Origin of the sequence: Pseudophaeobacter sp. 1A16562, assembly GCF_041008785.1 — a bacterium.
Classification (GTDB): domain Bacteria; phylum Pseudomonadota; class Alphaproteobacteria; order Rhodobacterales; family Rhodobacteraceae; genus Phycobacter; species Phycobacter gallaeciensis_A.
Genome location: NZ_JAXGFT010000008.1, coordinates 55,280 through 167,727, shown reverse-complemented (window position 1 = coordinate 167,727; position 112,448 = coordinate 55,280). Strand labels below are relative to the sequence as shown.

107 protein-coding genes and 1 tRNA gene (2 of these 108 running past the window's edge) are annotated in these 112,448 nt (G+C 62.0%); 52 read left to right on the top strand and 56 right to left on the bottom strand.

Features of this window, described 5'->3' with window-relative positions; genetic code table 11:
• A protein-coding gene (locus SM764_RS13140; protein WP_274830073.1) for an O-acetylhomoserine aminocarboxypropyltransferase/cysteine synthase family protein crosses the window boundary here: on the top strand, positions 1-739 show its 3' portion. The gene continues 554 nt to the left of window position 1, outside the view; only the last 739 of its 1,293 coding nucleotides appear in the window; its start codon lies off the left edge, out of view; the stop codon is at positions 737-739.
• Between the two features lie 88 nt (positions 740-827).
• Here the strand turns inward: SM764_RS13140 and SM764_RS13135 are convergent, their stop codons facing one another.
• Positions 828-1,547, bottom strand: coding sequence for an SIMPL domain-containing protein (locus tag SM764_RS13135; protein WP_369001978.1), 720 nt, complete (start codon positions 1,545-1,547; stop codon positions 828-830).
• A 169-nt stretch (positions 1,548-1,716) separates the two neighbouring features.
• On the opposite strand from SM764_RS13135, the gene SM764_RS13130 reads away from it, so the two are divergent.
• Complete coding sequence (locus SM764_RS13130; RefSeq protein WP_369001977.1) at positions 1,717-4,461, top strand: hypothetical protein; 2,745 nt, start codon at positions 1,717-1,719, stop codon at positions 4,459-4,461.
• A 235-nt stretch (positions 4,462-4,696) separates the two neighbouring features.
• Here SM764_RS13130 and hppD read toward each other — a convergent pair whose 3' ends face one another.
• Entirely contained in the window at positions 4,697-5,797 is a 1,101-nt protein-coding gene (hppD, locus tag SM764_RS13125; RefSeq protein WP_065272988.1) for a 4-hydroxyphenylpyruvate dioxygenase, read from the bottom strand.
• 144 nt (positions 5,798-5,941) lie between these two features.
• On the opposite strand from hppD, the gene SM764_RS13120 reads away from it, so the two are divergent.
• The 3 genes from SM764_RS13120 to SM764_RS13110 all read left to right on the top strand — a co-directional run bounded on the left by SM764_RS13120 (position 5,942) and on the right by SM764_RS13110 (position 9,665).
• Positions 5,942-6,397 carry an Lrp/AsnC family transcriptional regulator gene (locus SM764_RS13120; protein WP_065272987.1) on the top strand — a complete coding sequence of 152 codons (456 nt, stop codon included), beginning with the start codon at positions 5,942-5,944 and terminating at the stop codon, positions 6,395-6,397.
• A gap of 61 nt (positions 6,398-6,458) precedes the next feature.
• Positions 6,459-7,679 (top strand): PAS domain-containing protein, encoded by a 1,221-nt coding sequence (locus SM764_RS13115; RefSeq protein WP_065272986.1) that lies wholly within the window; start codon positions 6,459-6,461, stop codon positions 7,677-7,679.
• Between the two features lie 105 nt (positions 7,680-7,784).
• Positions 7,785-9,665 (top strand): monovalent cation:proton antiporter-2 (CPA2) family protein, encoded by a 1,881-nt coding sequence (locus tag SM764_RS13110; protein WP_065272985.1) that lies wholly within the window; start codon positions 7,785-7,787, stop codon positions 9,663-9,665.
• 30 nt (positions 9,666-9,695) lie between these two features.
• Here the strand turns inward: SM764_RS13110 and cobT are convergent, their stop codons facing one another.
• A complete protein-coding gene (gene cobT / locus SM764_RS13105) occupies positions 9,696-10,712 on the bottom strand; it encodes a nicotinate-nucleotide--dimethylbenzimidazole phosphoribosyltransferase (RefSeq protein WP_368948281.1) in 1,017 nt (338 codons plus the stop codon).
• Between the two features lie 101 nt (positions 10,713-10,813).
• On the opposite strand from cobT, the gene cobS reads away from it, so the two are divergent.
• On the top strand, positions 10,814-11,569 hold the full coding sequence (gene cobS / locus SM764_RS13100) for an adenosylcobinamide-GDP ribazoletransferase (protein ID WP_369001976.1): 756 nt from the start codon (positions 10,814-10,816) through the stop codon (positions 11,567-11,569).
• Positions 11,570-11,573: 4 nt separating this feature from the next.
• On the opposite strand, the gene SM764_RS13095 is transcribed toward cobS, so the two are convergent.
• The 6 genes from SM764_RS13095 to SM764_RS13070 form a co-directional block, all read right to left on the bottom strand.
• Positions 11,574-12,347, bottom strand: a complete 774-nt coding sequence (locus SM764_RS13095; RefSeq protein WP_274830080.1) for an ion channel — start codon at positions 12,345-12,347, stop codon at positions 11,574-11,576.
• Positions 12,348-12,476: 129 nt separating this feature from the next.
• On the bottom strand, positions 12,477-12,992 hold the full coding sequence (locus tag SM764_RS13090) for a CarD family transcriptional regulator (RefSeq protein ID WP_065272981.1): 516 nt from the start codon (positions 12,990-12,992) through the stop codon (positions 12,477-12,479).
• Positions 12,993-13,349: 357 nt separating this feature from the next.
• Positions 13,350-13,688 (bottom strand): ferredoxin FdxA, encoded by a 339-nt coding sequence (gene fdxA, locus SM764_RS13085; RefSeq protein ID WP_065272980.1) that lies wholly within the window; start codon positions 13,686-13,688, stop codon positions 13,350-13,352.
• 63 nt (positions 13,689-13,751) lie between these two features.
• A complete protein-coding gene (locus SM764_RS13080) occupies positions 13,752-14,126 on the bottom strand; it encodes an RNA-binding S4 domain-containing protein (RefSeq protein WP_065272979.1) in 375 nt (124 codons plus the stop codon).
• A gap of 7 nt (positions 14,127-14,133) precedes the next feature.
• Entirely contained in the window at positions 14,134-17,088 is a 2,955-nt protein-coding gene (locus SM764_RS13075; protein ID WP_369001975.1) for a helicase-related protein, read from the bottom strand.
• Positions 17,089-17,114: 26 nt separating this feature from the next.
• Positions 17,115-17,693, bottom strand: a complete 579-nt coding sequence (locus SM764_RS13070; protein WP_065272977.1) for a tetratricopeptide repeat protein — start codon at positions 17,691-17,693, stop codon at positions 17,115-17,117.
• Positions 17,694-17,794: 101 nt separating this feature from the next.
• Here SM764_RS13070 and SM764_RS13065 point away from each other — a divergent pair, with 101 nt between their 5' ends.
• The 3 genes from SM764_RS13065 to SM764_RS13055 all read left to right on the top strand — a co-directional run bounded on the left by SM764_RS13065 (position 17,795) and on the right by SM764_RS13055 (position 21,022).
• Complete coding sequence (locus tag SM764_RS13065; RefSeq protein ID WP_065273775.1) at positions 17,795-18,085, top strand: SCP2 sterol-binding domain-containing protein; 291 nt, start codon at positions 17,795-17,797, stop codon at positions 18,083-18,085.
• Between the two features lie 17 nt (positions 18,086-18,102).
• Positions 18,103-19,077: an alpha/beta fold hydrolase gene (locus tag SM764_RS13060; RefSeq protein WP_065273774.1), complete on the top strand. Its 975-nt coding sequence runs from the start codon at positions 18,103-18,105 to the stop codon at positions 19,075-19,077.
• A gap of 124 nt (positions 19,078-19,201) precedes the next feature.
• A complete protein-coding gene (locus tag SM764_RS13055; RefSeq protein WP_274832967.1) occupies positions 19,202-21,022 on the top strand; it encodes a M3 family oligoendopeptidase in 1,821 nt (606 codons plus the stop codon).
• A gap of 70 nt (positions 21,023-21,092) precedes the next feature.
• Here the strand turns inward: SM764_RS13055 and SM764_RS13050 are convergent, their stop codons facing one another.
• Together SM764_RS13050 and SM764_RS13045 are read right to left on the bottom strand one after the other, a co-directional pair.
• Positions 21,093-21,554, bottom strand: coding sequence for a hypothetical protein (locus tag SM764_RS13050; protein WP_369001974.1), 462 nt, complete (start codon positions 21,552-21,554; stop codon positions 21,093-21,095).
• 94 nt (positions 21,555-21,648) lie between these two features.
• On the bottom strand, positions 21,649-21,918 hold the full coding sequence (locus tag SM764_RS13045; protein ID WP_274830083.1) for a DksA/TraR family C4-type zinc finger protein: 270 nt from the start codon (positions 21,916-21,918) through the stop codon (positions 21,649-21,651).
• Between the two features lie 158 nt (positions 21,919-22,076).
• On the opposite strand from SM764_RS13045, the gene SM764_RS13040 reads away from it, so the two are divergent.
• Together SM764_RS13040 and SM764_RS13035 are read left to right on the top strand one after the other, a co-directional pair.
• Positions 22,077-23,249 carry a dipeptidase gene (locus SM764_RS13040; RefSeq protein WP_369001973.1) on the top strand — a complete coding sequence of 391 codons (1,173 nt, stop codon included), beginning with the start codon at positions 22,077-22,079 and terminating at the stop codon, positions 23,247-23,249.
• Between the two features lie 593 nt (positions 23,250-23,842).
• Positions 23,843-24,433, top strand: a complete 591-nt coding sequence (locus SM764_RS13035; protein WP_369001972.1) for a hemerythrin domain-containing protein — start codon at positions 23,843-23,845, stop codon at positions 24,431-24,433.
• Positions 24,434-24,567: 134 nt separating this feature from the next.
• On the opposite strand, the gene rpoH is transcribed toward SM764_RS13035, so the two are convergent.
• Positions 24,568-25,464, bottom strand: coding sequence for an RNA polymerase sigma factor RpoH (rpoH, locus tag SM764_RS13030; protein WP_065272972.1), 897 nt, complete (start codon positions 25,462-25,464; stop codon positions 24,568-24,570).
• 167 nt (positions 25,465-25,631) lie between these two features.
• Complete coding sequence (locus tag SM764_RS13025) at positions 25,632-26,666, bottom strand: RluA family pseudouridine synthase (protein ID WP_369001971.1); 1,035 nt, start codon at positions 26,664-26,666, stop codon at positions 25,632-25,634.
• Between SM764_RS13025 and SM764_RS13020 the strand changes: the two genes are divergently transcribed.
• Positions 26,665-26,967 (top strand): DUF6476 family protein, encoded by a 303-nt coding sequence (locus SM764_RS13020; protein WP_368948271.1) that lies wholly within the window; start codon positions 26,665-26,667, stop codon positions 26,965-26,967. The genes SM764_RS13025 and SM764_RS13020 overlap by 2 nt on opposite strands.
• 33 nt (positions 26,968-27,000) lie before the next feature.
• On the opposite strand, the gene SM764_RS13015 is transcribed toward SM764_RS13020, so the two are convergent.
• The gene (locus tag SM764_RS13015) at positions 27,001-27,579 is read right to left on the bottom strand and encodes a hypothetical protein (RefSeq protein WP_369001970.1); all 579 of its coding nucleotides are present in this window, start codon (positions 27,577-27,579) and stop codon (positions 27,001-27,003) included.
• A 179-nt stretch (positions 27,580-27,758) separates the two neighbouring features.
• On the opposite strand from SM764_RS13015, the gene SM764_RS13010 reads away from it, so the two are divergent.
• Complete coding sequence (locus SM764_RS13010) at positions 27,759-28,118, top strand: hypothetical protein (protein ID WP_368948269.1); 360 nt, start codon at positions 27,759-27,761, stop codon at positions 28,116-28,118.
• 208 nt (positions 28,119-28,326) lie between these two features.
• On the opposite strand, the gene SM764_RS13005 is transcribed toward SM764_RS13010, so the two are convergent.
• Together SM764_RS13005 and SM764_RS13000 are read right to left on the bottom strand one after the other, a co-directional pair.
• Positions 28,327-28,403: transfer RNA gene (locus SM764_RS13005), tRNA-His, on the bottom strand.
• 44 nt (positions 28,404-28,447) lie between these two features.
• The gene (locus SM764_RS13000; RefSeq protein WP_368948268.1) at positions 28,448-28,930 is read right to left on the bottom strand and encodes a GNAT family N-acetyltransferase; all 483 of its coding nucleotides are present in this window, start codon (positions 28,928-28,930) and stop codon (positions 28,448-28,450) included.
• A gap of 104 nt (positions 28,931-29,034) precedes the next feature.
• Between SM764_RS13000 and SM764_RS12995 the strand changes: the two genes are divergently transcribed.
• Together SM764_RS12995 and SM764_RS12990 are read left to right on the top strand one after the other, a co-directional pair.
• Complete coding sequence (locus SM764_RS12995; protein ID WP_065272966.1) at positions 29,035-29,223, top strand: DUF6324 family protein; 189 nt, start codon at positions 29,035-29,037, stop codon at positions 29,221-29,223.
• A 256-nt stretch (positions 29,224-29,479) separates the two neighbouring features.
• On the top strand, positions 29,480-30,781 hold the full coding sequence (locus SM764_RS12990) for a hypothetical protein (RefSeq protein ID WP_274839713.1): 1,302 nt from the start codon (positions 29,480-29,482) through the stop codon (positions 30,779-30,781).
• 12 nt (positions 30,782-30,793) lie between these two features.
• On the opposite strand, the gene SM764_RS12985 is transcribed toward SM764_RS12990, so the two are convergent.
• Entirely contained in the window at positions 30,794-31,240 is a 447-nt protein-coding gene (locus SM764_RS12985) for an MmcB family DNA repair protein (protein ID WP_274868664.1), read from the bottom strand.
• 490 nt (positions 31,241-31,730) lie between these two features.
• The gene (lepA, locus tag SM764_RS12980; RefSeq protein WP_065272964.1) at positions 31,731-33,530 is read right to left on the bottom strand and encodes a translation elongation factor 4; all 1,800 of its coding nucleotides are present in this window, start codon (positions 33,528-33,530) and stop codon (positions 31,731-31,733) included.
• 388 nt (positions 33,531-33,918) lie between these two features.
• Here lepA and SM764_RS12975 point away from each other — a divergent pair, with 388 nt between their 5' ends.
• Both SM764_RS12975 and SM764_RS12970 read left to right on the top strand, forming a co-directional pair.
• Complete coding sequence (locus SM764_RS12975; RefSeq protein ID WP_065273772.1) at positions 33,919-34,230, top strand: hypothetical protein; 312 nt, start codon at positions 33,919-33,921, stop codon at positions 34,228-34,230.
• A gap of 206 nt (positions 34,231-34,436) precedes the next feature.
• Positions 34,437-35,417, top strand: a complete 981-nt coding sequence (locus tag SM764_RS12970) for a LysR family transcriptional regulator (protein ID WP_369001969.1) — start codon at positions 34,437-34,439, stop codon at positions 35,415-35,417.
• An 8-nt stretch (positions 35,418-35,425) separates the two neighbouring features.
• On the opposite strand, the gene SM764_RS12965 is transcribed toward SM764_RS12970, so the two are convergent.
• Positions 35,426-35,881: a low molecular weight protein-tyrosine-phosphatase gene (locus tag SM764_RS12965; RefSeq protein ID WP_065272962.1), complete on the bottom strand. Its 456-nt coding sequence runs from the start codon at positions 35,879-35,881 to the stop codon at positions 35,426-35,428.
• 47 nt (positions 35,882-35,928) lie between these two features.
• On the opposite strand from SM764_RS12965, the gene SM764_RS12960 reads away from it, so the two are divergent.
• A complete protein-coding gene (locus SM764_RS12960) occupies positions 35,929-36,636 on the top strand; it encodes an NAD-dependent deacylase (RefSeq protein WP_369001968.1) in 708 nt (235 codons plus the stop codon).
• A 68-nt stretch (positions 36,637-36,704) separates the two neighbouring features.
• Here SM764_RS12960 and SM764_RS12955 read toward each other — a convergent pair whose 3' ends face one another.
• From SM764_RS12955 to meaB, 4 genes are all read right to left on the bottom strand, one after another.
• Positions 36,705-37,181 carry a copper chaperone PCu(A)C gene (locus tag SM764_RS12955; RefSeq protein WP_065272960.1) on the bottom strand — a complete coding sequence of 159 codons (477 nt, stop codon included), beginning with the start codon at positions 37,179-37,181 and terminating at the stop codon, positions 36,705-36,707.
• Positions 37,182-37,236: 55 nt separating this feature from the next.
• Complete coding sequence (locus tag SM764_RS12950; RefSeq protein ID WP_369001967.1) at positions 37,237-37,590, bottom strand: hypothetical protein; 354 nt, start codon at positions 37,588-37,590, stop codon at positions 37,237-37,239.
• Between the two features lie 125 nt (positions 37,591-37,715).
• On the bottom strand, positions 37,716-38,006 hold the full coding sequence (gene rpmB, locus SM764_RS12945; protein ID WP_065272959.1) for a 50S ribosomal protein L28: 291 nt from the start codon (positions 38,004-38,006) through the stop codon (positions 37,716-37,718).
• Positions 38,007-38,260: 254 nt separating this feature from the next.
• Positions 38,261-39,238, bottom strand: a complete 978-nt coding sequence (gene meaB, locus SM764_RS12940) for a methylmalonyl Co-A mutase-associated GTPase MeaB (protein ID WP_274839716.1) — start codon at positions 39,236-39,238, stop codon at positions 38,261-38,263.
• Positions 39,239-39,396: 158 nt separating this feature from the next.
• Here meaB and hrpB point away from each other — a divergent pair, with 158 nt between their 5' ends.
• Positions 39,397-41,877: an ATP-dependent helicase HrpB gene (gene hrpB / locus SM764_RS12935; protein ID WP_369001966.1), complete on the top strand. Its 2,481-nt coding sequence runs from the start codon at positions 39,397-39,399 to the stop codon at positions 41,875-41,877.
• 135 nt (positions 41,878-42,012) lie between these two features.
• On the opposite strand, the gene SM764_RS12930 is transcribed toward hrpB, so the two are convergent.
• Entirely contained in the window at positions 42,013-42,777 is a 765-nt protein-coding gene (locus SM764_RS12930) for an SDR family NAD(P)-dependent oxidoreductase (RefSeq protein WP_368948261.1), read from the bottom strand.
• Between the two features lie 244 nt (positions 42,778-43,021).
• Here SM764_RS12930 and SM764_RS12925 point away from each other — a divergent pair, with 244 nt between their 5' ends.
• A complete protein-coding gene (locus SM764_RS12925; protein WP_065272956.1) occupies positions 43,022-43,480 on the top strand; it encodes an NUDIX hydrolase in 459 nt (152 codons plus the stop codon).
• Positions 43,481-43,598: 118 nt separating this feature from the next.
• Complete coding sequence (locus tag SM764_RS12920; RefSeq protein WP_274830100.1) at positions 43,599-45,080, top strand: inorganic phosphate transporter; 1,482 nt, start codon at positions 43,599-43,601, stop codon at positions 45,078-45,080.
• 88 nt (positions 45,081-45,168) lie between these two features.
• Here SM764_RS12920 and argF read toward each other — a convergent pair whose 3' ends face one another.
• Both argF and SM764_RS12910 read right to left on the bottom strand, forming a co-directional pair.
• Complete coding sequence (argF, locus tag SM764_RS12915; protein WP_065272955.1) at positions 45,169-46,095, bottom strand: ornithine carbamoyltransferase; 927 nt, start codon at positions 46,093-46,095, stop codon at positions 45,169-45,171.
• 72 nt (positions 46,096-46,167) lie between these two features.
• Positions 46,168-47,343, bottom strand: a complete 1,176-nt coding sequence (locus tag SM764_RS12910) for an aspartate aminotransferase family protein (RefSeq protein WP_369001965.1) — start codon at positions 47,341-47,343, stop codon at positions 46,168-46,170.
• A gap of 363 nt (positions 47,344-47,706) precedes the next feature.
• Here SM764_RS12910 and SM764_RS12905 point away from each other — a divergent pair, with 363 nt between their 5' ends.
• Positions 47,707-48,594, top strand: coding sequence for a DMT family transporter (locus SM764_RS12905; RefSeq protein ID WP_369001964.1), 888 nt, complete (start codon positions 47,707-47,709; stop codon positions 48,592-48,594).
• 11 nt (positions 48,595-48,605) lie between these two features.
• Here SM764_RS12905 and SM764_RS12900 read toward each other — a convergent pair whose 3' ends face one another.
• Positions 48,606-49,424, bottom strand: coding sequence for an ABC transporter permease (locus tag SM764_RS12900; protein WP_369001963.1), 819 nt, complete (start codon positions 49,422-49,424; stop codon positions 48,606-48,608).
• Between the two features lie 188 nt (positions 49,425-49,612).
• Between SM764_RS12900 and SM764_RS12895 the strand changes: the two genes are divergently transcribed.
• The gene (locus SM764_RS12895) at positions 49,613-50,209 is read left to right on the top strand and encodes a GcrA family cell cycle regulator (protein ID WP_065272952.1); all 597 of its coding nucleotides are present in this window, start codon (positions 49,613-49,615) and stop codon (positions 50,207-50,209) included.
• A gap of 132 nt (positions 50,210-50,341) precedes the next feature.
• On the opposite strand, the gene SM764_RS12890 is transcribed toward SM764_RS12895, so the two are convergent.
• Complete coding sequence (locus SM764_RS12890) at positions 50,342-50,860, bottom strand: YHS domain-containing (seleno)protein (protein WP_369001962.1); 519 nt, start codon at positions 50,858-50,860, stop codon at positions 50,342-50,344.
• A gap of 310 nt (positions 50,861-51,170) precedes the next feature.
• Between SM764_RS12890 and yghU the strand changes: the two genes are divergently transcribed.
• On the top strand, positions 51,171-52,046 hold the full coding sequence (gene yghU, locus SM764_RS12885; protein ID WP_347510229.1) for a glutathione-dependent disulfide-bond oxidoreductase: 876 nt from the start codon (positions 51,171-51,173) through the stop codon (positions 52,044-52,046).
• Positions 52,047-52,133: 87 nt separating this feature from the next.
• Here yghU and SM764_RS12880 read toward each other — a convergent pair whose 3' ends face one another.
• Both SM764_RS12880 and SM764_RS12875 read right to left on the bottom strand, forming a co-directional pair.
• Positions 52,134-52,925, bottom strand: a complete 792-nt coding sequence (locus tag SM764_RS12880; protein ID WP_369001961.1) for an SseB family protein — start codon at positions 52,923-52,925, stop codon at positions 52,134-52,136.
• Positions 52,925-53,527, bottom strand: coding sequence for a uracil-DNA glycosylase family protein (locus tag SM764_RS12875; RefSeq protein ID WP_274839722.1), 603 nt, complete (start codon positions 53,525-53,527; stop codon positions 52,925-52,927). The genes SM764_RS12880 and SM764_RS12875 overlap by 1 nt, the downstream gene beginning before the upstream one ends.
• A gap of 299 nt (positions 53,528-53,826) precedes the next feature.
• Between SM764_RS12875 and SM764_RS12870 the strand changes: the two genes are divergently transcribed.
• The 4 genes from SM764_RS12870 to SM764_RS12855 are packed head-to-tail and all read left to right on the top strand — an operon-like array spanning position 53,827 to position 58,511.
• The gene (locus SM764_RS12870) at positions 53,827-54,486 is read left to right on the top strand and encodes an ABC transporter ATP-binding protein (protein WP_065272948.1); all 660 of its coding nucleotides are present in this window, start codon (positions 53,827-53,829) and stop codon (positions 54,484-54,486) included.
• The gene (locus SM764_RS12865) at positions 54,464-56,158 is read left to right on the top strand and encodes a KpsE/RkpR family capsule polysaccharide export protein (protein WP_368948258.1); all 1,695 of its coding nucleotides are present in this window, start codon (positions 54,464-54,466) and stop codon (positions 56,156-56,158) included. Before SM764_RS12870 ends, SM764_RS12865 begins: the two co-directional genes overlap by 23 nt.
• A 4-nt stretch (positions 56,159-56,162) precedes the next feature.
• Positions 56,163-56,996, top strand: coding sequence for a 3-deoxy-8-phosphooctulonate synthase (kdsA, locus tag SM764_RS12860; protein ID WP_368948257.1), 834 nt, complete (start codon positions 56,163-56,165; stop codon positions 56,994-56,996).
• Between the two features lie 18 nt (positions 56,997-57,014).
• Complete coding sequence (locus SM764_RS12855) at positions 57,015-58,511, top strand: phosphomannomutase/phosphoglucomutase (RefSeq protein WP_369001960.1); 1,497 nt, start codon at positions 57,015-57,017, stop codon at positions 58,509-58,511.
• Positions 58,512-58,628: 117 nt separating this feature from the next.
• On the opposite strand, the gene SM764_RS12850 is transcribed toward SM764_RS12855, so the two are convergent.
• The 6 genes from SM764_RS12850 to SM764_RS12825 all read right to left on the bottom strand — a co-directional run bounded on the left by SM764_RS12850 (position 58,629) and on the right by SM764_RS12825 (position 64,149).
• The gene (locus SM764_RS12850; RefSeq protein WP_369001959.1) at positions 58,629-60,560 is read right to left on the bottom strand and encodes an AsmA family protein; all 1,932 of its coding nucleotides are present in this window, start codon (positions 60,558-60,560) and stop codon (positions 58,629-58,631) included.
• A 189-nt stretch (positions 60,561-60,749) separates the two neighbouring features.
• Entirely contained in the window at positions 60,750-62,162 is a 1,413-nt protein-coding gene (gene rimO / locus SM764_RS12845; RefSeq protein ID WP_369001958.1) for a 30S ribosomal protein S12 methylthiotransferase RimO, read from the bottom strand.
• A gap of 196 nt (positions 62,163-62,358) precedes the next feature.
• Positions 62,359-62,631: a DUF6455 family protein gene (locus SM764_RS12840; RefSeq protein ID WP_369001957.1), complete on the bottom strand. Its 273-nt coding sequence runs from the start codon at positions 62,629-62,631 to the stop codon at positions 62,359-62,361.
• 28 nt (positions 62,632-62,659) lie between these two features.
• On the bottom strand, positions 62,660-62,944 hold the full coding sequence (locus tag SM764_RS12835) for a DUF6455 family protein (RefSeq protein ID WP_369001956.1): 285 nt from the start codon (positions 62,942-62,944) through the stop codon (positions 62,660-62,662).
• 87 nt (positions 62,945-63,031) lie between these two features.
• Positions 63,032-63,412, bottom strand: coding sequence for a YigZ family protein (locus SM764_RS12830; protein WP_368998551.1), 381 nt, complete (start codon positions 63,410-63,412; stop codon positions 63,032-63,034).
• A gap of 2 nt (positions 63,413-63,414) precedes the next feature.
• Positions 63,415-64,149: a M48 family metalloprotease gene (locus tag SM764_RS12825; RefSeq protein WP_369001955.1), complete on the bottom strand. Its 735-nt coding sequence runs from the start codon at positions 64,147-64,149 to the stop codon at positions 63,415-63,417.
• 173 nt (positions 64,150-64,322) lie between these two features.
• On the opposite strand from SM764_RS12825, the gene SM764_RS12820 reads away from it, so the two are divergent.
• Positions 64,323-64,589 carry a DUF8831 family protein gene (locus SM764_RS12820; protein WP_065272939.1) on the top strand — a complete coding sequence of 89 codons (267 nt, stop codon included), beginning with the start codon at positions 64,323-64,325 and terminating at the stop codon, positions 64,587-64,589.
• On the opposite strand, the gene SM764_RS12815 is transcribed toward SM764_RS12820, so the two are convergent.
• Positions 64,584-64,862: a DUF167 domain-containing protein gene (locus SM764_RS12815; RefSeq protein WP_065272938.1), complete on the bottom strand. Its 279-nt coding sequence runs from the start codon at positions 64,860-64,862 to the stop codon at positions 64,584-64,586. The genes SM764_RS12820 and SM764_RS12815 overlap by 6 nt on opposite strands.
• 189 nt (positions 64,863-65,051) lie before the next feature.
• Here SM764_RS12815 and SM764_RS12810 point away from each other — a divergent pair, with 189 nt between their 5' ends.
• The 3 genes from SM764_RS12810 to SM764_RS12800 all read left to right on the top strand — a co-directional run bounded on the left by SM764_RS12810 (position 65,052) and on the right by SM764_RS12800 (position 66,851).
• The gene (locus tag SM764_RS12810; RefSeq protein WP_065272937.1) at positions 65,052-65,486 is read left to right on the top strand and encodes a hypothetical protein; all 435 of its coding nucleotides are present in this window, start codon (positions 65,052-65,054) and stop codon (positions 65,484-65,486) included.
• Positions 65,487-65,583: 97 nt separating this feature from the next.
• Positions 65,584-66,162, top strand: coding sequence for a nitroreductase family protein (locus SM764_RS12805; protein WP_369001954.1), 579 nt, complete (start codon positions 65,584-65,586; stop codon positions 66,160-66,162).
• Positions 66,159-66,851 carry an EI24 domain-containing protein gene (locus tag SM764_RS12800; RefSeq protein WP_369001953.1) on the top strand — a complete coding sequence of 231 codons (693 nt, stop codon included), beginning with the start codon at positions 66,159-66,161 and terminating at the stop codon, positions 66,849-66,851. The genes SM764_RS12805 and SM764_RS12800 overlap by 4 nt, the downstream gene beginning before the upstream one ends.
• Before the next feature lie 58 nt (positions 66,852-66,909).
• Here the strand turns inward: SM764_RS12800 and SM764_RS12795 are convergent, their stop codons facing one another.
• Positions 66,910-67,185, bottom strand: coding sequence for a DUF1467 family protein (locus SM764_RS12795; protein ID WP_369001952.1), 276 nt, complete (start codon positions 67,183-67,185; stop codon positions 66,910-66,912).
• 56 nt (positions 67,186-67,241) lie between these two features.
• Entirely contained in the window at positions 67,242-67,646 is a 405-nt protein-coding gene (gene mce, locus SM764_RS12790) for a methylmalonyl-CoA epimerase (RefSeq protein WP_065272933.1), read from the bottom strand.
• A gap of 231 nt (positions 67,647-67,877) precedes the next feature.
• Between mce and SM764_RS12785 the strand changes: the two genes are divergently transcribed.
• Both SM764_RS12785 and SM764_RS12780 read left to right on the top strand, forming a co-directional pair.
• Positions 67,878-68,597 carry a response regulator gene (locus SM764_RS12785; protein WP_369001951.1) on the top strand — a complete coding sequence of 240 codons (720 nt, stop codon included), beginning with the start codon at positions 67,878-67,880 and terminating at the stop codon, positions 68,595-68,597.
• 1 nt (position 68,598) lies between these two features.
• Positions 68,599-68,739 (top strand): hypothetical protein, encoded by a 141-nt coding sequence (locus tag SM764_RS12780; RefSeq protein WP_368948247.1) that lies wholly within the window; start codon positions 68,599-68,601, stop codon positions 68,737-68,739.
• 99 nt (positions 68,740-68,838) lie between these two features.
• Here SM764_RS12780 and SM764_RS12775 read toward each other — a convergent pair whose 3' ends face one another.
• From SM764_RS12775 to SM764_RS12755, 5 genes are all read right to left on the bottom strand, one after another.
• Complete coding sequence (locus tag SM764_RS12775; protein WP_369001950.1) at positions 68,839-70,071, bottom strand: DUF1501 domain-containing protein; 1,233 nt, start codon at positions 70,069-70,071, stop codon at positions 68,839-68,841.
• A gap of 14 nt (positions 70,072-70,085) precedes the next feature.
• Positions 70,086-71,471, bottom strand: a complete 1,386-nt coding sequence (locus SM764_RS12770; protein ID WP_369001949.1) for a DUF1800 domain-containing protein — start codon at positions 71,469-71,471, stop codon at positions 70,086-70,088.
• Between the two features lie 195 nt (positions 71,472-71,666).
• On the bottom strand, positions 71,667-73,520 hold the full coding sequence (gene aspS / locus SM764_RS12765; RefSeq protein ID WP_369001948.1) for an aspartate--tRNA ligase: 1,854 nt from the start codon (positions 73,518-73,520) through the stop codon (positions 71,667-71,669).
• Between the two features lie 364 nt (positions 73,521-73,884).
• Entirely contained in the window at positions 73,885-74,562 is a 678-nt protein-coding gene (locus SM764_RS12760; protein WP_369001947.1) for an aminotransferase class IV family protein, read from the bottom strand.
• Complete coding sequence (locus SM764_RS12755) at positions 74,481-75,710, bottom strand: aminodeoxychorismate synthase component I (protein ID WP_369001946.1); 1,230 nt, start codon at positions 75,708-75,710, stop codon at positions 74,481-74,483. Before SM764_RS12755 ends, SM764_RS12760 begins: the two co-directional genes overlap by 82 nt.
• 203 nt (positions 75,711-75,913) lie before the next feature.
• Here SM764_RS12755 and carB point away from each other — a divergent pair, with 203 nt between their 5' ends.
• From carB to SM764_RS12720, 7 genes are all read left to right on the top strand, one after another.
• The gene (gene carB / locus SM764_RS12750) at positions 75,914-79,276 is read left to right on the top strand and encodes a carbamoyl-phosphate synthase large subunit (RefSeq protein WP_065272927.1); all 3,363 of its coding nucleotides are present in this window, start codon (positions 75,914-75,916) and stop codon (positions 79,274-79,276) included.
• 356 nt (positions 79,277-79,632) lie between these two features.
• Entirely contained in the window at positions 79,633-81,378 is a 1,746-nt protein-coding gene (locus SM764_RS12745) for a PHA/PHB synthase family protein (RefSeq protein WP_490363080.1), read from the top strand.
• Between the two features lie 91 nt (positions 81,379-81,469).
• Positions 81,470-82,837 (top strand): bifunctional enoyl-CoA hydratase/phosphate acetyltransferase, encoded by a 1,368-nt coding sequence (locus tag SM764_RS12740; protein WP_369001944.1) that lies wholly within the window; start codon positions 81,470-81,472, stop codon positions 82,835-82,837.
• Complete coding sequence (locus SM764_RS12735; RefSeq protein ID WP_369001943.1) at positions 82,834-84,054, top strand: acetate/propionate family kinase; 1,221 nt, start codon at positions 82,834-82,836, stop codon at positions 84,052-84,054. Before SM764_RS12740 ends, SM764_RS12735 begins: the two co-directional genes overlap by 4 nt.
• The gene (locus tag SM764_RS12730; RefSeq protein WP_274830122.1) at positions 84,044-85,042 is read left to right on the top strand and encodes an HlyD family secretion protein; all 999 of its coding nucleotides are present in this window, start codon (positions 84,044-84,046) and stop codon (positions 85,040-85,042) included. The genes SM764_RS12735 and SM764_RS12730 overlap by 11 nt, the downstream gene beginning before the upstream one ends.
• A 10-nt stretch (positions 85,043-85,052) precedes the next feature.
• The gene (gene rbbA, locus SM764_RS12725) at positions 85,053-87,794 is read left to right on the top strand and encodes a ribosome-associated ATPase/putative transporter RbbA (RefSeq protein WP_369001942.1); all 2,742 of its coding nucleotides are present in this window, start codon (positions 85,053-85,055) and stop codon (positions 87,792-87,794) included.
• A 1-nt stretch (position 87,795) separates the two neighbouring features.
• The gene (locus tag SM764_RS12720; RefSeq protein WP_274837782.1) at positions 87,796-88,920 is read left to right on the top strand and encodes an ABC transporter permease; all 1,125 of its coding nucleotides are present in this window, start codon (positions 87,796-87,798) and stop codon (positions 88,918-88,920) included.
• 67 nt (positions 88,921-88,987) lie between these two features.
• Here the strand turns inward: SM764_RS12720 and SM764_RS12715 are convergent, their stop codons facing one another.
• The 4 genes from SM764_RS12715 to SM764_RS12700 all read right to left on the bottom strand — a co-directional run bounded on the left by SM764_RS12715 (position 88,988) and on the right by SM764_RS12700 (position 94,825).
• Complete coding sequence (locus tag SM764_RS12715; RefSeq protein WP_369001941.1) at positions 88,988-89,866, bottom strand: delta-class carbonic anhydrase; 879 nt, start codon at positions 89,864-89,866, stop codon at positions 88,988-88,990.
• A 372-nt stretch (positions 89,867-90,238) separates the two neighbouring features.
• Positions 90,239-93,280 carry an efflux RND transporter permease subunit gene (locus SM764_RS12710; RefSeq protein WP_369001940.1) on the bottom strand — a complete coding sequence of 1,014 codons (3,042 nt, stop codon included), beginning with the start codon at positions 93,278-93,280 and terminating at the stop codon, positions 90,239-90,241.
• Between the two features lie 10 nt (positions 93,281-93,290).
• Positions 93,291-94,349: an efflux RND transporter periplasmic adaptor subunit gene (locus SM764_RS12705; protein ID WP_274868615.1), complete on the bottom strand. Its 1,059-nt coding sequence runs from the start codon at positions 94,347-94,349 to the stop codon at positions 93,291-93,293.
• The gene (locus SM764_RS12700; protein ID WP_368948225.1) at positions 94,346-94,825 is read right to left on the bottom strand and encodes a MarR family winged helix-turn-helix transcriptional regulator; all 480 of its coding nucleotides are present in this window, start codon (positions 94,823-94,825) and stop codon (positions 94,346-94,348) included. The genes SM764_RS12705 and SM764_RS12700 overlap by 4 nt, the downstream gene beginning before the upstream one ends.
• A gap of 225 nt (positions 94,826-95,050) precedes the next feature.
• Between SM764_RS12700 and SM764_RS12695 the strand changes: the two genes are divergently transcribed.
• Positions 95,051-96,178, top strand: coding sequence for a beta-ketoacyl-ACP synthase III (locus tag SM764_RS12695; RefSeq protein ID WP_369001939.1), 1,128 nt, complete (start codon positions 95,051-95,053; stop codon positions 96,176-96,178).
• A gap of 74 nt (positions 96,179-96,252) precedes the next feature.
• On the opposite strand, the gene SM764_RS12690 is transcribed toward SM764_RS12695, so the two are convergent.
• A complete protein-coding gene (locus SM764_RS12690; protein WP_065272916.1) occupies positions 96,253-96,723 on the bottom strand; it encodes a hypothetical protein in 471 nt (156 codons plus the stop codon).
• Between the two features lie 437 nt (positions 96,724-97,160).
• On the opposite strand from SM764_RS12690, the gene SM764_RS12685 reads away from it, so the two are divergent.
• A complete protein-coding gene (locus SM764_RS12685; RefSeq protein ID WP_274868612.1) occupies positions 97,161-97,751 on the top strand; it encodes a thymidine kinase in 591 nt (196 codons plus the stop codon).
• 15 nt (positions 97,752-97,766) lie between these two features.
• On the opposite strand, the gene SM764_RS12680 is transcribed toward SM764_RS12685, so the two are convergent.
• The 5 genes from SM764_RS12680 to SM764_RS12660 form a co-directional block, all read right to left on the bottom strand.
• The gene (locus SM764_RS12680) at positions 97,767-98,717 is read right to left on the bottom strand and encodes a 2-hydroxyacid dehydrogenase (protein WP_369001938.1); all 951 of its coding nucleotides are present in this window, start codon (positions 98,715-98,717) and stop codon (positions 97,767-97,769) included.
• A gap of 3 nt (positions 98,718-98,720) precedes the next feature.
• Positions 98,721-99,059 carry a tRNA-binding protein gene (locus SM764_RS12675; protein ID WP_369001937.1) on the bottom strand — a complete coding sequence of 113 codons (339 nt, stop codon included), beginning with the start codon at positions 99,057-99,059 and terminating at the stop codon, positions 98,721-98,723.
• Positions 99,052-99,867: a pyrroline-5-carboxylate reductase gene (gene proC, locus SM764_RS12670; protein ID WP_369001936.1), complete on the bottom strand. Its 816-nt coding sequence runs from the start codon at positions 99,865-99,867 to the stop codon at positions 99,052-99,054. The genes SM764_RS12675 and proC overlap by 8 nt, the downstream gene beginning before the upstream one ends.
• Before the next feature lie 43 nt (positions 99,868-99,910).
• Positions 99,911-100,411 (bottom strand): type III secretion system chaperone family protein, encoded by a 501-nt coding sequence (locus SM764_RS12665; protein WP_065272911.1) that lies wholly within the window; start codon positions 100,409-100,411, stop codon positions 99,911-99,913.
• 361 nt (positions 100,412-100,772) lie between these two features.
• The gene (locus SM764_RS12660; protein ID WP_065272910.1) at positions 100,773-101,021 is read right to left on the bottom strand and encodes an accessory factor UbiK family protein; all 249 of its coding nucleotides are present in this window, start codon (positions 101,019-101,021) and stop codon (positions 100,773-100,775) included.
• 97 nt (positions 101,022-101,118) lie between these two features.
• Here SM764_RS12660 and lgt point away from each other — a divergent pair, with 97 nt between their 5' ends.
• The 5 genes from lgt (at position 101,119) to SM764_RS12635 (ending at position 105,220) form a co-directional block, all read left to right on the top strand.
• Positions 101,119-102,018 carry a prolipoprotein diacylglyceryl transferase gene (gene lgt / locus SM764_RS12655; RefSeq protein WP_369001935.1) on the top strand — a complete coding sequence of 300 codons (900 nt, stop codon included), beginning with the start codon at positions 101,119-101,121 and terminating at the stop codon, positions 102,016-102,018.
• Complete coding sequence (locus SM764_RS12650) at positions 102,015-103,082, top strand: class I SAM-dependent methyltransferase (protein WP_369001934.1); 1,068 nt, start codon at positions 102,015-102,017, stop codon at positions 103,080-103,082. Before lgt ends, SM764_RS12650 begins: the two co-directional genes overlap by 4 nt.
• Positions 103,079-103,834: a peptidoglycan editing factor PgeF gene (gene pgeF / locus SM764_RS12645; protein ID WP_369001933.1), complete on the top strand. Its 756-nt coding sequence runs from the start codon at positions 103,079-103,081 to the stop codon at positions 103,832-103,834. The genes SM764_RS12650 and pgeF overlap by 4 nt, the downstream gene beginning before the upstream one ends.
• A 188-nt stretch (positions 103,835-104,022) precedes the next feature.
• Positions 104,023-104,175 carry a hypothetical protein gene (locus tag SM764_RS12640; protein ID WP_369001932.1) on the top strand — a complete coding sequence of 51 codons (153 nt, stop codon included), beginning with the start codon at positions 104,023-104,025 and terminating at the stop codon, positions 104,173-104,175.
• Positions 104,176-104,455: 280 nt separating this feature from the next.
• Entirely contained in the window at positions 104,456-105,220 is a 765-nt protein-coding gene (locus SM764_RS12635; RefSeq protein ID WP_065272906.1) for a Hint domain-containing protein, read from the top strand.
• 44 nt (positions 105,221-105,264) lie between these two features.
• Here the strand turns inward: SM764_RS12635 and SM764_RS12630 are convergent, their stop codons facing one another.
• A complete protein-coding gene (locus tag SM764_RS12630) occupies positions 105,265-105,765 on the bottom strand; it encodes an Lrp/AsnC family transcriptional regulator (RefSeq protein WP_065272905.1) in 501 nt (166 codons plus the stop codon).
• 223 nt (positions 105,766-105,988) lie between these two features.
• Here SM764_RS12630 and trxB point away from each other — a divergent pair, with 223 nt between their 5' ends.
• The 4 genes from trxB to SM764_RS12610 all read left to right on the top strand — a co-directional run bounded on the left by trxB (position 105,989) and on the right by SM764_RS12610 (position 111,956).
• Positions 105,989-106,930, top strand: a complete 942-nt coding sequence (gene trxB / locus SM764_RS12625) for a thioredoxin-disulfide reductase (RefSeq protein ID WP_368948216.1) — start codon at positions 105,989-105,991, stop codon at positions 106,928-106,930.
• Positions 106,931-107,090: 160 nt separating this feature from the next.
• A complete protein-coding gene (locus SM764_RS12620) occupies positions 107,091-108,791 on the top strand; it encodes an adenylate/guanylate cyclase domain-containing protein (RefSeq protein ID WP_369001931.1) in 1,701 nt (566 codons plus the stop codon).
• 184 nt (positions 108,792-108,975) lie between these two features.
• Positions 108,976-110,691, top strand: a complete 1,716-nt coding sequence (locus SM764_RS12615) for a bifunctional sulfate adenylyltransferase/adenylylsulfate kinase (protein ID WP_369001930.1) — start codon at positions 108,976-108,978, stop codon at positions 110,689-110,691.
• A 152-nt stretch (positions 110,692-110,843) separates the two neighbouring features.
• Positions 110,844-111,956, top strand: a complete 1,113-nt coding sequence (locus SM764_RS12610; protein ID WP_369001929.1) for a hypothetical protein — start codon at positions 110,844-110,846, stop codon at positions 111,954-111,956.
• A 14-nt stretch (positions 111,957-111,970) separates the two neighbouring features.
• Here SM764_RS12610 and SM764_RS12605 read toward each other — a convergent pair whose 3' ends face one another.
• Positions 111,971-112,448, bottom strand: the 3' portion of a protein-coding gene (locus tag SM764_RS12605) for a hypothetical protein (protein WP_369001928.1). It continues 383 nt past the right edge of the window; 478 of the gene's 861 nt are visible here — the last part of the coding sequence; its start codon lies beyond the right edge, outside the window; it ends in the stop codon at positions 111,971-111,973.

Here is a 112,448-nt window from a genome sequence, read left to right as displayed (position 1 = left end):
CAACACCACCGCCACGCCATACCTGTGCAACCCGATTTCCCAGGGTGCCGCGCTGGTGGTGCATTCCACCACCAAATACCTCACCGGCAATGGCACCGTCACCGGCGGCGCGGTGATCGATTCCGGCAATTTCGACTGGTCCGCCTCGGACAAGTTCCCGTCCCTGTCGGCGCCGGAACCGGCCTATCACGGGCTGAAGTTCCACGAGACCTTCGGCTCGCTCGCCTTCACCTTCCACGGCATCGCCATCGGGCTGCGCGATCTGGGCATGACGATGAACCCGCAGGCGGCGCATTACACGCTGATGGGCATCGAAACCCTGTCCCTGCGCATGCAGCGCCATTGTGACAATGCCATCAAGGTTGCCAGCTGGCTGGAGCAGGATGATCGCGTTGATTACGTGACCTATGCCGGCCTGCCCTCTTCGCCCTATTACGAACGGGCGCTGGCCTGCTATCCCAAGGGCACCAGCGGCTTGTTCACCTTCGCAGTGAAAGGCGGCTATGAGGCCTGCATCAAACTGGTCGATGCGCTGGATATCTTCAGCCATGTGGCCAATCTCGGCGACACCCGTTCGCTGATCATCCACTCGGCCTCGACCACCCACCGCCAGCTGACACCCGAGCAGCAGGAAGCGGCCGGTGCAGGCCCCAACGTGGTGCGCATTTCCATCGGCATCGAAGATCCCGATGATCTGATCGCTGATCTGGATCAGGCCCTGACCAAAGCCTGCGGTTGATCCCGCGCCGCAGTTTGCAAACACAACAAAGGCCGGGCAAATCGCCTGGCCTTTTCATGTCTGGCACGTACTTTGTCCGCTACCAATGTTATTCCAAACCCGGCACCCGCAGGTCGAAGACAACCGAGACGCTGTGTTCAAAACCAAGGCTTCCGGCCTCGACCGGCATCGAGGATGAGCGGGCCATTTCCATCATCTTCATCGGACGCGGACCGCCACTGCCGCCATGTTCGGTAATCGAGCGTACCGGCCCCAGCTCCATCTCAGCCGCCTCGGCCAGTTGCCGCGCCTTGCGGATGGCATCGCGCACCGCATCGCCCCGGATCTGGTCAATGACCGCCGCGGAATCTGCAACGCCAAAGCTCAAGCCTCTGAAATTATTGGCTCCGGCGGTCAGTACCCGGTCCAGAACCTGTCCCAGATTATCCAGGTCCCGCACCCGGACCGCCAGCGTATTGCTGGCAACAAACCCGGTGATCTCGCGCTGTTCCCGGCCATCGGATGTGCGCCGGGCACTCCAGACCGGATCAATCGAAATCGATTGGGTCTGCATGTCCTCTGCGGCAATGCCCGCCTCACGCAGCCCGGCAATCACCGCCGTCATGTCCTCCGACACCTGACGCATGGCTATAGCCGCCTCTTCCGCCTCGGCGGTGACGCCCAAAGTGATGGTGGCCCGGTCCGGCGCAACCTCGGTGTGTGCCTCTCCGGTGACCACGATCTGGCGCGGGGCCGCAGCCTCGGCCAGCCCTGCGCCGGTGGAACAGGTCCAGATCATCAATGATGCAAGTATCGCCTTCGTTTTCATCTCGCGTCTCCTGTGTTGTCCCCATGATGAAAGCGTTTCCTTGCCACAGACAAGGGCTCTTCCCGTCTTTTCCTTTTCCTCGGCAAACTCCTGCTTTAAGGTCTGCCCGCAAGGCCAGACGGGCACTTAGCGGTCCGGGCACAAGGAATTTGGATGGTTTGACCGCACAATGAAACCGGGGTTTGCACTCTCTCTGTCTTCTGAAGGCATCGCCTTTCTGCACCGCGCCGCCGGCGGCTGGCGCAATATTGGCAAGGTGCCGCTGAGCCACCCGGATCTGCCTCGGGCGTTGACCGATCTACGCACAGCCGGGGAGGCGCTGGCGGAGGGCGGCTCCACCTGTTGCAAGGTGGTGATTCCGAACGATCAGATCCGTTATCTGACCGTTGAAACCGGTACTGCCGACGCTCCCACCCGGCGCGAGATGGCGAAAAAGGCGCTAGAAGGCGCCACGCCCTACGCTGTGGCGGATCTGTCCTTTGATATCTCCGAAGACGGGCCGCTGACCCATGTGGCAGCCGTCGCCCGCGAAACCCTGGAGGAAGCCGAAGGCTTCGCTCTGGAACACGGGTTCATCCCGGCCAGTTTCGTAGCCGTACCCGGCGATATGGATTTTCTCGGGGAGCCGTTCTTTGGCGCATCCACCGCGATCGGAGACGCCCCGATTGAGCCGGATGGCATCGCGGTTGTCGACATCGGGCCGGTCATTCCGCGTGCGCCCAAAGCCGCCGAAAAGAGCGCGCCGCAGGCCAAGAAGATTGGCGAGCCTGCCGGAAAAGAAACCGAGGCCCCCGCCGAGGCGACCCCAGTTCTCGCCGACGAAGCAGCGCCCGCAGCAGGCGCGCCGGATGAATCTCAGGAACCGGCCCCGGAGACTGTTGAGGAAAATCCAGCCGCAAAACCGGGTGTCCCTGACCAAGGCGCCGACAAAGACGCTGTTTCCGTTGCTGATACGCAGGCGGAAACGACCGATGATGGCAAGACCGAGGCCCAGCCTCTACGCCCCGAGGACAAGACTGCCGGGGATAAGTCCCCGCAGATCGAAATCTCTGCGAAGGCTGGCGCCGAGGGCGCAGCAGAGGAAGGCCCCGGCGAAGATCAGGGACCGGCCATGGGTTTCAGCACCCGGCGCCGGAAGGCCGACAGCGGCGCTGCGGCCCCTGCCCTCGCTGGCGCCACCCGCGCAGCACCGACGCCGGTGGCCGATCACAAGATCACCGCTCAGAAAGGGGGTCAGGGACCGCAGAAAACCGGTGCCCCCGAGGGGCCTGCCGCTCCGGTCTCTAAGAAACAGCCCGACTCTGCCAGCGCAGCGCCTGCAACCCCGATCACGCCACCGCCAGGCCAGCCGCAAAGCGGCAAAGGCGAGAGCGCAGTTCCGGGTTTGCTGGCCCGCCTGTTGGGACAGAAAGCCGGATTCGGAAAACCGGCACCAAGCCGCACCCCGACAAAACCGCGCAACATGGGACTGGTCCTGACGGTCCTCTTGGTGGTTTTCATGGTGACCGTCGCCGCGCTCGCCTATGTGTCCCCGGGCGGATTGTTTGGCCGGTTCTCGGATCAGCCCGCTGCCGAGGATACCCCCCTGCGGGGCAGCACGCCGGAACCGGCAGCGGAACCAGAGGCACCGCAGCCAGGCGATGCAATTCCGGCAGAAACCACAGTGCCAGAGATCCCGGACGAAGCACCTTCTGTGCCGCTGGCCTCCGCGGAGCCTGCTGAAACCACACCGGCAGATGTATTGACGGCAGACACCGAAGACCGGCCCATTGCGCCGCAGGTCAGCGCCCTGCCGGACCAGCCGGACCCGGGTGTGACCTTCCTTCCCGACACCGAGGACACCCCCGGTACCGCAGATGCGCAGGATCAAGCCGATATCGAGACCGCACGGCTTGACCCCGAAGCCATCGCCGATGGTGTGCTGGATGACACCGCGACCGATACAGAGCCTGAAGCTATCAGCGCCGAAGACCACGCCTTGGAGCAGGCCGCGCAATATGCCGCCACCGGCATCTGGCAGGCGGTGCCCGAAATCGCGCAGGTCCCGGCGGTGGTAGATCTCGACGGTATCTACGTCGCCTCGATCGACGATACCGACCTGTCGCAGGACGCCGTCGCCCTGCCACCGCAACCGGATGCGAGCACCGATGACGCCCCGGATGTCGTCAGCTCTCCCGCTGCCGCAGGCAGTGCCATCGCGCTGGACCGGCGCGGGCTCGTCGAAGCCACGCCCGAAGGCACCGTGAACCCCGACGGCGTGATGGTTTTCCTGGGCCGCCCGCCGGTCGTGCCACCGCCTACACCGGAACGTATCGACCCCGCCGTGGCCGAGGCGGCAGCCGCCGCAGAGGCCGAAGCGGCCCGGCTTGAAGCCCTGTCGCAACTGCGCCCGCGTGCCCGGCCTGCCGACCTCACCGAACAGGTGGAACGGGCACAGCTGGGCGGGCGCAGCCGCGCCGAGCTGGCCAGCCTGCGCCCGCGCATCCGCCCGGCCTCACTGAAGACCGAAGAACAGGAAAGCCAGCCTGCCACCGCACTGGCTGTTGCCACCTCTGTCACCCCGCGGGCGCGGCCGACGAATTTCTCCAACATTGTTGACCGAGCTCAGCGCAGTACAACAGCCGTGGCCACCGCCGCAGCCGTGCCTGCCACCGTTACCCCGCGCCTGCCCAGCTCGGCCTCGGTGTCGCGGCAGGCCACCATCACCAATGCGATCAACCTGCGCCGCCTGAACCTGATCGGCGTCTATGGCACCTCTGCCGACCGTCGCGCACTGGTGCGCCTGCCGAGTGGCCGCTATCGCAAGGTCCAAGTCGGCGACCGTTTGGATGGTGGCCGTGTCGTCGCCATCGGCGATGCCCGGCTGCAATACCAGAAAAGCGGCCGCAACCACACGCTGGAAATGCCCGAGTAATACTGACCTGCAGCCGGTTCTTTCCGCCGTTCCTCCCTGCCCCCCACAAAATCCTCACGAAGGCATGCAAGAGCCAGTGTTGCGCTGACCACCTGGCATCATGTCCTCTACCGCACATTCACATGCGCTACCGACATGAAAAAACCGGCTCCCAAACAGGAGCCGGTCCAATCACTCTTTACACAATCAGACCAGACCGCGAGACCGCCAAAGGCAGCCCCGGATCCGCGCCGGATTACTCGGCGGCCTGGATTTCACCGTTGTTGATCTGCTCCTGCTCGATGGATTCGAACAGCGCCTTGAAGTTGCCCTCGCCAAAGCCATCGTCGCCCTTGCGCTGGATGAATTCGAAGAAGATCGGGCCGATCACAGTCTTGGAGAAGATCTGCAGCAGGATCTTGGTCTCACCGCCATCCACGACGCCTTCGCCGTCGATCAGGATACCGTGTTTCTTCATGCGCTCGATCGGCTCTTCGTGGCCCACGACGCGGTCATGGCTGAGGTCATAGTAGGTTTCCGGCGGGGCCGGCATGAAGTTGATGCCGCGCTCGGAAATCTCGTCAGTGGAATCGTAGATGTTCTCGGTGCCCACGGCGATGTGCTGGATGCCTTCGCCCTTGTACTTTTTCAGGTAGGCGACGATCTGGCCGGTCTCGCCACGATCCTCGTTGATCGGGATACGGATACGGCCGCAAGGCGAGGTCAGCGCACGGCTCAGAAGACCGGTGAATTTGCCCTCGATATCGAAAAAGCGGATTTCCTTGAAGTTGAACAACTCGCCGTAGAACTTGAACCACTTGTCCATGTTGCCCTTGTAGACATTGTGGGTCAGGTGATCGAGGTAATAGAACCCCACGCCGCGCGGCTTGGATTGTTTCAGCCACTCGAATTCCTCGTTGTAGGGCGAGGTCTCATAGTACTGGTCGATGAAGTAGATCAGCGAGCCGCCGATGCCCTTGATCGCGGGCACATTCATGGTCTTGTCATCGCCTTCATAAGGCTCGGCGCCCTTGGCAACAGCGTGATCAAATGCCTTTTGCGCATCCACAACGCGCCAGCCCATCGAAGGGGCGCAGGGGCCGTGCTCTTCGACGAACTTCTCGGCAAAGCTGCCCTTTTCGGCGTTCAGGATATAGGTGATATCGCCCTGCTGCCACAGCTCGACACCCGGCTTGGTCTTGTGGCGGCCCACCAGCTCGTAGCCCATCTTGGTGAAAAGGTCGCGCAGCTCCTGCGGCTCCGGACTGGCGAATTCGACGAATTCAAAACCATCGGTGCCTGCGGGGTTCTCTTCGCTGATGACGGATTTCGGGGCATTGTGCGGGAACGGACCCATGGGTGCTCCTCCTGATTGCGCGTTTCAATTCTGCCATAAAGATAGCGCGTTCGATACGCAGTGTTTGCGCATTCATTGGCCTCCTGCTAGGATTTTATGCGCACTTACCGCATACTTTCCAGTCTTTTCGGGAATACCACGCATATGCTCGATTCCACCGACACCCGCCTTCTGGCCGCGTTGCAGAAGAACGCCCACCTCACGGCACAGGAGCTGGGGGAGCTTTTGAACCTGTCACCCAGTCAGGCCGGACGGCGGCGGCAAAGGCTGGAGGCCGAAGGGTATATCCAGGGTTACGCGGCGCGGCTGGATGCGGCGAAACTGGGGCTGGCGGTGCAAGGATTTGTACAGGTGCATCTGGGCAGCCATGGCCCTGAACAATCGGCCAGCTTTGCCCGGCTGGTCAGCACCCGGGCCGAAATCACTTCAGCCTGGACCATGACCGGCGAGGCCGACTACCTGCTGAGGGTCTATTGCCGCGACCTTGAGGCGCTGAACACGCTGATCCACGATGTTCTGCTGACACACCCAGCCGTTGCGCGGGTGCAAAGCCAGATCGTAATGGCGCAGTTAAAACGCGATGCGCCCCTGCCGACTTAACGATACGGGAAGATTCTCACGCTAAAGATGCATTGCGCATGCCTAAAGCTGGGAACACCTAATGTCATTTGTCGACCGCCGTATTGAAACCCGCCCGTCCAGCGGAGAAGCCCCGTTCAAATTGAACGAAGTGTTCTTCTCTCGCACCGATAAGCGCGGAGTTATTGAGGCCGGAAACTATATTTTCCGGCGGGTTGCCGATTACGATTGGCCTGAACTGATCGGCGCACCGCACAAGGTGATCCGCCACCCGGATATGCCACGTGGCGTGTTCAAGCTGTTCTGGGACACCATCAAGGCCGACAAAACCATCGGTGCCTACGTCAAGAACCTGGCCAAGGACGGCCTGTACTATTGGGTCTTCGCCGTCGTGGTGCCCCACAAGGATGGCTATCTCTCCGCCCGGATCAAGCCGACCAGCCCGGTCTTTGAGGAGGTGCAGACCATCTACGAGACGATGCGCCTGGCGGAAGAGCAGGAAGGCCTCTCCCCCGACGAAAGCGCCGAGATCATGATGGAATGGGTGCGCAGCAAAGGGTTTGAAGACTACGATCAATTCGCAGCCCATGCTCTGTGCGAGGAATTCAAGGCCCGCGATGCGGCCCTCGGGAACCCGGTGGACGAAACGCTGCTGGCGCTTGCCCGAATGCTCGACAACGCCCAGGTTCTGGTTGATCAGACCGAAGGTCTGGTCAAGGATTTCGACGCTATGCACACGATCCCCCACAATCTGCGGGTCATCGCATCGCGTATTGAACCCGCCGGCGGTCCAGTCACCGTCCTGTCCCAGAACTACGGTTCCATGTCGCGAGAGATGTCCGATTGGTTCGCCGCCCATGTGATGGGCGAAAACAGCACCTTTGCCACCATCAAATCCACCGTCAACACCAGCCTGATGGTGCAATGCATCACCCGCATGCTGCAGGAGTGCGACCAACAGCTGAGCATGGAACGCCGCGCCCTGGGCGAGATCGATATGGCGCATGAACGCGCCGTTCTGAAGCAGATCGTGAATGACCAGCTGGACCGCAAACGCGTCGGCCAGGAAGACGTCAACCGCGAAGCAGACAGAATCATGCACGCCTGCCAGGTCATGCACCGCCAGTTCCTTGGCCTCAGCTCGACCCGGGTGCTGTGCAAGATCGAAAGCGCGCGCCTCCCTGAGTCGGGCGAAACCTTGTCGGACATCATCGACCAGCTTGGCGTCTTCCAGCGCCGGATTTCCGAGCGGCTGGAGCGGATCGAGAAACTGTCCGGCGACATCCGCATCCACGAGAAATAACACCATGCCCGGGCCTGTCGCGGAACAGGCGCAATAGGCCCGGCCTACATCCGCAAGTCGCCCTAACCCGTTGCCAAGGCGGCTGTCGCTTGCCATACCTTCGGCATGGACGCGTTTCTCTACCAAGCCTCGATTTACCTCGCCGCCGCCGTCATCGCGGTCCCCATCGCAGCGCGCTTGGGGCTCGGTTCGGTGCTGGGATATCTTGCAGCCGGCATCCTAATCGGACCAGTCTTCGGCTTTGTCGGCTCTGAAACCCAGGACCTGCAGCATTTTGCCGAATTTGGCGTCGTGATGATGCTGTTCCTGATCGGCCTGGAGCTTGAGCCGCGGGCACTCTGGGCCATGCGGCATAAGCTATTGGGTCTTGGCGGTTTGCAAGTCCTGTTCAGTACCCTGGCCCTGATGGGCGCTGCCATGGCCGCCGGGGAGCCTTGGCAGGTGAGCCTTGCAATCGGCCTCGCGCTATCGCTTTCTTCGACCGCGATCGTGCTGCAGACCCTGTCAGAAAAGGGCCTGATGCAGACCGGCGGCGGGCGGGCCAGCTTCTCGGTGCTGCTGACGCAGGATATCGCCGTCATTCCGATCCTTGCTTTCCTACCGCTGCTGGCGACCACCGGTGGCCCGCAAATCGGCTCCGACGGGTCGATCCAGCGCGCCGCCGAGGCCGGTCACAACGGTGGGCATGGCTCGCTGTCTCTGGTCGAAGGCATGCCCGGCTGGGCCGTGACCCTGATCACCATTGCCGCTGTTGCCTTTATCATCCTGGCCGGGATCTATCTGACCCGCCCGCTGTTCCGCTTCATTCATGCCTCCAACCTGCGGGAAATGTATACCGCGCTGGCGCTGCTGATCGTGGTCGGAATCTCCTTCCTGATGACGCTGGTCGGCCTGTCCCCTGCGCTTGGTGCCTTTCTGGCCGGTGTGGTTCTGGCCAACTCCGAGTTCCGGCACGAGCTGGAAAGCGACCTCAACCCTTTCAAAGGGCTGCTTCTGGGGTTGTTCTTCATCACCGTGGGCGCCGGGATCAACTACCGCCTGTTCCTCGCCAGCCCCGGCGATCTGATCGGCCTCGCGTTGCTGGTGATCGTCGCCAAGGGGCTGGTGCTCTATTTCGTCGGCCGCGCCTTCGGCCTGCGCCGCCGGGCGCATTGGCTGTTCACGCTGGGGTTGGCGCAGGCAGGTGAATTCGGCTTCGTGCTGCTTGCCTTTTCCCGGCAGCTCAACGTTATCCCACCCGCCCTGTCGGAAAAACTGTTACTGATCATCGCCCTGTCGATGCTGATCACGCCGCTGCTGTTCATTGCCTATGACCTGTTGTCCAAACGGTTGGGCGAGGCGCGGGTGGAGCATGCCCCGGATGAAATCGACGAGGAAGGCCCCGTGATCATTGCCGGCATCGGCCGATTTGGCCAAATCGTCAACCGGCTGGTCCGCGCCAGCGGCTTCAAGACGGTGCTGCTCGACAACGACATGGAAGCCGTTCAACTGATGCGCCGTTTCGGCGTCAAAAGCTTTCTTGGCGATCCGACCCGACCCGAGCTGCTGAAGGCCGCCGGCATTGCGAAGGCCAAGATCCTTGTGGTGGCGCTGGATGATCCGGAGAACACCGTGAAACTGGTGGACTATGTGCGGCGCAACTACCCCGATATCCACATCATCGCCCGGGCCTATGACCGGCATCACGTTTTCGATCTGTATCAGGCCGGTGCCAATGACATCGTGCGGGAAATGTTCGATAGCTCCCTGCGTGCCGGACGTTACGTGCTGGAGCGGATCGGCCTCAGCGAATATGAGGCCGCGCAGGCGGAACAGACCTTTTATGCCCATGATCGCCTGACCATCCGCGAGCTGGCCAAGCACTGGGTGCCCGGCACTCCGGCCAGTGAAAACAAGGCCTATATCGCCCGCGCGCGCGAGCTGGAAAAGGATCTGGAGACGGCCCTCTTGGAACTGGCCGAGCAGAAGGACCAAAAGTCCTCCTGATCCCGGCCAGATCGCCCGGCTGATGGGCCATTAGCCGTCGGTAACGCCCGCCTCGGCAAAGGTCGCCATGCCGCTGTGGCAGGCGATTGCGCCCTTCAGGATCTGAATCGCCAGAGCCGCACCAGAGCCCTCGCCAAGGCGCAGTCCCAAGGTCAGCAGCGGCTCCTTGCCCAGCTTGTCTAGCAGCATCACATGCGCCGCCTCTGCACCCTTGTGACCCGCCACCGCGTGATCGAGCGCGCCCTCATGCGTTTTCAGCAGGCAGGCTGCTGCGGAACAGCAGATATAGCCATCCAGGATCACCGGAATGCGCAGCATCCGGGCCGCCGCGATGGCACCGGCCATGGCGGCAATCTCACGCCCGCCAAGACATGCCAGCGCATCCAGACCATCCTTGATCTGGGGACCATGCAGGGCGACGCCCTCGGCCACCACCCGGCTCTTGTTGGCCAACCCGGCATCATCGACGCCGGTGCCACGCCCGGTCCAGTCGGCTGCAGCGCCGCCGAACAACGCGCAGGACAGGGCCGCCGCGGCGGTGGTGTTGCCGATGCCCATTTCGCCCACCACCAGCAGATCCGCCGTGGGGTCCACCGCCTCCCAACCTGCCTGCAAGGCGCTGAGCAGCTCAGCCTCGCTCATCGCGGGGGCCTTGGTGAAATCCTGCGTTGGCCGGTCAAGGTCCAGCGCATGCACATCCATGCGCGCGCCGGCGAATTCGGCGAGCTGATTGATCGCCGCCCCGCCATGTTCGAAATTCAGAACCATCTGGGCGGTCACCTCGGCCGGAAAGGCCGACACACCCTGCGCCGTCACGCCGTGATTACCGGCAAAGACGATCACCTGCGGCGCGGTAATGGCTGGTCGGTCGCTGCCGCGCCAGCCCGCATACCAGATCGCGAGGTCCTCCAGCCGACCCAGTGCCCCGGGTGGTTTGGTCAGCTGCCCATTGCGCGCCTCGGCGCCCTGCGTTGCGGAGGCATCTGCTGCCGGTGCCGCACCAAGCTGGGCACGAAAGTCATCAAGAGAAGATATCTGGGGCAGCATGGATCAGCCTCGTTGCATAGGGTTACGGGACGCGGGTAAAGCGATTGGGCACCTGTTTAACCGCTCGCCCCCCCGCTGCAAGTCCCGCAAGAGGCCCGCAAATGCGAAAAACCGACATCCGCGCAGCCGACATTCCCCTGGCGCTGGTTCTGCTGACCCGCCTGCCCCTGCCGCACCTGTCGGCAGAGACGTTCAAACGGCAATCGGCAGCGGTCTGGGCCTTTCCGCTGGTGGGCGTGACCGTCGCCTTGCCCGCCGCGATTGCGGCCAGCCTGGCCCTCACGCTTGGCCTGCCGCCGTTGGTTGCCGCCGGACTGGCCTTGGCGGTGCAGATCCTGCTGACCGGCGCCATGCACGAGGATGGCCTAGCCGACACCGCCGATGGGCTGTGGGGCGGGTTCGAGCCTGCGCGTCGGCTGGAGATCATGAAGGACAGCCAGATCGGAACCTATGGGGTGCTGGCGCTGATCCTCGGGCTGGGGCTGCGCTGGGTGGCGCTGGCCGCCCTTTTGGAGACCGCAGGCCCCTGGCCGCTGCTGGCGCTGGCCATGCTCAGCCGGGCTGCCATGCCAGTTCTGATGTACGCCCTGCCCCATGCGCGCGCCGATGGCCTGTCCCGCAGCGTCGGACGCCCCCGCGCCCTGCCCGTTGTGCTGGGCGGGGTTCTGGCACTGGGTCTGGCGCTGCCATTCATCGCCTTGTCGCAGCTCTTGGCCGCGGCCGTGATCATGGCGCTGGTCACGGCAGGTCTTGGCGCGCTGTCGCGGGCCAAGATCGGCGGTCAGACCGGCGATATTCTGGGCGCGACCCAGCAACTGTGCGAGCTTACGGGCCTGCTGGTCTTGCTGGCGCTCTGAGGGGTCACTCGACGCCAGTGGTCAGGATCTTCAGCTGTTCGCCGCAATGCTTGCAATGGACCGCGTCGATATCGTGCCGCGTCAGGCCACAGGTAGGACAGGTATAACGCACCTTCTGCGGCTGAAAGATCGCCTGCGCCAGCCGCACGAACAGCGCCACCCCGACCACCATGACAAAAACCGAAAACATCTTGCCCGCCGGAGAGGCCATGGTGATATCGCCAAACCCGGTGGTGGTCAGCGTCGCAACGGTGAAATAGAGCGCATCCACATAGGGCGACTGGGTCTGGGTCTCATCGATAAAGAAGATCAGCACCGCCATGGCGGTGGCAAAGATGAACACGAAGAGGTTGACCCCGGCCAGAAGCGCATCCTCGTTACGGCGGAAGAATTCGCTGTCGCGGCGCAGGTCGCGGAGCAGATGGTAGGAATGGATAAGCCGCAGCGCCCGCAGGATCCGCAAAAAAGCCAGGCTGCCGGAGAACAACGGATCCAGCAGCAGGGTCACGATCACCGTCACATCGGCCAGCGTATAGATCTGCCACAGGAAGGCCTTGCGGTTACGGGCGATCCACAGCCGCGCCGCCAGATCCAGCCCAATGATAACGCCGAGCAGCTGGCTGATCGCGATCAGCATCGGACCATGATCGACATGCGCCGTGGCAATGAAGAACAGGATCGACAGCGCATCAAAGATAATGATGCCATAGCGGAACCGCACCGCACCGGGCGAGGCGCCCTCGTAAAGGGTGTTGATGCGTTTCTTCAGGTTCTGCATGCCCGCTGTGCCCCTGCTCTACCCCAATCCCGGCTCAACAGAACATCCGGAAAAACAAAGGGCCGCGCAACCCGGCGCGGCCCTTTGTTTTTGCATGTGTCTTTCGGTGTCCGGCTGTTTCCGGCAGCCTCAGGCCGCAGCAGCGCGTGAGGTCAGAACCTCATCCACCTGTTTGGCGGCCGAGATTTCGTCACCATCGGCAACGGCAGCCACTTCGCGGGTCAGACGCTCCAGCGCAGCCTCGTACAGCTGACGCTCGGAATAGCTTTGCTCGCGCTGATCGTCGGTGCGGTGCAGGTCGCGGACCACTTCGGCGATGGCGATCAGATCGCCGGAGTTGATCTTCTGTTCGTATTCCTGCGCGCGGCGGGACCACATGGCCCGCTTGACCTTGGCCTTGCCCTTGAGGGTCTTCATGGCCTGGTTGATCACATCGGGAGAGCTAAGCGAGCGCATGCCCACTTCGACCGCCTTGTTGGTCGGCACCCGCAGGGTCATCTTGTCCTTTTCAAAGGTGATTACGAAAAGCTCCAGCGCAAAGCCGGCCACTTCCTGCTCCTCGATCGAGATGATCTGGCCGACACCATGCGCCGGGTAAACCACATACTCATTGGGGCGGAATTCGAGCTTCTTCGATTTTGTCATACAGGTCTTTCCTCGCAATAAGCCGGATGCATGTTCCGGCACGACAACGACAAAGAGTGGTCACCGGGTCACTTGCAGTGATCCGCGCGCCACGCGATAGTCGCAGAAAATATGCCCGTAGAGTGTGAATAGGCATTCAAACAGTCGGGCAACATCTCGTGTTCTGTTCATCTCGGAGAGAGATAATACCACAAAATCGGGGTATTCGGAAGTCACACCCAAAACGCCCGCCAAACACCTGCGTGATATAGGCGTTTCAGCGCCGATTATGCCCTTTAAAGGCCCTGCCCCTCACAGCCAGGTAAAAGCCTGCGAATCGCATGCGATCTGGGTGGTCAGCGGGCCGCGCCCTGGGGCTCAGCCGCCCTCGCCAGGAGCTTCGGAGAAGTATTTCTCCATCTTGCCCTCTTCACCGTCGCGGTCTTCTGCGCCGGGCATCGGGTCTTTCTTGGAGACGATCACCGGCCACATCTCGGAATACTTGCGGTTGAACTCAACCCATTTGTCCATGTCCGGCTCGGTATCCGGGCGGATCGCGTCGGCGGGGCATTCCGGTTCACAGACACCGCAGTCAATGCATTCATCCGGGTGGATGACTAGCGTGTTCTCGCCTTCGTAGAAACAGTCTACAGGGCAGACCTCAACACAATCGGTGTATTTGCAGGCGATGCAGTTTTCCGTAACGACATAGGTCATAGTGCCAGGTCCCGTTTTCTGTTTGGCGTCTAGCTAATCCAGAGCGGCGCCATCTTCAAGATGTCAATGGATGTCGCCCCTGCGGGTAAGATCAAGCGCCCTGCGAGATTTCTTATCAGGGCGGCCCTTTCCCTCAAAGCGCGGATTGGCCGGAACGCTTTCCTGTTTTTCGGTCATGTCGAAATACAGGGTTTGTGCTTCAGGCGCCGGTCCGCGCCGTTCGCCGATGGCTTCGACACGGACAACCCGAATCTGCCGCCCCTGCGGAAAGGTCAGAACGTCACCCGGGGTGACGTTCTGAGCCGGTTTCGAGATCTTGTCGGCATTCAGGCGGACGTGACCGGCGCTGACCTGTTTCGCGGCCAGGCTGCGGGTTTTGAAAAACCGCGCATGCCACAGCCATTTATCGATACGGATCTTTGCCGCGCCCTCCTGCATGGCCGGATCAGTCGCCCTGTTTCAGCCCCATCAGCGCCGCGGCGAAGGGGTTGTCGGGATCGATCTTCTTTTCTTTCTTCGGCGGGCGGGCAGAATAGGTCTTGCCGCCCTGCTGCTGAGGACGTCCGCCTTTCTTGCCACCGGGTTTGCCGCCACCAGCGCCGCCTTTGGCACCGCGGGGTTTGCCCTTGCCGCCACCGGCATTGCCACGGGCGTCTTGACCTTGCTGGCCACGGCGCTGACCGCGGTTGCCGCCCTGACGGGCACGACCGCCCCAGGTGAAAGTATAGAAGATCTCGACTTCAGGCGCCTCAACAGAGGCGTCTGCCGCTTCACCCACCGGGGTTTCATTCTCGGCGACCTCAGGCACGGGTTCTTCCGCTGTAGCATCCGAACCGGTTTCCGCAACCGGCGCCACACCTTCGTCGGCGATGGCGGCGGCTTCAGGCACCACATCTGCGGCAGGCGCATCGCCCTCACCCGCAGGCGCAGCGGCCGGGGTGTTTTCCGCGTCCGCTGCGGCATCCATGACAGGCTGGCCCGCCGCGGGCGTGCCGGTTTCAGCGACAACTGCATCCGCCGGTTTGACCTTTTCGCGTTCACCCTTTTCGGCGCGATAGCCAAGGCCCTGCATCAGGTCCGCGAATTGCTCCAGCGTCATGCCGGTGATCGACAGCATGTCGGGCTTGGCTTCGAAACCACCGCGGCTGTCTTCGGCGCGCAGCATGTCGGCCAGCCGTTCCAGCATATCGATGCGGATCATCCGCTCGCCCGCTTCGCGGTAGCCGGACATGGTGTCATAGCCCTGCGGTGCGTCTTTCAGCGCGGGCACGGTCACCAGACCCGGCGGCGGTGCCTCGGGGAAGTCCTGCAGCCCGTTTGCCAGCGACCACAGCACCAGACGCAGACGCGTCGGCGCCGGTTTCAGCAGCAGCGGCATGAAGATGGTGAACTGACCGAACCGCACACCGTGCTTGCGCAGCGCGCCACGGGCGTCCTGGTCCAGATCCTTGACCTCCTGCGCGACGGTGTGGCGGGGCAGCAGTCCCAGCGCCTCGACCATGCGGAAGGCAAAACCACGGGCCAGCCCGTTCAGTTCCTCGTCCTTTTGCAGGTTCAACAGCGGTTCAAACAGCGACTGGACCTTGCGGGAGATGAAATGCTGCAGGCGGCGTTCGACCTTTTGCGCAACCTCGGTCCCGGCTGCATCGTCGACAAAGACCTGCACGCCAGGGGTCAGCGGATCTGCACCGGCGACCAATTTGCCGATGGCGCTATCGCCCCACATGAGGCCACCCTGTTCGGTAAAATCAATTTCGGTATCGGGCGCATTGTAGAACCGGTCTGCCCGCAGATGAAAATGCGGAGCGAGTGCCTGCAAAGACGCGGATTTCAACGCCTTCGCTTCAGCACCTTCTGCGCCCTTGTCAGGCGAGAACCGGAACCCTTCGAGCCGTCCGACGAATTCGCCTTCGACGGTCACTTCACCCTTGTCATTCACTTCGGCCAAAAGGGCCTCCTTCTGCTTGAGCCGGCGCAAGAGCACGGATGTGCGCCGGTCCACAAATTTTTCAGTCAGACGTTCGTGCAATGCGTCCGACAACCTGTCTTCTACAGCGCGAGTCTCATTCCGCCAATGGATTTCGTCACGCAGCCAGCCTTTCCTTTGTGCCACATAGGTCCATGTGCGGATAAATGCCAACCGTTTGGACAAGGCATCGATATTTCCGTCCGTCCGGTCGATCCGCTTTATCTGCCGGGCCAGCCAATCGTCGGGCACGACGCCGCCGCCATGCAGGTGATTGAAGATCCCCCGCAACAGCGACGCATGTTCGGCATGGCTTATACCACGGAAATCGGGAATTCGGCAGACATCCCACAACAGCCGCACCGAAGGCGCATTGGTGGTCCGGGCCAGAATATCGGGATCCTGCGACAATGCTTTCAGCGCGCCAAGGTCATCGGCCTCGCGCGCCTTCATCAGGAATTCATCCTGCGGCGCTGCCTCAAGCGAGCGGATCAGCGCCTCGACAGTACCGAATTGCAGCGCGGAGGAGCGCCAGTTCAGCTTTTTCAGCGGCGTGAAACGGTGCTCCATGATCGCCTGCGCCGTGCCTTCATCCAGCGGGCGGGCATCGCCGGTCACCCCGAAGGAACCGTGGCTCATCCCGCGCCCGGCGCGGCCTGCGATCTGGGCCAGCTCGTTTGCTGCCAGCGGCCGCATGCGGCGGCCATCGAATTTGGAGGTCGAGGCAAAGGCGACATGGTCGATATCAAGGTTCAGCCCCATGCCGATGGCATCGGTAGCCACCAGGTAGTCGACCTCTCCATTCTGATAGAGCGCCACCTGCGCGTTACGGGTGCGCGGGGACAGCGCCCCCATCACCACCGCGGCGCCGCCCTTTTGACGGCGGATCAGCTCGGCGATTGCATAAACGTTATCGACCGAGAATCCGACAATAGCGGTGCGCGGCGGCATCCGGCTGATTTTCTTCGATCCGGCATAGACCAGATCGGACATCCGTTCGCGGCGCACGAACTCCACCCCCGGCACCAGCGCCTGAATCGGCCCGCGCATGGTGTCGGCGCCCAGAAACAGCGTCTCATGGGTGCCCCGCGCCCGCAGCAGCCGGTCGGTAAAGACATGGCCTCGTTCCGGATCGGCGCAAAGCTGGATTTCGTCGATGGCGAGGAAGTCACAGCCCATCCCCTCTGGCATCGCCTCAACGGTGCAAATCCAGTATTGCGCGCGCGGCGGCACGATCCGCTCTTCACCGGTCAGCAGCGCCACCACAGAGGGGCCGCGCGCCGCGACGATCTTGTCATAGACCTCGCGCGCAAGCAGCCGCAGCGGGAATCCCATGATCCCCGTCCGATACCCCAGCATCCTGTCGATTGCGTAATGGGTTTTGCCGGTGTTGGTCGGTCCCAGGACCGCCGTCACCCGTGATGCGTTTGCCATAGCACCGCCCCTGCCCCGGTCGGGGCCTAGAGTTCCTTGCCCTCGACCAAGGGCGCCAATCGGTCGAGCGCCTTGGTTACTTCCTGATGCGTCGGATGTATAGCCTTGGCGCGCAAATAGGCGGCATAGGCGTTCTGGGGGTCGCGGAACTGTTCAAAGATGGTGCCCAGCGCGTAGATCGCATCGTAATTATTGGGGTTCAGCGCCAGGGCATGCTCCAGATCCGCCACCGAGGGACCATAAAGGCCGATGACGAAATAGGCGCGCGCCCGCTCGTACCAGCCACGCGCAAATCCCGGCGCGTGATCGGTCAGCGCGGTCAGATGCTCGATTGCCTCTTGCGTGTCGCCCCGCTCCAGCGCCCGGACGCCGCGCGTCAGCAGCAGATCCATCGCAGGCGAGCCGCTTTTGCGCCACAGCGCCTGCAGCTCACGATCGATGGCAGCGGCATCGGTGGGATCCGCCACCGACAGCTCTGCCAGTAGCGTCGCCTCATCCGGGGCACCGGTTCCGACCTGTGCCAGAACCGCCGAAGGCAGGGAAAACGTGACTGTCAGCGCCGTTGCCGCCACGATAGCTTTGAGGTTCGGAACATTTGCAACCATGATGACCCTCAGTGTAACCCCGTGCATCGCATTTTCCAGTGCCGTAGACGAAAGCTTCACATAAAAGTGCGATGCCCCTGCAAATGAGCGAGGAAGACCCGATGAGCGACACCCTGACACAAGCCGCCGCAGCCCTGAATGAAAAACTAGATGCCGCCGGTTTTGACGGCAGCGCCAAGTTCCAGATCGAAGACATGGGCGCGATCGTGCTGGACAGCGACGGTGCACGGATCAGCGACGAAGAAACCGATGTCACCATGTCCGCCGATGCCGAAACCTTTGAGGCGATCCTGTCCGGTGAACTTAACCCCACCAGCGCCTTCATGACCGGCAAACTGAGCGTTGACGGCGACATGGGCACTGCGATGAAACTGGCCTCGGCCCTCGCCTGACCACACCGACCTGAATGATGGAGACCCGCCCTATGGATCTGACCCCTGCCCCGTATTTTCGCGATATCGCCGATGGTCCGGAAGGGGGAGAAGCCCATTGGGTGACCACCAAAGATGGCCTGCGCATCCGCGTGGGCCATTGGCTGCCCGACGGTCTGCCGCGCGAGGCGATCAAGGGCACGGTGCTGATCTTTCCCGGACGCACCGAATATATCGAAAAATACGGCCCTGCAGCCATCGATCTGGGTCGGCGCGGCTTTGCGACGCTGGCCGTGGACTGGCGCGGACAGGGGCTGGCCGACCGGATGCTGGACGACCGGCGTCTTGGCCATGTTCAGCATTTCCCCGACTTTCAGCAGGACGTCGCCGCCGTGGTGCAACTGGCGCAGCAGCTTGACCTGCCGAAGCCCTGGTTCCTGCTGGCTCACTCCATGGGCGGCGCCATCGGGCTGCGCGCCCTGATCGAAGGGTTGCCGGTCAAGGCCTGCGCCTTCACCGGGCCAATGTGGGGGATCCAGATCCCCGCCGCCATGCGCCCCGTCGCACGCATCTTAGGCGCTTTGGCGCCACATCTGGGTTTCAGCGCAATGCGCGCGCCCACCACGACCAAGGGGCATTACGTGCAATCCGCCCCCTACGAAGGCAACACTCTGACCAATGACGCGGATATGTACCGGTTCATGCAGGAACAGCTGGAGGCCCAGCCGGATCTGACACTGGGCGGGCCAACCGTACATTGGCTGAGCGAAGGACTGCAGGAATGCGCCGCCCTGGCCCAGCGCCCCTCTCCGGCGCTACCCTGCATCACCTTCCTCGGCAGCGACGAGCAGATCGTAAATACTGACGCCATCAAGGACCGCATGCAGCGCTGGCCCGGCGGCGAGCTGGATCTGGTTCAGGGCGCCCAGCACGAGGTGGTGATGGAAGGTCCAGCCATCCGCCAGCACACCTTTGACCGCATGTGCGCCCTCTTTGACCAATACCGGGGCTGAACGCCCCGGCTGATGGGCGGCGCCGCTGATCGCTTGTGATCCCCCGCGCCGCTGCTTAGATGTCAATCGAATGGCACGGCGCGGCTGTGCCTCATCTTTTCACATGACGCTTCAAGGAGGCCCCATGTTTCAACTGCCTTTCCCCGTTCGTGACGCCAATGCCGGTGGAGGCTCTGACGCCTTCGGCAATCTGCCCGAATGGGATCTGACCGATCTTTACACCGCTGATGACGCCCCCGAACTGGCACGCGATCTGGATTGGCTGGAGCAGGAATGCAGCGCCTTTGCCGCCGATTACGAAGGCAAGCTGGCCGATCTTGATGCGGCGGGTCTGCTGGACTGCGTGCTGCGCAACGAAAAGATCAACGCCATCGCCGGGCGCCTGATGTCCTATGCGGGCCTGCGTTATTACCAGCTGACCACCGATGCAGACCGCGCCAAATTCCTGTCGGATTGCCAGGAAAAGGTCACCGTCTTCACCACGCCGCTGGTCTTCTTCACGCTCGAGATCAACCGTATCGAAGATGACAAGCTGAAGGCGCTGTTTGCCGCCAATGCGGATCTCGCACGCTATGAACCCGTCTTCCGCCGCATCCGCGCGATGAAGCCGTACCAGCTGTCGGATGAGCTGGAAAAATTCCTGCACGATCTGGGCGTGGTCGGCGACGCCTGGGAGAAGTTGTTTGATGAGACCATCGCCGGTCTGACCTTCACCGTAGACGGTGAAGAGATGAACATCGAAGGCACGCTGAACTTCCTGACCGACCAAGACCGCAGCAAACGCGAAGCCGCGGCACGCGAACTGGCGCGGGTCTTTGCCGAGAACATCAAGATCTTTGCCCGCGTCCACAACACGCAAGCCAAGGAAAAGGAAATCGTCGACCGCTGGCGCGGCATGCCCTCGGCGCAGATGGGCCGCCATCTGGCCAATGATGTCGAACCCGAAGTTGTCGAGGCCCTGCGCGAAGCCGTCGTGGCCGCCTACCCCAAGCTGTCGCACCGCTATTACGAGCTGAAGCGCAAATGGCTGGGTCTTGACCGTATGGAGGTCTGGGACCGCAACGCGCCGCTGCCGATGGAAGTCTCCCGCACCGTCGGCTGGGACGAGGCCCGCGACATCGTGATGGAGGCCTATGGCGCCTTTGATCCGCGCATGGCCGAAATCGCCGATCCCTTCTTCAACAAGGGCTGGATCGATGCGGGCGTGAAACCCGGCAAGGCGCCGGGCGCCTTTGCCCACCCCACTGTCACCGATGTGCACCCCTATGTGATGCTGAACTATCTCGGCAAACCGCGCGACGTGATGACCCTCGCGCATGAGCTGGGTCACGGCGTGCACCAGGTGCTGGCCGCCGGTCAGGGCGAAATGCTCTCTTCCACCCCGCTGACCCTGGCGGAAACCGCGTCCGTGTTCGGCGAGATGCTGACCTTCCGCAAGATGCTGGAAAAGGCCAAGGACCAGAATGAACGCCGCGTGCTGCTGGCGGGCAAGGTCGAGGACATGATCAACACGGTCGTGCGCCAGATCGCCTTTTATGATTTTGAGTGCAAACTGCACGAGGCGCGCCGCGGCGGAGAGCTGACGCCCGATGACATTAACGCGCTCTGGATGTCGGTGCAGGCCGAATCCCTGGGCGAAGCCTTTGATTTCATGGAAGGGTACGAGACCTTCTGGGCCTATATCCCGCATTTCGTCCACTCGCCCTTCTACGTCTACGCCTATGCATTCGGCGACGGGCTGGTGAACGCGCTCTACTCGGTCTACGAGGAAAACCCCGAGGGCTTCCAGGAGAAGTATTTCGACATGCTGAAGGCGGGTGGTTCCAAGCACCACAAGGAGCTTCTAGCACCCTTCGGCCTTGATGCCTCGGATCCCAAGTTCTGGGACAAGGGTCTTTCGATGATTTCCGGCATGATCGACGAGCTGGAGGCGATGGAGGATTGATCCATCGCGTCAGGCGGGTGCCCAGCGCCCGCCTGATAGTCCGCTGTGCGGGACGAAGCCGCCGTCCGTGTCAGCTGGTCTGCCCACGCATGACGGCACTCCGCAGCCAGACTACTGAACCCGCGAGAACCGATCCGGCTGCCGCGGCCTTTCCAAATTCCCTCCAGTTCAGAAGCCCGAAACCGATTACGAATTCTGCAGCACAAAGCCCTACGACCATCGCCGTAAGCAAGTTCAGATTCCGTTCAAAAGAAAGATCAGGCGGGATGATCAAGGCGCAAACAAGGCTGGTGAGCAAGACGGTGAAAATAGCCAGATATTCTATCCTCCTGAAAATTCTAGCATGTTCGTCATTACCGAGGGTTGCGAAGGCAGCGCCCTTGTCCCGAACGTTTGAGGACAGCGCAAGGTTTAACCATTCGTTGGAGATCTGATGGGCCTCTGTTCTGAGAGGAAGACTGCCATAGAACAAGAGCAAGGAAGCCAGCAGAGGGATTGCAAAGACAAGAAGGTATCGAACCACCAGTTTCATCCCAACGCCTCACCTCCTCGGCTTTGACCGGCGACAATGCTTCGCCAACAAGCAGTCGTCAATATGGGCTCATAGCAGCCATGTCCTACGGCGCTCACTTCAACTGACTGTCCTTCGATCCGCGCCGGTTGATGCCGCCGCGCTGCGCCTTTGCTCCGTCGCGCTCTTCCTGACAATCGATGCATAGCTTCACACCCGGGCGGGCCAGGCGGCGTTTTTCGGGAATCTCTTCTTCACAATCCGCGCAATGGGTCAGACTTTCGCCGACGGGCTGTTGCTGCGCTTTCATCCGCGCCAGCTCATCGCTGATCGAGGCTTCGATCTGCTCGCTCACCGCGCCGTCGCGCGCCCATCCGCCTGCCATATCACGCCCTCCTGCGTCCTGATGCGAAGACCCGCAGCCTAGGCGCCCAGACCGCGCGGGGCAAGCCGGGCGGCTGCCCCGACGTTTTCCTTGCGCCCTGCCCTGTCCGCAGTAGCCTGCCAGCAGTTTCTTTGAGCAGATTTTGGGGAGGGTATTTCATGCGAAAACTTGCAAAATGGCTGGGACGGCTGGTGGTCCTGCTGGTCGTGGTGGTGATCGGCGTACTGATCTTTGTGCCGGGCTATATCGAAAATGGCCGCAACGTAGTGGCCGAGCACGATCCCTACCCCGTCAGCGCCGAAGCGGCCGAGCTGCACAAGACGCTGCTGATCGGCGATCTGCATGCCGATCCCCTGCTGTGGAAACGCGACCTCACAAAGCGTGGCAACCGGGGTCAGGTCGACATCCCCCGCCTGATCGAAGGCAACGTGGCCTTGCAGGTTTTCACCGCCGTAACAAAATCCCCCGCCGGTCAGAACTATGACCACAATGAAACCGACGCGATGGACAATATTACCCTCTTGGCAGTGGCACAGATGTGGCCCATGCGCACCTGGGGCTCGCTGTATGAACGCGCCGTCTATCAGGCGGAAAAACTGCACGGGTTTGAAGAAAAGTCGGACGGCAAACTGCATATCATCAAATCCGAAGCCGACCTTGATGCGCTGCTGGAGCGCAAGCTGTCGGGCGAGGCCGTGGTCGGCGGGATTCTTGGTATCGAAGGCGCGCATCCGCTGGAAGGAAACCTCGACAACCTGCAGGGCTTGCAGGATGCCGGGTACCGGCTGGTGGCCTTGCAGCACTTTTTCGACAACGCGCTCGGCGGATCGCTGCACGGCGCCAGCAATGCCGGGCTAACAGATTTCGGACGCTCGGTTGTACAAGCCGTGGTGGACCGGGGGCTGATCCTTGATCTCGCCCATTCCAGTCCACAGGTGGCGCGTGATGTTCTTGAGATGACCGATATTCCACTGGTCGTCTCCCATGGCGGCATTCACAAGGCCTGCCCCGTCAAACGGAATTTCCAGGACGATCTGATGCGGGAGATCGCGGCGAAGGGCGGGGTCATCGGTATCGGCTACTGGAAGGATGCGATCTGCGATGACAGCCCTGCGGGCGTCGCCGCCGCGGTGAAGGTCGGGATCGAGGTCGTGGGAGAGGATCACGTCGCGCTGGGGTCGGATTTCGACGGCTCGGTCGAGACCACCTTCGACACCTCGGAACTTGCCGCCCTCACCCATGCCATGCTGGAGGCAGGGCTGACGCCCGAACAGATCCGCAAGGTCGCCGGGGAAAACATGCTACGGGTGATCCGGGCCCGGCTGGACTGATCCACCGCTGCGCCGGAAAAAACAACTTTGCATCGCGCCGCCCCCTCGCCGGGGCGGCGTTTCCCGTTCTAGCCTGCAGATCTATCTCGCGGATTTAGTCTGCCACCGCACCCGCGAGCAAATCCCGACTAAACTTATCAAGTATTTGAATTTGCACATTTTTCTTGACCCACTCTTCGCTATTGCCTATCGAGGTTTCCAGATCTGCAGCAAGCCAGAATCAACGGCAGCACGCAAAGCTAGCACTCCAGCGAGGACACCCTACCGGGTCCCAGCCAGACAGCCAGCACCGCCAGCCCCCTGATTTCCAGCCAGCCACACAACGCCAGCACTTCGCCAGCGCAGCTCGATCATCCTTGTCAGCCTTCCGCCAGCCGTTGATCAGGTCGCCCCCAAAAGGTCTTTCAGCTTGCCAGCCACCGCGCCAGCCTTTCGCTGACCGGCCTATGCTTGGACGCTACAGGCATGTACTCGTCCAAAGCCTGCGCGTTTTGCACCCAGATGCATCAGTCTACTCCCACACCGTCGCAACATGAACGGCCGCCCTGAACCAAAAAGCAGACGTCCTTGACTTAGCCTGAGCAAGGCTATTCATGTCCATCATGACCGATCTTTCAACCCAAACTCTGGATGAACTCAGCCTCGACGAGGCTGCCCGCCCCAAAGCACCGCTGGTGCCGGAAGCAACGGACGCTCACCGTCACCAAGGACGACAACTGGCAGCAATCCATCGTCATTACCTGATGGAGATAGCCCAGATCGCTGCGGTCCTGACCCGGATCGAGGCGCGGGACACCCCGCCTGAGCACCTGAAGCAGATCGTGCTTTCACTCGACATGGCTGAGAATTTCCGGGCGTTCGGATCGCTTTGCGGGCGCGAGTGCCAGGTGCTTAAGTTGCACCACGATATCGAAGGCGCTGACATGTTCCCCCGGATCGAGGCTGCGGGCGGTGGAAAGTTCCGCGAAGTCATCGCCAAGTTGAAGGCAGAACACGAGGTGGTTCATGAGCTGATCATCCGCCTCGGTCGTGCAGCGCATACGCTGGCCGAAAATCCCAGCGATGCAAACTTCGCTCAGGCCGCTGCGACATTCAGAAAACTGGAAGAGATTGTGCGTTCCCATTTTGGCTATGAGGAAACTGAACTGGCAGAGGCTATCGGGTATTATCTCGGGTCGATCTGACAGCGCCAAGACGCCTCAGCAACGTCGGCATCCAATGCGTTTTCGCCCGCATCCCAATCCGTGACCGAAAGAAAAAAGGGCTGCCCGCAGGGCAACCCTTTTGCATTTCTTTGCCGTCCATTTGCAGCCTGTCTTCAGGCGCTGGTCAGCATGCCTTTTTCCGACGCCAAAGCCCGCATCTTGTTTTGCAGCTTTTCGAACGCACGCACTTCGATCTGACGGATACGCTCTCGGCTCACGTCATACTGGGTGCTCAGCTCTTCCAGAGTCACCGGTTTGTCCGCAAGACGGCGCTGGGTCAGGATATCCTTTTCCCGGTCATTCAGCACATCAAGCGCCTGCGCCAGCAATTCGCGGCGTGCTTCCAGCTCGTCCCGTGCCTCGTAATCGCCCGCCTGGTCGGCATCTTCGTCTTCCAGCCAGTCCTGCCACTGCATGGTGCCCTCGCCCTCGCTGCCGACAGTGGCATTGAGCGACGCGTCGCCACCGGACATGCGGCGGTTCATCGAGATTACTTCGGCTTCGGTCACGCCCAGATCGGTCGCGATCTTCTTGACGTTTTCCGGACGCAGATCGCCCTCTTCCAGGGCACCGATACGGGCCTTGGCCTTGCGCAGGTTGAAGAACAGTTTCTTCTGGCCCGAGGTGGTGCCCAGTTTCACAAGGCTCCAGGACCGCAGGATATATTCCTGGATCGAGGCGCGGATCCACCACATGGCATAGGTCGCCAGACGGAAACCTTTTTCAGGATCAAAGCGTTTCACCGCCTGCATCAGACCGACGTTCGCCTCCGAGATCACCTCGGCCTGGGGCAGACCGTAACCGCGGTATCCCATGGCGATCTTGGCCGCCAGCCGCAGGTGGGAGGTGACCATCTTATGCGCCGCCTTGGTGTCCTGCTCTTCGACCCACCGCTTGGCCAGCATGTATTCTTCTTCCGGCTCCAGCAGCGGGAACTTCCGGATTTCCTGCATATAACGGTTCAGGCCACCTTCCGGTGTCGGTGCAGGCAGGTTTGCATAATTCGCCATTCGGTCTGTCCCTCCCAATGTTTAAGGACTTAACATCAGCGTTGTTGTAGGACGAATATGGGGAAGAGGTTCTTCCGTTTCAAGTCCTACCGATAATCACACCTTATACCGAACCCGCGATCACGGTCTGTAATCTTGATCACAGGCCTCTATCGGCGGCCCATGGCTCACCCTTTTGCGCCGCGCAGCGCCTCCAGAAGGTCCTGCATATCCTGCGGCAAGGGCGCCTCGAACCGTACCGTTTCACCGCTGACCGGATGGGTAAAGCCCAGAACCGCCGCATGCAGTGCCTGCCGCGGAAAGGCCTGAACCGCCGCAAGCGCCTTTTCGCTCAGCGCCTTAACCGGCAGCTTGCGTTTGCCACCATAGGTCGGATCACCGATCAGCCCATGACCTGCATGGGCCATATGCACCCGGATCTGATGGGTCCGGCCGGTTTCCAGCCAGCATTCGATCAGCGCCGCCACCGGCGGATTGCCAAAAGGCTCCACGATGCGCGCACGGGTCACCGCGTGGCGGCCGCCCTGAAACAGCACCGCCTGACGCTGTCGGTCGGTCTTGTGGCGAGCCAGTTGGGTGGTCAGCTTCAGGATGTTGCCGCTCTCGAAACTGGCGCCTTTGACACCGCGCAGTCGGGGATCGTTGGCATCGGGCACTCCATAGCAGACCGCGCGGTAATAGCGTTCGACCGTGTGACGTTCGAACTGCGCCGCAAGCCCCTGATGCGCAACATCGGATTTCGCCACCACCAGAAGACCCGAGGTTTCCTTGTCGATGCGATGCACGATACCGGGGCGCTTCACCCCACCGACACCCGAGAGGTTATCGCCGCAATGATGCATTAGCGCGTTGACCAGCGTGCCCGAAGGCGTGCCCGGCGCAGGATGCACCACCATGCCCGCCGGTTTGTTGACGACGATCAGATCGTCATCCTCGAACACCACATCCAGCGGGATATCCTCGGGGCCAATATGGCTGTCACTGGCTTCCTCGACGGTAACCGCGATCACCGCCCCTGCCTCGACCCGCGCCTTGGGATCGCGCACCACTTGCCCGTCAACGGACAGCGCGCCCTCGTCAATCAGCCGTGCCAGACGGGTCCGCGATAGGGTTGCCTCCTCTGGCACATCACGCGAAACCGCTTTATCAAGCCGTTTAGGCGGATTTTCCGCGATGACGAATTCTATCCGGCGGCGCTCCATGACAGATCCTTCCAAACCCGAATTGCAAGAAGAGCCGCCGCAGCTGAAGTTCCTGCGCCGACTGGTGACCACGCTGACCGTGGTCATGATTGGCGGGCTTGTAGTGGTTATCTCGCTGCTTGTCATCCGTCTGTCTGCAGACGGGCCTTCACTGCCGAACAGCATCACCCTGCCCGACGGCGTCACGGCCGAGGCTGTCACCTTTGGCACCGGCTGGGTGGCGGTGGTGACCCAGGATCAGCGCATCCTGATTCTGGATCCCGAAACCAGTGCGGTCCGGCAGGAAATCGAGCTGAAATAGCCCCCCCCGGCACAGCAAGGCGGGCGGACTGCATCAGGAACGCAGCAGCACCTTGTTCGATCCCAGCGCCTCAGCAATCTGCACATATTGCGAACGCCGCTCTTCTGCCGCTTCGGCGCTGCGCAACAGGACCGTCTGCGCCTGATCCAGAATGGCGCTGGCCTGCTGATTGACCTGCGCCGCCCGTGCCGGATTGACCGGCGTCAGCGGACGCGTGGTCCGGTCCGTGGACGACGTCTTGCGCGAGGCATAGGCATTGCTCTGTTTCCAATCCCGGTTTTTGCGGGTCAGACGGTGAATATCCCGCGCGGTGTCCCGCAGAACCTGGCGGACTTCCTCGTAATCCGAATCCTCCGGGATTTCCGCTGAAACGCTTTCCAGACGCTCCGCGAGACAATCCACACGGTATTCCGCGGCGTCGATATCAGCGCAAAAGGCCTTGGCGGCGGAGAGGCTCGTCACCAACTGACGCAGGAACGCCGCCGAGCCGAACTCGCCCGCCGGAACGATCACCGTGTAAAGAACTGGCGCTGACTGCGCCAGAACCGGCCCCGCCGTCAGCGCCATCACTGCGGACGCCGCCGCACATCTGCTTAGGAAACTTTGCGTCATGTCACTCGAACTCCGGATACCAATACCACATGCCCTAGCCACCATCCGGTGGCGGCCCCGCAAACGGGGCATCGGCAGAAATCATGTTGAAACTGTCCCATTCCCGCGCCGTCGTTGCAAGCGCGGCATAGGTCTGTAAGCTGCTAGGGGAGTATCGTAATGATTTTTCGGAGGCTTCCATGTTTTCCCCCCGCTCTCTGACCGCCCTAGCCGCCCTGATTCTTTTTGCCGCCCCCGGACCGCTTGCAGCCCAGGGCGCAAGCGCAGCCCTCAACGAAGCAAAGAGCCGCGCCGCCTGCGGTGCAGGGGTTCCGGTCTCGGCGCAATACCTGCCGGGCGGGCTGCTCAAGGTCACCTGCCGCGCCTCCAACTCTCAAGCGGTTAGCGAAACGCTGCCCGAAGCGATGCAGGGTACCGGGCTAAGCCCCACCGCCGCCGCTGGGGTGATTTTGACCAGTGTGATTCTCCTAGTCGTGACCGGTGATGACGAAACCGGCACCACCACGACGACAACCACCACAACGGCCCCCACCGAATAACCGCGCGCGTAGCGACATCGTCAATCAGGATAATCAGTGCAGCGGGTTCTGTTGGGACACAGCAGGCCCTGCCCGCTTGGCACTGCACCTCTATGCGTGCAGTCCTGTGGCACCCCTGTCGGCGACATGGCGAACGCAGGTGTCCTGCGTCGCCCATTCGCCTGAACATATATATGGCGATCAATAGGTTATGTGCGAATGGAGAATATGGTACCGCCTCCCTGGCTTGAACAGGGGACCTCTGGATCCACAATCCAGCGCTCTAACCAACTGAGCTAAGGCGGCACTGGGGGGCGATTTAGCCTAGGTACATACCGAGCGCAAGGGGGTTAAAGCACAGTTTTCCAGCTTTGTTCGATCAAATCCTGTCCGAAGGAATAAACCGGTTTGCTGTCGGCCAGTTCCCAGCCGAATGCAGCATAAAGCGCGCAGGCTGCTTCGTGGCTTTCATGGGTCCACAGCGTCATATCCTGATAGCCCGCATCACGCGCGAACTGCATGCATTGGGTCAGCAGGCGCTTGCCGATGCCCTTGCCGCGCGCCTCGGGCGTCAGCAGGAACAGGCGCAGCTTGGCGGTGGTATCGCTCAGCTGGACGCAGAAGATCGAGCCAAGCCGCTGGCCGTTTTCCTCTGCGATCCAGCCGCGTTCCCTTTCCGGATCATGATCCGCGCAGAAATCCCGCAGGATCTCGGCCACCAGCGGGCCAAATGTGTCGTCGAACCCTTCGTCCTGCGTGTAAAGGGTCTGGTGCCGCTCCACCAGCCAGGGGCTGTCCTCGGCTTCGAATCGGCGCAAAGTCACTTTTTCCATGGCTTATCTGACCACGATGCCCGCTTGCCTTTCAACAGGCTCCGGGCTAGCAGGATGCCTCAGGCCGTTTATGCGCCGCAGAAGGTCACCCACAGGAGGTCACGATGGGCATCAACAGCGAACGCGATATCGAAGCGAACATGCAGATCGGCCCGACCGATATCGGCATGGTGCGCATTTTCATCGAAGCCGGCGATATTGAGATCCCGATGGATTTCGACCCCGAAGAAGCCGAGGAAATCGCCGACGAAATCCGCGCCGCCGCTCAGGCAGCCCGCAGCCTGTCGGACTAACCTTGGCACCCGGACGGGCGGCTGTGTCCGTGCAGGCGCCCGCCAGATAACTGAAGCGGCGCGTCACATACCGCGCCTGAGTTCCCACCCGAGCGTGGAAACTTTACTGCTACGCAAGCCACTTAACGCCAAGTAGCTATGAAACCTCGCGACTAAACAAAAAAACGTTACTGCTTCCTTCAGCGCGATTAATTTCTTTTTGAGACTCCAGCGCGACCCTAAAGGCCATTCATTTGGATTTAGAGGGGCGCAGATTATGAACTCCGTTTTCGGCATCAACAGCTTTACCGGCCTTTATGCTGGCACGACCACACCGGATTTGGCGGCGACTGCGGAAACCACAGCCACCGATTGGACCAAAGGGGCCAGCGCCAAAACCCTTCTGGAAGAAAGCCAGAAGGTGCAGCGCGCCGAACGCCTAGAGCAGCGCAAGGAAGCGGAGGCCAACATGAAACGCTTGGAGGACAATGCGCGCGCGATTGCCTTCGCGCTAAAAACCAAAGAAATGCAAAAGGCCCTCGCCACGCTGCAACAGGACAACAGCCAGAGCAGCCACCTCATGCTTTTGATGGTCACAGACGAGGGCGATATTCACGCCTTCTTTCCACCCCCTCCAAACACCTTCGGCGCCGGCTCTGGCAACGATGCCGTGTCCTATGCTGGCGGGGTGATCAAGGGCATCGAAACCGGTGATGGATCGGACGCCGTAGCCCTGACCGGCGATGTGGTCGAGGACGTGCATACCGACCGGCAAAACCGAGGCACCGAGTTGGTCGTTTACAAATCCGGCGGGGCGCGGATGACCACGTATTATGCCAATTATTCCGCAGCCGATTCCTTGGCGATCTCAGCACAGACGATACGCAAGATTTCGACCGGTGGCGGTAATGACGCGGTCGCTCTGAATGCGGAAACGATCACGGGACTCGATACCGGTACGGGCGATGACGCGCTCAGCATCTCGGCCCGCCACCTCAATCAGGTGAACACCGGCGATGGCAATGACAGCCTGGCCATTCGCGCGGGGGTCGTGTCACGACTGGATACCGGATCGGGCGACGATGTTCTGACCCTTAACGCCACTGTTCTGGACGGCGTAAGAACCGGCGACGGCAATGATGTGGTCAATGTGGTGCTGAATGATCAATCCGGGGACGGGCTGGACTTCCCGCGGTACGCCCGCCTGCACACAGGCAGCGGCGATGACACGCTATCCTTGGCAGCGCAGGGGCATGTCACATTTGGTGCCGGGACAGGCGACGATACGGTTCTGCTGTCAAAAGGCAGCTTTACCATGGCGCTGCAGGATGGCGCGGCCGAGGGCAATGACGTGGTCACCCTTTCGGACGGTGCAGATCTGGCCCTCATGGTCTCCAGCGAAAAAGCCGCCAGCGCCACCATCGTAAAGAAGGACGATGCCCTGCTCATCAATTTTGGCGATGGTAGCTCGGTCACAGTCAAAGGTCTGGCAAACGGAGGCACTGTCGCGCTGGCCCTGCCAAGCGGTCAGGTCGACAAGATCCTGAAACAAGAACAAGCGGTCGATCTGCGCATGTGAGGATCACATCTGCTACACTCTGGGGTCGAGAACCGCCTGCAGCCGCCGCGCGGCGTCCATCGCCAGCTTGTGCGTCATCTTCTTGCGCCGGGCTGCGGCCAACTTCTCTTCCGGCCCCATGCGCACAATCTCGCCATAATAGGCATCGGCGATGATCAGACCGGTTTCATCCGGCAGGATCTCCACAGGGAACTCGGTGTCTACCGCCCAGAAATAGCGGTCACACCACTCGAGATACCCTTGCCATTTGCTGTCTGACTGGAAATCGGCGCGGCTGGATTTGCATTCGATCACCCAGATCTCGCCCTTTGGGCCCAGCGCCATCAGATCAACGCGCAGGCCGCGTGTGGGCACGAACTCCTCGACCGAGACAAAGCCAAGCGAGCGCAAATAGCGCGCCACCCCGCGCGCCAGCCGCTGACCAGGCTGAAACCGCTCCAGATCATTCTCATCCACCATGGCACCAGAAGTGAACAATTAGGGAACAAAATGCAAGCCCGAGGACGGTAAAGGCAAAAACTCTTACCACTTGCCCCTTGCCGCCGCAGCGCCCGCACACTACCTAGGGCCGTGGCGGGTTCTGCCCTTCTTGTGACAGGTAGCATTCCAGTGGCCTTAAGCAATTCCGAGGGAGCTGGCTCTGTTCGGATCCTGGTCCGTTTACCTGGCGCCCACCTGTACATACAGGTCCTCGGGAATCAAAACCGCACGGTTGCCTGGTGGTCCCGCCACTTTTCCTCACCTACGAACGCTGCTTGGGTCTGATCCGGCCCAGTGCAGGATGCATGCCGTCACAAGTACCTGCCGGTTAATTCGGCGCCCCGTCGGCCCATTTGCCCGTCCGTCAGACCACAGCGGCCGACCGCGCAGTTACCCCAGGAACAAAAAGGCGCCACTCCCCCTAAAGGAATGGCGCCCTTGATCTAAACGAGTTTTTCGCCAGACGGCCTCAGCTATCCATTTTCAATGCCGAGATGAAGGCCTCCTGCGGGATGTCGACCTTGCCGAACTGGCGCATCTTCTTCTTACCCGCTTTCTGCTTGTCCAGCAGCTTGCGCTTACGCGAGGCATCGCCGCCATAGCATTTCGCGGTCACGTCCTTGCGCAGCGCCGACAGGGTTTCGCGCGCGATCACCTTGCCGCCGATGGCCGCCTGGATCGGGATCTTGAACATGTGGCGCGGGATCAGGTCCTTCAGCTTTTCGCACATGGCGCGGCCGCGCATCTCGGCGCGATCCCGGTGCACCATCATCGACAGCGCATCCACCGGCTCGTCATTCACCAGCACCGACATCTTCACCAGATTGTCCTCGCGGTAGCCCGTCAGGTGGTAGTCGAAGGAGGCATAGCCCTTGGTCACCGATTTCAGCCGGTCGTAGAAGTCAAAAACCACCTCGTTCAACGGCAGATCGTAGACCACCATGGCGCGGGTGCCGGCATAGGTCAGGTCTTCTTGAATGCCGCGGCGGTCCTGGCAGAGTTTCAGCACATCGCCAAGGTATTCATCCGGCACAAGGATCGTCGCCTTGATCCGCGGTTCCTCGATGTGATCCACCTTGGACATGTCGGGCATGTCGGCCGGGTTGTGCAGGTCGATCTTCTCACCGTCCTTCATGTAGACGTGATAGATCACCGACGGCGCCGTGGTGATCAGCTCGATATTGTATTCCCGCTCGATCCGGTCGCGGATCACCTCAAGGTGCAACAGGCCCAGGAAACCGCAGCGGAAACCAAAGCCCAGCGCCGCCGAGGTCTCCATCTCAAAGCTGAAGGAGGCGTCGTTGAGAGCCAGCTTGTCGATGGCGTCGCGCAGGTCTTCGAATTCGGCGCTGTCCACCGGGAACAGACCACAGAACACCACCGGCTGCGCCGGTTTGAAGCCCGGCAGAGCCACCTCGCAGCCGTTCCGGTCATTGGTGATGGTGTCGCCGACGCGGGTGTCGCGTACCTGCTTGATCGAGGCGGTCAGGAAGCCGATCTCACCCGGGCCGAGTTCATCCACCACCTGCATGGCAGGGCGAAAGACGCCGATCCGGTCCACATGGTGCAGGGTGTCGTTCGACATGAACTTGACCCGCATGCCTTTCTTCAGGACGCCGTCCATAATACGCACCAGCACGATCACGCCCAGGTAAGCGTCGTACCAGCTGTCCACCAGCATGGCTTTGAGCGGCGCATCGCGGGTGCCTGCGGGAGCGGGCAGATGCTGTACGATCGCTTCCAGCGTCTCGTGAATACCCTGCCCGGTCTTGGCCGAGACCTGAATGGCTTCGCTTGCGTCGATGCCGATCACATCCTCGATCTGCTCAGCCACGCGATCGCAATCAGATGCGGGCAGGTCGATCTTGTTCAGCACCGGGACGATCTCGTGATCCGCGTCGATTGCCTGATAGACATTGGCCAGCGTCTGCGCCTCGACCCCTTGCGTGCTGTCCACAACCAGTAGCGAGCCTTCAACCGCGCGCATGGAGCGGGAGACCTCATAAGCAAAGTCGACGTGGCCGGGGGTGTCGATAAGGTTGAGAACATAGGTCTCGCCATCGTCGGCCTTGTAGTCGATCCGAACCGTGTTGGCCTTGATGGTGATGCCGCGCTCGCGCTCGATATCCATCGCGTCCAGAAGCTGCTCTTTCATATCGCGCGACTCCACTGTCCCGGTCTCCTGGATGAGCCGGTCAGCGAGGGTGGATTTGCCATGGTCGATATGGGCGACGATGGAGAAATTGCGGATCTTTGAGAGCTCTGTCATGGTCTGGGGATATGGTGCGGATTTTAAGTTTGGTCAAGCGCGCGCGTGAGGCCACCCAGCGATATTTTTAAGGGTGCGCGCCAGAAGCGGCAGCATGCAGGATGATTTCTGCCCCACGTTCTCATAATCGCGCCTCATTCCACATATTTTCTGAGAACTTGGTTTGCGTGTCCTCGACGTTCTCTAACCAAGGGCCGCGCCGGTCGGGGGCGCAGGCAGGCGCGGCCCGGTCTTGTGTCCGGGCGGGACTGTTTCAGGGTCCCGGCAAAATCCCGCGCATGATTTATGGATTATTAACCCCAATTGAAAGCCAGCCAAACCTGCGGCATAGTCGCGCCAGCCGCCTGCCAGCGGCCTTTCTAGAATGACCACTGGACAGGACATGACGATGCGTTTTGTGAGCTCTTTTCTCTGTGCCGCGGCCCTGACGACTGCGTTCAGCGTACCCTCTGTCGACGCGGGCGTCATCGAAAGGGCCTGTCGTCAGTCGGAACGCGGCTATGCAAAGGCCGGGCTGTGCAGCTGCATTCAGAAAGTCGCCAACAAGAGCCTGACCCGTTCGGAGCGTTCCAAGGTGTCGAAGTGGTTTGCCGATCCGCATCAGGCCCAGGTCGTACGCCAGTCCAGCCATCGCGGCGATGAACAGCTTTGGGAACGCTACAAGGAATTTGGCGCCAACGCCGCGCGCGTCTGCGGCTGATACAGTCCCTCTGAAAGGCGTCTATTCAGATCAGCGTTACGACGGTCACACCCCTCTCATGCCTCCATGATGCGCTCCCGATTTTGCGCGGCCCACGGCCCGGCGCAGATGCTGCAGTGCCGCACAGGGGAAAACCGCTCCAATACAACCCTTGACCCCGCATCTTTCTGTCGTCGAGAAAGAAGATGCATATTTGGAGCATATTCATGTTGACGAAGGGTGTTACCCTAAGAGGGCTGGAAGTCTTTGCCGCCCTGGCAAGAACCGGATCCGTGGCGCAGGCTGCGGAGATGACCGGGCTCAGCCAACCCGCAGTCAGCCAGCAATTGCGGAATCTGGAAAAATCATTGTCCTGCGACCTGGTGGACCACAGCCGCCGCCCGATGGTGGTCACCCCGGCAGGGCGCACATTTCTGGCCCGCACCGAGGCGGTGCTTGCAGAGCTGCGTCTGGCGCAAAGCGAGCTGACGGTTGTCGATCTCAGCCACCTGCCCGAACTGTCGATCGGTCTGATCGACGATTTCGACAATGATCTGACCCCGCGGTTGGTGACCATCCTTGCCGAGAGCCTGACCAAATGCCGGTTCAAGATGATCACCGCCTCCAGCCACGACATCATCCGCGCCATGGAAGAGCGCGAGCTGCACATCGCCGTAGCCGCCACCACCGGTGCCCTGCACGAAGGGCTGGTGGAACTGCCACTGGTGCAGGATCCCTTTATTCTGGTGGCCCCAAAGGGGTTCATCGGCTCCTCGGATACTGGCCTTCCGAAGGTCAGCGTGAGCGAGCTGAATACCCTGCCGTTTCTGCGCTATGCACGGGACCAATTGATTTCACAGCAAATCGACGCCCATCTGACCCGTCAAAACCTTACCTTTGAAAGCCGGTTTGAGATTGGTTCGCACCTTGCCCTGATGGCCATGGTGGCGCGCCGGATCGGCTGGGCGATCACGACGCCGCTCGGGTATATGCGGGCGGTGCGGTTCCACGATCAGATCGAAGCCTACGCCCTGCCCTTTGGTGCCGCCGGGCGGACCATTTCCCTGTTCAGCGGCAACGACTGGGCGGGTCAGGTCCCCCGCGACGTGGCCAAGACCATGCGGCACTTGATCCAGACACAGATGATCGATCCGGCGCTGGTCCGGCTTCCCTGGCTGGCAGGCGCGTTCAAGGTCATCGACAGCTAAGGCCGACGTCAGAGGGCGTGCCCTGCCTCCAGATGGGAGACCAGCCCCCGCGCCGCCTGCTCGATCAGGTCGAGGCAGCCGTCGAAATCCCGCGTATAATAGGGATCGGGCACATGATCCGCGCTGCTGCCCGCAGCAAAGTCGGTGAACAGCACCACGGGCGTGATCTGGTCTGCAGGCCTTTGCGCCTCGATATTGCGCAGGTTGTCACCGTCCATCGCCACGATCAGATCAAAACGCGCAAAATCCTGCGGTTCGAACTGCCGCGCCCGCAAATCCGACAGATCCAGCCCTCGCGCCCGCGCCGCTGCCTGCATCGGCCCGTAGGGCGGCTCTCCCACGTGATAACCCGCCGTGCCCGCGCTATCCGTCTCGGCCTGCTTAAAAAGGTCGCGGAACACCCCTTCAGCTGCGGGCGAGCGGCAAATGTTTCCTAGGCAGACGAACAAAATGCGTTTAGTCATCGGGGCACACTCCTTTTGGCAAGACAGCAATAAGAGGCTTTGCGGCGATGGAAAAGAGTGCGGAGAAGATCGTCATCCTGACTGGCGCCGGCATTTCCGCCGAAAGTGGGCTCGGTACCTTTCGCGACGAAGACGGGCTCTGGGCCAAACACCGGATCGAAGATGTAGCAACGCCCGAAGGATTTGCCCGCGATCCCGATCTTGTGCACGCCTTCTACAATGCCCGCCGTGCCCAATCGGCCGATGCCAGCCCGAATGCCGCCCACACGGCCTTGGGTGAGCTCCAAAGGTCCTGGCCCGGAGAGGTTGTGATCATCACCCAGAATGTAGACGGGCTGCACGAACAGGGCGGCGCAGAGGATGTGCTGCATATGCACGGCACGCTTGACGGCGCCCTCTGCGCAGCCTGTGATCACCGCTGGCCCGCCCCCGCCAGCATGTCGCCCACCGACCTCTGCCCCGCCTGCGCCCAGCCCCGCACGCGCCCCGATATCGTCTGGTTTGGCGAAATGCCCTATTTCATGGAAGCCATCTACGACCATCTGGCCGAAGCGGATATCTTCGCCTCAATCGGAACCTCCGGTCAGGTCTACCCGGCCGCCGCCTTTGTGCAGGAAGCGCAGATGGCGGGCGCCCATACGGTTGAACTCAATCTTGAGCCCTCGGCCGGCGCATCCAGCTTTGCCGAAAGCCGCCTGGGGCGCGCCAGCGAGATCGTGCCCCACTGGACCGGCGACATTCTGGCCCGCGCCTGAGCCTCCAAAGAAAACGGCCAGCCCCCGGAAAAGGACTGGCCGCAATGTCTCGGCGCGATTGGCGCTGATCAGTTGTTGTGCTTCATGCCGCCGTGACCGGGCTTGCGCTCCAGATCCACCGGCACCTCAACGTTGATTTCACCGGCTTTTTCAAAGACCAGCGTCAACGGCACCACATCGCCGTGATGAAGGGTCTGGGTCAGCCCCAGAAACATGACGTGGTCGCCGCCCCGCTTCAGCATGTGCACCTCACCCGCCGGAATGGCAAAGCCTTCTTCCACATGCACCATCTTCATGACACCGTTGGCATCGCCCTGGTGGGTGTGCAGTTCGACTCGCTCTGCCACGTCAGAACGCGCATCGATCAGCCGGTCATCAGCGCCGGTATCGTTCATGATCTGCATGAAGGCCGCGCCGCTGGCGGACATCTTGGTCGACACGCGTGCATAGGCGTCCTCAACCATCATACCGCCCGCCATGGCGGCCCCGGCAAGGGTGACTGCGGCTGCGCTGGTGGCGGCGAAAACGAGGGATTTAAAAGACATCTTGAGTCTCCTGTTACAAAGTCTGTCTGATTTTCAGGGTAGGATAGATTGGAAATCAGGCAGAGATCGGCGGGCCACGCGCCAGGGCGTATTGCCCGCAGGAGACGGGGATCAGGACTGTGCGATCGGGTGTCAGGTCCTGCAGAACCGGGCGCGCCGGGATTGGCAGCGCTTGCTGCACCGGCAGCCCAGCATCCAAGAGATGCATCACGCAGTCGGGACAATAATGCGGCGCCGGGACCGGCTGGCCGTCGCTGTCCACATAGATCGCCACCGGGCCGGTGCCCGTGCAGATCACGATCTGCCCTGAGGCATCCCGTGCCCCACGCATTGCGGCAGCGCTATGGGCGGTCAGCACCACAGCAAGGGACAGGAAGGTCCCGATATATATCCGCAAACGTCGCATCATCAGCAGCAGATATGCCCCCGCGCAGGGGCGACCGCAAGCGGCATTCGGTCACGCCATGAACGGCAAAACGCCGCGCTGGGATGTCCAGCACGGCGTTTTACAAAATCAGATCGGTCTGAAGTGGATCAGGCCTCAGCAGCTTGTGCCTTGGCGATCTCTTTTTTCACTTTCAGAGCGGTTGCGGACAGCTCTTCGTCCTTGGCTTTTGCCAGGAATGCGTCCAGACCACCGCGGTGATCAACCGAGCGCAGGGCTGCGGCGGAAATCTTCAGCTTGACGCCACGGCCCAGAGTCTCGGACTGCAGGGTGACATCGTTCAGGTTCGGCAGAAACCGACGACGAGTGCGGTTCTTGGCGTGGCTGACATTGTTGCCAGTCATCGGGCCTTTTCCGGTCAGTTCGCAACGGCGCGACATAGGTTCATCCTTCGTATCTGGGGCGGCCTTCCGGACAAAACTCCGAATCTGCCGCCAAATCACAAGGGCGCGGCCATTGGCTGCGCCCGAAAACTGGTTGGATGCGTTTAGGAGGAATCGCTGACAGGGTCAAGCCATATGGCAGGGTTTTATCACCCACTCCGCCGGAAAGTGGCACAGCCCTACCCAAACCGCACCAAACCCGGCCGCGCGCCGGGCCTGAAAGGTCCCCCTACCGCATCTGGTCAGTGGGTTTATTCCAGCCCCAACCCCTTCAGCATGTCCCGCGCGGCTGCGGCAGGGGTCTGCTCTCCCGCAGCGACCGCATCCGACAGTTCCGCCATCCGGCCCTGCGCCCAAGGCGTTTCCAGCCTTGCCAGCATAGCCTGGCGCACATCCTCGGCAAACCAGTAACGCGCCTGATCCGCCCGGGTTCGCGCCCAATGTCCCGTCTCGCGCCGCCAGCCCGACAGATGCTCGATATCGGCCCAAGCGGCTTCTAGCCCCTCCCGTGCCAGCGCCGAAACCATCATCGCCTTGGGAAATCCTTCCGGATCCTGCGGACGCTTGCGCAGCAGCCGCAAGGCCCCGGCGTAATCGGCACAGGTGCGGGTGGCGGCGGGCTTTAGATCGCCGTCTGCCTTGTTGACCAGAATCATATCCGCCATTTCCATGATGCCGCGCTTGACACCCTGCAATTCATCGCCGCCCGCCGGGGCCAGCAAGAGCAGGAACAGATCCGACATCTGCGCCACCACGGTTTCGGATTGCCCCACCCCGACGGTTTCGATCAGTACCACGTCAAAACCGGCCGCTTCGCACAGGGACACCGCCTCCCGGGTGCGACGGGCGACACCGCCCAGCGTGGTCTGGCTGGGCGACGGACGGATGAAAGCGGATTTCTGGCGGCTGAGATGCTCCATCCGGGTCTTGTCGCCCAGAATGGAACCGCCCGAACGGGTAGAACTGGGATCGACCGCCAGCACTGCCACCCGCAGGCCGCGTTCGACCAGCATCATGCCGAAGGCCTCGATGAAGGTGGATTTTCCGACGCCGGGCGTGCCCGACAGGCCGATCCGCAAGGCCTGCCGATCCGCTTTGGCCAGCCGTTCCAGCAGGGACAGCGCCTGCTCCCGGTGATCGTCGCGCCCGCTTTCGACCAGAGTAATCGCCCGCGCCAGCGCGCGCCGGTCGCCTTGCAAAATCTTGTCACTCAGCTGCGCAATATCCATGCCAAAGCCCCTGTTCCGCGCCCCTTGCAGGGCCTCTGTCCGAAAGTTCCGCCTACTTGACGCAGGCAGGCCCGGATTGTCCAGTGCCGAGGCAGGCGCATTCAGCCGCAGCCGCCCCGCCTCTGGACCCGGCACGGGTCTTTGGCGATAAGGCTGCCATGACACGCCTGCCCATCGATGACGCCCTGCCCGATCTGATCGCCGCCCTGCGCAAGGGCGGTCGCGCCGTGCTGCAGGCCCCACCCGGCGCCGGCAAGACCACCAAGGTACCGCTTGCCATGCTCGAGGCCGGTCTCTGCGATGGGCGCATCATCATGCTGGAGCCACGTCGCCTGGCCGCCCGCGCCGCCGCGGAACGCATGGCCGAAACCCTGGGCGAGCGCCCAGGCGAAACCGTGGGCTACCGCATTCGCGGCGAGGCGAAGGTCAGCAAATCCACCCGGATCGAGGTCGTCACCGAAGGCATTCTGACACGGATGCTGCAATCGGACCCGGATCTGCCCGGCGTCGGAGCGGTGATCTTTGATGAATTCCACGAACGCTCGCTGAATGCCGATCTCGGCCTCGCGCTCTGTCTTGAGGTCGCGGGCGCCCTGCGCGACGATCTGATCCTGCTGGCGATGTCCGCAACGCTGGATGCCGCCCCCGTCAGCGCCCTGATGGAGGCACCGCTCATCACCTCCGAAGGGCGCAGTTTCCCGGTGGAGACCCGTTGGCTCGATACCCCGCTTGGCCTCAAGGCCCGCCGCACCGATGCGCTAGTGGATCTGGTTACCCGCGCCGAGGCAGAAACCCGCAAGGACGGCGGCGGTATCCTCGTGTTCCTGCCCGGTGAAGGCGAAATCCGCCGTGCCGCTGCCGCGCTCGAAAACCGACTGCCTGGGGACTGCACGGTGCATCCCCTGTTTGGCGCCCTGCCCTTTGCCCAGCAGCGCGCTGCCATCCAGCCCGCGAAATCAGGGCGCAAGGTGGTGCTGGCGACCTCAATCGCGGAAACCTCGCTTACCATCGACGGGGTTCGTGTGGTGGTCGACATGGGACAATCGCGCCGCGCCCACTTCGATCCGGGGTCCGGCATGTCGCGGCTGGTCACAGAAAAGGTTACCCGCGCCGAGGCAACCCAGCGGCAGGGCCGTGCCGGCCGCGTTTCCGAAGGGGTCTGTTACCGCCTCTGGACCAAGGGCGAGGAAGGCGCGCTTGCCGCCTTTCCCCCGGCGGAAATCGCATCCGCCGATCTGGCCGGTCTGGCGCTGGAACTGGCGCTCTGGGGCGCTGGCGCCGAGGATCTCGCCTTTCTGACACCACCGCCCGAGGGCGCCTTGCAGGAGGCCCGCAACCTTCTGACCCTCTTGGGCGCGCTGGATGCACAGGGCCGCATCACCACCCACGGCAAGGCGCTGTCGGCGCTGCCCCTGCATCCGCGCCTTGGCCATATGCTGCTACGTGCGGGCCCTGATCAGGCCGCCCCAGCCGCCACGCTGGCCGCGCTGCTGGCCGAGCGTGATCCCCTGCGCGGCGCCCCTGCCGACCTGATGCTGCGGCTGGAGGCGCTGAAGGTTCCCAAGGCGTTCCAGCGCAAACGCCCCTATCAACTGGCCCTGCCAGTGGTCGACCGGATCCGCGCAGAGGCCCGCAGGCTGCAACAGCAACAGCGCAAGGCCCGCTCTGACGCGCCGGTGGTATCAGACCTGTCAGCAGCCGGGCTGGCCGCGCTCGCCTATCCCGACCGCATCGGCCAGCGCCGCAAGGGCGATACGCCGCGCTATGTCCTGTCGGGGGGCAAGGGGGCGATGCTGTCGCCCGAGGACACGCTGGCCGCCGCGCCCTTCATCGTGGCGCTGGACACCGACGGCAACCCGCGCGAAGCAAAGATCCGCATGGCGGTGCAGATCGCCCTTTCCGATATTCGCGCGCTGTTTGCCGATCAGATCCGCTGGCAGGACAGTTGCGCCTGGTCCAAACGCGACCGCCGCGTCGTGGCCCGCAGCCAGGAGCGCCTTGGCAGTATCGTGCTGGATGATCGCATCTGGAAGGACGTCCCGACCGAGGCCATCGCCAAAGCCATGCTCGACGGGGTGCGCGATCTGGGTTTGCGCCTCAGCGGTGCTGCCGCCCGGCTGGTGGCGCGGGTCGAGCTGCTGCGCGCCGATGGGCATGATCTGCCCGATTTCTCCAATGACGGGCTGATGGCAACACTAGACGATTGGTTGCTGCCGATGCTGACCGGGGTGAAAACCGCGCAGGACTGGAAACAGTTCGACCTGCTGCCCGCCCTGCGGGCCGCCCTCAGCTGGGAGCAGACGCAGCTTCTGGACCGCGAAGCGCCGGGCCATTTCGTCACGCCGCTGGGCCGCAAGATCCCGATCGACTACGGGGAAGAAGTGCCGGAAATCGCAGTGCGATTGCAAGAGATGTTCGGCGTGACCCGCCATCCCGCCGTGGGCGGCGTGCCGCTGAAGGTGACGCTGCTGTCCCCCGCACAGCGCCCGATCCAGATCACCCGCGATCTGCCAGGGTTCTGGGCGGGGTCCTATGCGGACGTGCGCAAGGACATGCGCGCCCAATATCCCAAACATCCCTGGCCCGAAGATCCGACCGGTGCCGATCCAACCCTGCGGGCCAACCGGCGCAAATCCTGAGAGGTCCCCGGGCGAAAAAATCATCGCGCCGGAGCAGCGCGCCCCTGCGCGCTGCTAGGCCCAACGGCGGAGGCCGCATCTTTGATGCGGCAGATCGCGGGCGGGAGGTCCCCCTCTGCTAGAGCACCGGCCAGCTCAGTCCTTTGCCGCGTCGGCGCGCAGCGCAGGCAGGCCGATCCCGGTGGCTTCGAACCCGCCATCTGCGGCCAGCACCTGACCTGTGATGAAACTTGCCTTCTCTGACAGCAGGAAATTGATCGCCGCTGCGATCTCCTCTTCCTTGCCATACCGGTTCAGCGGCAGCGCATCATGATAGGCGGCGATGATCTCTGGGCTGTGAACCGCCATCGCCAACTTGGTCGCCACCGGTCCCGGCGCCACCGCGTTGACGCGAATCCCGATCTCGCCCAGCTCTGCCGCCTGTTGCAGCGTCAGCTGCGCCAATGCCGCCTTGGAGGTACCATAGGCCACCCGCAGGGTGCTGGCGCGCAAGCCCGAAATCGAAGTGATATTCACCACCGCCCCGCCACCATCCGCAGCGAGCAGATCGGTAAAGGCCTGGGTCATCAGGAAGGGACCATCCAGATTGGTCTCCATCACCCGGCGCCACCGTTCAAAGGTAGTCTCGCGGATCGGGCCGAAATCGGCGACGCCCGCGTTGTTCACCAGCCCGTCGAGCCGCCCGAAGGCTGCCGTGATCTCCGCGACAGCCCGCGCCACATCCTCGGGGCGCGAAACATCCGCATTGATCAGGGTAAGGCCTGCCACCTCTTTCCCGGCCGCCTCCAGCGCTTCGCTGTCGCGGTCCAGGATCGCCACCTGCCAACCCTCAGCCAGCAGCCCCTTCGCCGTCGCCAGCCCGATCCCGCGTGCCCCACCGGTCACTAATGCAGCTTTCATCCTTGTCCCCTCCCGCTTTCTTGCTCTGATGGCCTTGCAGCCGGTATCATGTCGAACCCTGGCGCGTCTTTGCCGCCTGCCCGGCTGTTGCGGAAAAAGTTCACAATTCAGAGACGAACTCAAGACACCATTGTAAATTCGCCTTTGGGACATATGTTGTGGTCAACCCCAAATTTACTACCATCTCCCCGTCCGGTTTCCGGCCCGGGGCAAAAGCATAACAAGAAACGAAAGCAGTTCAGGCATGACAACACTCCTCGCCAAGGCTTGGGAAGAGGTATTGCGCCCCCTTATTTTCCGCCCAAAGCGGATTCAGGTGGCAGCCCTGTGCTATCGTACCACCAAATCCGGAAAAGACGTGCTGATGATCACCAGCCGCGGCACCGGCCGCTGGATCATCCCCAAGGGCTGGCCCATCAAAGGCAAGAACGGCCCCGAATCCGCCCTGCAAGAGGCATGGGAAGAGGCCGGCGTTGCCGATGCCCGGATCACCTCTGCCCCGCAGGGCAGCTATCACTACGTAAAGGAACGCGACAACGGCACCCGGCAGCCAGTGGAAACGCTGGTCTATATCGCCGAGGTCCAGCGCATCAAGGATGACTACCCGGAATCCGATCAACGCAAGCGTGTCTGGATGCCCGCGCAAGACGCGGCAAACCTCGTCCGGGAACCAGATTTGCAGTCGATCCTGCGACAATTGTAACAGTTTTATGATGGAATCGTGACACCGGCCTTGCGCCAATGGTGACGCGACGCTACCCGGTGGCCGACTCTTTTCGGCACAGCCGTCTGGCTGGGCATTTGGCATGGGGAACGGCGACATGAGCGAAAAACCCGATAGCAAGCACTGGGAAACCCTCGACAGGGACCTCAACCGGATCTCTCAGCTGGAGCTGGCAACCGCCTATGTCTCCCGCCCCTTGGTCGGCCCCGGCATCTCGCTGGCCTTTATCGTGCTGGCTGGTGCAGCAGCTGCCGTTTTCCTCGGCGGCACGCCCGGCAATTTCATCGTCATCGCTGCTGCGATCTTTGGTGCATATATGGCGCTCAACATTGGCGCCAACGATGTTGCCAACAACATGGGACCGGCGGTGGGTGCCAACGCCCTCACCATGGGCGGCGCCATCCTGATCGCTGCCATCGCCGAAAGCGCCGGTGCCTTGCTGGCCGGGGGCGATGTGGTGTCCACCATTTCAAAGGGCATCATCGATCCCGCCACCGTGGCCACGGCGGATGTGTTCATATGGGCGATGATGGCCGCGCTGGTGTCCTCGGCGCTCTGGGTCAATCTGGCCACCTGGATCGGCGCGCCGGTCTCCACCACCCATTCGGTGGTGGGCGGCGTCATGGGCGCGGGCATTGCTGCCGCAGGCATGTCCGCGGTCAACTGGGCCACCATGGGCAAGATCGCGGCCAGCTGGGTCATCTCGCCGGTTCTGGGCGGCGTCATCGCGGCGCTGTTTCTGGCGGTGATCAAGGCCAAGGTGATCTATCAGGACGACAAGATCGCCGCCGCGCGGCGCTGGGTTCCGATCCTTGTCGCCATCATGGCCGGTGCCTTTGCCGCCTATCTGGCGCTGAAAGGTCTGAAACGGATCATCAAGATCGATCTGGAAATCGCCCTTTTGATCGGTCTTGGCTTTGCCGTGGCAAGCTATCTGATCACCAAGCCGCTGATCGCACGCCAGTCTGTGGGACTTGAGAACCGCAACAAGTCGCTGAAAATCCTGTTCCGCATCCCGCTAGTAATCTCCGCCGCGCTGCTGTCCTTTGCCCATGGTGCCAACGACGTGGCCAATGCGGTCGGACCGCTGGCGGCCATCGTGCATGCAGCAGAGTTCGGGGATTTCGCCGCCAAGGTGGCTATCCCGACCTGGGTGATGGTGATCGGGGCCTTCGGCATTTCCTTTGGTCTGTTCCTGTTTGGCCCGAAACTGATCCGTATGGTCGGCAGCCAGATCACCAAGCTGAACCCGATGCGCGCCTATTGCGTTTCGCTTTCGGCAGCCATCACGGTGATCGTCGCCAGCTGGCTGGGTCTGCCGGTGTCCTCGACCCATATCGCGGTCGGCGCGGTCTTTGGCGTTGGCTTCTTTCGCGAATGGCACGCCGAGAACCGCCTGCGCAAATTCTCGCTGCAGCGTCCGGAGGAACTGCGCATCGCCCCCGAGGAACGCCGCCGCCGCAAGCTGGTGCGCCGCAGCCATTTCATGACCATCGTAGCTGCCTGGGTGATCACCGTGCCCGCCGCGGCACTGCTGTCCGGTGTTACCTTCTGGCTGCTGACGACGATCATTCGCTAAGCCTCAGCCAGGCACGAACTCGAAAAAGAAAACCCCTCGCCGCTGGTCTGCGGCGAGGGGTTTTACATTGCAGAGGCTAGGTGACGGCTCAGACGCCGAGGCACCAACGCATCACCGCCTTTTGTGCGTGCAGGCGGTTCTCGGCCTCATCAAAGATCACCGATTGCGGACCATCCATTACGGCAGAGGTCACTTCCTCTTCACGGTGGGCCGGCAGACAGTGCATGAACAGCGCGTCGTCCTTGGCATGGGCCATCAGCGCGTCATTCACCTGATAGGGGCGCAGCATGTTGTGGCGCCGCTCTTTCGAGGACTGGCTGTCATGCATGGAAACCCAAGTGTCCGCCACAACCAGATCGGCGCCTTCCACGGCCTTGACCGGGTCGCGTTCGATCACGACCTTCGATCCTGCCTTGCGCGCCAGACCGACGAATTCATCCTCGGGGTCCAGCTGCGCCGGGCCGGTAAAGGTCAGGTCAAACCCGAATTGTCCCGCCGCATGCAGGAAGGAGGCGCAGACATTGTTGCCGTCGCCGGTCCAGACCACCTTCTTGCCTTTGATCGGGCCGCGGTGCTCTTCATAGGTCAGGATATCGGCCATGATCTGACAGGGGTGGGTGCGGTCGGTCAGACCATTGATCACCGGCACATCGGCATATTCCGACATTTCGATCAGAACCGATTCATCAAAGGTCCGGATCATGATCAGATCCACATAGCGCGACAACACGCGGGCGGTGTCGGCGATGGTTTCACCGTGGCCCAGCTGCATGTCGTTGCCTGACAGAACCATGGTTTGCCCGCCCATCTGGCGCACGCCAACATCAAAGGAAACGCGGGTCCGGGTCGACGGCTTTTCAAAGATCAGCGCCACCATGCGCCCGTCCAGCGGCTGTTCGTCATCCGGGGCGCCTTTTGGGCGGCCCAGGCGCGCCTGTTTCATCGCGCCGGCTTGATCGATGATGCCCCTCAGAGCTGCTGCATCGGTTTTGTGGATATCAAGAAAATGGTTCATGTATTGTCACTTTTTGTCAGGGTGAAGCCGGGGGCGCATCCCCCGCCTTCGCAATTGATCTGAAGGGTCCGCTCAGGCCGCGGCGATTTGTTTGGCCGCCTTCTCAAGACGCTGCAGCGCCTCGGCGATATCCTCGTCGGTCAGGTTCAAGGGCGGCAGCAGGCGGATCACATTGTCAGCCGCCGGAACGGTGACGACCTCATTGTCATATCCGGCGTTGACCACATCGATGTTCACCGCCTTGCATTTGAGCCCCAGCATCAGCCCCGATCCACGCACTTCCTCGAAAACCTCGGGATGGCTGGCCACCAGCCCTTCCAGCTTCTGGCGCAGCAGGCCCGCCTTGCGGTTCACCTCGGCCAGGAACTCCGGATCGGCAACCGCGTCCATCACCGCGCAGCCCACGGCGCAGCCCAGCGGGTTGCCGCCATAGGTGGAGCCATGGGTACCCGCGGTCATGCCGCTGGCCGCATCTTCGGTCGCAAGCACCGCGCCCAGCGGGAAGCCGCCGCCGATGCCCTTGGCCACCATCATGATATCTGGGGCAATGCCCGCCCATTCGTGGGCAAAGAGCTTGCCGGTCCGGCCCACGCCGCATTGCACCTCGTCGAGGATCAGCAGAATGCCGTGTTCGTCGCAAAGATCCCGCAGACCTTTCATGCAGCTATCGGGCAGCGGGCGAATGCCGCCCTCCCCCTGTACAGGTTCGATCAGGATCGCAGCGGTCTTGTCATTGATCGCCGCCGCCACCGCGTCGTGATCATCCCACGGCAGATGCACAAAGCCCGGCAGCAGCGGGCCAAAGCCCTTGGTCATTTTTTCCGAGCCCGCCGCCGCGATACCGGCAGAGGACCGGCCGTGGAAGGAGCCTTCGAAAGTGATGATCTCGACCCGGTCGGGCTGGCCCTTGTCGTAGAAATACTTGCGCGCCATCTTCACCGCCAATTCGCAGCTTTCGGTGCCCGAATTGGTGAAAAACACCGTATCGGCAAAGCTGGTTTCGACCAGCTTGTCCGCCAGCGCCTGCTGTTGCGGGATCTGATAGAGGTTCGACACATGCCACAGGTTCTGCGCCTGGGTGGTCAGCGCCTCGACCAGGGCCGGGTGAGCATGGCCCAGCGCATTCACCGCGATCCCGGCGCCCAGATCCAGGAATCGGCGCCCGTCGGCCTCGATCAGCCAGGCGCCTTCGCCTTTGACGAACTGAAGAGGAGCACGATTGTAGGTCGGCAGAACGGACGGGATCATCAGGATCATCCTTTTTGAAACATTGAGGCCAAAGCTGTGCATAGCCGGGCCGGAGGGTCAATACTGTAGTCGGAAGGGGGTGTACCATCATCTTGGCACAGGGGATCAAAGGCGCCACAGGGGCACTGGGGCTGCGGTTTACGCAGTCCGGCGTCGGCGTCGAAGCGCAGAGATATGTGCACGTTTGATCATGGAATGGGTCCATAAGGGAGCTTTGCGCAAAAAGGAACCCCTTTTGTGCAACCCGCCTGAACAATTCGGCGGCGCGCCCTGCCTGTACCTGTTGGCTACCCTGCGGACACTTCGCTCACGCCCGCATTTTTTGCTCTTGCATATCAGCGGGCGTGGGCGCACCGATTGCGCATGAAAACTCCAACACCGCAAAATCCGATGCTGGCCGCCGCGCTGATCCTATTGGCAACCGCCTTTATTGCGGCGACAACGCTGATGGCGAAATCGCTGGGCACCGACGCTCTCGGCCCGGCGCTGCATCCGCTGCAGATCTCGCACGGGCGGTTTGTCTTTGCCTTTGTTGCGATTTCCTCGGTGCTGGCGCTGGTGCGACCGCGGCTGACGCGGCCCCACTGGGGGCTGCATATCGGACGTACCGCCTTTGGCTGGGGCGGTGTGACGCTGATGTTTGCCGCCGTTGCCTATATCCCCCTGGCCGATGCCACGGCGATTACATTCCTCAACCCGGTGTTCTGCATGCTGCTGGCGATCCCGCTTCTGGGTGAGCGCGTCGGCCCCTGGCGGTGGGGCGCGGCGGGAATTGCCTTTATCGGCGCGATGATCCTGCTCCGCCCGGCGCCGGAAAGCTTTCAACCCGCCGCGCTTCTGGCGCTTGGCGCGGCAGCCGTGATGGGGCTGGAGCTGATTTTCATCAAGAAACTGTCGGGGCGCGAGGCACCGTTGCAGATCCTGTGGTTCAACAACATGCTGGGCGTTGCAATCGCCAGCAGTGCGGTGCTTCCGGTCTGGCAAATGCCAACGCCGATGCAATGGGGCGCGCTGGCGGCTCTGGGCGTGCTGATGGCCTGCGCACAGGCCTGTTTCATCAACGGCATGGCACGCGGGGATGCCTCTTTCGTGGCGCCCTTCAGCTATGCCACGCTGATCTTTGCCGCGATCTATGACTTCCTCGGATTTGATGTGGTGCCGGACGGGGTAACCGTTCTGGGCGCCTGCGTCATCCTGACAGGCGCCGCCATTCTGGCCTGGCGCGAGGGGCGCCAGGCAAAACCGGCCTGAGGCCCTGCCCCTTAGGCCTTCAGGCGATAGCCCCGGCGCAGCATCGACCAGGCCAGCAGGCTGACCGCAACCGTGGCCCCGATGCAGACCCCGGCCCCCAGCAGCGGAGAGCTGTCGGAGGTGCCGATCACCCCGTAGCGCACGCCGTCGATCAGGTAGAACACCGGGTTGGCATGGGAAATCGCGCGCAGCACCGGCGGCAGCGACTCGACCGAGTAGAAAGTGCCCGACAGAAAGGCCAGAGGCGTCACGATGAAGTTGGTGATCGCCGCCATCTGGTCGAATTTGTCGGCAAAAACGCCCGCGACGATGCCCAGGCCGCCAAGGAAGGCCGCTCCCATCACGACGAAGAACAGCGCGATCAGCGGATGTGCGGGCAGGATCTGCAACACCAGCATCAGGCCCAGCCCGATGGCCAGCGCCACCACCACCCCGCGCGCAATGGCCCCGGCAAGGTAGCCCAGCAGCATCTCAAGCCCCGACAGCGGCGGCATCAGCGTATCGACGATATTGCCCTGAACCTTGGAAATCACGATCGAGGACGAGGTATTGGCAAAGGCGTTCTGGATCACGGTCATCATCATGATCCCCGGCGCCAGAAAGGTCAGGAAGGGTACCCCCATCACATCGCCACGCTTCGGACCGATCGCGATGTTGAAGATCATCAGGAACAGCGCCGCCGTCATCAGCGGCGCCAGCAACGTCTGGGTCCAGACCACCGAGAAGCGCTTGATCTCGCGCATCGCCAGTGTCTGCAGCCCCAGCCAGTTCACGCGACCGAACCGGCGCTCTCCCATTCCGACCCGGTATTCTGTTTCCGTCTCTGCCATGGTGCTTTCCTCGTTCCAGTCTTATGCGTGCTCCGGCGTGCCGCCCGTGCCCCATCTGCATACCTGCTGCATCCGCAGGTGCAAGACGCCTTGTAACTCGGGCCGCAGTGATTAAAATAGGCGTTTATATCGGAACTCGATGGCGGCCGCAGGATTCTGGGGCCGCTTTCAGCTTGGAAAGGCAACATATGTCCTGGACAGACGAGCGCGTCGAATTGCTCAAGAAAATGTGGGGCGAAGGTCAGTCGGCCAGCCAGATCGCCAAGGAGCTGGGCGGGGTCACCCGCAACGCCGTGATTGGCAAGGTGCACCGCCTCGGCCTGTCCAACCGCGCAGCCGGTGGCGCCAAAGCTGCCGAGCCCAAGGAAAAACCGGCAGCCGCTGCCGCTGCCAAACCGGCGCCAAAGCCAAAGCCACAGCCAAAGACGGAACCGGCCCGCCCGGCAACTCCGCCGCCTGCGGCCGCTGCCAGCGCGCCTGAAACCAAGGCCGCCATTCCGGCCCGCAAGCAGATCATTCCGGCTGGTCAGCCGCTGCCGCCGCAGCCTTCTGCCAATGAGATCAGCCCCGAAGCCCTGGCCAAGGTCAACGAGATCGAAAAGAAGGCCAAGAAGCTGACGCTGATGGAGCTGACCGAACGGACTTGCAAATGGCCCGTGGGCGACCCCGCGACCGAGGATTTCTGGTTCTGCGGTCTGCCCGTTCAGCAAGGCAAACCCTATTGCGAAGCCCACGTCGGTGTCGCCTTCCAGCCGATGAGCGCCCGCCGCGACCGCAAACGGTAATCGGCTCCGGGCCCACTGCTCGCGGTTCGGACCATTTTTCCCAATCAAGAAGCCCCGCCGTTCCCGTGCGGGGCTTTTTATTGTCACATGTAATTTCGCTGGGTGCCTGCAAAGGGGCAGCCCCGCTGCTGCTCAGTGCCCCTCAGGCGCAGAGGACTCGAAATTAGGAATGACACGCTCCGAGGCTTCATCCGGCTCTATACCCGGCCAGTTGCCTTCGGCGATATTGATATTGCCGGAGATGTCCTCTTCCCAGAAGCCCACAACGTTCTTGGTGATGTTGAGGTACAGCTTGTCATCCACGATCCGCCACAGGTTCGGGTTGGCCGGCACCTTGCCGCCCTTGGATACCCCATAGGCGCAGTGCCCGTCATACTGCGGCGCGTAGTATTCCGGGTTCTTCAGGAACATCTCGCGGTTCTCTTCGCTGGCAAAGGCAAAGCGGGCACCGTTGTACTCGGCCACGATATCCGCACGGCCCGGCACTGCGGCAGGCTGCACCTCGCCCACCGGCACCTGGGTGAGGCTGCGATAGGCAACCACGTCATAGCCAGAGACCGCAAAACCGGTGCCGTCAATATATTGCTCCCCTGCAAAAGCAGAGCTTCCAATCGTCAGGGCCGCGATGGCAGCCAGTGCAAAACGTTTCATGTCTTGATCCTTTCCTCATTCGGCACCGATCCGGGACATGACGTGTCACAGGGGGTCCTGCTCCACCGGTCTGCCGATCCACTACAACTGCAACTACAATATCCGGCGCAGACCCTTTGCGAAGGGGCGCTCACACAGCTGTGTCTCTGCGTGACCGCAGGCCGCCCCCTGCACGGTTGCACGAAAAAGATCGCACCCACACCTTCCAGTCATTGGAATTTTTGACGAGTATCCTACGTCAGAGACGTCAATCCGAACCGGGCCGCGCCCCGCGCCGCCCGCCACCACATACAGAACAGGGCCCATCCACATGAGTGATACGAGCTATACCCCGCCGAAAGTCTGGACTTGGGAACAGGAAAGCGGCGGACGCTTCGCCTCGATCAACCGTCCCATCGCAGGCGCCACCCACGACAAGGAACTGCCGGTCGGAAAGCATCCCTTCCAGCTCTACTCGCTGGCCACCCCCAATGGCGTCAAGGTCACGGTGATGTTCGAAGAGCTGCTGGCAAAGGGCCACTCCGGCGCCGAATACGACGCCTGGCTGATCAACATCGGCGAAGGCGATCAATTCGGATCGGGCTTTGTCGACATCAACCCTAATTCGAAAATCCCCGCCCTGATGGACCGCAGCGGCGACACCCCGGTTCGAGTGTTTGAATCCGGCTCGATCCTAGTGCACCTGGCCGAGAAATTCGGCGAGTTCCTGCCCAAGTCCGGGCCGGAGCGCACCGAAGTGATGAACTGGCTGTTCTGGCAGATGGGCAGCGCGCCTTATCTGGGCGGCGGTTTTGGCCATTTCTACGCCTATGCGCCGGAAAAATGGCAGTATCCGATCGACCGTTTCGCCATGGAAACCAAGCGTCAGCTAGACGTTCTGGAACGCCAGCTTGATGGCAACGCCTTCATCGCGGGGGATAACTACAGCATCGCAGACATGGCGATCTGGGCCTGGTATGGCCAGCTGGTGCTGGGCCGCCTGTACGATGCGGCAGAATTCCTGGACGTGGCGAGCTACACCAATGTCGTGCGCTGGGCCAAGGACATCGACGCGCGCCCCGCGGTCAGCCGCGGCCGCATGGTCAACCGTGCCTTTGGTGAATTGCACAGCCAGCTGCGCGAACGTCACGATGCCGGTGATTTCGACACCCGCACCCAAGACAAGCTGGAAACCGAAGACAGCTGAGACTGACAGTCAGCGGACGCGGGCGCCCTGCCCCGTCCGCCCCTGCATGAAAGGCACGGCGGGTCGCCGCCGTGCCACACGTACCGATTACTTCAAACGCGGCGGTTTGTCCGGATCGCTACCGGGCGCGACCGGCTGATAGACATGCGGCGCCTCTGGCTGCGGCAGATCAAACCGCAGACCCACCCGCGACAGGCTGGCCGCAGCCGTATCGGACGCCTGGAAAAACCCGACATCCAGCGCCCCGGCCTCGATCCCGGAAAAGGTCAGCGCCTCGCCCACCGCCTTGGCCAGGGCATCCCGCGCGGCGTCCTTGGCATCGACAAAGCCCAGCAGATGCCCCTGCCCGCCACCCTGGTAGCGCACTGCCACCAGATAGGCCGATTGCGCCAGCCCAGCCGCAGTCGCCAGTTTGGTATCCAGCGCCGTCAGCAGAAGATCCGGAAGACCGGCGGGCGGCAGGAAGCTTTCGATGGCCGCCTCTACCTGATCCGGCGCGTGACCCAGAGTTTCTTCAAGCCAGCCAATCGCCTCGGCCGGGATCAGCATGGCAGAGGGGGCGACCTCAAGATTGACGCCCAGACCGATCCCCTGCCCCGACAGCATCTGCACGATTCCCCGCCCGGCCAGCGCCGCATAGGGCACCGCGCGCCCGGCGAACTGGGCGAGCCGCTCTTCGCGGTCGAAAACCAGGACGAAGCGCCCCTCGGGCGTGTCGAACAGGGCCGGCTCCAGCTTGTCGTTCTCGACTTCCTTTTCCAGCATCAGGAAAAGTTCGGCATCCGATAGCCGTTCGTAGAACCGCAGACGCGCGGCATCCGACGCGGGCTCTGCCTCCATCTGTGCGTGGGCCTGATCCAGCGGCGTTGGCATTGTCATCACAAAAGCTCCTTGACCCGGTGCCGCAGCGCGGGCAGCAGATCTGTTTCAAACCAGGGGTGGCGTTTCAGCCATGCGGTATTGCGCCAGGACGGATGAGGCAAGGGAAAGACGCGCGGCGCATGCGCGCGCCAATCGGCAACCGTATCGCTAACCCGGGCTTTTTTCCCCAGATGATGCTGCTGCGCATAGCCTCCCACAAGCACCGTCAGCTCAACCTCGGGGAGGACGGACATCACCCTGTGCTGCCAGGTGCGGGCGCATTCCGGCGGCGGCGGCAGATCCGCCTTTTTCGCGTTATACCCCGGAAAACAAAAGGCCATCGGGACGATGGCGATCTGGTCCCGGTCATAGAAAACATCCTCGGAAATCCCCAGCCACTGGCGCAACCGGTCGCCGGAGGCATCCGTATAGGGGCGTCCGCTGTCATGGACCCGCAGACCCGGCGCCTGTCCCGCGATCAGGATCCGTGCTGAGGGGCGGAACCAGACCACCGGGCGCGGCGCATGCCGCGTGGCCGTGGCGGCAAACCGCTGCGCACAAAGGCGGCAACCGGAAATCTCCTGCGTCAGCGCCGCGCAGTCATGGAAACTTTGCCCCATCATCGTTTCCCTTTTGGAAACAAAATCGCTATAGAATGGCCCAAATTGTCCTCGCCCAGCTGCATCGACCGCTTGCTGCCCTGCCCATGAACGAAGAGTAAAGCAGCGGTTCAGAATTTATGTCACAATTTGACATAACAAAGCCCGATTTCACGCGTAGGACGTTAATATAATTCAGGTAACCAAACCTGATCAAATCGCCGCGATCAGAACCGTGGCACAGTGCAGCGGTCCTTTTTAAGGGCCATCCGAGGCAAGAGGCCGGACAACGGACCAGACAGGCAAGACCGGAACAAGCCATGCTTGAGTTTGAAAATGTCAGCAAGTCCTTCTGGACCGGCACCCAGCGCAAGGTGATCCTTGACCGGGTGTCTTTTCGCGTGGAGCTGGGCAAATCCATGGGCATCCTGGCCCCGAACGGCACCGGCAAGACCACTCTGATCAACATGATGGCGGGCCTTGAGAAACCGGACGAGGGCGAAATCCGGCGAGGCTGCAAAATTTCCTTTCCGCTGGGGTTCATGGGCGGCGTCATCAACCGCCTGTCCGGCATGGAAAACAGCCGTTACATCGCCAAACTCTATGGGCTGGACCCGGATTATGTCGAAGCCTACTGCCGCTGGCTTTGCGGGCTTGGCGAATACTTCGACCAACCCCTTGGCACCTATTCCTCGGGCATGCGGGCACGGTTCAGTTTTTCGCTGATGCTGGCGCTGGATTTCGATATCTATCTGATCGACGAAGGCATGCCCAGCACGACCGATGTGGAATTCAACCGCAAGGCCGGCTCGATCCTGCAGGAACGCCTGCAGACGACCACCATCGTGATCGTGTCCCACCAGCCTAAAACGCTGGAAAAATTCGCCCGCTCCGCAGCCGTTCTGATGGACGGGCAATTGCATATGTTTGAAACCTTGGAAGAGGCAAAGCAGCTCTATGACTACCAAACCCAAGGCTAAGAAATTCCGCATCCGCCGCACATCTAGCGGCGCCGCCGCTGCCGCTGCAGCGCGCCCTGTCGAGGCGCCAGGCCCCGACAACAGCGCCAAAGCCGCAGGAGCAACAACGCAGGCTAGCGCGTCTGAGGTCAAATCCACTCAGGCCACGGCTTCAGCAGGGCAAAAAGACGCGAAACCCAGCGCCGCGACCGGGCAGGCAATGTCCGGCCAGGTCAGCAGCGCGCGTGAGACCAAGACCTCCACGGATATCGACGAGATCCGCCGTGAAGGGCTGACCGGCCGTCAGCTGCGCATGGCACGGCGCGTGGCGCAGCAGCACAATCTGCCGGTTACCTCGGATTTCGAAGCCGTCCGCCTGCTCCGCCTGAAAGGGATTGATCCCTTCAAGCGTTCCAACATGCTGGAACTGGTGGTCCCACAGAACAAGGCCCGGCCAGAGGGCGCTCCGGACCCCGGCGCGATCCAGCTGCCGCAGACCGTGCCCGCCGCCAAGACGACCCTACCCTCGACCGAGCTGAGCCCGGCAGAGCGTCGCAACAAAGAAATCCAGGAAATCCAGCGCGATATCGCCAAGCGGCGGCGGCGCAAGCTGTGGCTGCTCTTGGGGCGGCTCAGCTTTTTCGTGATGCTGCCGACGCTGATCACCGGATACTATTTCTATGCCGTGGCAACGCCGATGTATTCGGCCAAGTCCGAATTTCTGGTGCTCAAGGCCGACAGCGCCGGGTCGATGAGCGGTCTGCTGTCGGGCACGCAATTTGCCACCAGCCAGGATTCCACTGCGGTACAAAGCTTCCTGCAATCCAAGGAAGCCATGCTGCGGCTGGATGAAGAAGTCGGCTTCAAGGCGCATTTCACCCAGGACTGGATCGACCCGATCCAACGTCTGGACCCAGCCGCAAGCAACGAACAGGCTTACAAGATCTACTCGCGCAACGTCAAAATCGGCTATGATCCGACCGAGGGCGTGATCCGGATGGAAGTCACCGCGGCTGATCCGGTGGTCTCTGCGGAATTCTCGGACCGGCTGATCTCCTATGCGCAGGAAAAGGTAAACCACCTGTCCGAACAGAAACGATCCGATCAGGTGGGCGAGGCAGAGGCCGCGCTCGAACTGGCGGAGACGAAACGCCGTCAGGCTCAGGAACATCTGGTGCGGCTGCAGCAAAAAGGCGCGGTTCTGGATCCCGAAGGCGTGATCCTGTCACTGCGCTCGCAGATCTCCACCTTTGAGGTCCAGCTGCAGGAGAAGGAGCTGGAACTGGCCGCCCTGATGGACAACACCCGCCCCAACCAGGCCAAGGTGGCCGGTGCAGAGGCTGATATCTCCCGTCTGGAGGCGTTGATTCAGCGGCTCAACGACCGGATGACCGATGCCGCTGCTGGCGAAAACTCGCTCGCCAGCCTCAGCGTGCAGATCCAGATGGCTCAGGCTGATCTCGCAACCCGCGATCTGATGCTGCAATCGGCTTTGCAGCAAGTGGAAACCACCCGCATGGAGGCCAACCGTCAGGTCCGTTACCTGACCACTGCGGTTGAGCCGGTTCCAAGCGAGGAACCCTCCTATCCGCGCAAGTTCGAAAATACGATTTTGGCTTTCCTGATCTTTTCCGGTATTTACCTGATGTGCTCGCTTACAGCATCCATTCTCCGGGAACAGGTATCCTCTTAACGCTATGAAACACATCAAAATCGCCGGGCTGACGATCGGCAATGACTGTCCCCTGACAGTGATTGCCGGCCCCTGCCAGCTGGAAACCGCCGACCACGCCCGCATGATTGCAGGCAAAATGAAAGAGGCCTGCGCGGCCGCCGGGGCGCAATATGTGTTCAAGGCCTCCTACGACAAGGCCAACCGGACCTCTTTGTCCGGCAAGCGCGGCCTTGGTCTTGACGAGGGCCTCAAGGTTCTCAGCGATATCCGCCGTGAATTCGACGTGCCCGTGCTGACCGATGTGCACACCGAGGAACAATGCGCCGTAGCCGCCGAAGCCGTGGATATCCTGCAGATCCCCGCCTTCCTGTGTCGTCAGACCGATATGCTGCTGGCAGCCGGCAAGACCGGCAAGGCGGTCAACATCAAGAAGGGGCAGTTTCTGGCGCCCTGGGACATGGCCAATGTGGTGGCCAAGGTGGAAAGCACCGGAAATGAGAACATCCTGCTGACTGAACGGGGCGCCTCCTTTGGCTACAACGCGCTGGTGGCGGATATGCGCTCGCTACCGATCATGGCGCAGACCGGCTATCCCGTGGTGATGGATGCCACCCATGCGGTGCAGCAACCCGGTGGACAGGGCGGCTCTACGGGGGGCAAGCGTGAATTCGCCCCTGTCATGGCCCGGGCTGCCGTTTCCCTAGGCATCGGTGCGGTTTTCATCGAGACCCACGAAGATCCCGATAGCGCCCCCTCGGATGGCCCCAATATGATCTATCTCGACCAGATGCCGAAACTGATCGAGACGTTGATGGCCTTTGACCAGCTCGCCAAGGCAAACCCGATTTCGATTTGATGCCCGAAAGTGAATTTAATGACTAAACCGATCTCCCCCGTCACCCCGAACACCTGGTCCTTCCTGCGCGATCCGATGATCACGCCGACCGGTTTTCGCGAATATGACGCCCGCTGGAAATACCCCGAGGAAATCAACCTGCCCGGCATGACGGCCCTTGGCCTTGGCCTTGGCACCCAGATCCACAAACGCGGGATTGAGCCGGTGATCGCGGTCGGCAACGATTACCGCGACTATTCGCTGGCGATCAAGCAGGCGCTGATCCTAGGCCTGATGCAGGCCGGCATCCGCGTCAAGGACATCGGCCCGGCGGTCTCTCCCATGGCCTATTTCGCGCAGTTCCATCTGGATGTGCCTGCCGTCGCCATGGTCACCGCCAGCCACAACCCGAACGGCTGGACCGGCGTCAAGATGGGCTTTGAGCGCCCGCTGACCCACGGCCCGGATGAAATGGCCGAGCTGCGTGATATCGTCCTCAATGGCGAAGGCGTGGCCCGCGATGGCGGCTCGTATGAATTCGTCGATGGCGTCAAGGAAGCCTACCTTGATGATCTGGTCGGCGACTTCAAGATGACCCGCAAGCTGAAGGTGGTCTGCGCCACCGGCAACGGCACCGCGTCGGCCTTTGCCCCAGAGCTGTTCGAGCGGATCGGCGTCGAGGTGGTCCCCAGCCACAACGATCTGGACTACACCTTCCCCAACTACAACCCCAACCCCGAAGCCATGGAAATGCTGCACGACATGTCGGACAGCGTCAAAGCCTCGGGGGCGGATTTCGCGCTTGGATTTGATGGCGATGGCGACCGCTGCGGCGTGGTGGATGACGAAGGCGAAGAGATCTTTGCCGACAAGGTTGGCGTCATCATGGCGCGGGACCTCAGCAAGATCTATCCGAACGCGACCTTTGTCGCTGATGTGAAATCCACTGGCCTTTTTGCCTCGGACCCCGAGCTGCAGAAAAACGGCGTCAAAGCCGATTACTGGAAGACTGGCCACAGCCACATGAAACGGCGCGTGAAGGAAATCGGCGCCTTGGCGGGGTTTGAAAAATCCGGTCATTACTTCCTCGCCGAACCGGTGGGTCGCGGCTATGACTGCGGCATGCGCGTGGCGGTCGAGATCTGCAAACTGATGGACCGCAACCCGGACATGAAGATGTCGGATCTCCGCAAGGCGCTGCCCAAGACCTGGTCGACCCCGACCATGTCCCCCTATTGCGCCGATACCGAGAAATACGACGTATTGGAGCGCCTTGTTGCCAAGCTGGTGGCCAAGGCTGAGGCTGGCGAAAAAATCGCAGGCCGCGCCATCAAAGAAGTCGTCACCGTCAATGGCGCCCGCGTGATCCTGGACAATGGATCCTGGGGGCTGGTGCGCGCCTCCTCCAACACGCCGAACCTGGTGGTGGTTTGCGAAAGCAGCGACAACGAAGAAGAGCTGCGCGCGATCTTTGCCGATATCGATGCGGTGATCCGCACCGAACCGCTGGTCGGGGACTACGATCAGACGATCTGACCAAGTTGTTGACTGACTGAAGGTCTTTTGCCCGGGCCATGGCCCGGGCGACCGCCGCGCCCAGCTTTGGTGGGCGCGGCTTTTTGATTTCTGCACAAGAGCGCCTTCCGGCCAGGCTCAGTTACCCTGCAACAGCCGCAGCAGCTGGTCCTTGGCTTCCTGCTCAATCCGGTCCTTGATCACCTCGTTCAGGTCCTGCTCCGGCGCGATCTCGGTCTCCAGCTCCTCGCTCAGCTTTTCGCGCACGCGGTCCTTGGCTTCCTGCTCGATCTCGTCGATCTGCGGCTGCAGGGCGGATTTCAGATCGGGCCGGATCTTTGGCGCGCTCCACGGTCCGGTGATAGCAACCGGGATCGACAGCCCGGCGCCGCCATCCGCTCCCTGCAGTGTGGGCGTGAAACGGTAATCCAGATCCCGCGCGCCCAGACCGATCCGGCCTGCACCTTCGGCCCTGAGCCCCTTGATGATGACCAATAGATCGTTGTTCTGCAGGTTGCCGTTTGCGATCGTGTAGCTGCCAGTCAACTGTTCAAACACCGTGCTGCCGCCATTGCCCGAGCCGGAGCGCATCAGGTCCTCAAGGTCGAAACCGGTGAAAAAGCCTTTGCCTGCCTCCAACCAGCCCTTGCCGTTGAGCGAGCGCATGATCGCATCCACCGAATTGCCAACGCCCAGGTATTCGATCTCCCCCAGCGCGGCGCCATGCAAGCGGTCATAGCCCGCCGTCTGCCCAAGCGCCTGTTCCAGCTGGATATCGTTGAAGGACAGCTTGCCGCCCACCGACAGGCCGTTGCGGTTGTTGGCCACGACCTGCCCGGTCACCTGCCCGCCGAACATGGTGGCAGGCTGGGCCTTCAGCACCGCGCGGGCGCGGTCCAAACTGAATGTCAGCTTGCTTTCGCCAAGGTTATACCCCGCCGCCGACAGGCTCTGGAAGGTCAGGACAGCGGTGCCGTTGAAGGCTGACAGGGCCGAGGCATCAATCTGCTCCTTGGGCCAACCATCGGGCGCAATGCCCGCGCCCGATCCACTGCTCTCGACGGGCGAGTCCAGCCCCGGAAAGGACAGCGCACCAGCCGACAGCTGCGCCGTCACCTCTGGCACATCCGCCATGACAAGATCCGCAGCCCCCTGCAGGGTGTTGCCATCCAGATCCAGTGACAGATCGCGCAGCGCCAGACGCCCATCCGGCGTATAGGTGGCATCGGCGCCGACCACAGCAGCCTGCCCCAGCCCCTTGGGGAGAGAGACCTCACCACCGCCCAGCGCCGCGATGAAACCGGCGCTATCCGTGGTTTTCAGCGTCACCCGCCCCGATCCTGCCCCATCGATCCCGGCCCGGCCGTCGAACATCAGCACGCCGCCGGGCCCGCTGACAGTCCCCCCGACCGAAGACACCCGCCCGGTGAGGAATTCCGCAAATGTGCCGATCTCTGCCTTCACCTGAACCGGCGCCTCGACCGGGCGCAACGTCATCTCCATATCCACGGTACCGCCGGGATCCGGCCAGCTGAGCGCCAGATCGATGGCCTTCATCTCAACTCGTGTGCCGCCATGCGGCGCATAGCGCAGCGAGGCCCCGGTCAGCGTCAGCTTTTCGATCTGAACCGCCAGATCACTGCCCTCCTGCGGGGTCGCATCAGTCTCCGCACCCGGGGTCCCCTCGGGCGACATCACCCAGTTCCCGGTACCATCGGCCCGGGTCGACAGGTTCAGATGTGGCAGCAAGGCGGTGACTTCGGTCACCCGCACCTTGCCGCGCAACAGATCGGCGGGGGCGATCCCGATGGACATCCGCGCCGCGCGCAGCATCGGCTCGGGCCCCGCCCAATCGGCATTCGACAGCGTCACGCCTTCGGTTCTGACCCCCAGCACCGGCCAGAGGCTGAAGCCCACCTCGCCCTGAAACTCCAGCTTGCGACCGGTCTGCGCCTCCAGCTGCTGCGCCGCCAGCGCCGCGACTTTCTCTCCCGGCAGCATGAAGACCAGCCCGATCAACACGGCAAGCGTCAGCAAGATTGCCGAAAGAACCCGAATGATCAGCCGCATAGCACCCTCCGCTACCTGTTTGCCCCGAGGATACAGTGCGCCCCGCAGGGCGCAATAGTCGGTTGGCCCGGACTATGTCGCGGACAGACTTCACCATTGCCGCATCGGAAATTTCATCAGCGGACAGCCCCCGGCACAAGCCACGGAGCCTATTGAACCAAGAACCAGCCTTCAGATGTGAGCGGACGCTTACCCGTCAGCGACCAGTGCCCCCCAAAGGTCGTACTCCCCAGCCTCATCCACCTCGACGGTGACCAGATCGCCGACGTTCAGCCCCTCGGTGCCCTCGTCGATGAACAGGTTGCCGTCGATCTCCGGCGCGTCGGCCTTGGTGCGGCAGGTGGCGATGCCGTCTTCGTCGATGTCGTCCACGATGACTTGCATGGTCTGGCCGACCTTGGCCGCCAGCTTGGCCTCGGAAATCGCCTGCGCCTTTTCCATGAAGCGTTCCCAGCGCTCCTGCTTCACCTCTTCGGGCACGTGATCCGGCAGATCGTTGGAGCGCGCGCCGTCGACGTTTTCGTATTTGAAACAGCCAACCCGGTCGAGCTGCGCCTCATCCATCCAGTCAAGAAGATGCTGGAACTCCGCCTCCGTCTCCCCCGGGTAGCCGACGATGAAAGTGGAGCGCAGGGTGATCTCCGGGCAGATCTCGCGCCAGGCGCGGATTTCGTCCAGCGTTTTCGCTGCCGCCGCGGGGCGCGCCATCCGCTTCAGCACATCCGGGTGGGCATGCTGGAACGGAATATCAAGATAGGGCAGCAGCGCGTTGTCCGTGTCCGCCATCAGCGGGATCAGCTCGCGCACATGCGGATATGGGTAGACATAGTGCAGCCGCACCCAAAGGTCCGATGCGGGCGTCAGCTCTCCCAATGCTCGGGAAAGATCGGTGATATGGCTGCGGATCTCGCCCTCTTTCCAGGGGTTCACATCGTACTTGCGATCCAGCCCATAGGCCGAGGTATCCTGACTGATCACCAGAAGCTCGCGCACGCCTGCGTCCACCAGCTTCTCCGCCTCGCGCAGCACCGCATGTGCAGGACGCGAAGCCAACCGTCCGCGCATGTCGGGGATGATGCAGAACTTGCACTTGTGATTGCAGCCTTCCGAGATCTTCAGATAGCTGAAGTGCCGGGGTGTCAGGCTGACGCCGGTAGCAGGCAACAGATCCACAAAGGGATCGGGCGCAGGCGGCACCGCGGCGTGTACGGCATCCAGCACCTGCTCGTACTGATGCGGGCCAGTGACGGCCAGAATGCGCGGGTGATGTTCGCGGATATAGTCCGGCTCGGCGCCAAGGCAGCCGGTGACGATGACCTTGCCGTTCTCCTTCAGCGCTTCGCCGATGGCGTCCAGACTTTCGGCCTTGGCACTGTCGAGGAACCCGCAGGTATTGACGATCACCGCATCGGCGCCCGCGTAATCGGCAGAGACACCGTATCCTTCGGCGCGCAGCCGGGTCAGGATGCGCTCACTATCCACCAACGCCTTGGGGCAGCCGAGCGACACCATGCCAAGGGTCGGCTGGTCTTTACGCGGGGCATCACCGAACTGGGCTTTCGGGGCGAGGTCGGGGCGGAGGTCTGGCGGATTGCTGGTCATGGCTGCGCATATAATACGCGCGTGTGGCTTTGGGAATGGATGTTTTCAGAGGCAGCCTGATCGCCGCGCAGCGGCGCCGGACCCAAGGCTGCCAGTGGGGCCTGGCGCAGCCAGGGCACGCGCGGGCGCGGGAGAGCCGCCTCTTTGGCACCCGCCAGAGAATGCCCGCAGGTATTTTTCAGCCTTGTTTGCGGCCTCAGGCCTCTGCCTTTTCCTTTTCGGCCCGCAGGCGCAACAGAACCTTGGCATTCTTGCAGCAACCGGGTGCCTCTTCGGCGCTCTCATAGGTCGCAAGCCAGCGCTCGCAGGTCTCGATCCCTTCGCAGGCCCGGCAGCGGTTGACCATATCCGCCCAGTCCTCAGAACTGATGCGCCCGGCCTCAAAGGCCGCGACCAGATCAGCCTCGGTGGTTTTGCCCATCAAGCCCAGAAGCCTCAGGTGATACAGGGCGTCCCCCAATAGATGCATGTCTTGACCCTCCCCAAAGGCTGCCAGGTCAAGCGACCGGTTCGCGCAGATATCCCAGCAGATCGCGGTTGCGGCAGTAGTCCGGAGTATCCGCCGCGACGTCCGCACGCGCAGGCGATTGCAACCATTTCTGGCAGGTCTCGGGATGGGCGCAGCGGGTGCAGCGCAATACCGCTTCGGCGATTTCATCGAAATTGAGCCGCCCGGCGATGGCCTCTTCCTGAAGGTCCAGCCCAACCGCCTGCCCCATTTCATCAAAAAGGGCCGCGTGCGTCTTCAGTCTGTCTCTGTCCTTGATCCCGCAATCATCCATCGCGCGTTCTCCCGGCTGCGTGTCACGCCAGAAAATACCACAGGCCCGTCCCCGGACCTTGATGCAGGTCAATCGCGTGATGCGGGCCTAGGCGGGGTTCAGATAGGCGCGCACCGCGTCCTGCACCCGGCGAAAGCGGTCGCCGCCCAGTTTCTTGCCGCCATACCAGCGGGTGACGATGATCAGGTGATCCTGCAGCCCTTCCCGCTCCATCATCCGCAGGATCACCATTCCGGCGCCGCTCTCTCCGTCGTCGGCCTTGAGCGCGCCCGTCGGCAGCATCGCCGCCCAGGTGTTATGGGTGGCCTTGGCATAGGCGCGGTCGGTTTTCAGTGCTGCCAGCACTGCGTCGACCTCGGCGCGCGATGTCACCCGGGCGCCAGTCACCGCATAGCGTGACCCCCGGTCGGTCAGCACCACGCCTAGCTTTTTCATCTCGGGGGCTGCATCTGCACGATTGTCAGCCATGATCAGTTCAGCCCGTAGCGGGTGATGGTCTGCTGCACCACGCGCACCCGGTCCGGATTGGCCGGATGGCTGCCAAGGAATTTGTCGCCGGGGTCCGGCAGGCGATAGAAGAACTGCACGCCAACGCTGGGCCGGTATCCGGCCTGGTGGGTGATGATGGTACCGAGTTGATCGGCCTCCAGTTCGAATTCCTTGGAATATCCGCGCGCACCGACGATGGCGCCCAGATCCTGTGCGTTGGAGATATCCGCCGCACTGCCTCCGGCAAGGGTGGCAAGCCCGGCCAGCAACACCGAACCCGCCACCGCATTCTGCTGCTGGCGCGCCAGATGCGCGCGGATATGGTGCGCAGCCTCGTGCGACATGACAAAGGCCAGCTCATCCGCGTTGGCGATCTGCCCCAGCATAGAGCGGGTGAAGGTGATTACCGGGCGGCCGGACTGCGACAGGCTCTGGTAGGCATTCGGCGGCGCTTTGGCGTCGGGATCGATCCGGATCAGATAGTCGCAATTCATACCACTGGTCTGCGTCCGGCAGGTGCGTTCGGCCACCGGTTCAACCCGGCTGGCGACGGTGGCAAAGGTTGCCCGAGCTTCGGCTGGCGAAAGGCCAGACACCCGCGCCCCGGATGTTGCCGGAGCAACCGCTCCGCCACTGGGCGGCGGGGCACCGGGAACGCCGCAGGCGCTCAAAACACTGAGTGCGCAAAGCGAGACTGTTTTCAGAATGGAGCGCATCGGCCTGTCCTTGACGTCATCGCCCGATCATAGGCCGGGACCCAACCGAGGTTCAATCGCAGACAGCCGGATTTTCCAGCCACTCTTGCAGCCGTCAGCGGAGGTTCGCGTCACATTTCTGTTGCGCGCGCAAACACTTGCCAATCACAGCACCAAGGTGGCAACATCGGGATATGTTTACCATCGAACACGAATTCGACTCGACCGTCGTTACCCTGGTGGATGAGGGCGAGCGCCCTTTGCTGGAAGATGTGACTATCAACGCCTTTGCGGAATGCGTGACTGTGGAGCAATTCGATCCTCGCACCGACAGGGTAGAGAAGATCACCCTCTCCTACAGCCAGCTGCGCGATCTGGCCGCTGCGCTGGACCTGCCCGAAGGCGTTTATCGCCTGGTTCCGGATGAGGCCACGCCGCAGGATCCCGCATCTGGTTCATGAGCCGCGATAGACGAAAACCTTGTCCCGTGATGTGGCGCCCCGGCGCAGCTCCAGAGCAGAGGGCGCAACCCCCATGGCCCGGGCCAGTAAATCCGCGACTGCGGCATTGGCCTTGCCGTTTTCCGGCGCCACGGTGACCGAGACCTTCAGCCCGGCCTCGGTCCGGGTGATCGCGTTGCGCGCCGCCTTTGGCGTGGCCCGCACCTGGATCTCCAGCCCCGCAACGGCCAGGTCCGCAAGGTCCGGTAGATCTTTCTTCTTTGGTTTTCCCATGTCGATTTGATGCCCTGCCGCCCCTCAAAACACCAGCACCAATTGCAATGCTGCAACGGTCCGAAACAAGCTGCTGTACAGCAGGTCAGGATCGCTTCAAAATACGTGAGGTTAAGTTACGCGGTTCGCACCGCCTGAGATGTGTTTGGTTGGGCCTGCGCGGCTCCTGTGTATTCGGTGTTACCTCCTATGGACAAAAAATCGATCATTCTTGATTTCCTGAATGCCGCCCTCGGAGATCCCGGTGACTTCGATTTGGGTCGGTATTTCACCGAGGAGGCGACCTTTTGCGGACCTGTCACCGGAGGCCAGATCATTCCAATGATGGAATGGGTCGAATTCAAACTCGTTGTACAGGGCCTTGTCGGACCGTCTTCCTTTGAGGTTATGAATGCGATCGAACAGGACGACTGGATCTCGATGCGCATTCGCATTTCAGCCAAGTGCCTTTCGACCGCGGAAATGATTGTCGCCTACGATTGTCTCATGGCGCGGTTTGAAGGGGACCGGATTGCTGAATACATCGGTCACATGGATTACTTCACCTTCTTCCAGGACCTTGGCTTGATCCCGCCCGGCTCGTTGCATGCCTGCCTCAGCGGCCAGCGCATGGTCTGGGAATAATTGCTGCCGCACCGCGCGCCGCGATAATCACCGAACCGCCCCTTGAAAAACACGCGCCAGCCAGCATATAAAACCTTGATGTAAAAAGGTTTCACATATGCCAGAACAGAATGCTGCCGCCCTTGATTTCCTTCTGAACCGCCGCTCCCGCCCCGCGAAGACGTTGGTCGCACCGGTCCCCAGCCGGGACGAGTTGCAGGTTCTGCTGACCGCCGCCGCCCGCACGCCCGATCACGGCAAGCTGGAGCCCTGGCGCTTCATCGTCATCGAAAGATCCGCCATGGCACGGCTTGCAGAGCTAACCACAGCCGCAGGTGAGCGGCTGGGAAAATCGCCCGAGGATATCGCCAAGGGGCGCAGCCAGTTCGAGCTTGGCCAACTGGCCGTCGCGGTGATTGAGGTGCAGACCGACAGCCCCAAGATCCCGGCCATCGAACAAACCTATTCCGCGGGCGCTGTCTGCCTTGCGCTGCTCAATGCGGCGCTGGCGGCAGGATGGGGGGCGAATTGGCTCTCTGGCTGGGTCAGCCACGACCGCCAATTCTGCGAAGAGGCCCTGTCGCTGGCGCCGCACGAACGCATCGCCGGCTTCATCCATATTGCCACCGAAGGTACCAAGCCGCCGGAACGCCCGCGCCCGGATCTGGAGCGCATCACCAGCTGGATCGACGCATGATCTTTGACGCTTTTTTCAAGACTCTGGCCCAGACCGGCGATCCGCGCTTTCGCAGGGTTCTGTTTTTGGGTGTCGGACTGACCTTTGCGCTACTGATCGCAATATATGTGCTTTTCTTCTTTCTGGTGCAGTGGCTGGTCGGCCCGCAGGTCACCCTGCCCCTGTTCGGGGAGGTGACGTGGCTGGACGATATCCTGACCTTCGGGTCGATCCTTCTGATGATGGGGCTGTCGGTCTTTCTGATGGTCCCGGTCGCCTCGGCCATCACTTCGATGTTTCTGGATCAGGTGGCACAGGCGGTTGAGGACAAGCATTTCCCTCAGCTCCCCCCTGCCTCTGATCCAACGATCGTGGAGGCGCTGCGCGACACGGTCAATTTCCTTGGCGTGCTGATCGCCGCGAACCTGTTGGCGCTGGTGCTTTATCTGATGTTCCCGCCCATCGCGATGTTCATTTTCTGGGGGCTGAACGGGTTCTTTCTGGGCCGGGAATACTTCACCCTGGCCGCCGCCAGACGCATCGGAATGCCCGAGGCCCGCAAGATGCGGCGCAAGCACATGGGAACCATTTGGATCGCAGGCACGTTGATGGCGATGCCACTGTCGGTGCCGCTGGTGAACCTGGTGATCCCGATCCTGGGCGCGGCCACCTTCACCCATATTTTCCACAGCCTGTGGCGCAGGGCCTGACGGCGAACAGATCAACGGTCCGGGGGCATCCCCCCGGGCCGCGTTTTCTCAAGAGGCGCTATTTTGGATCGGGCAGCCGGTCGAACCAGTCGAAATCATTCACGCTGATCACTCCGGATAGGATTATTCCTGCCACGATGGCCCAGATCACGAAGGCCGCGATGGTGGTGATCATCGCCTTTTGCTTCAGATAATGGTTTTCGGGGGCGCCAGCATGGGTGCCGGGCACGATCTCCCCCTTGTCACCTTGTGTCTCAAGCCGGATCGGAATGACGATCAGGAAGGTCATGAACCAGATCACCGCATAAAGCACCAGTCCCGATGTAATTCCCATAGCGCACCTTTATTGTATATCCGCGCGCCGACGTCCGGCGCTGGCCTCAGGTAGCCTCAAACCTGCTCCAGTTCCACCAGGCAACCGTTGAAATCTTTGGGGTGCAGGAAAAGAACCGGCTTGCCATGGGCACCGATCTTCGGCTCGCCAGAGCCCAGAACCCGCGCACCCTGCGCCTTCAGGTGATCCCGCGCAGCCAGGATATCCTCAACCTCGTAGCAGACGTGGTGAATGCCACCAGCGGGGTTCTTTTCCAGGAAGCCATTGATGGGCGAGTCATCCCCCAGCGGGTAAAGCAGCTCAATCTTGGTGTTGGGCAGCTCGATGAAGACAACTGTGACACCATGATCGGGCTCATCCTGCGGTGCGCCGACCTTGGCGCCCAACGCATCACGGTACTGAGCCGAGGCCGCCTCAAGGTCGGGCACGGCAATCGCGACATGGTTCAAACGACCGATCATGATGTGTATTCTCCTCTCAAATCCTGTTCGACTTCCTTATGCTGAGACCAGCCAATGGGGGCAAGTGCGCCAATGCGCACGGCGCGCGCTACCGGGCGGCTGCGGAGAACACCGGGCAACCGCAGGCAATCATGGAGAAAACCCGCAGCCTTGGCATCTCCTGCATCGCGTTAACCTCTAATTAGCCTCAAATCCATAGCGTCAGTCAGTATCCCGCAAGGAGTATGAGTAATGGACGATTCGGAACTGTTTGCAGCCGCCCACCGTCTCCCGACGAAACGGCGCCCTCTTCTTGGTCTGACCATTCTGGTGGTCGAGGACAGTCGCTTTGCCTGCGAAGCGCTGCGCCTGCTCTGTTTGCGCAGCGGCGCCCGTATCCGGCGCGCCGATTGCCTGAAATCCGCCCGCCGACACCTGAAGGAATACCGCCCTTCCGTCGTGATTGCCGATGTGGGGCTACCGGATGGCTCCGGCACGGAACTGATCGCCGAGATCAATCAGGGATCACCGCGGGTTTCCGTCATCCTTGGCATTTCCGGCGACGAAAGCCTTCAAGAAGAGACGCTCAAGGCTGGCGCCGACGGCTTCCTCGCCAAGCCGATCACCTCGCTGGCGGCATTCCAGCATGCGATCCTGTCGCGCCTGCCCGCCGACCGGCAGCCCGCCAGCCTGCAGGACCTGTCGGATGAAACCATCGAGCCGGATTTCCTCGCCTTTCAGGACGATATGGCCCATGCGGCAGATGTTCTGAACGAAGACCACGAAGGCAACACGCTGGACTATCTGACGCAGTTCATTGGCGGTGTTGCACGCAGTGCAGGCGACAAGCCGCTCGCCAATGCCGCGGCAAGCCTTGCCCAGGCCCGCATGGCTGGCCGCCCCATTGGCCCGGATACAGCAATGCTGGCGGGAATGGTGCAGGAACGTCTCGAACGGAAAATCGCGATCTGACATGCTCGAAGTTATTCTGATCGGCTCGGCCACGCTGGCCATCGTGCTCTATCTGCAGGCGCGCCAGGCCGCCCGCGAAATCCGCCAGAACCGCGATCGCAGCACGCGGGAACAGATGGTTATCTACCGCCACGAGCATTGACCTCTGCCCGGCGAAACAGGCCCCGGACCCCGGGGCCGCTATCGCCGCCTGAAGCGGTTCTATCCTTTTGACCCGACCAGCGCGGCGCACCCTTCAGGGTCACCGCAGCAGGCCAAGATCATCCTCCATCCGCAGCCCCGGAAACACGGTTTGCTCCAAATCGGCCACCCCTACCCCGGTCAGGCCGCGCAGGATCCAGGCCGCGGGTGCACGCACGTCCGCCGTCGGCATCAGGTCACGCCGGTCATAGAGCGCGGCCTCCTCCAGCCCCGGCCAGCGCCCGTAGATCCGGCCGCCGCGGATCGCCCCTCCCGCCAGCAGCATCGCGCCACCGGTTCCGTGATCGGTGCCACCGGTGCCGTTCTCCCGCGCTGTGCGACCAAATTCCGTCATCGCGACCACCGCCGTCTTGTCCCAGACATCGGCGCCGACGCCGGCCTTTAACTCCAGCACGGTGTCGGACAACCGGCCCAGCGCCGATTTCAACGCCCTGTCCTGCCGGTTGTGGGTATCCCACCCATTGATCGAAAAGGCCGCAATGCGAGTGTCGGCGCGCAATTGCTGCGCCGCATAGGCCGCGATCTTCAGATGTGCCTCGCCCCGGGTCGGTACCGGCATGGTCATACCACCCGCCATGCCCATCTGCCCGCCCTGCATGTCCTCCTCGCCAGACAGCGGCAGCCCCGGCGCCTCGCGTGACAAGTCCAGCGCCTCGGACAAGGCGCCGTGAAACAGCGCATCATCCTCCATCAGCAGCCCGGCCAGACGTTCGGCCTGCGGGCTCATCATCAGAGCGGCATCCGGAGACCAGTCCGCCACAGGCGCCGAACCATTCAGAAGCTTCATCTCCCCCTGCCCCAGGGCAAAAGCGGTGCGCGCCTCGATCCCGCTTTGCTGCTGCAACAAGCGGTTCAGCCAGCCATCGCGCGCCTGTTCCAGCCCCGGCGTACCCGCCTCCAGCAGGTCCTGACCGTCGAAATGGCTGCGCTTGTCCCGGTAAGGTGTCGAAACCGCGTGAACAAAGGCCAACTCCTCGGACCGCCACAGCGGCATCAGCGGCGACAGGGCCGGATGCAGGGCAAAGAACCCATCCAAGTCCAAACCTCCATGGTCCGGGCCGCCGCGCAGTTTCTGCCGCAGAGCGGCATAGGCAGGATCGCCATAGGGCTGCACCACGTCCAGCGCGTCCATGCCGCCGCGCAGGATGATCACCACCAGCCGCCGGTCCCAGGGGGCCGAGGCAAAGCTGACCGGCGTCAGCAGCGGGCTGGCGGCCAGCGAACAGCCAAGCGCAGCGCCGCGTGCAAGGAAGCTTCTCCGGGAATGTCTCATGATCAATCCTCCTGCTAACGGCGCTGAAAGGCCGGGGCGCTCAGCACCAGAGCGACCCCTTCGGCCCGGGTTTCGGCTGCCGAGGCGGCAAACAGCACCTTGCCATCGGCAAAACTGCCTAGGGTCGTTCCGGCAAATCCGCGTGGATCGGGAAGATCGGCCACTAGCCGCTGCGGCGCCGCAAAAGCCCAGCCCAGGCGGGCCGACAGGCCCTGCGGCGTGATCCAGGCGGCATCATCCTCGCTCCATCCGTCCGGCCCGGCAGGATCTTCCCATTTCTGTCCCATCAGCGTCAGCGGCGCCGCAAAAATCCGATTGAGCTGCCCGCGCTTGAACCCCGTCACCCGGTCTGCGTCCACCGGCAGCGCCCGGCAGGTCGAAGCCACGAAATCAAAGGGCGGCTTTACATTGCGCAGCTCCGACGCCCAGGCGGCGGGATGCTCCAGCAAGGCGGCGTAGACATCCGGCAGGTAACCGCCGGACTGACGGAACCGCTCTGCCACATGCTCAACCAGATCCGCGTCCGGCTGGTCCGAGGTGAAATGCACCGCCAGTTTGCGGGCAATGTGCCGGGCCGTGGCCGGATGGCGCGCGAGATCGCGCAGCGCCTGCAGCACCGGCTCCATCCGCCCCTTCTCTGCACCATAGGAGCGCCCAAGGACCTGCTCGCTGCCGGGCTCTGCCAGACCCGGGCGGAAGTTGAACCCTTCTTTGCGATTGAAACTGAGACCGGTAAAGAGCTCCGCCAATTGCCGCACATCCGTCTGACTGTATGGGCCTTCCACCCCCAGCGTGTGCAGTTCCAGGACTTCGCGGGCGAGGTTTTCATTGAGACCAGCACTTCGTTTGCGCCGCTGGGCAACCGGGCTGTTCGGTCCGACCGAGCTTTTCTGATCCAGATAGTGCAGCATCAACGGGCTGGTCACCACTGCGATCAGCAGATCTTCGAAACGCCCCGCGATATGGGGTCGGATCGCGGTCTCGGCATAGGGGGTAGCCAGATGCCGAAAGGCACCCCGTCGCCCCTTGGCGGTGAAATGGTCGGCCCAGAACAGGGTCAGCCGCTCCCGCAGGCCGTCAGACGTATCGGCGTAACGCAGCAGACGCTGGGCAAAATTTTGCAAACGGTCCGTTCGTTTCTGCTGCCGAAAGGTGCGGTAGCGCGCGTCCGCTGCCTCATACTCGGGCTGACCGCGCAGCTTGCGCCGTTTTCTGGCCAGCGTCTGAAATGTCATGGCATCGGCAAAGGCCGCATCAAAATCCTGCACCGGATAGGCGCGCGCCATCTCATCGGCGCCGGTCAGGCGCTGCAACATCGCCTCAGGCGACTGCGGCGGTGCCAGCCGGGGTGACAACCCGCAGCCAAACCGGATCTCGGCCAGTTCAGGATCAAACCGCATCTGTCATTGCTCCGGCCCCATTTTCATTTCGGGATCAACAGGTCTCGATATCCATAGTAGGCCAGAACCTCCGTGGCACCCACACCCATCACTTACTGATACGCGAGGATTTGCCGGTTCCGTCGCAGCAGGAACAAAAAAGCCCGGAGACCATGCTCCGGGCTTTTTGAATTGTCTTGGCAAGGCTCTTAGGCCTTACTGATCCTGCGGAATGACGCGCAGTCCCAGTTCCATCAGCTGCTCCGACATCGGCTCGGACGGGGCCGACATCATCAGATCTTCAGCGCGCTGGTTCATCGGGAACATGATGACCTCGCGAATGTTGGCCTCATCCGCCAGCAGCATCACCATGCGGTCGATACCGGCAGCGCAGCCACCGTGCGGCGGGGCACCATATTGGAAGGCGTTGACCATGCCGCCAAAGCGCTTCTCGACCTCCTCCTTGCCATAGCCGGCAATTTCGAAGGCCTTGAACATGATTTCCGGCTTGTGGTTCCGGATCGCGCCGGAGACCAGCTCGTAACCGTTGCAGGCGAGGTCATACTGATAGCCGAGCACCTTGAGCGGGTCGCCCTCCAGTGCTTCCATCCCGCCTTGCGGCATGGAGAAGGGGTTGTGCTCGAAGTCGATCTTGCCAGTTTCCTCGTCTGCCTCGTAGATCGGAAAGTCAACGATCCAGGCAAAGGCGAAACGGTCCTTGTCGATGAGACCCAGTTCTTCGCCGATGACGGTGCGGGCGCGGCCTGCAACGCTTTCAAAGGACCTGGGCTTGCCGCCCAGGAAGAAGGCCGCATCGCCCACGTCGAGACCCAGCTGCTGGCGGATCGCCTCGGTGCGCTCGGGGCCGATGTTCTTGGCCAGCGGACCGGCGGCCTCATTGCCCAGAACGATCTCGCCCGCCTTGATCTTGGCGTTGACTTCCTTGACGGAAATGCCCTGCTCCTGCGCGATGGAATCCGCCGACTGCTTGCGCCAGAAGATATAGCCCATGCCCGGCAGACCTTCCTGCTGGGCGAATTTGTTCATGCGGTCGCAGAACTTGCGGCTGCCGCCTGTGGGCGCCGGGATGGCGCGCACTTCGGTGCCTTCCTGCTCCAGCAGTTTGGCGAAGATGGCAAATCCGGAGCCGCGGAAATGTTCCGAGCAATCCTGCATCTTGATCGGGTTGCGCAGGTCCGGCTTGTCGGTGCCGTACCACTTAGCCGCGTCCTTGTAGGAGATCTGCGGCCATTCGCTGTCGACCTTGCGGCCACCGCCGAATTCCTCGAACACGCCCTGCATCACCGGCTGAATGGTGTCAAAGACATCCTGCTGGGTGACAAAGGACATTTCCATATCGAGCTGGTAGAAATCGGTGGGCGAGCGGTCAGCCCGCGGATCCTCGTCCCGGAAACAGGGCGCGATCTGGAAATATTTGTCAAAGCCCGAGACCATCATCAGCTGCTTGAACTGCTGCGGCGCCTGCGGCAGGGCGTAGAACTTGCCGGGGTGCAGACGGGAGGGCACAAGGAAGTCGCGCGCGCCTTCGGGCGACGACGCGGTGATGATCGGGGTCTGGTATTCGTTGAACCCCTTGTCCCACATGCGCTTGCGGATCGACTGGATCATGTTCGAGCGCAGAACCATGTTGTTCTGCATCTTCTCGCGGCGCAGGTCGAGGTAGCGATAGCGCAGGCGAGTTTCCTCGGGGTATTCCTGCTCGCCAAAGACCATCAGCGGCAGTTCCTCGGCTTTGCCGAGAACCTCGATATCGCGGATGAAGACTTCGATCTCGCCGGTCGGGATCTTCGGGTTCACCAGGCTTTCGTCGCGCGCCAGCACATTGCCATCGATGCGGATACACCATTCCGAACGCACCTTTTCGATCTCCGCAAAGACCGGGCTATCGGGGTCAGCCATGACCTGGGTGATGCCATAGTGGTCGCGCAGGTCGATGAACAGCAGGCCGCCGTGGTCGCGGACCCGGTGGACCCAGCCAGACAGGCGCACGGTATCGCCCACGTTGGATTTGTTCAGTTCGGCGCAGGTATGGCTGCGGTATGCGTGCATTGGCTGACCTTTCGTGTCGCGGGTCGTCTCTCGGGGCATCTGTCCGGGCGGACCATCAATCGGGATATGCGCCAAAGCGGCGCGGAATTCGTCCGGGCTGGTACACTAGGTTGCGGCTCTCTTGTCAAGCAAACAGGGCGCATTCGCCCCGTCAGATGCCCGTTTTTGCCCTCTCGCCACGTCGGCGCAAAGGCTCCCGCCCCCTCTGCGCGCCATCGCTGCGCGATCCGGCCAGACGTGTTGGGCGTGGCGCCCCGCCTTCGGCGCCGCCCGGCGCGCTGCCGAGCCCAAGGGCAAAGAGCCGCTGGCCCCCAGCCCGGGGTTCTTGTCTGCGGGCGCGCCCCCGCCCTTTTTCAGATCAGTTTCAGACCAGCTTTGCCGGGATCAGCCCGCGCAGGGAATTGCCCATATGAATGGATTGCGCCCCCTTCAGGTCCTCAAGACTCAGCACCGCCTCGGCGCATAGACCGCGCTCCAACATTTCCTGCCGCAGGATGCCGGGCAGAAGACCGCAGCCGAGCGGCGGCGTCACCACCTGACCACCTGCAAGCGTCACAAAGATATTGGTAATAGTGCCTTCGCAAACCTCAGCGCGCTGATTGAGGAAAACCAGCTCGTCGATGCCTGCCGACAGAGCTGCCCGGGCGCTGTCATAAAACGCGCGGCGGGTGGTCTTGTGCCGTAGCCACGGGTCGTCGGCATCAAGCCGGATGTCTGCGATGCCCAGCCGCCACTCTGCTGGGGGTTCCCCCAGTGGCGCAGTGGTCATGTCAAATCGCCCCTCCACGTCGAGCGTCAGGCGGCAACGCAGCGGTGTATCACTGACAATGTCTGCCAACATCGCCTCGGACGGCCCAGGATCGAAGGGAAGGCCAAACGCCGCCGCGCTGCGCCTCATCCGGGCCAGATGGCGAGGCTGGTGCCGCCCACCCTCGCCGGGATACCAGCCCAGCGTTTCGATCAGGCGGAAAGCGGGATCACCCTTGATGGCGTCACTGGTGGTGTCGCTGGTTGTATCATCTGGGCAAACCGTGCTTTCCATAGCGCTTCCTCATATTCCGATGTGGCGGTGCTGTCCCAGACCACGCCGCCGCCCACGTTAAGTGTTGCGCGGCCGTCCTCCAGCATCACCGTACGGATTGCAACATTGAACGACGAGGCGCCATCCGGGGCGGCCCAGCCGATGGTGCCGCAGTAGATGTCACGCGGCCAGGGTTCCAGATCCGCAAGGATCTCCATCGCGCGGATCTTGGGGGCGCCGGTGATCGACCCGCAGGGGAACAACGCCGCAAAGATCTCGGCCAGCCCGGCATCCGGGCGCAGCCGCGCCCGTACCAGCGACACCATCTGATGCACGGTGGCGTAGCTCTCGACCGCGAACAGTTCCGGCACATGCACCGATCCGGTCTCCGCCACGCGGCTGATGTCATTGCGCAGAAGATCGACGATCATCAGGTTCTCGGCCCGGTTCTTTTCGTCCTGACGCAGGAAATCGCGGCAGCGCGCGTCCTCAAGCGGATCGTCGCTGCGCGGCTGGGTGCCTTTCATCGGGCGCGTTTCTATGAGGCCTGACGCGTCGGTGCGGAAGAACAGCTCGGGCGAGCGCGACAGAAGGTCCGGCAGCCCGTCCTGTTCGACCAGCACGCCGTGGCCGACCGCCTGCCTTGCCTGCAGCGCGGCATAAAGCGCCTCTGCGCTGCCATGGGCCTCTGCATCGATGGGAAAGGTCAGGTTGGCCTGATAGATGTCGCCCTTGCCGATGTTGCGGCCCACCTCGGCGAAGGCCTCGGCGTAGCGAACATAGCTCCAGCGTGGCGTGATATCCCCAAGCCCAGCTCCGCCCGGCAGCACGCCGGGCAGCGCCCGTCCGCCCCCCCGGGTGGGCGCTTCGCTTTCCGCCCGCGGACGGGCGCTGCCCTCAATGTCCAGTTGCCGCGGCTCCTCATAGACCCCAAAGCAGATCAACGGCAGCCGCCGCCCATCCGGCATCCGGTTCGCCAGCTTTGGCTCCAGCGCATAGCCCAGTTCATACGTGGCATAGCCCGCCAGCCAATGCCCGGCCCGCCGCGCCGCATCGAGCGCCGCCAGCGCCGCGGGCACCTGGTCTGCCTCGTCCGCACGGACCACGCGCAGCGGCTGATCGAAACACGTCCCGGCCCCCATGGGCCCCTGATCAAAGCGAATCCGCACCGGATCTGTCTCCTAAAGCTCTCGCCTCCTCATATATGCGTTCGCAATGCGCACAAAGGGGGTGGATGCGGCATTTTCCGATCCGTTTCCGATCCCCCTTGAACCTTTCGGCGCGGTCCCTATAACGCAGGACAATTTGGGCGCATGGGGGCGCCCGGTGACTCGACCCATATTCCGCACCCACAATCAAAGGAAGCTAGGCCATGCCAAAAAGAACCGACATCCAGTCGATCATGATCATTGGTGCGGGACCGATCATCATCGGCCAGGCCTGCGAATTCGATTATTCCGGCGCACAGGCCTGCAAGGCGCTGCGTGAAGAGGGCTACCGGGTCATCCTGGTGAACTCCAACCCGGCCACCATCATGACCGATCCGGGCCTCGCCGATGCGACCTATATCGAGCCGATCACGCCCGAAGTGGTGGCTAAGATCATCGAAAAAGAACGCCCCGATGCGCTGCTTCCGACCATGGGCGGGCAGACAGGTCTCAACACCTCTCTGGCGCTCGAAGAGATGGGCGTGCTGGAAAAATACGGCGTCGAAATGATCGGCGCCAAGCGCGAAGCCATTGAAATGGCAGAAGACCGCAAGCTGTTCCGCGAAGCGATGGATCGCCTTGGTCTGGAAAACCCGCGCGCCACGATCATCACCGCCCCCACCCGCGACAACGGCTCGGCCGATCTGGAAGCAGGCGTACAGCTGGCGCTTGAGGCGCTCGATGAGGTCGGCCTGCCCGCCATCATCCGCCCCGCCTTTACCCTGGGCGGCACCGGCGGCGGCGTCGCCTACAACCGCGAAGATTACATCCACTACTGCCGCTCGGGCATGGATGCTTCGCCGGTCAATCAGATCCTCGTCGACGAGAGCCTTCTGGGCTGGAAAGAGTACGAGATGGAGGTCGTCCGCGACAAGGCGGACAACGCGATCATCGTCTGCTCGATCGAGAACATCGACCCCATGGGCGTGCACACCGGTGATTCGATCACAGTGGCCCCGGCGCTGACTCTGACAGACAAGGAATACCAGATGATGCGCACCGCCTCGATCGAGGTGCTCCGCGAGATCGGCGTCGAAACCGGCGGCTCCAACGTGCAATGGGCCGTGAACCCCGACGATGGCCGCATGGTGGTGATCGAAATGAACCCGCGGGTGTCGCGCTCCTCCGCGCTGGCCTCCAAGGCGACGGGTTTCCCGATTGCAAAGATCGCCGCGAAACTGGCGGTGGGCTACACGCTGGACGAGTTGGACAACGACATCACCAAGGTGACACCGGCCTCCTTTGAGCCCTCCATCGACTATGTCGTCACCAAGATCCCGAAATTCGCCTTCGAGAAGTTCCCCGGCTCCGAGCCCTACCTCACCACCGCGATGAAATCCGTGGGTGAAACCATGGCCATCGGCCGTACCATCCACGAAAGCATGCAAAAGGCGCTGGCGTCGATGGAATCGGGCCTCACCGGTTTTGACGAGGTCGCCATCCCCGGCATGACCGTCGGCCAGTGGGACGAAGCCAGCGGCGACGACAAGGCTGCCGTGATCAAGGCAATCAGCCAGCAGACCCCGGACCGGCTGCGCACCATCGCCCAGGCGATGCGCCATGGGCTGAGCGATGACGAGATCCAGAACGTCACCAAGTTCGACCCCTGGTTCCTGTCCCGCATCCGCGAGATCGTCGACGCCGAGCGCGAGGTGCGCAAAAACGGCCTGCCGATGCGCGAGGACCAGTTGCGGGCGCTGAAGATGCTCGGCTTTACCGATGCCCGCCTTGGCGCGCTGACCGGCCGGGACGAGGACAATGTGCGCCGCGCCCGTCATAATCTGGGCGTCACCGCCGTCTTCAAGCGGATCGACACCTGCGCCGCCGAATTCGAGGCGCAAACCCCCTATATGTACTCCACCTACGAAGCGCCGATGATGGGCGAGATCGAATGCGAATCCCGCCCGTCGGATCGCAAGAAGGTGGTCATCCTTGGCGGCGGTCCGAACCGGATCGGTCAGGGTATCGAGTTCGACTACTGCTGCTGTCACGCCTGTTTTGCGCTGACCGATGTTGGTTATGAAACCATCATGATCAACTGCAACCCGGAAACCGTGTCCACCGACTATGACACCTCGGACCGGCTGTATTTCGAACCGCTCACCTTCGAGCACGTGATGGAAATCCTGCGCGCCGAGCAAGAGAACGGCACCCTGCATGGTGTCATTGTGCAGTTCGGTGGCCAGACCCCGCTGAAACTGGCCAATGCACTGCAGGACGAAGGCATTCCGATCCTCGGCACCACGCCCGACGCCATCGACCTGGCCGAAGACCGCGAACGGTTCCAGGATCTGGTCAACAAGCTGGGCCTGAAACAGCCGCATAACGGCATTGCCTCCACCGACGCACAGGCGCTTGAGATCGCAGAGGAAATCGGCTTCCCGCTGGTGATCCGCCCGTCTTACGTTCTGGGCGGCCGCGCCATGGAAATCGTGCGCGACATGGATCAGCTGAAACGCTACATCGCCGAGGCGGTGGTGGTATCCGGCGACAGCCCGGTGCTGCTCGACAGCTATCTGGCCGGTGCGGTGGAACTTGACGTGGATGCGATCTGCGACGGCACCGACGTGCATGTGGCCGGCATCATGCAGCACATCGAAGAGGCTGGCGTTCACTCAGGTGACAGTGCCTGCTCCCTGCCGCCCTACTCCCTGTCCAAGGACATCATCGAAGAGATCAAGACCCAGACCTACGCACTGGCGAAGGCTCTGAACGTGGTCGGCCTGATGAACATCCAGTTTGCCATCAAGGACGGTGAGATCTTCCTGATCGAAGTGAACCCGCGTGCCAGCCGCACGGTACCCTTCGTCGCCAAGGCCACCGACAGCGCCATTGCCTCGATCGCGGCGCGCGTCATGGCGGGCGAGAAGCTCTCGGCCTTCCCGCAGCGGGCGCCTTATGAACCCGATGCAGGCTATGATGTCGATGTGCCGATGGCCGACCCGATGACTCTGGCCGATCCCGACATGCCCTGGTTCTCGGTCAAAGAGGCCGTTCTGCCCTTTGCCCGTTTCCCGGGTGTCGACACGCTGCTTGGGCCGGAAATGCGCTCCACCGGCGAAGTTATGGGCTGGGACCGCTCCTTTGCCGGCGCCTTCCTCAAGGCGCAGATGGGTGCCGGGATGGTGCTACCGTCGGAAGGCCGTGCCTTCATCTCGATCAAGGATGCCGACAAGGGCGCCACAATGCTGGAGGCCGCGCGCACCCTGATCGAACAAGGCTTCACCCTGGTCGCCACCGGCGGCACCAAGGCATGGCTGGACGGGCACGGTGTGGCCTGCGAGGCGGTGAACAAGGTCTACGAGGGACGCCCGCACGTGGTGGACCTGCTGAAAGACGGCCATGTGCAGCTGTTGATGAACACGACCGAAGGCGCTCAGGCGGTCGAGGACAGCAAGGAAATGCGCTCGGTCGCGCTGTATGACAAGATTCCCTACTTCACCACCGCCGCCGGTGCCCATGCCGCCGCGCTGGCGATCAAGGCGCAGGCCGAAGGGGACGTTCAGGTCAAAAGCCTGCAGGGATAATCCCGCGATCAGATAGAAAATTGTCAAAGCCCCGGGTTTTCCCGGGGCTTTTTCGTTCCATCCCGGACATCGGTGCCACAAGTGCTCTCCCGCCTGTTTGTGCAGGGCTGATTTGCCGGGCGATCCTGCCACCCCGCTAAGCACGGCCCGAAAATCCCGCGCAATCAGGGCGGCCGTGTTGATTCAGATCATAGCCTTTGCTGCATCGCAGCGTACCCTGTGCCAGCAATGACCGGAGCGATCCGGCGCGTTCTTTGGTGCCAGCGGCTGAGGTGTCTGCGATGAACACGGAAAACAAGGCGGCCGAGGGCCAGGAAACGGGCATTCCGAACCGCCCCGCTCCCCTGCCCGAGGCCATGCCTGCAGAGGTTTCACAGAAACCGGAGCACGATCCTGCCGCCGAGATTGGCGACTTGCTCGACAAGGAAGCGCGCTCCAAACTGGCAAAGCTGACCGGGGGTCTTTCTCCGGCGGCGATCATGCGGGTTGTCGGCGATTGGTCGATCCATCTTGCCGTGTCCCCGGGCAAGCAGATGAACCTGTGGAACAAGGCCGTATCAGGGGCAGCGGACTATGGTCGCTACTTGTTTGAAACCTCTCTTGGTTCTGACGCGGTCAAACTCTGCATCCCACCTGCACGCCGCGACCGGCGCTTCAGCCATGACGCCTGGCAGAAGCAACCCTTCAACGCATTTCAGCAGGCGTTCCTTTTGCAGCAGGACTGGTGGCAAGAGGCGACCACCCGCGTTCGCGGCGTCAGCTGCGAGGATGAACGCGCCGTGTCCTTCATCGCGCGCCAGATGCTTGACGCAGTCTCGCCTGCCAATTTTCCGCTAACCAACCCCGAAGTGCTGCAAAAGACCAAAGACGAAAACGGCATGAACCTGTTGCGCGGCATGGAAAATCTGCGCGACGACATGCAGGAACTGCTGATCGGCAGACCTCTCCGCCCGGAAACGGATTTCCATGTGGGGGAAAACGTGGCGGTGACCCCGGGCAAGGTGGTTTTCCGCAACCATCTGATCGAGCTGATCCAATACGCCCCCACCACCGACAAGGTGAAGCCCGAACCCCTGCTGATCGTTCCGGCCTGGATCATGAAATACTACATCCTTGATCTGTCGCCCGAGAACTCGATGGTGAAATACCTGACCGAGCAGGGCTACACGGTATTCATGATCTCCTGGCGCAATCCAGGATCCGAAGATGCTGATCTCGGACTGGACGATTACCGCAAGAAGGGACCGATGGCGGCGCTGGATGCGATTCAGGACATCACCGGTACCAAGAAGATCCACGCGGCGGGCTATTGTCTGGGCGGCACCCTGCTCAGCCTCACCGCTGCGGCCATGGCGCGCGATGACGACGACCGGCTGGCCAGCATGACGCTCTTTGCCACCCAGGTGGATTTCACCGAAGCAGGTGAGCTGATGCTGTTCATCAACGAAAGCCAGGTCGCCTTTCTGGAAGACATGATGTGGCAGCAGGGATACCTGGATGCGGGTCAGATGTCCGGCGCCTTTCAACTGCTGCGCTCGAACGATCTGGTCTGGTCGCGGCTTCAGAAGGATTACCTGATGGGGGAGCGGCCCAAGCTCAATGACATGATGGCCTGGAACGCCGATGCGACACGGATGCCTTACCGGATGCATTCGGAATATCTGCGCAAGCTGTTTCTGAACAACGAACTGGCCACCGGAAAATACGAGGTCGGCGGCCATCCGGTGTCGCTTGATGATCTGCGGTTGCCGATCTTTGCCGTCGGCACCGAAACCGATCACGTGGCGCCGTGGAAATCGGCGTTCAAAATCGACGCGCTGACCAGTTCCCCGGTCACATTCGTACTGACCAAAGGCGGGCATAATGCCGGTGTGGTTTCCGAACCCGGTCACCCCCGGCGCCACTATCACGTTCACACCAGCTGCGACCGGGACCGCTATCTGCCCCCCGACGAGTGGCGCGAGGTTGCCGAGCGCAAGGAAGGTTCCTGGTGGCCGGAATGGGTGGCCTGGCTTGAAACCCGGTCGGGAGACCCCACTGCGCGCCCCGCGATGGGAGAGGCGCTTTGCCCGGCGCCAGGCACCTACGTACTCATGGGGTGACGCCACCGCCCCCGACCGGGTTAGCGGGGGGATATTGCGGCACGGCGCGCTTTGCCCGATTGTAGCGGATAATTGATATCACGAGGCACTGATGCAGTATTTCGAGAGCAAGACCTTTGATCAGATCACCCCCGGCGACAGCGCCGAGCTGACCCGCGCTCTGCGTGATGACGATATCGGCCCCTGTGTCGACCTGCCTGAAGGCGGTAACGCGGCTGCGCCGGACGATGGGATTGCGGCGGGCGCCTGGGGCAGTGCGCTGATTTCCGAATTGCTGTCCACCGAATTGCCCGGTCCCGGCACGGTCTGCCTGTCTCAATCCCTGCGCTTCCTTGCCCCGGCCCGCCTTGGCGAGATGATCACCACGCGCATCACAGTGCGCGAAACCGATCCCGAAACCCGGCACGTGATGCTCGATTGCCTCTGCACCGATAGCGCCGATGCCGCCCTTGTCGAAGGCACGGCAGAGGTGATCGCACCGGACAAGCCCCTGCGCGTGCCGCGCTCCGGTCGCCCCTCGGGTCAGCTGAGCAAGCCCGGCGCAGGGTTTGATGCGCTGATTGCCGCCACGCATCCGCTTGATCCGATCGTGACCGCTGTGGTGCACCCCTGCGATGTCGCCTCGCTGGAGGGCGCGTTGGAGGCACGGGACAAGGCGCTGATCACGCCGGTTCTGATCGGTCCGGCCCCGCGCATAAAGGCGGCCGCCTCCGAGGCGGGTCTGGATCTGGCAGGGATCGAGATCGTGGATGCCCCGCACAGCCACGCTGCAGCTGACATGGCGGTCTCACTAGTGCGCACGGGCAAGGCCGAGGCCCTGATGAAAGGCGCCCTTCACACCGATGAGGTCATGTCGGCAGTCGTCAACAAGGCCACCGGCCTGCGGACCGAACGCAGGATGAGCCATGTTTTTGTTCTGGATGTGCCAAGCTACCCCAAGCCGCTGATGATTACCGATGCGGCCATCAATATCTTTCCCGACCTGCTGACCAAGGCGGATATCCTGCAAAACGCCATCGATCTGGCGCAGGCGCTTGGCGTTGCCGCGCCAAAGGTTGCCATACTGTCGGCGGTTGAAACCATCACCCCCAAGATCCCCTCGACGGTCGAGGCGGCGGGCCTGTGCAAGATGGCAGAGCGCGGCCAGATCACCGGCGGCATCCTTGACGGGCCGCTGGCCTTTGACAACGCGATTTCCCGCGCGGCGGCGCAGGCCAAGGGGATTACCTCGGATGTCGCCGGGGACGCGGATATCCTGCTCGCCCCTGATCTGGAGGCCGGCAATATGATTTCCAAGCAATTGCAGTACCTCGCCGGCGCCGAAGCCGCGGGTCTGGTTCTGGGCGCGCGGGTGCCTATCATGCTGACCAGCCGGGCGGATGGCGCACTGGCTCGGGTCGCCTCGGCAGCTCTGGCGCAGCTGCTTGTGCGCCATCAACAGGCAAGGGTCGCACCATGAGCGAAGCAATCCTCACCCTCAACGTCGGCTCCTCCTCGGTCAAATACGCGCTCTACGCTGCTGTGGGCGACGGCGCTGCCTTCACCAAGGGCCATATCGACCGGATCGGCCTTGGCCCGGTTCATCATGTCGATGACATCTCAGAGCCGCTCCCCCTGCCTGCTAAAGCCGATCACGAAGAGGTTCTCGATTGGCTGGTCCGCCACCTGCAAGAGCAAAGCGCGGGACTGAAGGTCATCGCCGCAGGGCACCGGGTGGTCCATGGCGGCCAGCGTTTTGCGGATGCCACAAGGGTAACCACCGATGTCAGGGCCGAGCTGGAGCGGCTGGCTCCACTGGTTCCGGCGCATCAGCCGCATAACCTCGCCGGGATCGACGCCTTGCAACGGGCCTGGCGCGGCATCCCGCAGATCGCCTGTTTCGACACCGCCTTTCACCGCACCACGCCGCGGATCGGGCAGATCTTTGCCCTGCCCCGCGCGCTCACAGATGCTGGGGTGCTGCGCTATGGGTTTCACGGGCTTTCCTACGAATTTATCGCCTCGCAACTGCCCGCCCACCTTGGAGATCGCGCCGATGGCCGGGTTCTGGTGCTGCATCTGGGCCATGGCGCCAGCATCTGCGCGATGAAAAACCGCAAAAGCATCGCCACCACCATGGGATTCACAGCGCTGGACGGGTTGGTGATGGGCAAACGCTGCGGTGAGCTGGACCCCGGCGTGCCGCTCTACCTGATGCGCGAGAAGGGCATGAGCCTTGAGGAGGTCGAGGCTCTGCTTGGTGGGCAATCGGGGCTGCTCGGTGTCTCGGGCCTCAGCGATGACATGCGCGATTTGCTGGAGAGCGATAGCCCCGCCGCAAAGGAGGCGGTGGATCTTTTTGTCTATCGCGCCTGCAAACAGATCGGCGCGCTGGCGGCCGCGGCGCAGGGTATCGATGCCTTGGTCTTTACCGGTGGCATGGGCGAAAACGCAGCCGAGATCCGTGCCCGGATCGTTGAGGGCTGCGACTGGCTGGGGGCCACCCTTGATACAGAGGCCAACGCCCGCAATGACATCCGCATTCACGGTGTGGACAGCAGGGTCGGCGCCTATGTCATCGCCACCAATGAAGAGCGCGTTATCGCGGACCACGTCCGCACATTTCTGTCGGACGCACAAGCTGGCGCCGACGCCTCTGGCCATGCAGCACAGCCGGGGATGAAAGATGTTTTCTAGCAGATGGATCATAGCCGGTATCGCGGTCCTGGCGGCCGGCGCCGGGCTTTATTACTACACCGCCAACGGCAATGGTGAGCTGCCCTATGGCATTACCTCGGGCAACGGTCGCATCGAGGCGGTTCAGGTCGATATTTCCAGCCGGATCGCCGGGCGGGTCGCCACGGTCGAGGTGAAAGAGGGTGATCTGGTCGAGACCGGCCAACTGGTCGCCACCATTGAAACCCGCGAGTTGGAGGCGCAACTGTCGCGGGCACAGGCGGAATACGCATCGGTGGAAAGCCAGGTTGCAGCCGCCGAGGCCGCCATTGCGCAAGCCGAGGCGCGGTTGCTGCTGGCCGATCAGGAGCTGGAACGCACCCGCGAGCTGGTATCCCGCGGGGTCGCAACTGCCGAAACCCTCGACGTACGTCTCAGCGATCACAAGGTTGCCGAGGCCAACCTCACCGTGGCCAAGGCATCGCTTCTGTCGCAGCAGCGCGCGGTGGATGCGGCGCGTTTCGCCATTGAGGAAGTGCAGACCTACCTCGACGATGCCCGCCTGACGGCACCGACCCTTGGACGGGTACTCTACCGGCTGACCGAGCCCGGAGAGGTCATCGGCGCAGGCGGACGCGTCCTGACCATGGTCGATCTCACCGAGGTCTATCTGGAGTTTTTCCTGCCCGCCACCGAGGCGCATCTCCTATCCATCGGCAGCGAGGCCCGCATCCGGCTTGATATCGCCGATGTGGTGATCCCGGCCAAGGTCAGTTTTGTCTCACCAGTGTCGCAATTCACGCCCAAACAGGTCGAAACCGCCAGCGAACGGCAGGACCTGATGTTCCGGGTGCGGGTCCGGGTGCCACAACCGCTGGTCGAAGCGAACATTGACCTTGTGAAGACCGGGATCCGCGGCGTGGCCTATGTGCGTCTGGCCAGCGAGACCTTGCCGGATTGGCCGGAGTTTCTGAACAACATCCCCCCCGAACTGACCGCGCAAGAGTAAGGGCCCGGCCATGGAGGATCAAAGCCAGCCCGTCGTCCGCGCTGCCAATCTGATGCAGCGCTACAAGGACGTGGTCGCGCTTGCGGATGTGACGCTCGACATCCCGGCTGGCAAGGTGGTTGGCCTGATCGGGCCGGACGGGGTTGGAAAATCGACGCTGCTGGACCTGATCGCCGGTGCGCGGGTCATGCAGACCGGCACGCTGCAGGTGCTGGGCGGCGACATGCGTAAGGCGGGCCACCGGCAGCGGATCGGTCCGCGCCTTGCCTATATGCCGCAGGGGCTGGGCAAGAACCTGTATCAGGACCTGAGCGTTCAGGAGAACCTCGATTTCTTTGGCAAGCTGTTTGGACAAAGCCGCGCTGAACGCAACCGCCGGATCGCGCGGCTGACCCGGGCAACCGGGCTTTTTCCCTTTCTGGATCGCCCCGCCGGAAAACTCTCGGGGGGGATGAAACAGAAACTGGGCCTGTGTTGTGCGCTGCTGCATGATCCAGACCTGCTGATCCTGGATGAGCCCACCACCGGGGTCGACCCCCTGTCGCGGCGCCAGTTCTGGGACCTGATTGCCAAGATCCGGCAGGAACATCCCGGCATGAGCCTTCTGGTTTCGACCGCCTATATGGAGGAGGCCGAAGAATTCGACTGGCTGGTGGCGATGGATGCAGGCCAGGTTCTGGCCACCGGCACGGCAGAAGAACTGCGCGCCAGAACCGGCACCGACAGTCTTGAGGCCGCCTTTGTGCGCCTGCGGCCCGGCGGGGAGGGCCGCGAGTTGCCGGAGCTGGTCATTCCGCCGCTGCAAACCGATGGCGAGCGCCCCGCCATCGTGGCCCGCGGCCTGACCCGGAGGTTCGGCGATTTCACCGCCGTGAGCAACGTAAGTTTCGAAATCCGCCCTGGCGAAATCTTCGGCTTCCTCGGCTCCAACGGCTGCGGCAAGACCACCACCATGAAGATGCTAACCGGCCTGTTGCCGATGTCCGAAGGTGAGGCCTATCTTTTTGGTAAGCCGGTGAACGCCAAGGATCTTGCGACCCGTAAACGCGTCGGTTTCATGAGCCAGGCTTTCTCGCTCTATGGCGAACTTACGGTGGCGCAGAACCTCGCCCTGCACGCGCGGCTGTTCCAGATCCCCAGCCAGCAGGCCACGGCGCGCATCGCGGCGCTGGCCGACCGGTTCGAGCTATCGCATGTGATGGATACACGCTCTGGCGGGCTGCCGCTTGGTATCCGGCAACGTCTGTCGCTGGCGGTGGCGGTGCTGCACGAGCCGGAAATCCTGATCCTGGACGAGCCGACATCGGGCGTCGATCCCGAGGCGCGGGACAGGTTCTGGGAGTTCCTCATCGAGTTGTCCCGCCGCGACAAGGTGACGATCTTCATCTCGACCCATTTTATGAACGAGGCGCTGCGATGTGATCGCATCTCGCTCATGCATGCGGGCGAAGTGCTGGTCCATGACACGCCGGACAATCTGGTTGAGGCCAAGGGCGCAACCTCGCTTGAGGACGCCTTTGTGGCCTATATCGAAGACGCAACCGGAGAAGGCGAGAGCGCCGATAGCGTGGCCCTGCAGGACGGAGGCGTGCCAGACGCCCATGATCCCCCGGCCAGCCTTGGCCGGTTCAGCCTGTCCAGATTGCTGGCCTACAGCCTGCGCGAAACGGTCGAGGTAATCCGCGATCCGATCAGGCTGGCCTTTGCCTTTCTCGGATCGGTGATCCTTTTGGTGGTGCTGTCCTACGGTGTCTCGATGGATGTGGAGGATCTGACCTTTGCCGCGCTGGATCAGGACCAGTCTCCGGCCAGCCGTAGCTACTTAAGCAGTTTCACCGGATCACGGTATTTTCTGGAACAACCGGATCTGTTGAACCGGGAGGATCTGATCCGCCAGATGGCGGCAGGCGAGGTCAGCGTCGCCGTCGAGATCCCACCGAATTTCGGCCGTGATCTTGCGCGGGGCAACACGCCCGAAGTTTCGGCCTGGCTGGATGGGGCCAATACGATGCGGGCCGGAACCGTCGAAGGCTATATCACCGGTGGGCACGCCATTTATCTGCGCGATCTGATGCTGGAGGCCGGTGTCGATCCGCAGGAACAGTCCAGTTTCACCATCGAAAACCGCTACCGCTACAATCCGACCTTTGCCAGCATCCGCTCGATGGGGCCGTCGATACCGGCCATGCTGCTGATGCTGTTTCCTGTCATCCTGATGGCCGTCAGCGTGGCGCGGGAAAAGGAAATCGGAACCATCACCAATTTCTATGTCACCCCCACCAATCGCATCGAGTTCCTGGTGGGCAAGCAATTGCCCTATGTCGCTATTGCCATGTGCAATTACCTGGTGCTGACGCTGATGGTCATCTTTGTACTGGATGTGCCGCTGAAAGGCTCCTTGTCCGCGATGACGCTCGGGGCCTTGTGCTATGGTTTTGCTGTCACCGCCTATGGCCTTGTCGTGTCCTCGCTGGTCAAAACGCAGGTCGCCGCGGTTTTTGCGGCGGCGCTGCTCTCGCTGATGCCGACCATGCAGTATTCCGGCATGATCCAGCCGATTTCGACCCTGTCGCCCGAGGCGCAGATGATCGGCTCGGCCTGGCCTGCCTCCTATTTCATGCATCTGAGTGTCGGCGCCTATACCAAGGGGCTGGGCTGGGCGGCGCTGAGCCATGACATTGTGAAACTGAGCCTGTTTTTTCCGGTCTTCCTGGCCATTGCAGTGCTGTTGCTGCGCAAGCAGGAGAAATAACATGAAGGCGCTTCACCATATCTTCTGGCTAGGCACCAAGGAGTTACGCACGGTGCTGATGGATCCGGTGATGGCGGGGCTGATCCTCTTCGTGTTCACCTTCATGGTCTATATGGATGCCACCAGCCTACCGGAGAACGTCAATAACGCCTCTATCGCCATTGCGGACGAGGACAATTCGCAGCTGTCACGCCAGATCGCCAACGCCTTTTACCCGCCCTATTTCCAAACCCCGATCCCCATAGATGCGGATGAGATCGGTCCCGGACTGGATCAGGCGCGGTTCCTGTTCGCGCTGGTCATCCCCCCCGACTTCGAGGCACAGCTGCGCAAAGGCAGCCAACCCGAAATCCAGCTGCATATCGATGCAACCGCAGTGATGCAGGCTGGGCTGGGCGATGGATACATTCAGGCGATCATCCAGACCGAGGTCAGCCGCTATCTGGCGGGCCGCGATCCGTCCGCCGGTGCGCCGGTCGATCTGGTGCTGCGGCGGGCCTATAACCCCAATGGCAGCCAGGTCTGGTTCAATGCCTTGAATGGCATCCTGAACTACCTGACCATGGTCGCGATCATGCTGACCGGCGCCGCCCTGATCCGCGAACGCGAGCATGGCACCATCGAACATCTTCTGGTTATGCCCCTCACCGCTTTTCAGATCGCCCTGGCCAAGATCTGGGCCAATGGGCTGATCATCATCAGCGTCTTTGCCCTATCGATGCTGGTGGTGTTCGAGGGTCTGCTGCAGGTGCCAATGGTCGGCACGCACGCACTGCTTTTTGCGGGCACAGCGGTTTACCTGTTTGCAGCGGCGGCCATCGGGATTTTCCTTGGCACCATCGCCCGGACCATGGCGCAATTCGCCCTGCTGATCATGATGACGATCATGCCGATGATGATGCTGTCCGGCGGCATGACCCCGATCGAAAGCCAGCCTGATATCGTGCAGCCCTTTACCTGGCTGCTGCCCTCGCGCCACTACATGGCCTTTGCTGAGGCCGTGGTGTTCCGCGGGGCGGATCTGTCGATTGTCTGGCCCGAACTGCTGACGATGGCTTGCCTGGGCGCGGTGTTCCTGTCCGGCAGCCTGATGGCATTTCGCCGGGCACTGGGAACCAGCGTCTGAACCGGAGGGCGTCTGCCCGGCCCCCCCTGCTCCTAAACCTTGCGCCCCAGTAGCGGGGCAGCGCGTGTCAGCGTCCGATCACCGACAGGAGGTCGGGATTGATCACCAGATTGCGCACGCCATGGGCGTGGTCTTCGTCAAAGGTGTTGTAGTCCAGCCATCTGGCGACCGACTGGATGCTGACCTTGGCCACCTTGGGGCGCACCGCCCAGGTGACCTGAAAGGGCGATCCCTTCTCGTTATAGCCAGGCCCGGTGGTTGAACCCGCATAGACGACCGGCCGCCCGGTATCGGTTGGCATGTTTACCGCCTGGGTCAGGCCGTTTTTCTTTTGTAAGCGCGTGACTTTGGTGAAATCGAGCGCGGCCTCGTCATTGACCAGCACAAAGACCTGCGCCTCCACCCGCAGCTGCGGGTTCTTGATGGCCTCGCTGAGGCAGGAGCCAAGCGTCGGGCCGGGATCGACCCGCGCGGTGGTGTGCACGAAATGCACCTCAATCGTGTCGCCGGGCACCAGACTGCCGTGTTCGGTGGCTCCGACCTCTTCATGGTAAGGCGCAAGTTCCGTCACGCTCAGCTCACCGGAATATTTGTAGCCGCTGCCATAGCCGTGACCATCGCCGTTGCCAGCATAGGTGGTGAATTCCCCGCCCCGGTGTTCGGCGCTTTCGTGGAAATGAATATTGCAGAGGTTCATTTCGTTATAGGGCGGTGCGGCTTCGAAACTGACCTTGTTGCTGCCGCCCATGCTGTCGATATCGCGCGGCGCCTGCGGGCCGAACCCGGCAAACAGCGTGCTTTCCGACAGGGCCTGACGTTGCTCTGCGATCACCGCATCGGGGACCACGTGCATCTCTTCACCGTGCCCGGTCGATGTCGCATGAACGCCGCCTGCCAACAGGAAAAAGGATGAAACGGTAACCGCACGCAAATATGCTCGTGTCATGAAGAACTCCCTCGCCGATTGCTGGACCTTCGCACGCTTCTGTTCAGAATATCATTCTTAACAAAAGTATTGAACAACGGGTTAGCGGAGCATTTTAAAGACATCATGCCGCAGCACCGTCGCCTCTCTGCGGCACGGAGAAAGGTTTGACCTGTGCGGCGCTTTGGGGTCAGCTGCCGTGATCGAGCAGCAAAACCAAAGGAGCGCCAAAATGCGCATGATGATCACTCTTCTGACCCTGATGACACTCAGTGCCTGCGATGTGCCCTTCGTGCCGCTGATCTGACGCTGCGCAACCGGTGCGATCCGCGCAGATGCAAAAAGGCCCCGGAATTATCCGGGGCCTTTTGAGTTTGGTACCAGACCGTCAGGTCAGGCTGCAGAGGCTTCCCGTTTTTCATCGCGTGCAAAGAAGATCAGGTAGAACACCGGCGCCGCCACCAGCGTCAACACGGTGGCAAAGGCCAGACCGCCCATAATCGTGATCGCCATCGACACGAAGAAAGCATCGCTCAGCAGGGGCGCCATGCCAAGGATCGTGGTGATCGCGGCCAGCATCACCGGACGCAAACGCGACACCGACGCTTCGACAATCGCCTCGCGCAGCGGCCGCCCTTCGGCGCGCACCAGATCGATTTCCTCGACCAGGACGATGCCGTTTTTGATCAGCATGCCCGACAGGCTGAGGAGCCCAAGAAGCGCGGTAAAGGTAAAGGGCAGACCGGTGCCCAGAAGCCCGATGACCACGCCGTTGACCGACATCGGCACCAGCAACCAGATGATCACCGGCTGACGGATCGCATTGAACAGCAGGACCGAGATCAGCACCATGATCAGCAGGGACACCGGAAGCTGCGCGCCAAGGCTCTTGTTGGCGTCGGCCGAGCTTTCGTGCTCCCCGCCCCATTCCATCCGGTAGCCCGGCGGCAGGGCGATCTCCTCGATGCTCTTCTGCACCTCCTTGAACACTGTTGCAGCAGTGACATCCGGCGCGATATCCGCCCCCACGGTCAGGGTAAACACCCGGTCGCGGCGATGCATCAGGGTGTTCTGCACCTTGATCTCGACCCCGTCGATCATCTGTTCCAGAGGCATGAAACGGTTCGACGAGGTGGAGAAGACCAGTTGATCCATGATGTTGAACTGATCCTCCGGCGATCTGCGCAGGATGATCGGGATCTGCCGGTCGCGTTCACGGAACATGCCCGCCGTCACCCCGTCGGTGGAGAACTGCAAGGTGCCCGCGATATCCTCGCGGGTGATCCCCGCCGTCTGTGCCCGGTCTGTGGCATAGATCGGTTCCAGCACCAGTTCCTGTTCGCGCCAATTGTGCCGCACGCTCAGGATACTTTCAGAGCCGTCTTTCAGCCGCACCATGGCTTCCTCCCCCAGCTGGCGCAGAACCGCCGGATCGGGACCCGAGAAACGAACCTGAACGGGATCACCGCCGCCTGGGCCAAAGACCAGACGTTTGGTGCGGAATTCCGCCTCGGGGAAATTGCTGCGCCCAAAGGCCTCAAGATCGGCCTGAAGCGCCGGGATTTCCTGCAGGCTGCTCGCGCGGATGATCAGGTGGCCATAGCTGGGGTTCGCCTTTTCCGCCGAATAGGTCAGCATGAAACGGGTCGCCCCCTGCCCCACAAAGGCCGCGGTTGATTCGACATCGGGACGCTCGGCCAACCAGTCTTCGACCCGTTGCAGCTGCGCCGAAGTGGTGTGGATCGAGGTGCCCTGCGGCAGTTTCAGATGCACGAAGAACAGCGGCGTGTTGGAGTCGGGAAAGAACGCCTGTTTGACCTGTCCAAAGCCTATGTAACACACGGTCGTCAGGGCGATCAGCCCTACCACCACCAGCCAGCGCAGTTTCAGTGCCAGACGCAGGCTGGCGCCATAGGCGCGGAAAATCAGCCCGCCGTATTCGTCGCCACCGCCACCAGTGCCGCGTTTGAAGAAATAATGCCCCAGCAACGGCGTCACCGTCAGCGCCAGAAGCCAGCTCAGCAGCAGCGAAATGCCGATCACAGCAAACAGCGAGAAGAGGAATTCACCGGTGGAATCCGGGCTGAGGCCGATACCTGCAAAGGCCATGATCCCGATGACAGTCGCGCCCAGAAGCGGGATCTGCGTCTTGCTGGCGGCCTCATGCGCGGCCTCGCGCGAGTTCTTGCCTCGCAGCATCGAGATCTGCATGCCCTCGGCAACCACGATGGCATTGTCCACTAGCATCCCCATGGCAATGATCAGCGCGCCCAGGGAGATCCGCTCCATCTCGATGCTGAAAAGGTTCATGAACAAGAGCGTCCCGACCACGGTCAGCAGCAAGGTCACGCCGACGACAATGGCCGCGCGCATGCCCATGAACAGCGCCAGAACCACAACCACGATGGCGACGGACATCGCCAGGTTCACCAGGAAGTCATTCGAGGCTTGCTCGACCACCACGTGCTGCTGATAGATCGGCTGCAGCGACACGCCGTAGGGGATGTCACTGTCCAGCTGCGCCAGCTTGGCATCGACGTTCTTGCCCACATCCACGATGTTTTCCGACGCGATACCGGCCACCCCAAGAGTAAAGGCCTCGGCCCCATTGTAGCGCACGATCAGATCGGGATCAGCAACCCGGCCGCGGTGGACCTTGGCCATGTCGATCACGTTGATCACCTCGCCCTGTACCCCAACAGAGAGACCGGCGATTTCCGAAACACTGTCCGATCCTTGCGGCGCCAGAAGCCGGGTGTCGGCATCGCCCGCATCCAGTTTGCCCGCCGGGCGAACCGAGTTGGAGGTGGCGATGGCATTGGCAATCGCCGTCAGTGGTACATTCAAGTTGACCGAAATCGGCAGGTCGGGTTCGACATAGATCGCTTCGTCCGGCAGGCCGGAGACATCTACATCGGCAACCCCATCAACCGTCAGCAGCTCCCGCCGCAGGAAAGTTGCCAGTTCATGCTTTTCCGCATCGCTGAATCCGTCTGCGGTGACGGCATAGAACAGGCCGAACACATCCCCGAAGGCATCGTTCACGAAGGGCTGACTTGTGCCTTCGGGCAGGGACAGGGCCGCATCGCGGATCTTCGCGCGCAGTTTGGTCCAGACGGCGGGAAGCTCGCTGCCGTCATAGGTCGATTTGATTTCAACTTCGATCAGGGATTGGCCCGGCTGGTTGATCGAGGTGATGATATCGACCTCGGCCATTTTCTGGATCGCAGACTCCAGCGGTTCAGAGACCTCCAGCGCCACCTGCTCTGCCGTGGCGCCCTGATACTGGGTCACGATGACAGCCTGTTTGATGGTAAAGGCCGGATCCTCAAGCCGTCCCAGCGACAGGAAACCCCAGATGCCCCCGAACAGGGCGATCAACATGATCAGCCATGTATAAAGCGGTTTTTCGATTGAGCCGCGTGCAATATCCATCTGCCCGCCCTCAGTTCGCGAAACCGGCAAAGCGGCGTACCGCCTGCCCGTCCGACAGGGCGGTGCCGCCCGCCAGAACCACCTCTTCACCGCCAGTCAGACCTTCGGTGACGGTGAAATCGCCATCCTGCGTCGGCGTCACAGTGACAGGCCGCCAGGCGACCGTGCCATTGTCGGCCCCGGTGGGGCTAAAGACCATCACACCAGTCTGCCCTTCAGGGGACACCACGATGGCCGTTGCCGGCAGGCGGATCGCCGCAGCGCCGGTATTGACCAGCACCCGCACTGAAACCGAGGCCCCGGGCAGGATCTGCCGATCCTTAGGAGGCGCCAGACGGAAGGTCACCCGGTAGGTCTGCCCAACGCTGCTGGCCTCGGCATCGAATTCGAGGATTTCAACCGGATAGGTGGCGTCCCAGCCCGGGAAGGAGGCCGTGATATCGACCTTTTCATCTGCATTTGCCTGCTGAAACAGGATTTCAGGCACATCCACCTTGATGTGCAGTTCAGACATATCGTGCAGCCGGACGATGGGCGTCCCGGCGCTGACCGTGGTGAATTTCTCGACCTCGCGGCTGGAGACCAGCGCATCGAAGGGCGCCGTCAGCGTCGCATGCTGCAAGGCGTATTCCGCATCCCGCAGGGCGACCCCGGCCAGACCAGCCTGGGTTTCCGCATCATCGATGGACACCTGGCTGACCGTCCCGGTCAGTTTCTCCATCCGTGCCACCGTGCGGTCCGCCTGCGCCTTTTGCAGCCGGGCCTGTTCCAGTTTCAGCTCAAAAGGTTCCAGATCCAGTTGCGCAACAAGCTGCCCTTCGGGCACCACGGTGCCCTGCGCCACCGGAAACTCCAGCACCTGACCGCCCACTTGAAAGGCAAGGTCGACGGATTGTTTCGCCGCCACCTGACCAAAGAACTGGCGCTCAACCAACACGCTGCCCGCCTGCGTTTTCAGCAGCTTGACCGGTTTGGCCGTCTCTTGCGCCGCCAGCGGCCCTACCTGCACCAGGGCCGAGAGGGCGAGCGCGGGCAGGATCAGCCGTGACACTCGGTGGAAGATTTTCATTCTCTGTCTCCTTTCGGATCCGGGCATCCCAGCGGGGCGCCGTTTCCTGTACTCGTATCATGTATTTTTTCACATAGCGCCGCGAACTGCGCGATCTCGTCCGTTGAAAGGCCAGAGACCTGGCGGAACAGTCGGCGGGCCTCCTCGTCCAGCTGGCTCCGCACGGCGCGGCCCTGGTCAGTCAGATGCAGTAACAGCGCCCGCCGGTCGTCCGGATCGGGCAGCCGCTGCACAAGACCCATCTCCTCAAGCCGATCCGCTGCCGCGGTGACGGACGGGGGGCCGGTCAGCAACAGTTGTGCCAGCGCCCCCATGCGCCGGGGCCGGTCCAGCCGGATCAGGATCCGGCTTTCCAACCGCCCGATCCGCGGCGCCTGATCCATACGCTCAACCGCATCGTCCAGCATCCAGTAGAGCGCGTAAACGCCCATAAGAGACCGGATTTCCGGCGATAGCTGCAAGGTGTCATCGGTCATGAGGCAGGCCCGGTTGCAAATAGGGTGTGCACCAGCGGATCGCCGTGGTGCGGGATTCGCAGTAGATTACTTCAGTGGATGAACTTTTCATGTGAAGAAGTTCACATTCCCCGAACACTGCCCCACTGTTCCTGCTTGCCCCTGCGGCAGCTTGCGGCTGACCTTGACCTTCCGCACGCAAAATGCCCAGATATACGGCACTTTGCGAACTCGGGATCCGTTACCATGCACACAGCCGCCATAACCGGCACCGGGGTCTTCACCCCGTCTCAGATCATCACCAATGCCGAGCTGGTCGTGGCGTTCAACGCCTACGCCGACCGCATGAACGAAAAGAACGCCGAGGCCATCGCAGCGGGCGAAATGGCCCCGATGCAGCACTCTTCGGAAGAGTTCATCGTCAAGGCCTCTGGCATCGAGCAGCGCTATGTGATGGACAAGACGGGAATTCTCGACCCCGAGGTCATGCACCCGCTGCTGCGCCAGCGCAGCGATGACGAACCGGGCATCATGGCGGAAATGGCCGTCGATGCGGCGACCAAGGCTCTGGCACAGGCAGGCAAGACCGCGGGCGACGTAGACGCCGTGATCTGTGCGGCCTCCAATATGGAACGCCCCTACCCCGCGGTGGCGATCGAGATCCAGAAACTCCTCGGCATCGACGGATTTGCCTTCGACATGAACGTCGCCTGTTCCTCGGCCACGTTTGGCCTGCAGGTGGCCGCGGATATGATCCGCTCGGGCAGCATCCGCTCGGCGCTGGTGGTAAACCCCGAAATCTGCTCGGGGCATCTGGAGTGGCGCGACCGTGACTGCCACTTCATCTTTGGCGATGTGGCGACCGCAACGCTGGTTGAACGGATCGAAGACGCCAAGGGGCCGCATTTCGAAATCCTATCGACCCGCTGTGCCACCGAATTTTCCAACAATATCCGCAACAACAACGGCTTCTTGCGCCGCTCGCGCCCCGACGGGGTGGCGGACCGCCGCGACATGCAGTTCATGCAGAATGGCCGCAAGGTGTTCAAGGAAGTGCTGCCCATGGTCAGCGAGCACATCAGCAGCCATCTGGCTGGCAGTGGCATCGCCAATGACGATCTGAAGCGCCTGTGGCTGCATCAGGCGAACAAGGCGATGAATGATTTCATTGGCAAAAAGGTTCTGGGCCGCACTCCCGAGCCCGGCGAACAGCCCAATATCCTGCAGGACTATGCCAATACATCATCGGCAGGCTCGATCATCGCCTTTGCGCAGAATTCCGATGACATGGCCGACCAGGAAATTGGCCTGATCTGTTCCTTCGGCGCCGGCTATTCGGTCGGCTCGGCGATCCTGCGCCGCCATATGGGCTGAAAACGGAAAAGGCCCCGCAGTCCGTCGGGGCCTACCAGCGGGACTACTGCCCCGCAATGAAACGTCCGAGAGCGTCAGTTGCTCTCTTCTTCGAGATGCAATTTCATATCCAGCAGGACCTGCTGCAACAGGACCGTTTCCCGCAGCAACCGCTTGGCCTCATTGACGGTGATGATGCCATCAGCGATGGCTTCCTGATATTCGCTCATCAGGGTTGCAAACCGCTGGCTCAGCGCGATCACGTCGGCATTCACCCCGCCTGTGCGCCCAACACTTTCCACGCCCGAATCGTCGGAGTGATTATAGGACAGCGTGATATTCTTCAGATCCGCGAGCGCCGAGGTCACATGCGGAAAAGAAGCAGCCCCCTCCAGCTTGGCCACGGAATCCACCGGCATGAACCGTTCCGTATGTTCGGCATTGTCTGAATAGTAACGACCCAATGTCGCCTTGGACTTGCCTGTAATCTGACAGGCGGCCTCTATGCCAACGTCCTTAACCAGCGCTTCGGTATGCTTTTTCAGGTACCTGCCGATCTCTGCCATGTAAATCTTGCCTCATAAGCCGCCCCGGGGCGGGGAATGAACTTGTTAATTTCCCATGAAGTCCTTTTAAACGAATTGCAATACTAGCGCCATCCCTTGGGTTTTCAGGGATTTAACGAGTGGCCCAGATGCTATTGTGCATCTTTGTTTGGGGTTGAAGCAAACTTTGTGAGTGAGGTTGCGCTTCAATATGAGTGGGAGAGGTCAAGCATCCGTTTCGGGTGTACGACATATCCTTCTTTAGGCGTCCTCCCCAGTGGCGCGTGCCTGTATCCATCCCTAGGGTCTATTTCGACCCGGACTGGTCGGGCTACTGTGGGGGGGCGTATTTTGGACATTAGGGTTCGAATCTTGTGATCCGCACTGCCCTCTGCATCCCCACGATCCGGGATTATTTTGCGGTTCACTCAGCCATTGCCAAAGGGTAAACCGCACGCATGGCAAAGCTCTATTTCAACTACTCCACCATGAACGCCGGTAAATCCGCCGTGCTGCTTCAGGCCTCGCACAACTACCGCGAAAACAACATGGACACCTACCTTCTGACCGCACGTGTCGATGATCGGGCAGGCAAGGGCCGGATTGCTTCGCGGATTGGCATCAGCGCCGAGGCCGATGTGTTCAGTGCGGGCGAGGATCTGTTCGCAAAAATCAAATTACGACTATCACGAGGCAGCGTTGCCAGTATTTTTGTGGACGAAGCACAATTCCTATCGCCAGATCAGGTCTGGCAACTGGCTCGTGTGGTCGATGATCTGGGGGTGCCGGTTCTGTGCTACGGGCTGCGGGTAGATTTTCAGGGCAACCTGTTTCCCGGATCCGCCACCCTCTTGGCGCTAGCCGATGAAATGCGCGAGGTGCGAACCATCTGCCATTGCGGCAAGAAGGCCACCATGGTGATCCGACAGGACGATCAGGGCCGTGCGATCACCACGGGTGATCAGGTGCAGATCGGCGGCAATGAAACTTATGTCTCGCTCTGCCGCCGTCACTGGCGCGAAGCGGTTGGGGACGGTTCCAAAACCTGACCGCCCCCGATTGGTTCAGACCGGGTTGGGCAGTTCCCGCCCGGCGATAAAGGCCGCGACATTGTCCAGAACCATATGCCCCATGTTGCTGCGCACCTCCTCAGTAGCGGTGCCCAGATGTGGCAGCAGGGTCACGGTATCAAGCGCCCGCAGCGCCTCGGGCACCTCGGGCTCGAATTCATAGACATCAAGGCCTCCCCCGGCGATGCGTTTTTCGCGCAGGGCAGCGATCAGAGCCGCTTCCTTCACGATCTCGCCGCGGGCAATATTGATCAGATGCGCATGAGGCTGCATCGCCGCAAGCACCGCTTCATCCACCATATGCCAGGTGTCGGCGCCACCGGGCACGGCAACCACTAGGAAATCGACCTGCGCGGCCATCTCTGACAGGTTGGCGCAACGGGAGACAGGGAAACCCGGATCCTTGTCGCTGCGGGCGGTGTAGAGGACCTTCATGCCAAATCCGAAATGGCAGCGCTGCCCGATGGCGGCCCCGATGCGGCCAAGGCCGACGATGCCGACGGTCTTGCCCGTAACATGCTGACCCAGCATCTGGGTCGGGTGCCAGCCTTCCCAGCTGCCATCGCGCACGAGCCGCTCCCCCTCGCCTGCGCGGCGGGCCGACATCAGCAGCAAGGTCATCGCGATATCGGCAGTCGCATCGGTGACCGCGCCCGGCGTGTTTGTCACAGCAACACCGGCGGCCCGGGCGGCCTCTACGTCAATATGGTTGTAGCCAACGCCGAAGTTCGCCAGCAGCCGACACCGCGGCGCAGGCACCGCGGCAAAGATCTCGGCATCGAACCGGTCGCCCAGCGTCGGCATGACCACGTCATAATCCCGCAAGGCACGCTGCATTTCCGCGCGACTCAGCACGCCCGTATCGGGGCGGATATCCACATCGAACTCTTCCCGCGCGCGCGCCTCGACAGCCGCTGTCATCGGCCGGGTAATCCAAAGTTTCATCGCTCAGTGCATCCTTCCGCCCAATGGCACCGGACCATCCGGCCCGATCAGCCGGATCTCCCCGGCCTCATCCGGCAGGCCAAGCACCAGAACCTCGGACATGAACTTGCCGATCTGGCGCGGCGGGAAATTGACCACCGCCACCACCTGTTTTCCCACAAGCGTTTCCGGCGTGTAATGCGCGGTCACCTGGGCCGAGGTTTTCTTCTCACCGATGTCATCGCCGAAATCGATCCACATCTTGATCGCCGGTATGCGCGCCTCCGGGTAGGGTTCTGCCCGCACCACGGTGCCGACGCGGATATCGACCTTCAGGAAATCATCAAAGGAAATCTCAGCCACCGGACAGCTCCTTGGATCGGTTTGCAGCAGCCGCAACAGCCTGGTTCAGCAGGGGCGGGAAACCGCTGTCCTTGTCCATCAGCACCTCAAGCGCCGCCTGGGTGGTGCCATTGGGGCTGGTCACGTTCACCCGCAACTGGGCGGGATCTTCCGCGGCCGCCTCGGCCAGCGCCCCTGCGCCCGCCACGGTGGCCTTGGCCAATTTCATCGCCAGATCGGCGGGCAGCCCCTGCGCCTCACCTGCGGCGGCCAGTGTTTCGATCAGGTGGAACACATAGGCAGGCCCGGAGCCGCTGACGCCGGTGACCGCATCCATCTGATCCTCGGACTGCAGCCGCACCGTCTGGCCGATCGCGGACAAGAGGGTTTCGGCCAGATCCATATCGGCGCCGCTGCTGCGCCCGTTGCCGATCAGGGCAGTGATGCCGCGCCCGATGGCGGCGGGTGTGTTGGGCATGGCGCGCACGATGGGGGTCTTCTCTCCCAGCATCGCCTCGTAGCTGGCACATGAGATGCCGGCGGCAACCGAGATGAACAGGGTATCGCCATTGCCCAGCGCCTGAAGCCCCGGCAGCGCATCGCCCATCATCTGTGGCTTTACCGCGATCAATACGATGGCCGGGTTCTGCGGCAGTCCGCCGTTGATGGTCACGCCGGTCTGTTTCAGCCAGTCCGAAGGATAGGGGTCCAGAACCCAGACCGAAGTTGCGGGCAATCCGCCGTCCAACCACCCGGCCAACATCGCCGAGCCCATCTTGCCGCATCCCAAAAGGACCAGCCCGCGATCCGCGATATCCGTCATGTCCATTGTCCCTGCCCCTGTGCTGTTACATCAGTTTCAGGGCACAGGTTTACGCGCGGCCATAAGCCTCTGCAATGGCGACCTGAAGAGATTCCTGAGGCGTGCGCCCGGCCCAGGTGGTCAGTTGAATGGCCGGGTAGTAGCGTTCGCAATTCGACACCGCCGCCTGGATCATCGCGTCAATCTGCTCGGCGCTTGCCGATTGGCCGCCCGACAGGATCAGACCATAGCGATAAAGCATCAGCTTGTGCTCGGCCCAATAGGTAAAGGCCCCGGCCCAGCACTGATCGTTCATCCGGTTGAGAAGGTCATACAGCAGCGGCAGCTTGTCCTCGGGCGGATCCATTTCGAAACTGCAGACCAGCCGCAGCGTTTCCTCGTATCCCGACCAGGCCAGCGTCACCGAATAGGTGCGCCACTGCCCTTCGACGGCCATGGCGATCTGATCATCTCCGATCCGGTCAAAATCCCAGTCATGATGGGAGGCAACGTTCTCAACGATGTCTATGGGATGGATGTCGTCTTCCAGATGATGCTCGGATAGGGCCATGATGCCACCTCTCTGGTATCTAGCATACGCACCTCTTCGGGTCCGCTAGAGCTAGCTTTGCGCTCAAAGGACCGGGGAGGCATCCCCGCTCCCATACTAGATATGGTGGACACCCGGATAGGCGCTGGCAACCCTTTATTTGGGGATATCTGCAATAAGTTGTGGATGAAGCGGAAAGCCACCCAAAATATCGGCAAAGCTGTGGATAAGGTCCCGGGCGCAAATCAGGTGGCCCAATCAGGGCGCCGCGCTATTTGGCCGTTACTCCCGGGACGTGCCGCCTGCACCGGACCCAAGCGGGCTTTTCGCCCGCGCAGGCGCATGCGTATTCTGGATGGGTCCGGTCTTTAATCTTCAGTCATCAGTTTTTGGCAGAGGCCTCAAGCGCATCGAGGCGGGCTTTCAGCGCTTCGTTTTCTTCGCGGGCCTTCTGCGCCATGGCGCGCACCGCGTCAAATTCTTCGCGTGTCACGAAATCACGGTCGGCCAGCCAGCGGTCGATCATGCTCTTCATCGCGGTTTCAGCTTCTTCGCGTGCACCATGGGCCACGCCCATTGCATTGGTCATCAGCTGGGAAATATCGTCGAGGATCTTGTTGCGGCTCTGCATCGTCTTCTCCGTATCAGGCTTATGCCCTATATGGGCAACCAAAGGGCCGCGGGCAAGCCGTTGACTTCCCTTCCAGAGCAAAGGCATTCAGTCGCACATGCACGCAATGATCCAATTCCCCGACCTGTCGCCCGAAATCTTCTCGATCACCATCGGATCTTTTGAGTTCGCGCTGCGCTGGTACGCGCTGGCCTATATCGTCGGGATCCTGATCGCCTGGCGGTTGGCAGTGGCGGCTCTGCGACAGCCCGCACTCTGGCCCGTAAGCCAGCCACCGATGCGTCCGCAGCAGGTCGAGGATCTGCTGACCTGGATCATCATTGGCGTGATCCTTGGCGGGCGGCTGGGGTTCGTTTTGTTCTACCAGCCGGGATACTACCTCTCCAACCCCGCCGCGATCCTGCGGATCTGGGAAGGCGGCATGGCCTTTCACGGCGGGCTGATCGGCGTGGTGCTGGCGGCCTGGATCTTTGCGCTGCGCCACGGTGTACCCCGGCTGCAGATGGCCGATCTGGTGGCCGTCAGCGTGCCGCCCGGGCTGATGCTGGGACGGTTGGCCAATTTCATCAATGCGGAACTCTGGGGGCGGCCAACGGATCTGCCCTGGGGCGTCTCCTTTCCGGGACAGGCCGCGCAGGACTGTGGGCAGGCCCTTGGCGAAATTTGCGCGCGGCACCCGTCGCAGCTTTATGAGGCGCTACTGGAAGGCGCGCTGCTGGCGACATTGCTGCTCTGGCTGGCCTGGCGGCGCAGGGCCTTTCACCGGCCCGGATTGGTGCTGGGGCTGTTTCTGGCGGGCTATGGCATGGCGCGGTTCCTGGTGGAATTCGCCCGTCAGCCCGATGCGCAGTTCGTGACCCCCGGCAATCCGCTCGGCCTTGCCTGGCATGTCGGCGGCTACGGGCTGACCATGGGACAGCTTCTGTCGCTGCCGATGATCGCGCTAGGACTGGTCTTTGCCATCGCCGCCCTGCGCCGCCAGAGGATCACGGCATGAGCCTGCTGGATCACCTGATTGCCCGCATCGATGTCGACGGGCCGATGAGCCTGGCCGATTACATGGCCGAGTGCCTGCTGAACCCCCGCTTTGGCTATTATACCACCCGCGATCCGCTGGGCGCTGCCGGGGATTTCACCACGGCGCCGGAAATCAGCCAGATGTTCGGTGAGCTGCTGGGCCTGTGTCTGGCGCAAAGCTGGCTGGATCAGGGCGCGCCTGCGCCGTTCACTCTGGCCGAGCTTGGCCCTGGCCGTGGCACCCTGATGGCGGATCTGTTGCGCGCCACTCGCGCGGTGCCCGGTTTCCACGCCGCGCTGGAGCTGCATCTGGTGGAGGCCTCCCCCACCCTGCGCGAGGCGCAGGCCAAGTCGCTAACAGGGTTTGAACCGATCTGGCACGACACCATCGACAGCCTGCCACAGCAGCCGCTATTTCTGGTGGCCAATGAATTCTTTGACGCCTTGCCCGTGCGCCAGTTCCTGCGCGATGGTACCGGCTGGCGCGAAAAACGCATCGGCATGCAGAACGGCACGCTGACCTTTGGCCTTGGCCCGTTGACCGAACAGCCCGCGCTCAGCCACCGGCTTGCGGACACCCGCGAGGGCGACCTTGTCGAACTCTGCGAAGGCGCGGCCCCTATCACCGCTGCAATTGCTACACGTATCGCAGCGCATGGTGGCGCGGCGCTGATCGTGGACTATGGCGACTGGCGCTCGCTTGGCGACACGCTGCAAGCGCTGCGCGATCATGCGCCCTGTGATCCGCTGGAGGCACCCGGCTGCGCAGACCTGACCACCCATGTGGATTTTGAGGTTCTGACACAGGCGGCACAGGCGCACGGCTGCGCGGCCACGCGGCTGAACCTGCAGGGCGTGTTTCTGGAGCGGCTGGGCATCACCGACCGCGCCCGCGCCCTTGCCGCACCGCTAGAGGGCGATGCACTCGACAATTTGATCGCCGCACATCGGCGGTTGACGCACCCCGAGGAAATGGGAAACCTGTTCAAGGTGCTGGGTCTCTACCCCGGCAACGCGACACCACCACCGGGGCTTCAGTCATGACGCTGGAAATACTGACATCGGATCTTCTTGGCCCCGTGCGGCATGGTTTTTTTACCCGCCGGGGCGGAGCATCCTCCGGCATTTTCGAGGGACTGAACTGCGGGCTTGGATCTTCGGACCAGCGTGAAGCGGTCGAACTGAACCGCGCCCGCGTTGCTGCCGCAATGGAGGTCGCCCCGGAGAGGCTGGCCCGGGTCAATCAGGTGCATTCCCCCGACGTCGCGGTAATCGAAGAGGTTGGCAACAGCCCGGACAGAGCCGATGCCATGGTTACCCGCACACCCGGGGTCGCCCTTTCTATCCTGACAGCAGATTGCCAGCCGGTGTTGTTTGCTGACCCCGAGGCCGGAGTGATCGGCGCCGCCCATGCCGGCTGGCGCGGGGCGCTGGACGGGGTGCTTTCCGCGACGGTGGAGGCGATGGTGGATCTAGGCGCAACCCGCAGCAATATCCTTGCCGTCATCGGCCCGACCATTTCGCAGCGCGCCTATGAGGTCGGGCCCGAATTCTTCGACGACTTCATGGCCGAGAACCCGGAGAACGCGCGCTTCTTTGCCAATGGCGAAGGCGACCGCTTGCTGTTCGACCTGCCCGGCCTTGGCCTGCATAAACTGCGCAGCGCCGGGGTTGCGGAGGCGGAATGGACCGGCCACTGCACCTATAGCGATCCAAAGCGATTTTATTCCTATCGGCGTGCCACCCACGAAAAACAGGCTGATTATGGCAGGCTGATTGCCTGTATCCGCCTGTAGGAAAAAGAAAACACACGCGTCCCCGATCCCTTTTGAAAATTCCCGGAGATCCCCGGCAGCCGGATTGTGACCGCCCCGGCCCCGCTTTGCCGGGGCTTTTCCATGCCCGCGCCACAATAACGTCGCATTGATTACCGATACCTGCGCTCAGACAGACATCGTTCAGAATGGACCCGGCAGGAGCAATAATGACAGCACGAACCCGTTTTATCGCTTCCATTGTTGCAACTGCCAAAAGCGAGAAAAGCAAATTGCCCTGGCACCGCGGCGTGGCGCGATGTGCATCAATAGAGCGCCGCCGCAGCACCCGCAGTGACCCGAAGGCGTTGAAAAGCGCCTGAGTTAGGGCGGAAAACTTGCCTTAACTTCCCGGCGGATTGCAGCCTCTGGACGTCTTCCCTGTGTTCAGAAAATGCAAAGAAAGACCGGCCTGGGCAGGATGCGGGGCGCGGGGTTCTTCCGTGTAGAGGTTTGCTTAAACTCTTGCGGTCACCTTCCCGCCCAGTCCGGCACTCCGGTCCGGCGCAGGTGCAAAAACGACGGTGCCTGATCAAACAGTCCGAATGCCCCGCAGCCGCGGGGCTGTGGTTCCGAAGTCGAATTGAGAAAGGCCCTGACGCTATGAACACGCCTCACTCGCTGCACCAGGCCGCTGCATCGGCAGCCGAAGCCACTGCCCTGCTTCAGGATCCCGCCGCGCTGCGCATGGTCACCAAACCGCAGTTGCGCCGGTTCGAGGTCAGCGCCCTTTTGTCCAACGGAACCGTCGCGGAAACCCGTCACATCGCGCCGGCCCTGCCACTGTTCGAAAACGCCTTTTGTGCCTTTACCCGCGGAACGCTGGTGCAGACCGATATGGGCCCCGTCGCCATTGAGGACCTCTGGCCCGGTGACATGATCGCAACGCAAACCGGGGAATATCAGCCGTTGATCTGGAAAGGTTCCACCAGCCTGGTTCCAGCGCGCGCTGATTCCAAGGGACAGACCCATCCGCTCACCAGCTTCATGGCTGACAGTTTTGGAATGCAAAAACCCATGTCCTGCGTCGTGGCCGGTCCCGCCGCGCGGCTGCTGTGCACGCCGCCGCATATGCGCCGGGATGCAAGTGACAAGAAGTTGCTGACTCCGGTTCAGGATTTCCAGGACGGCATGAATATCTTTGAAACCTCACCGCCGACCGTGGTTGATATGTTCCATCTCTGCCTGCCGCAGCACGCGGTCATTCAGGTGGGGGGGCTGGAATTTGAAACTTATCATCCCGGGCCGAATGCGTTGAAACTGGTCAGCTATCCGATCAAGACGCTGTTCCTAAATCTCTTCAGCCACGCAGATGCGATTGCGGATTTCGGCCCGCTGGCCTTTGAGCGCGCGGACGCCGCTATCTGAACAACCTGTCAGCATCCCCTGCCGACGACCTGGCACAGGTCCGGTCAGGGTTCCAGCGCCAGACGGTCTTCGAGAACGTCGAACGGCACGCCCGGCTCGTCCTTGGCACCGCGGATCACCAACGATGTCTTGACGCTTGCCACGTTCGGCGTGGTCAGCAACTCTCCGGTCAGGAAACTCTGAAAGGTGCTGAGATCGGGTGAGACGCATTTGAGGATGAAATCCACCTCGCCATTCAGCATGTGACACTCGCGCACCAGCGGCCAGCCGCGGCATTTCTCCTCGAATGCGCTCAGCTCTGCCTCGGCCTGGCTTTCCAGCCCCACCATGGCAAAGACCTGAACCTCAAAGCCAAGCTCCCGGCTGTTGACCTCGGCATGATAGCCCCGGATCAGGCCTGCTTCCTCCAATGCACGCACTCGGCGCAGGCAGGGCGGCGCGGAAATTCCGACGCGTTTGGCCAGTTCTACGTTGGTCATGCGCCCATCGGCCTGCAGTTCCGACAAAATCTTGCGATCGATCGGATCAAGGCGTGTAGTGACCATTGTGGAAGCTCCCGTCAGTTTGCGTTTCTTATATCAGCGCCGCGAAAGCGCGCAATATTATTTCACTGCGCCGCAATAATCTTTGCCCTCCGCAAGATCAAGCTGCCTCGGATAACAGCTGCGTCACGAAGGTGATGCCGGGGGTTTAAGCGCCTCTGGTCTGTCGCTATATCCTGTGGCTGACGGCGGATTGCCCGCCAACCTGCGGATTTGGGGATATGAGATGAGCGATACGCGTCACACCAAGGTACTGATCATCGGGTCGGGTCCGGCCGGATATACTGCGGGGGTCTATGCCTCCCGCGCGATGCTGGAACCCATTCTGGTGCAGGGCATCGAACCGGGCGGCCAGCTGACCACCACCACCGAAGTGGAAAACTGGCCCGGCGACACCGAGGTTCAGGGACCGGACCTGATGGTGCGCATGCAAGACCATGCCAAGGAAATGGGCTGCGAGATCATCGGCGACATCATCACCGATCTGGACCTCAGCCAGCGCCCCTTTACCGCCAAGGGCGACAGCGGCACCACCTACACCGCAGATGCCGTGATCCTGGCGACCGGCGCCCGCGCGAAATGGCTGGGCCTGCCGACCGAGGACAAATTCAAGGGCTTTGGCGTCTCTGCCTGCGCGACCTGCGACGGCTTTTTCTACCGGGGCCAGGAAATCGTGGTGATCGGCGGCGGCAATACCGCCGTTGAAGAAGCGCTGTTCCTGACCAATTTCGCCTCCAAGGTCACGCTGATCCACCGCCGCGATGAATTGCGCGCCGAAAAGATCCTGCAGGACCGGCTTTTGAAGAACCCCAAGATCGAACCGCTGTGGTTTCATCAGTTGGAAGAGGTCGTCGGCACTGATGCGCCGCTCGGCGTTGAAGGCGTCAAGGTCAAGAACGTGCAGACCGGCGAAATCTCGGAAATCCCCTGTAAGGGCGTCTTTGTCGCCATCGGCCACGCCCCGGCAACCGAACTGGTCAAGGATGTGCTGGAGCTGCATAACGGCGGCTATGTGAAGGTCAAACCAGGCTCCACCGAAACCTCGGTCCCCGGTGTTTTCGCGGCCGGCGATCTGACTGACCACAAATACCGTCAGGCCGTGACCTCTGCCGGGATGGGCTGCATGGCGGCCCTGGATGCCGAACGGTTCCTGGCCGAACAGGAATAACCAACGCCGAGGTCCTGCGGGCATACCGCCGCAGGCCGGGCCCGATGCCGAAAACAGCCGCACGCCCCCAAAGGGCGCGCGGCTTTCCTTTTGCAGAGCCTTGACCCGGATCGCGGCATCCCGTCACAGTCACCGCAGGCTACACGGGGGAGAGCAGCCGGTGACGCATGTGCTGTGGCAGGGCAACTGGATAATCCGCACCCGGATGGTGACCGGGCTGGTCCTGTTCACCTATGTGTTCTTCCATTTCATCAACCTGGGCCTGGCGCTGTTCTCTCCTGCGGCGGTGGAGGCCATGCAGAGCGCTCGCCAGATCATCACCCGCAGTGTGCTGGGCGGTGTCATTCTCTATAGCGCGCTGATCCTGCATGCCGGGCTAGCCCTGTGGCAACTGACCCGGCGACGCAGCTGGCGGATGACCTGGAACGAGGCGGTGCAGCTGGGGCTTGGCCTTCTGATCCCATTGCAGCTGTTGCGGCACATTACCTACACCCGCTACGCGCATGAGCTTCACAACGTCAACGATGAGATGGGCTTCATCCTTGTCCTGATGTGGAACTCGCCATCGATCTGGTGGCAGGCACTGCTGTTGCTGGCCGTCTGGATCCATGGCTGCATGGGGCTGCACTACTGGCTGCGGCTGACGCGCTGGTGGCGCCGGACACAGACTTCTATGATCGGGCTCGCGGTCTTCATCCCCACCTTTGCCCTGGCCGGCGCGTTGAGCGAGGGACGCCGGATCTACGATCTGTTTGTTGAGGGCAGTCAGCGGGCGGCGCTGATGGCAAGTTACAACTGGCCCGACCAACCGACATTCGTAAGCCTCCGAGAGAATGAAAACCTCTGGATCGGCCTGTTTTTGGCGCTTCTTGTGCTGACCGGAACCGCCGTGCTGCTGCAAAAGGCATTGCGCAAGCGCCGGGCGGTTCGGATCACCTATGTGAACGGTCCTGTGGTGAGCGCCGAAAAGGGGCTGACCCTCTTGGAAATGTCCCGCGCCAGCGGCGTGCCTCATACCTCTCTCTGCGGCGGCAAAGGGCGCTGCACCACCTGCCGGGTGTTTATCGAAGACGGATTGGATGCGCTGCATCCCCCTTCTGATGCTGAGGCGCGCAGCCTTGCCGCCGTGCGGGCCAGCAGCACCATGCGGCTGGCCTGCCAGATCCGGCCTACCGCACCGCTGACCGTCTGCCGCATGTTCCGGCCCGACGGGCGGACCACACGGGCCCACGCCAGCCAGGGGCAAGAACGCAGGCTCGCCATCCTGTTTCTCGACATCCGCGGCTTCACCAGCCGTACCGAAGGTCAGTTGCCTTATGATGTAGTGTTCCTGCTGAACCGGTTCTTCGATGCCATCGTACCCGCGATCACCGGGGCCGGCGGCCACGTGGACAAATACCTCGGCGATGGGCTGCTGGCGGTCTTCGATGCCCCCTCCCCGGCTCGTTCCGCCCGCGCGGCGCTGAATGCAGCGGCCGCGATTGGTACGGCGCTGCGGACGTTCAACGCGCGACTGGAAGAAGAAGAAAGCCCGCCGGTCCGGATCGGCATTGGCCTGCATCTGGGCGATCTTGTTCAGGGCGAAATCGGCTCTGCCGATCACGCCCCGCGCACCATCATCGGCGACAGCGTCAATGCTGCCAGCAGGCTTGAGGCCGAGACCAAAGCCCTGGGCGTTGAACTGCTGGTCTCTGCCGCCGTGCTGGACGCTGCTGGTTTTACCGCCCCCGAGAGCGCGCTACAATCGTTCCAGCTGCGCGGCGTCGCCGAACCGGTATCGGCGATTGCGACCCTGCGGGCAGAGGATCTGTTCGATCTGCTGACTGCGCAACACGAGCAGCACCATAACCAGCACGCATAGGGCAGAACGATATTCCATGATTGCCTGCGCGGTGCGAAACGACATCCGTTTGTGAAGGAATAGGCACACATCGTCCTTTTTTCCCCAGCTCGCTAGACATTCAAGAAACCTTTGGGCTATTGCGCGGCCTTAAGCCGTCCGCGACACGGGCGCCCCCTCCCGCGCAAGTGAAGAGAGAATTCACATGACTATGTTGAGTAATTTGGCTCCGATCCCCGAGCTCTATGTATCTTATGACTCTGCCCAGAAGCTGAAGGTCGAGGCCGGTGAGCTGAAAAGCCACGATCTGAGCCCGCGCCAGATCTGTGACCTGGAGCTGCTGATGAACGGCGGTTTCAACCCGCTGAAAGGCTTCCTGACCGAGGAAGACTATGACGGCGTTGTCGAAAACATGCGCCTGGCGGACGGCACGCTTTGGCCGATGCCGATCACCCTGGACGTGAGCGAAGATTTCGCAAGCACGCTGGAAGTGGGCGAAGACATCGCCCTGCGCGATCAGGAAGGCGTCATCCTGGCCACCATGACGGTCACCGACCGCTGGGAGCCCAACAAATCTCGCGAGGCAGAAAAGGTCTTTGGCGCCGATGACGAGGCGCACCCGGCCGTGAACTACCTGCACAACCACGCAGGCAAGATCTACCTCGGCGGTCCGGTCACCGGTATCCAGCAGCCCGTGCACTATGATTTCCGTGGTCGCCGCGACACCCCGAACGAGCTGCGCGCCTATTTCCGCAAGCTGGGCTGGCGCAAGGTCGTGGCCTTCCAGACCCGCAACCCGCTGCACCGTGCGCACCAGGAACTGACCTTCCGCGCTGCCAAGGAAGCGCAGGCCAACCTACTGATCCACCCGGTTGTTGGCCTGACCAAACCGGGCGATGTCGACCACTTCACCCGCGTGCGCTGCTACGAGGCGGTGCTGGACAAATATCCGGCCTCGACCACAACCATGTCGCTGCTGAACCTGGCCATGCGTATGGCAGGCCCGCGTGAAGCCGTCTGGCACGGGCTGATTCGCGCCAACCACGGCTGCACCCACTTCATCGTTGGCCGCGACCACGCCGGCCCGGGCAAAAACTCTGTCGGCGAAGATTTCTACGGCCCCTATGACGCGCAGGACCTTTATCGTGCGCATCAGTCGGAGATCGGCTGTGAAATGGTCGACTTCAAGCACATGGTCTATGTGCAGGAGCGCGCCCAGTACGAGCCCGCTGACGAGATCGCGGACAAGGATGACGTGACCATCCTCAACATCTCGGGCACCGAACTGCGCCGCCGCCTGGCCGAAGGCCTGGAAATCCCGGAATGGTTCTCCTTCCCCGAGGTGGTGAAAGAACTGCGCCGCACCAAGCCGCCGCGCAGCCAGCAGGGCTTTACCGTGTTCTTCACCGGCTTCTCCGGTTCCGGCAAGTCCACCATCGCCAACGCGCTGATGGTCAAGCTGATGGAAATGGGTGGCCGCCCGGTGACGCTGCTGGATGGCGATATCGTGCGCAAGAACCTGTCTTCGGAACTCGGCTTCTCGAAAGAGCACCGTGACCTCAACATCCGCCGTATCGGCTATGTTGCCTCCGAGATCACCAAGAACGGCGGCATCGCCATCTGTGCGCCGATCGCGCCTTATGCAGCGACCCGCCGCGCCGTGCGCGAGGATATCGAACAGTTCGGTGCCTTCATCGAAGTGCACGTCGCGACCTCGATCGAGGAATGCGAACGCCGTGACCGCAAGGGGCTCTACAAGCTGGCGCGCGAAGGCAAGATCAAGGAATTCACCGGCATTTCAGATCCCTATGACGTGCCTGCGAACCCCGAGCTGAGCGTCGAGACGGAAAACGTCGATGTCGACAACTGTGCCCACCAGGTTCTGCTGAAGCTGGAAAGCATGGGGCTGATCACCGGTTGATCCCTGACTGACCCCAATCTGATTTTTGTTGAAACGGCCCGCCCTTTGGCGGGCCGTTTTGTTTTGCCTGAACGCCGCGGCTAAAATGGATCTTTTTTGCAAGTAAATTTATCCCTACACAGGTTCAAGATTTCGTGTTCTGGAGCCCAAGTATGGTTACGCCCGTTAAGGCACATGTGTTCACCGACACCACGGCGCAGTCTTTTTTGAAGCAGGCACCGGGGCAGCAGCCCTGCATTGGTTCGGTAGCCTTTACCTTTGGCACCGAGGTTCCGGACGACACCGATGTGCTCATCGCTTTCAACCGGTCTTCCTACACCATCAAGACGCAGGTTCCGAAAGAGCGGACGATTTTCATCGCTGCCGAACCAGATGTCATCCACCCCTATAGCTGCCGGTTCCTAAACCAGTTCGGATTGGTTCTGACGACGACGCAAAAACCGCTGGATACGGAAAAACGCAACCGGGCGGTCTGCTGGTACTGGTGGGCGGGCTTTGATTTCTCGGACAACGGCAATCATCGTGGCTATGACTGGTTCAAGACGCTGACCCCGCCGCAGAAACAGGACAAGATTGCCATCGTCACCTCAACCAAGGTGCACACCGAATATCACCGCAAACGGATGCGGTTTGTGGAAACCCTGATCGACGAGATTCCCGAGCATATCGAACTCTTCGGGCGCGGTTTCAAACCCATTGGCGACAAGGCAGACGCCCTGCTGCCCAACAAGTACAACCTCGCCATCGAGAATGGCGAAGGGCCGCATGTCTGGACCGAGAAACTGACTGACCCCTGGCTGTGCTGGTCCTTCCCCTTCTACGCAGGCTGTTCCAACGTGGACGATTATTTCCCGGTGGACAGTTATGAGACTCTGAATCTGGACGATCCGGTGGCCGAGGCCCGGCGCATGGTCCAGGAAATCCAGAACGGCCGCTGGGAAGCCGCCCAGGACGCCATCGCCACGGCGCGTGAAAAGGTGCTGGAGCAGGAAAACATTATGGTGCTGATGGCCAATCTCGCAACCGAGGCCGCGGCCCGTCCAGTTAGCGTACAGCCCAACCGCCCCCGCTATATCTGGTCCGAACGTTCCCTGTGGCCCGAGAAAGGCTGCCGGGGCAGTCTGACGGACTGGACCCTGCGCAACGCGATCCTGCTGTTCGAACCGCAAGCCGAGCTGAAGAGCAAGGGCCTGCGCCACTGGTACGAAAAGAAAAAGTCCACCCGGCGGGCCCGCAAGGAGGCCAGAGCCGCAAACGCGCGCTGAGGAGCATTGCCGTCTTAGAGGCTGTCGCGCAATGCCTCCGCCGCGCGGAGGAACAGATCGCCATAACGCGCCGCCGCAGGTTTGGCGGCGCGCAGGGCGGGCAGACGCCGGGCGTAATCCTCTGCACTGATACTGCGGACCGCCCGCTCCATATCCGCCAGATCATTGCAGAGGATCATGCCCTCAGTGTCGAAGAAATCCCCAATATTCGGACAGCCCCAGTAGATCGGCACAGTCTCGCAGAGGATCGCATCGATCAATTTCTCGGTGAAGCAATTCGGCTCCTGCACATTTTCGATAACCACCGAATAGCGGAAGGGGGCAAGACCCTCTGATTTATGCTCGAAAGGCGCGTAACCACGGCCCAAAATGCGCGCATCGGGCACGTTTTTCTGCAGGTATTCAACCAGTTGATGCCGCAGCTTGTGCCCGGGATGGTCGCGTTTGGCCGAGGCGATCAACGACAGATCTAAGGTCTTTTCAAGATCCAGA

What these genes read in the sequence shown, in the direction of transcription:
- SM764_RS13135 (WP_369001978.1), bottom strand. Translation starts at nt 1,547, where the DNA reads ATGAAAACGAAGGCGATACTTGCATCATTGATGATCTGGACCTGTTCC.
- SM764_RS13130 (WP_369001977.1), top strand. Translation starts at nt 1,717, where the DNA reads ATGAAACCGGGGTTTGCACTCTCTCTGTCTTCTGAAGGCATCGCCTTT.
- hppD (WP_065272988.1), bottom strand. Translation starts at nt 5,797, where the DNA reads ATGGGTCCGTTCCCGCACAATGCCCCGAAATCCGTCATCAGCGAAGAG.
- SM764_RS13120 (WP_065272987.1), top strand. Translation starts at nt 5,942, where the DNA reads ATGCTCGATTCCACCGACACCCGCCTTCTGGCCGCGTTGCAGAAGAAC.
- SM764_RS13115 (WP_065272986.1), top strand. Translation starts at nt 6,459, where the DNA reads ATGTCATTTGTCGACCGCCGTATTGAAACCCGCCCGTCCAGCGGAGAA.
- SM764_RS13110 (WP_065272985.1), top strand. Translation starts at nt 7,785, where the DNA reads ATGGACGCGTTTCTCTACCAAGCCTCGATTTACCTCGCCGCCGCCGTC.
- cobT (WP_368948281.1), bottom strand. Translation starts at nt 10,712, where the DNA reads ATGCTGCCCCAGATATCTTCTCTTGATGACTTTCGTGCCCAGCTTGGT.
- cobS (WP_369001976.1), top strand. Translation starts at nt 10,814, where the DNA reads ATGCGAAAAACCGACATCCGCGCAGCCGACATTCCCCTGGCGCTGGTT.
- SM764_RS13095 (WP_274830080.1), bottom strand. Translation starts at nt 12,347, where the DNA reads ATGCAGAACCTGAAGAAACGCATCAACACCCTTTACGAGGGCGCCTCG.
- SM764_RS13090 (WP_065272981.1), bottom strand. Translation starts at nt 12,992, where the DNA reads ATGACAAAATCGAAGAAGCTCGAATTCCGCCCCAATGAGTATGTGGTT.
- fdxA (WP_065272980.1), bottom strand. Translation starts at nt 13,688, where the DNA reads ATGACCTATGTCGTTACGGAAAACTGCATCGCCTGCAAATACACCGAT.
- SM764_RS13080 (WP_065272979.1), bottom strand. Translation starts at nt 14,126, where the DNA reads ATGCAGGAGGGCGCGGCAAAGATCCGTATCGATAAATGGCTGTGGCAT.
- SM764_RS13075 (WP_369001975.1), bottom strand. Translation starts at nt 17,088, where the DNA reads ATGGCAAACGCATCACGGGTGACGGCGGTCCTGGGACCGACCAACACC.
- SM764_RS13070 (WP_065272977.1), bottom strand. Translation starts at nt 17,693, where the DNA reads ATGGTTGCAAATGTTCCGAACCTCAAAGCTATCGTGGCGGCAACGGCG.
- SM764_RS13065 (WP_065273775.1), top strand. Translation starts at nt 17,795, where the DNA reads ATGAGCGACACCCTGACACAAGCCGCCGCAGCCCTGAATGAAAAACTA.
- SM764_RS13060 (WP_065273774.1), top strand. Translation starts at nt 18,103, where the DNA reads ATGGAGACCCGCCCTATGGATCTGACCCCTGCCCCGTATTTTCGCGAT.
- SM764_RS13055 (WP_274832967.1), top strand. Translation starts at nt 19,202, where the DNA reads ATGTTTCAACTGCCTTTCCCCGTTCGTGACGCCAATGCCGGTGGAGGC.
- SM764_RS13050 (WP_369001974.1), bottom strand. Translation starts at nt 21,554, where the DNA reads ATGAAACTGGTGGTTCGATACCTTCTTGTCTTTGCAATCCCTCTGCTG.
- SM764_RS13045 (WP_274830083.1), bottom strand. Translation starts at nt 21,918, where the DNA reads ATGGCAGGCGGATGGGCGCGCGACGGCGCGGTGAGCGAGCAGATCGAA.
- SM764_RS13040 (WP_369001973.1), top strand. Translation starts at nt 22,077, where the DNA reads ATGCGAAAACTTGCAAAATGGCTGGGACGGCTGGTGGTCCTGCTGGTC.
- SM764_RS13035 (WP_369001972.1), top strand. Translation starts at nt 23,843, where the DNA reads ATGTCCATCATGACCGATCTTTCAACCCAAACTCTGGATGAACTCAGC.
- rpoH (WP_065272972.1), bottom strand. Translation starts at nt 25,464, where the DNA reads ATGGCGAATTATGCAAACCTGCCTGCACCGACACCGGAAGGTGGCCTG.
- SM764_RS13020 (WP_368948271.1), top strand. Translation starts at nt 26,665, where the DNA reads ATGACAGATCCTTCCAAACCCGAATTGCAAGAAGAGCCGCCGCAGCTG.
- SM764_RS13025 (WP_369001971.1), bottom strand. Translation starts at nt 26,666, where the DNA reads ATGGAGCGCCGCCGGATAGAATTCGTCATCGCGGAAAATCCGCCTAAA.
- SM764_RS13015 (WP_369001970.1), bottom strand. Translation starts at nt 27,579, where the DNA reads ATGACGCAAAGTTTCCTAAGCAGATGTGCGGCGGCGTCCGCAGTGATG.
- SM764_RS13010 (WP_368948269.1), top strand. Translation starts at nt 27,759, where the DNA reads ATGTTTTCCCCCCGCTCTCTGACCGCCCTAGCCGCCCTGATTCTTTTT.
- SM764_RS13000 (WP_368948268.1), bottom strand. Translation starts at nt 28,930, where the DNA reads ATGGAAAAAGTGACTTTGCGCCGATTCGAAGCCGAGGACAGCCCCTGG.
- SM764_RS12995 (WP_065272966.1), top strand. Translation starts at nt 29,035, where the DNA reads ATGGGCATCAACAGCGAACGCGATATCGAAGCGAACATGCAGATCGGC.
- SM764_RS12990 (WP_274839713.1), top strand. Translation starts at nt 29,480, where the DNA reads ATGAACTCCGTTTTCGGCATCAACAGCTTTACCGGCCTTTATGCTGGC.
- SM764_RS12985 (WP_274868664.1), bottom strand. Translation starts at nt 31,240, where the DNA reads ATGGTGGATGAGAATGATCTGGAGCGGTTTCAGCCTGGTCAGCGGCTG.
- lepA (WP_065272964.1), bottom strand. Translation starts at nt 33,530, where the DNA reads ATGACAGAGCTCTCAAAGATCCGCAATTTCTCCATCGTCGCCCATATC.
- SM764_RS12975 (WP_065273772.1), top strand. Translation starts at nt 33,919, where the DNA reads ATGCGTTTTGTGAGCTCTTTTCTCTGTGCCGCGGCCCTGACGACTGCG.
- SM764_RS12970 (WP_369001969.1), top strand. Translation starts at nt 34,437, where the DNA reads ATGTTGACGAAGGGTGTTACCCTAAGAGGGCTGGAAGTCTTTGCCGCC.
- SM764_RS12965 (WP_065272962.1), bottom strand. Translation starts at nt 35,881, where the DNA reads ATGACTAAACGCATTTTGTTCGTCTGCCTAGGAAACATTTGCCGCTCG.
- SM764_RS12960 (WP_369001968.1), top strand. Translation starts at nt 35,929, where the DNA reads ATGGAAAAGAGTGCGGAGAAGATCGTCATCCTGACTGGCGCCGGCATT.
- SM764_RS12955 (WP_065272960.1), bottom strand. Translation starts at nt 37,181, where the DNA reads ATGTCTTTTAAATCCCTCGTTTTCGCCGCCACCAGCGCAGCCGCAGTC.
- SM764_RS12950 (WP_369001967.1), bottom strand. Translation starts at nt 37,590, where the DNA reads ATGATGCGACGTTTGCGGATATATATCGGGACCTTCCTGTCCCTTGCT.
- rpmB (WP_065272959.1), bottom strand. Translation starts at nt 38,006, where the DNA reads ATGTCGCGCCGTTGCGAACTGACCGGAAAAGGCCCGATGACTGGCAAC.
- meaB (WP_274839716.1), bottom strand. Translation starts at nt 39,238, where the DNA reads ATGGATATTGCGCAGCTGAGTGACAAGATTTTGCAAGGCGACCGGCGC.
- hrpB (WP_369001966.1), top strand. Translation starts at nt 39,397, where the DNA reads ATGACACGCCTGCCCATCGATGACGCCCTGCCCGATCTGATCGCCGCC.
- SM764_RS12930 (WP_368948261.1), bottom strand. Translation starts at nt 42,777, where the DNA reads ATGAAAGCTGCATTAGTGACCGGTGGGGCACGCGGGATCGGGCTGGCG.
- SM764_RS12925 (WP_065272956.1), top strand. Translation starts at nt 43,022, where the DNA reads ATGACAACACTCCTCGCCAAGGCTTGGGAAGAGGTATTGCGCCCCCTT.
- SM764_RS12920 (WP_274830100.1), top strand. Translation starts at nt 43,599, where the DNA reads ATGAGCGAAAAACCCGATAGCAAGCACTGGGAAACCCTCGACAGGGAC.
- argF (WP_065272955.1), bottom strand. Translation starts at nt 46,095, where the DNA reads ATGAACCATTTTCTTGATATCCACAAAACCGATGCAGCAGCTCTGAGG.
- SM764_RS12910 (WP_369001965.1), bottom strand. Translation starts at nt 47,343, where the DNA reads ATGATCCCGTCCGTTCTGCCGACCTACAATCGTGCTCCTCTTCAGTTC.
- SM764_RS12905 (WP_369001964.1), top strand. Translation starts at nt 47,707, where the DNA reads ATGAAAACTCCAACACCGCAAAATCCGATGCTGGCCGCCGCGCTGATC.
- SM764_RS12900 (WP_369001963.1), bottom strand. Translation starts at nt 49,424, where the DNA reads ATGGCAGAGACGGAAACAGAATACCGGGTCGGAATGGGAGAGCGCCGG.
- SM764_RS12895 (WP_065272952.1), top strand. Translation starts at nt 49,613, where the DNA reads ATGTCCTGGACAGACGAGCGCGTCGAATTGCTCAAGAAAATGTGGGGC.
- SM764_RS12890 (WP_369001962.1), bottom strand. Translation starts at nt 50,860, where the DNA reads ATGAAACGTTTTGCACTGGCTGCCATCGCGGCCCTGACGATTGGAAGC.
- yghU (WP_347510229.1), top strand. Translation starts at nt 51,171, where the DNA reads ATGAGTGATACGAGCTATACCCCGCCGAAAGTCTGGACTTGGGAACAG.
- SM764_RS12880 (WP_369001961.1), bottom strand. Translation starts at nt 52,925, where the DNA reads ATGACAATGCCAACGCCGCTGGATCAGGCCCACGCACAGATGGAGGCA.
- SM764_RS12875 (WP_274839722.1), bottom strand. Translation starts at nt 53,527, where the DNA reads ATGGGGCAAAGTTTCCATGACTGCGCGGCGCTGACGCAGGAGATTTCC.
- SM764_RS12870 (WP_065272948.1), top strand. Translation starts at nt 53,827, where the DNA reads ATGCTTGAGTTTGAAAATGTCAGCAAGTCCTTCTGGACCGGCACCCAG.
- SM764_RS12865 (WP_368948258.1), top strand. Translation starts at nt 54,464, where the DNA reads ATGACTACCAAACCCAAGGCTAAGAAATTCCGCATCCGCCGCACATCT.
- kdsA (WP_368948257.1), top strand. Translation starts at nt 56,163, where the DNA reads ATGAAACACATCAAAATCGCCGGGCTGACGATCGGCAATGACTGTCCC.
- SM764_RS12855 (WP_369001960.1), top strand. Translation starts at nt 57,015, where the DNA reads ATGACTAAACCGATCTCCCCCGTCACCCCGAACACCTGGTCCTTCCTG.
- SM764_RS12850 (WP_369001959.1), bottom strand. Translation starts at nt 60,560, where the DNA reads ATGCGGCTGATCATTCGGGTTCTTTCGGCAATCTTGCTGACGCTTGCC.
- rimO (WP_369001958.1), bottom strand. Translation starts at nt 62,162, where the DNA reads ATGACCAGCAATCCGCCAGACCTCCGCCCCGACCTCGCCCCGAAAGCC.
- SM764_RS12840 (WP_369001957.1), bottom strand. Translation starts at nt 62,631, where the DNA reads ATGCATCTATTGGGGGACGCCCTGTATCACCTGAGGCTTCTGGGCTTG.
- SM764_RS12835 (WP_369001956.1), bottom strand. Translation starts at nt 62,944, where the DNA reads ATGGATGATTGCGGGATCAAGGACAGAGACAGACTGAAGACGCACGCG.
- SM764_RS12830 (WP_368998551.1), bottom strand. Translation starts at nt 63,412, where the DNA reads ATGGCTGACAATCGTGCAGATGCAGCCCCCGAGATGAAAAAGCTAGGC.
- SM764_RS12825 (WP_369001955.1), bottom strand. Translation starts at nt 64,149, where the DNA reads ATGCGCTCCATTCTGAAAACAGTCTCGCTTTGCGCACTCAGTGTTTTG.
- SM764_RS12820 (WP_065272939.1), top strand. Translation starts at nt 64,323, where the DNA reads ATGTTTACCATCGAACACGAATTCGACTCGACCGTCGTTACCCTGGTG.
- SM764_RS12815 (WP_065272938.1), bottom strand. Translation starts at nt 64,862, where the DNA reads ATGGGAAAACCAAAGAAGAAAGATCTACCGGACCTTGCGGACCTGGCC.
- SM764_RS12810 (WP_065272937.1), top strand. Translation starts at nt 65,052, where the DNA reads ATGGACAAAAAATCGATCATTCTTGATTTCCTGAATGCCGCCCTCGGA.
- SM764_RS12805 (WP_369001954.1), top strand. Translation starts at nt 65,584, where the DNA reads ATGCCAGAACAGAATGCTGCCGCCCTTGATTTCCTTCTGAACCGCCGC.
- SM764_RS12800 (WP_369001953.1), top strand. Translation starts at nt 66,159, where the DNA reads ATGATCTTTGACGCTTTTTTCAAGACTCTGGCCCAGACCGGCGATCCG.
- SM764_RS12795 (WP_369001952.1), bottom strand. Translation starts at nt 67,185, where the DNA reads ATGGGAATTACATCGGGACTGGTGCTTTATGCGGTGATCTGGTTCATG.
- mce (WP_065272933.1), bottom strand. Translation starts at nt 67,646, where the DNA reads ATGATCGGTCGTTTGAACCATGTCGCGATTGCCGTGCCCGACCTTGAG.
- SM764_RS12785 (WP_369001951.1), top strand. Translation starts at nt 67,878, where the DNA reads ATGGACGATTCGGAACTGTTTGCAGCCGCCCACCGTCTCCCGACGAAA.
- SM764_RS12780 (WP_368948247.1), top strand. Translation starts at nt 68,599, where the DNA reads ATGCTCGAAGTTATTCTGATCGGCTCGGCCACGCTGGCCATCGTGCTC.
- SM764_RS12775 (WP_369001950.1), bottom strand. Translation starts at nt 70,071, where the DNA reads ATGAGACATTCCCGGAGAAGCTTCCTTGCACGCGGCGCTGCGCTTGGC.
- SM764_RS12770 (WP_369001949.1), bottom strand. Translation starts at nt 71,471, where the DNA reads ATGCGGTTTGATCCTGAACTGGCCGAGATCCGGTTTGGCTGCGGGTTG.
- aspS (WP_369001948.1), bottom strand. Translation starts at nt 73,520, where the DNA reads ATGCACGCATACCGCAGCCATACCTGCGCCGAACTGAACAAATCCAAC.
- SM764_RS12760 (WP_369001947.1), bottom strand. Translation starts at nt 74,562, where the DNA reads ATGGAAAGCACGGTTTGCCCAGATGATACAACCAGCGACACCACCAGT.
- carB (WP_065272927.1), top strand. Translation starts at nt 75,914, where the DNA reads ATGCCAAAAAGAACCGACATCCAGTCGATCATGATCATTGGTGCGGGA.
- SM764_RS12745 (WP_490363080.1), top strand. Translation starts at nt 79,633, where the DNA reads ATGCCTGCAGAGGTTTCACAGAAACCGGAGCACGATCCTGCCGCCGAG.
- SM764_RS12740 (WP_369001944.1), top strand. Translation starts at nt 81,470, where the DNA reads ATGCAGTATTTCGAGAGCAAGACCTTTGATCAGATCACCCCCGGCGAC.
- SM764_RS12735 (WP_369001943.1), top strand. Translation starts at nt 82,834, where the DNA reads ATGAGCGAAGCAATCCTCACCCTCAACGTCGGCTCCTCCTCGGTCAAA.
- SM764_RS12730 (WP_274830122.1), top strand. Translation starts at nt 84,044, where the DNA reads ATGTTTTCTAGCAGATGGATCATAGCCGGTATCGCGGTCCTGGCGGCC.
- rbbA (WP_369001942.1), top strand. Translation starts at nt 85,053, where the DNA reads ATGGAGGATCAAAGCCAGCCCGTCGTCCGCGCTGCCAATCTGATGCAG.
- SM764_RS12720 (WP_274837782.1), top strand. Translation starts at nt 87,796, where the DNA reads ATGAAGGCGCTTCACCATATCTTCTGGCTAGGCACCAAGGAGTTACGC.
- SM764_RS12715 (WP_369001941.1), bottom strand. Translation starts at nt 89,866, where the DNA reads ATGACACGAGCATATTTGCGTGCGGTTACCGTTTCATCCTTTTTCCTG.
- SM764_RS12710 (WP_369001940.1), bottom strand. Translation starts at nt 93,280, where the DNA reads ATGGATATTGCACGCGGCTCAATCGAAAAACCGCTTTATACATGGCTG.
- SM764_RS12705 (WP_274868615.1), bottom strand. Translation starts at nt 94,349, where the DNA reads ATGAAAATCTTCCACCGAGTGTCACGGCTGATCCTGCCCGCGCTCGCC.
- SM764_RS12700 (WP_368948225.1), bottom strand. Translation starts at nt 94,825, where the DNA reads ATGACCGATGACACCTTGCAGCTATCGCCGGAAATCCGGTCTCTTATG.
- SM764_RS12695 (WP_369001939.1), top strand. Translation starts at nt 95,051, where the DNA reads ATGCACACAGCCGCCATAACCGGCACCGGGGTCTTCACCCCGTCTCAG.
- SM764_RS12690 (WP_065272916.1), bottom strand. Translation starts at nt 96,723, where the DNA reads ATGGCAGAGATCGGCAGGTACCTGAAAAAGCATACCGAAGCGCTGGTT.
- SM764_RS12685 (WP_274868612.1), top strand. Translation starts at nt 97,161, where the DNA reads ATGGCAAAGCTCTATTTCAACTACTCCACCATGAACGCCGGTAAATCC.
- SM764_RS12680 (WP_369001938.1), bottom strand. Translation starts at nt 98,717, where the DNA reads ATGAAACTTTGGATTACCCGGCCGATGACAGCGGCTGTCGAGGCGCGC.
- proC (WP_369001936.1), bottom strand. Translation starts at nt 99,867, where the DNA reads ATGGACATGACGGATATCGCGGATCGCGGGCTGGTCCTTTTGGGATGC.
- SM764_RS12665 (WP_065272911.1), bottom strand. Translation starts at nt 100,411, where the DNA reads ATGGCCCTATCCGAGCATCATCTGGAAGACGACATCCATCCCATAGAC.
- SM764_RS12660 (WP_065272910.1), bottom strand. Translation starts at nt 101,021, where the DNA reads ATGCAGAGCCGCAACAAGATCCTCGACGATATTTCCCAGCTGATGACC.
- lgt (WP_369001935.1), top strand. Translation starts at nt 101,119, where the DNA reads ATGCACGCAATGATCCAATTCCCCGACCTGTCGCCCGAAATCTTCTCG.
- SM764_RS12650 (WP_369001934.1), top strand. Translation starts at nt 102,015, where the DNA reads ATGAGCCTGCTGGATCACCTGATTGCCCGCATCGATGTCGACGGGCCG.
- pgeF (WP_369001933.1), top strand. Translation starts at nt 103,079, where the DNA reads ATGACGCTGGAAATACTGACATCGGATCTTCTTGGCCCCGTGCGGCAT.
- SM764_RS12640 (WP_369001932.1), top strand. Translation starts at nt 104,023, where the DNA reads ATGACAGCACGAACCCGTTTTATCGCTTCCATTGTTGCAACTGCCAAA.
- SM764_RS12635 (WP_065272906.1), top strand. Translation starts at nt 104,456, where the DNA reads ATGAACACGCCTCACTCGCTGCACCAGGCCGCTGCATCGGCAGCCGAA.
- SM764_RS12630 (WP_065272905.1), bottom strand. Translation starts at nt 105,765, where the DNA reads ATGGTCACTACACGCCTTGATCCGATCGATCGCAAGATTTTGTCGGAA.
- trxB (WP_368948216.1), top strand. Translation starts at nt 105,989, where the DNA reads ATGAGCGATACGCGTCACACCAAGGTACTGATCATCGGGTCGGGTCCG.
- SM764_RS12615 (WP_369001930.1), top strand. Translation starts at nt 108,976, where the DNA reads ATGACTATGTTGAGTAATTTGGCTCCGATCCCCGAGCTCTATGTATCT.
- SM764_RS12610 (WP_369001929.1), top strand. Translation starts at nt 110,844, where the DNA reads ATGGTTACGCCCGTTAAGGCACATGTGTTCACCGACACCACGGCGCAG.